The 111,626-nt window shown below is 71.8% G+C and carries 108 protein-coding genes and 4 tRNA genes (2 of these 112 only partly in view); 31 read left to right on the forward strand and 81 right to left on the reverse strand.

Going from position 1 to position 111,626, the window contains the following annotated elements; translation table 11 throughout:
* The 10 genes from AFL01nite_RS03550 to AFL01nite_RS03595 all read right to left on the reverse strand — a co-directional run.
* Positions 1-444 carry the start of a UDP-N-acetylmuramate dehydrogenase gene (locus AFL01nite_RS03550; RefSeq protein WP_146825800.1) on the reverse strand. 582 nt of this gene lie to the left of the window's left edge, so only the first 444 of its 1,026 coding nucleotides appear in the window; it begins with the start codon at positions 442-444; its stop codon lies off the left edge, out of view.
* A gap of 155 nt (positions 445-599) precedes the next feature.
* On the reverse strand, positions 600-770 hold the full coding sequence (gene rpmG / locus AFL01nite_RS03555) for a 50S ribosomal protein L33 (RefSeq protein WP_078699153.1): 171 nt from the start codon (positions 768-770) through the stop codon (positions 600-602).
* Positions 771-834: 64 nt separating this feature from the next.
* Positions 835-908 (reverse strand) — tRNA-Met (locus AFL01nite_RS03560).
* Between the two features lie 28 nt (positions 909-936).
* Positions 937-1,009 (reverse strand) — tRNA-Thr (locus AFL01nite_RS03565).
* Between the two features lie 87 nt (positions 1,010-1,096).
* A complete protein-coding gene (locus AFL01nite_RS03570) occupies positions 1,097-2,122 on the reverse strand; it encodes a quinone-dependent dihydroorotate dehydrogenase (RefSeq protein WP_146825801.1) in 1,026 nt (341 codons plus the stop codon).
* A gap of 34 nt (positions 2,123-2,156) precedes the next feature.
* On the reverse strand, positions 2,157-2,678 hold the full coding sequence (locus AFL01nite_RS03575; protein ID WP_246119571.1) for a class III extradiol ring-cleavage dioxygenase family protein: 522 nt from the start codon (positions 2,676-2,678) through the stop codon (positions 2,157-2,159).
* Entirely contained in the window at positions 2,675-3,538 is an 864-nt protein-coding gene (gene folP, locus AFL01nite_RS03580) for a dihydropteroate synthase (RefSeq protein WP_146825802.1), read from the reverse strand. Before folP ends, AFL01nite_RS03575 begins: the two co-directional genes overlap by 4 nt.
* Positions 3,535-4,461: a glucosyl-3-phosphoglycerate synthase gene (locus tag AFL01nite_RS03585; protein ID WP_146825803.1), complete on the reverse strand. Its 927-nt coding sequence runs from the start codon at positions 4,459-4,461 to the stop codon at positions 3,535-3,537. Before AFL01nite_RS03585 ends, folP begins: the two co-directional genes overlap by 4 nt.
* Positions 4,462-4,481: 20 nt before the next feature.
* Entirely contained in the window at positions 4,482-4,781 is a 300-nt protein-coding gene (locus AFL01nite_RS03590) for a hypothetical protein (protein ID WP_146825804.1), read from the reverse strand.
* 103 nt (positions 4,782-4,884) lie between these two features.
* Positions 4,885-4,966 (reverse strand) — tRNA-Tyr (locus AFL01nite_RS03595).
* Positions 4,967-5,032: 66 nt separating this feature from the next.
* Between AFL01nite_RS03595 and AFL01nite_RS03600 the strand changes: the two genes are divergently transcribed.
* On the forward strand, positions 5,033-5,524 hold the full coding sequence (locus tag AFL01nite_RS03600; protein ID WP_146825805.1) for a YajQ family cyclic di-GMP-binding protein: 492 nt from the start codon (positions 5,033-5,035) through the stop codon (positions 5,522-5,524).
* Here AFL01nite_RS03600 and AFL01nite_RS03605 read toward each other — a convergent pair.
* Complete coding sequence (locus AFL01nite_RS03605) at positions 5,515-6,720, reverse strand: MFS transporter (protein ID WP_146825806.1); 1,206 nt, start codon at positions 6,718-6,720, stop codon at positions 5,515-5,517. The two genes, AFL01nite_RS03600 and AFL01nite_RS03605, sit on opposite strands and share 10 nt — an antisense overlap.
* A 70-nt stretch (positions 6,721-6,790) precedes the next feature.
* On the opposite strand from AFL01nite_RS03605, the gene rarD reads away from it, so the two are divergent.
* Positions 6,791-7,714 carry an EamA family transporter RarD gene (gene rarD / locus AFL01nite_RS03610; protein ID WP_146825807.1) on the forward strand — a complete coding sequence of 308 codons (924 nt, stop codon included), beginning with the start codon at positions 6,791-6,793 and terminating at the stop codon, positions 7,712-7,714.
* Positions 7,715-7,789: 75 nt separating this feature from the next.
* On the opposite strand, the gene AFL01nite_RS03615 is transcribed toward rarD, so the two are convergent.
* The 16 genes from AFL01nite_RS03615 to AFL01nite_RS03690 all read right to left on the reverse strand — a co-directional run bounded on the left by AFL01nite_RS03615 (position 7,790) and on the right by AFL01nite_RS03690 (position 25,127).
* Positions 7,790-8,776, reverse strand: a complete 987-nt coding sequence (locus AFL01nite_RS03615; RefSeq protein ID WP_246119572.1) for a polyprenyl synthetase family protein — start codon at positions 8,774-8,776, stop codon at positions 7,790-7,792.
* A 38-nt stretch (positions 8,777-8,814) separates the two neighbouring features.
* Positions 8,815-10,458: an NADH-quinone oxidoreductase subunit NuoN gene (nuoN, locus tag AFL01nite_RS03620; protein WP_146825808.1), complete on the reverse strand. Its 1,644-nt coding sequence runs from the start codon at positions 10,456-10,458 to the stop codon at positions 8,815-8,817.
* Positions 10,455-11,993: an NADH-quinone oxidoreductase subunit M gene (locus AFL01nite_RS03625; protein WP_146825809.1), complete on the reverse strand. Its 1,539-nt coding sequence runs from the start codon at positions 11,991-11,993 to the stop codon at positions 10,455-10,457. Before AFL01nite_RS03625 ends, nuoN begins: the two co-directional genes overlap by 4 nt.
* Complete coding sequence (nuoL, locus tag AFL01nite_RS03630; protein ID WP_146825810.1) at positions 11,990-13,867, reverse strand: NADH-quinone oxidoreductase subunit L; 1,878 nt, start codon at positions 13,865-13,867, stop codon at positions 11,990-11,992. The genes AFL01nite_RS03625 and nuoL overlap by 4 nt, the downstream gene beginning before the upstream one ends.
* Positions 13,868-13,877: 10 nt before the next feature.
* A complete protein-coding gene (gene nuoK, locus AFL01nite_RS03635) occupies positions 13,878-14,171 on the reverse strand; it encodes an NADH-quinone oxidoreductase subunit NuoK (RefSeq protein ID WP_146825811.1) in 294 nt (97 codons plus the stop codon).
* Complete coding sequence (locus AFL01nite_RS03640; protein ID WP_146825812.1) at positions 14,168-14,998, reverse strand: NADH-quinone oxidoreductase subunit J; 831 nt, start codon at positions 14,996-14,998, stop codon at positions 14,168-14,170. Before AFL01nite_RS03640 ends, nuoK begins: the two co-directional genes overlap by 4 nt.
* Positions 14,995-15,549 carry an NADH-quinone oxidoreductase subunit NuoI gene (gene nuoI, locus AFL01nite_RS03645; protein WP_146825813.1) on the reverse strand — a complete coding sequence of 185 codons (555 nt, stop codon included), beginning with the start codon at positions 15,547-15,549 and terminating at the stop codon, positions 14,995-14,997. The genes AFL01nite_RS03640 and nuoI overlap by 4 nt, the downstream gene beginning before the upstream one ends.
* Complete coding sequence (gene nuoH, locus AFL01nite_RS03650) at positions 15,546-16,823, reverse strand: NADH-quinone oxidoreductase subunit NuoH (RefSeq protein ID WP_146825814.1); 1,278 nt, start codon at positions 16,821-16,823, stop codon at positions 15,546-15,548. The genes nuoI and nuoH overlap by 4 nt, the downstream gene beginning before the upstream one ends.
* Positions 16,820-19,225, reverse strand: a complete 2,406-nt coding sequence (locus tag AFL01nite_RS03655) for an NADH-quinone oxidoreductase subunit G (protein ID WP_146825815.1) — start codon at positions 19,223-19,225, stop codon at positions 16,820-16,822. Before AFL01nite_RS03655 ends, nuoH begins: the two co-directional genes overlap by 4 nt.
* Complete coding sequence (nuoF, locus tag AFL01nite_RS03660) at positions 19,222-20,532, reverse strand: NADH-quinone oxidoreductase subunit NuoF (protein ID WP_146825816.1); 1,311 nt, start codon at positions 20,530-20,532, stop codon at positions 19,222-19,224. The genes AFL01nite_RS03655 and nuoF overlap by 4 nt, the downstream gene beginning before the upstream one ends.
* Complete coding sequence (gene nuoE, locus AFL01nite_RS03665; RefSeq protein ID WP_146825817.1) at positions 20,525-21,337, reverse strand: NADH-quinone oxidoreductase subunit NuoE; 813 nt, start codon at positions 21,335-21,337, stop codon at positions 20,525-20,527. Before nuoE ends, nuoF begins: the two co-directional genes overlap by 8 nt.
* Complete coding sequence (locus AFL01nite_RS03670) at positions 21,337-22,665, reverse strand: NADH-quinone oxidoreductase subunit D (RefSeq protein WP_146825818.1); 1,329 nt, start codon at positions 22,663-22,665, stop codon at positions 21,337-21,339. Before AFL01nite_RS03670 ends, nuoE begins: the two co-directional genes overlap by 1 nt.
* Positions 22,662-23,405 carry an NADH-quinone oxidoreductase subunit C gene (locus AFL01nite_RS03675; protein ID WP_371862815.1) on the reverse strand — a complete coding sequence of 248 codons (744 nt, stop codon included), beginning with the start codon at positions 23,403-23,405 and terminating at the stop codon, positions 22,662-22,664. The genes AFL01nite_RS03670 and AFL01nite_RS03675 overlap by 4 nt, the downstream gene beginning before the upstream one ends.
* Entirely contained in the window at positions 23,402-23,956 is a 555-nt protein-coding gene (locus AFL01nite_RS03680; RefSeq protein ID WP_146825820.1) for a NuoB/complex I 20 kDa subunit family protein, read from the reverse strand. The genes AFL01nite_RS03675 and AFL01nite_RS03680 overlap by 4 nt, the downstream gene beginning before the upstream one ends.
* Positions 23,956-24,330 carry an NADH-quinone oxidoreductase subunit A gene (locus AFL01nite_RS03685; RefSeq protein WP_425546797.1) on the reverse strand — a complete coding sequence of 125 codons (375 nt, stop codon included), beginning with the start codon at positions 24,328-24,330 and terminating at the stop codon, positions 23,956-23,958. The genes AFL01nite_RS03680 and AFL01nite_RS03685 overlap by 1 nt, the downstream gene beginning before the upstream one ends.
* 104 nt (positions 24,331-24,434) lie before the next feature.
* The gene (locus tag AFL01nite_RS03690; protein ID WP_146825821.1) at positions 24,435-25,127 is read right to left on the reverse strand and encodes a demethylmenaquinone methyltransferase; all 693 of its coding nucleotides are present in this window, start codon (positions 25,125-25,127) and stop codon (positions 24,435-24,437) included.
* A 96-nt stretch (positions 25,128-25,223) separates the two neighbouring features.
* Between AFL01nite_RS03690 and AFL01nite_RS03695 the strand changes: the two genes are divergently transcribed.
* Together AFL01nite_RS03695 and AFL01nite_RS03700 are read left to right on the forward strand one after the other, a co-directional pair.
* Positions 25,224-26,471: an isochorismate synthase gene (locus AFL01nite_RS03695; RefSeq protein ID WP_146825822.1), complete on the forward strand. Its 1,248-nt coding sequence runs from the start codon at positions 25,224-25,226 to the stop codon at positions 26,469-26,471.
* A 34-nt stretch (positions 26,472-26,505) separates the two neighbouring features.
* On the forward strand, positions 26,506-27,678 hold the full coding sequence (locus AFL01nite_RS03700) for a winged helix DNA-binding domain-containing protein (protein ID WP_186813794.1): 1,173 nt from the start codon (positions 26,506-26,508) through the stop codon (positions 27,676-27,678).
* Here AFL01nite_RS03700 and AFL01nite_RS03705 read toward each other — a convergent pair.
* Positions 27,667-28,452, reverse strand: a complete 786-nt coding sequence (locus AFL01nite_RS03705; RefSeq protein WP_146825823.1) for an SGNH/GDSL hydrolase family protein — start codon at positions 28,450-28,452, stop codon at positions 27,667-27,669. The two genes, AFL01nite_RS03700 and AFL01nite_RS03705, sit on opposite strands and share 12 nt — an antisense overlap.
* An 88-nt stretch (positions 28,453-28,540) precedes the next feature.
* Between AFL01nite_RS03705 and AFL01nite_RS03710 the strand changes: the two genes are divergently transcribed.
* Positions 28,541-29,761 (forward strand): hypothetical protein, encoded by a 1,221-nt coding sequence (locus AFL01nite_RS03710; protein WP_146825824.1) that lies wholly within the window; start codon positions 28,541-28,543, stop codon positions 29,759-29,761.
* A 59-nt stretch (positions 29,762-29,820) separates the two neighbouring features.
* Here AFL01nite_RS03710 and AFL01nite_RS03715 read toward each other — a convergent pair whose 3' ends face one another.
* The 4 genes from AFL01nite_RS03715 to AFL01nite_RS03730 are packed head-to-tail and all read right to left on the reverse strand — an operon-like array spanning position 29,821 to position 35,464.
* Complete coding sequence (locus AFL01nite_RS03715; protein WP_146825825.1) at positions 29,821-31,350, reverse strand: aldehyde dehydrogenase family protein; 1,530 nt, start codon at positions 31,348-31,350, stop codon at positions 29,821-29,823.
* Position 31,351: 1 nt separating this feature from the next.
* Positions 31,352-32,938, reverse strand: a complete 1,587-nt coding sequence (locus AFL01nite_RS03720) for a GMC family oxidoreductase (RefSeq protein ID WP_146825826.1) — start codon at positions 32,936-32,938, stop codon at positions 31,352-31,354.
* Between the two features lie 46 nt (positions 32,939-32,984).
* Positions 32,985-34,526: a 2-succinyl-5-enolpyruvyl-6-hydroxy-3-cyclohexene-1-carboxylate synthase gene (menD, locus tag AFL01nite_RS03725; protein ID WP_186813795.1), complete on the reverse strand. Its 1,542-nt coding sequence runs from the start codon at positions 34,524-34,526 to the stop codon at positions 32,985-32,987.
* A complete protein-coding gene (locus tag AFL01nite_RS03730) occupies positions 34,523-35,464 on the reverse strand; it encodes an o-succinylbenzoate synthase (RefSeq protein WP_222593383.1) in 942 nt (313 codons plus the stop codon). Before AFL01nite_RS03730 ends, menD begins: the two co-directional genes overlap by 4 nt.
* 101 nt (positions 35,465-35,565) lie before the next feature.
* Between AFL01nite_RS03730 and AFL01nite_RS03735 the strand changes: the two genes are divergently transcribed.
* Positions 35,566-36,213 (forward strand): SDR family oxidoreductase, encoded by a 648-nt coding sequence (locus AFL01nite_RS03735; RefSeq protein WP_146825828.1) that lies wholly within the window; start codon positions 35,566-35,568, stop codon positions 36,211-36,213.
* Here the strand turns inward: AFL01nite_RS03735 and AFL01nite_RS03740 are convergent.
* Complete coding sequence (locus tag AFL01nite_RS03740; RefSeq protein ID WP_246119573.1) at positions 36,200-37,207, reverse strand: AMP-binding protein; 1,008 nt, start codon at positions 37,205-37,207, stop codon at positions 36,200-36,202. The two genes, AFL01nite_RS03735 and AFL01nite_RS03740, sit on opposite strands and share 14 nt — an antisense overlap.
* Before the next feature lie 47 nt (positions 37,208-37,254).
* Here AFL01nite_RS03740 and AFL01nite_RS03745 point away from each other — a divergent pair, with 47 nt between their 5' ends.
* Positions 37,255-38,145, forward strand: coding sequence for a 1,4-dihydroxy-2-naphthoate polyprenyltransferase (locus AFL01nite_RS03745; RefSeq protein ID WP_222593384.1), 891 nt, complete (start codon positions 37,255-37,257; stop codon positions 38,143-38,145).
* Here AFL01nite_RS03745 and cds1 read toward each other — a convergent pair.
* Both cds1 and AFL01nite_RS03755 read right to left on the reverse strand, forming a co-directional pair.
* A complete protein-coding gene (gene cds1, locus AFL01nite_RS03750; protein WP_146825829.1) occupies positions 38,126-39,214 on the reverse strand; it encodes an L-cysteine desulfhydrase Cds1 in 1,089 nt (362 codons plus the stop codon). The two genes, AFL01nite_RS03745 and cds1, sit on opposite strands and share 20 nt — an antisense overlap.
* Positions 39,195-39,461, reverse strand: coding sequence for a DUF4229 domain-containing protein (locus AFL01nite_RS03755; RefSeq protein ID WP_146825830.1), 267 nt, complete (start codon positions 39,459-39,461; stop codon positions 39,195-39,197). Before AFL01nite_RS03755 ends, cds1 begins: the two co-directional genes overlap by 20 nt.
* A 98-nt stretch (positions 39,462-39,559) precedes the next feature.
* Between AFL01nite_RS03755 and AFL01nite_RS03760 the strand changes: the two genes are divergently transcribed.
* Positions 39,560-39,823, forward strand: a complete 264-nt coding sequence (locus tag AFL01nite_RS03760; protein WP_146825831.1) for a PLD nuclease N-terminal domain-containing protein — start codon at positions 39,560-39,562, stop codon at positions 39,821-39,823.
* A 7-nt stretch (positions 39,824-39,830) separates the two neighbouring features.
* On the opposite strand, the gene AFL01nite_RS03765 is transcribed toward AFL01nite_RS03760, so the two are convergent.
* The 17 genes from AFL01nite_RS03765 to AFL01nite_RS03845 form a co-directional block, all read right to left on the reverse strand.
* Positions 39,831-40,889, reverse strand: a complete 1,059-nt coding sequence (locus AFL01nite_RS03765; RefSeq protein ID WP_222593385.1) for an ABC transporter permease — start codon at positions 40,887-40,889, stop codon at positions 39,831-39,833.
* Positions 40,886-41,788 (reverse strand): ABC transporter ATP-binding protein, encoded by a 903-nt coding sequence (locus AFL01nite_RS03770; protein ID WP_146825832.1) that lies wholly within the window; start codon positions 41,786-41,788, stop codon positions 40,886-40,888. The genes AFL01nite_RS03765 and AFL01nite_RS03770 overlap by 4 nt, the downstream gene beginning before the upstream one ends.
* A gap of 27 nt (positions 41,789-41,815) precedes the next feature.
* Complete coding sequence (gene ccsB, locus AFL01nite_RS03775) at positions 41,816-42,742, reverse strand: c-type cytochrome biogenesis protein CcsB (RefSeq protein ID WP_146825833.1); 927 nt, start codon at positions 42,740-42,742, stop codon at positions 41,816-41,818.
* Positions 42,739-44,313, reverse strand: a complete 1,575-nt coding sequence (resB, locus tag AFL01nite_RS03780; protein WP_146825834.1) for a cytochrome c biogenesis protein ResB — start codon at positions 44,311-44,313, stop codon at positions 42,739-42,741. Before resB ends, ccsB begins: the two co-directional genes overlap by 4 nt.
* Positions 44,310-45,071 carry a cytochrome c biogenesis CcdA family protein gene (locus AFL01nite_RS03785; RefSeq protein WP_146825835.1) on the reverse strand — a complete coding sequence of 254 codons (762 nt, stop codon included), beginning with the start codon at positions 45,069-45,071 and terminating at the stop codon, positions 44,310-44,312. The genes resB and AFL01nite_RS03785 overlap by 4 nt, the downstream gene beginning before the upstream one ends.
* On the reverse strand, positions 45,068-45,643 hold the full coding sequence (locus tag AFL01nite_RS03790; RefSeq protein ID WP_146825836.1) for a TlpA family protein disulfide reductase: 576 nt from the start codon (positions 45,641-45,643) through the stop codon (positions 45,068-45,070). Before AFL01nite_RS03790 ends, AFL01nite_RS03785 begins: the two co-directional genes overlap by 4 nt.
* Positions 45,640-46,290: a histidine phosphatase family protein gene (locus AFL01nite_RS03795; protein ID WP_146825837.1), complete on the reverse strand. Its 651-nt coding sequence runs from the start codon at positions 46,288-46,290 to the stop codon at positions 45,640-45,642. The genes AFL01nite_RS03790 and AFL01nite_RS03795 overlap by 4 nt, the downstream gene beginning before the upstream one ends.
* A 15-nt stretch (positions 46,291-46,305) precedes the next feature.
* Positions 46,306-47,625, reverse strand: coding sequence for a glutamate-1-semialdehyde 2,1-aminomutase (gene hemL / locus AFL01nite_RS03800; protein WP_146825838.1), 1,320 nt, complete (start codon positions 47,623-47,625; stop codon positions 46,306-46,308).
* 76 nt (positions 47,626-47,701) lie between these two features.
* Positions 47,702-48,670, reverse strand: coding sequence for a porphobilinogen synthase (hemB, locus tag AFL01nite_RS03805; RefSeq protein WP_146825839.1), 969 nt, complete (start codon positions 48,668-48,670; stop codon positions 47,702-47,704).
* A 68-nt stretch (positions 48,671-48,738) separates the two neighbouring features.
* Positions 48,739-50,346 carry a uroporphyrinogen-III C-methyltransferase gene (gene cobA / locus AFL01nite_RS03810; protein WP_146825978.1) on the reverse strand — a complete coding sequence of 536 codons (1,608 nt, stop codon included), beginning with the start codon at positions 50,344-50,346 and terminating at the stop codon, positions 48,739-48,741.
* 62 nt (positions 50,347-50,408) lie between these two features.
* Entirely contained in the window at positions 50,409-51,332 is a 924-nt protein-coding gene (gene hemC, locus AFL01nite_RS03815) for a hydroxymethylbilane synthase (RefSeq protein WP_146825840.1), read from the reverse strand.
* The gene (locus AFL01nite_RS03820; protein ID WP_146825841.1) at positions 51,329-52,627 is read right to left on the reverse strand and encodes a glutamyl-tRNA reductase; all 1,299 of its coding nucleotides are present in this window, start codon (positions 52,625-52,627) and stop codon (positions 51,329-51,331) included. The genes hemC and AFL01nite_RS03820 overlap by 4 nt, the downstream gene beginning before the upstream one ends.
* A complete protein-coding gene (locus AFL01nite_RS03825; RefSeq protein ID WP_146825842.1) occupies positions 52,624-53,295 on the reverse strand; it encodes a redox-sensing transcriptional repressor Rex in 672 nt (223 codons plus the stop codon). The genes AFL01nite_RS03820 and AFL01nite_RS03825 overlap by 4 nt, the downstream gene beginning before the upstream one ends.
* Positions 53,296-53,400: 105 nt before the next feature.
* The gene (locus AFL01nite_RS03830; RefSeq protein ID WP_146825843.1) at positions 53,401-55,449 is read right to left on the reverse strand and encodes an acyltransferase family protein; all 2,049 of its coding nucleotides are present in this window, start codon (positions 55,447-55,449) and stop codon (positions 53,401-53,403) included.
* A 2-nt stretch (positions 55,450-55,451) separates the two neighbouring features.
* Entirely contained in the window at positions 55,452-56,798 is a 1,347-nt protein-coding gene (locus tag AFL01nite_RS03835; protein WP_146825844.1) for a polysaccharide pyruvyl transferase family protein, read from the reverse strand.
* Positions 56,799-56,861: 63 nt separating this feature from the next.
* Positions 56,862-57,122, reverse strand: coding sequence for a glutaredoxin family protein (locus AFL01nite_RS03840; protein WP_146825845.1), 261 nt, complete (start codon positions 57,120-57,122; stop codon positions 56,862-56,864).
* The gene (locus tag AFL01nite_RS03845; protein WP_146825846.1) at positions 57,119-58,669 is read right to left on the reverse strand and encodes a class I adenylate-forming enzyme family protein; all 1,551 of its coding nucleotides are present in this window, start codon (positions 58,667-58,669) and stop codon (positions 57,119-57,121) included. Before AFL01nite_RS03845 ends, AFL01nite_RS03840 begins: the two co-directional genes overlap by 4 nt.
* Before the next feature lie 52 nt (positions 58,670-58,721).
* Here AFL01nite_RS03845 and AFL01nite_RS03850 point away from each other — a divergent pair, with 52 nt between their 5' ends.
* Positions 58,722-59,600 (forward strand): HAD family hydrolase, encoded by an 879-nt coding sequence (locus AFL01nite_RS03850; protein WP_146825847.1) that lies wholly within the window; start codon positions 58,722-58,724, stop codon positions 59,598-59,600.
* On the opposite strand, the gene AFL01nite_RS03855 is transcribed toward AFL01nite_RS03850, so the two are convergent.
* Complete coding sequence (locus tag AFL01nite_RS03855; RefSeq protein ID WP_186813796.1) at positions 59,597-60,205, reverse strand: TetR/AcrR family transcriptional regulator; 609 nt, start codon at positions 60,203-60,205, stop codon at positions 59,597-59,599. The genes AFL01nite_RS03850 and AFL01nite_RS03855 overlap by 4 nt on opposite strands.
* 81 nt (positions 60,206-60,286) lie before the next feature.
* Between AFL01nite_RS03855 and AFL01nite_RS03860 the strand changes: the two genes are divergently transcribed.
* Both AFL01nite_RS03860 and AFL01nite_RS03865 read left to right on the forward strand, forming a co-directional pair.
* Positions 60,287-62,605, forward strand: a complete 2,319-nt coding sequence (locus tag AFL01nite_RS03860; RefSeq protein WP_146825849.1) for an MMPL family transporter — start codon at positions 60,287-60,289, stop codon at positions 62,603-62,605.
* A 151-nt stretch (positions 62,606-62,756) separates the two neighbouring features.
* Complete coding sequence (locus AFL01nite_RS03865) at positions 62,757-63,128, forward strand: hypothetical protein (RefSeq protein ID WP_146825850.1); 372 nt, start codon at positions 62,757-62,759, stop codon at positions 63,126-63,128.
* A 144-nt stretch (positions 63,129-63,272) separates the two neighbouring features.
* Here AFL01nite_RS03865 and AFL01nite_RS03870 read toward each other — a convergent pair whose 3' ends face one another.
* The 9 genes from AFL01nite_RS03870 to AFL01nite_RS03910 form a co-directional block, all read right to left on the reverse strand.
* The gene (locus AFL01nite_RS03870; RefSeq protein WP_186813797.1) at positions 63,273-63,839 is read right to left on the reverse strand and encodes an RNA polymerase sigma factor; all 567 of its coding nucleotides are present in this window, start codon (positions 63,837-63,839) and stop codon (positions 63,273-63,275) included.
* Entirely contained in the window at positions 63,832-64,488 is a 657-nt protein-coding gene (locus AFL01nite_RS15255) for a hypothetical protein (protein WP_186813798.1), read from the reverse strand. Before AFL01nite_RS15255 ends, AFL01nite_RS03870 begins: the two co-directional genes overlap by 8 nt.
* A gap of 25 nt (positions 64,489-64,513) precedes the next feature.
* A complete protein-coding gene (locus tag AFL01nite_RS03880) occupies positions 64,514-65,866 on the reverse strand; it encodes a lysophospholipid acyltransferase family protein (protein WP_146825853.1) in 1,353 nt (450 codons plus the stop codon).
* The gene (locus tag AFL01nite_RS03885; protein WP_146825854.1) at positions 65,863-66,837 is read right to left on the reverse strand and encodes an NAD-dependent epimerase/dehydratase family protein; all 975 of its coding nucleotides are present in this window, start codon (positions 66,835-66,837) and stop codon (positions 65,863-65,865) included. The genes AFL01nite_RS03880 and AFL01nite_RS03885 overlap by 4 nt, the downstream gene beginning before the upstream one ends.
* A 3-nt stretch (positions 66,838-66,840) precedes the next feature.
* Entirely contained in the window at positions 66,841-66,942 is a 102-nt protein-coding gene (locus tag AFL01nite_RS03890) for a 30S ribosomal protein bS22 (protein WP_019143756.1), read from the reverse strand.
* A 133-nt stretch (positions 66,943-67,075) separates the two neighbouring features.
* Entirely contained in the window at positions 67,076-67,261 is a 186-nt protein-coding gene (locus AFL01nite_RS03895; RefSeq protein WP_146825855.1) for a helix-turn-helix domain-containing protein, read from the reverse strand.
* Positions 67,262-67,471: 210 nt separating this feature from the next.
* Positions 67,472-68,647 (reverse strand): acetoin utilization protein AcuC, encoded by a 1,176-nt coding sequence (locus tag AFL01nite_RS03900; protein WP_146825856.1) that lies wholly within the window; start codon positions 68,645-68,647, stop codon positions 67,472-67,474.
* 4 nt (positions 68,648-68,651) lie between these two features.
* Positions 68,652-69,434: a pyrroline-5-carboxylate reductase gene (proC, locus tag AFL01nite_RS03905; RefSeq protein ID WP_146825857.1), complete on the reverse strand. Its 783-nt coding sequence runs from the start codon at positions 69,432-69,434 to the stop codon at positions 68,652-68,654.
* 64 nt (positions 69,435-69,498) lie between these two features.
* Positions 69,499-70,056 carry an LOG family protein gene (locus AFL01nite_RS03910; RefSeq protein WP_146825858.1) on the reverse strand — a complete coding sequence of 186 codons (558 nt, stop codon included), beginning with the start codon at positions 70,054-70,056 and terminating at the stop codon, positions 69,499-69,501.
* A gap of 89 nt (positions 70,057-70,145) precedes the next feature.
* Here AFL01nite_RS03910 and AFL01nite_RS03915 point away from each other — a divergent pair, with 89 nt between their 5' ends.
* Both AFL01nite_RS03915 and AFL01nite_RS03920 read left to right on the forward strand, forming a co-directional pair.
* The gene (locus AFL01nite_RS03915) at positions 70,146-71,096 is read left to right on the forward strand and encodes a bile acid:sodium symporter family protein (RefSeq protein ID WP_246119574.1); all 951 of its coding nucleotides are present in this window, start codon (positions 70,146-70,148) and stop codon (positions 71,094-71,096) included.
* A complete protein-coding gene (locus AFL01nite_RS03920) occupies positions 71,093-71,440 on the forward strand; it encodes a VOC family protein (protein ID WP_146825859.1) in 348 nt (115 codons plus the stop codon). Before AFL01nite_RS03915 ends, AFL01nite_RS03920 begins: the two co-directional genes overlap by 4 nt.
* A gap of 14 nt (positions 71,441-71,454) precedes the next feature.
* Here AFL01nite_RS03920 and AFL01nite_RS03925 read toward each other — a convergent pair whose 3' ends face one another.
* Genes AFL01nite_RS03925 through AFL01nite_RS03935 form a run of 3 tightly spaced genes read right to left on the reverse strand, consistent with a single transcriptional unit; the run spans position 71,455 to position 75,168 of the window.
* Entirely contained in the window at positions 71,455-72,249 is a 795-nt protein-coding gene (locus AFL01nite_RS03925; protein WP_307724448.1) for a sugar phosphate isomerase/epimerase family protein, read from the reverse strand.
* A gap of 25 nt (positions 72,250-72,274) precedes the next feature.
* Positions 72,275-73,186, reverse strand: a complete 912-nt coding sequence (locus tag AFL01nite_RS03930; RefSeq protein WP_146825860.1) for a Ppx/GppA phosphatase family protein — start codon at positions 73,184-73,186, stop codon at positions 72,275-72,277.
* A gap of 5 nt (positions 73,187-73,191) precedes the next feature.
* On the reverse strand, positions 73,192-75,168 hold the full coding sequence (locus AFL01nite_RS03935) for an SGNH hydrolase domain-containing protein (RefSeq protein WP_146825861.1): 1,977 nt from the start codon (positions 75,166-75,168) through the stop codon (positions 73,192-73,194).
* 46 nt (positions 75,169-75,214) lie between these two features.
* Between AFL01nite_RS03935 and AFL01nite_RS03940 the strand changes: the two genes are divergently transcribed.
* From AFL01nite_RS03940 to disA, 4 genes are read left to right on the forward strand one after another with little or no spacing between them, the layout of a single operon-like run.
* Entirely contained in the window at positions 75,215-75,961 is a 747-nt protein-coding gene (locus AFL01nite_RS03940) for a DUF3109 family protein (RefSeq protein WP_146825862.1), read from the forward strand.
* A 36-nt stretch (positions 75,962-75,997) separates the two neighbouring features.
* Positions 75,998-76,636, forward strand: coding sequence for a VOC family protein (locus AFL01nite_RS03945; protein ID WP_146825863.1), 639 nt, complete (start codon positions 75,998-76,000; stop codon positions 76,634-76,636).
* Between the two features lie 39 nt (positions 76,637-76,675).
* Entirely contained in the window at positions 76,676-78,025 is a 1,350-nt protein-coding gene (radA, locus tag AFL01nite_RS03950; protein ID WP_146825864.1) for a DNA repair protein RadA, read from the forward strand.
* A 41-nt stretch (positions 78,026-78,066) separates the two neighbouring features.
* Positions 78,067-79,128: a DNA integrity scanning diadenylate cyclase DisA gene (disA, locus tag AFL01nite_RS03955; protein ID WP_146825865.1), complete on the forward strand. Its 1,062-nt coding sequence runs from the start codon at positions 78,067-78,069 to the stop codon at positions 79,126-79,128.
* Positions 79,129-79,136: 8 nt separating this feature from the next.
* Here disA and AFL01nite_RS03960 read toward each other — a convergent pair whose 3' ends face one another.
* Complete coding sequence (locus AFL01nite_RS03960; RefSeq protein WP_146825866.1) at positions 79,137-79,886, reverse strand: hypothetical protein; 750 nt, start codon at positions 79,884-79,886, stop codon at positions 79,137-79,139.
* 46 nt (positions 79,887-79,932) lie between these two features.
* Here AFL01nite_RS03960 and AFL01nite_RS03965 point away from each other — a divergent pair, with 46 nt between their 5' ends.
* The gene (locus AFL01nite_RS03965) at positions 79,933-80,820 is read left to right on the forward strand and encodes an iron-sulfur binding domain-containing protein (protein ID WP_146825867.1); all 888 of its coding nucleotides are present in this window, start codon (positions 79,933-79,935) and stop codon (positions 80,818-80,820) included.
* Here the strand turns inward: AFL01nite_RS03965 and AFL01nite_RS03970 are convergent.
* The 3 genes from AFL01nite_RS03970 to AFL01nite_RS03980 form a co-directional block, all read right to left on the reverse strand.
* A complete protein-coding gene (locus AFL01nite_RS03970) occupies positions 80,804-81,388 on the reverse strand; it encodes a GrpB family protein (RefSeq protein ID WP_222593386.1) in 585 nt (194 codons plus the stop codon). The two genes, AFL01nite_RS03965 and AFL01nite_RS03970, sit on opposite strands and share 17 nt — an antisense overlap.
* A gap of 75 nt (positions 81,389-81,463) precedes the next feature.
* Positions 81,464-83,968 carry an ATP-dependent Clp protease ATP-binding subunit gene (locus AFL01nite_RS03975; RefSeq protein WP_146825868.1) on the reverse strand — a complete coding sequence of 835 codons (2,505 nt, stop codon included), beginning with the start codon at positions 83,966-83,968 and terminating at the stop codon, positions 81,464-81,466.
* Positions 83,969-84,132: 164 nt separating this feature from the next.
* Positions 84,133-85,146 (reverse strand): heme-binding protein, encoded by a 1,014-nt coding sequence (locus AFL01nite_RS03980; RefSeq protein WP_146825869.1) that lies wholly within the window; start codon positions 85,144-85,146, stop codon positions 84,133-84,135.
* A gap of 144 nt (positions 85,147-85,290) precedes the next feature.
* Between AFL01nite_RS03980 and AFL01nite_RS03985 the strand changes: the two genes are divergently transcribed.
* Positions 85,291-86,637 (forward strand): dipeptidase, encoded by a 1,347-nt coding sequence (locus AFL01nite_RS03985; protein ID WP_146825870.1) that lies wholly within the window; start codon positions 85,291-85,293, stop codon positions 86,635-86,637.
* 6 nt (positions 86,638-86,643) lie between these two features.
* Here AFL01nite_RS03985 and lysS read toward each other — a convergent pair whose 3' ends face one another.
* Positions 86,644-88,101: a lysine--tRNA ligase gene (lysS, locus tag AFL01nite_RS03990; protein WP_146825982.1), complete on the reverse strand. Its 1,458-nt coding sequence runs from the start codon at positions 88,099-88,101 to the stop codon at positions 86,644-86,646.
* 70 nt (positions 88,102-88,171) lie between these two features.
* Entirely contained in the window at positions 88,172-88,753 is a 582-nt protein-coding gene (locus tag AFL01nite_RS03995; protein WP_186813799.1) for a 1-acyl-sn-glycerol-3-phosphate acyltransferase, read from the reverse strand.
* Positions 88,754-88,883: 130 nt separating this feature from the next.
* Between AFL01nite_RS03995 and AFL01nite_RS04000 the strand changes: the two genes are divergently transcribed.
* The 3 genes from AFL01nite_RS04000 to AFL01nite_RS04010 all read left to right on the forward strand — a co-directional run bounded on the left by AFL01nite_RS04000 (position 88,884) and on the right by AFL01nite_RS04010 (position 92,783).
* Positions 88,884-89,609, forward strand: coding sequence for a glycerophosphodiester phosphodiesterase (locus AFL01nite_RS04000; protein ID WP_146825871.1), 726 nt, complete (start codon positions 88,884-88,886; stop codon positions 89,607-89,609).
* 115 nt (positions 89,610-89,724) lie between these two features.
* Positions 89,725-91,587 carry a glycosyltransferase gene (locus AFL01nite_RS04005; RefSeq protein WP_186813800.1) on the forward strand — a complete coding sequence of 621 codons (1,863 nt, stop codon included), beginning with the start codon at positions 89,725-89,727 and terminating at the stop codon, positions 91,585-91,587.
* Positions 91,584-92,783 (forward strand): hypothetical protein, encoded by a 1,200-nt coding sequence (locus AFL01nite_RS04010; RefSeq protein ID WP_146825873.1) that lies wholly within the window; start codon positions 91,584-91,586, stop codon positions 92,781-92,783. Before AFL01nite_RS04005 ends, AFL01nite_RS04010 begins: the two co-directional genes overlap by 4 nt.
* On the opposite strand, the gene AFL01nite_RS04015 is transcribed toward AFL01nite_RS04010, so the two are convergent.
* The gene (locus AFL01nite_RS04015) at positions 92,749-93,693 is read right to left on the reverse strand and encodes a WcbI family polysaccharide biosynthesis putative acetyltransferase (RefSeq protein ID WP_146825874.1); all 945 of its coding nucleotides are present in this window, start codon (positions 93,691-93,693) and stop codon (positions 92,749-92,751) included. The two genes, AFL01nite_RS04010 and AFL01nite_RS04015, sit on opposite strands and share 35 nt — an antisense overlap.
* 134 nt (positions 93,694-93,827) lie before the next feature.
* Here AFL01nite_RS04015 and AFL01nite_RS04020 point away from each other — a divergent pair, with 134 nt between their 5' ends.
* Complete coding sequence (locus AFL01nite_RS04020; protein ID WP_146825875.1) at positions 93,828-94,349, forward strand: acyltransferase; 522 nt, start codon at positions 93,828-93,830, stop codon at positions 94,347-94,349.
* On the opposite strand, the gene AFL01nite_RS04025 is transcribed toward AFL01nite_RS04020, so the two are convergent.
* The 6 genes from AFL01nite_RS04025 to AFL01nite_RS04050 all read right to left on the reverse strand — a co-directional run bounded on the left by AFL01nite_RS04025 (position 94,330) and on the right by AFL01nite_RS04050 (position 100,003).
* On the reverse strand, positions 94,330-95,655 hold the full coding sequence (locus AFL01nite_RS04025; RefSeq protein ID WP_146825876.1) for a Wzz/FepE/Etk N-terminal domain-containing protein: 1,326 nt from the start codon (positions 95,653-95,655) through the stop codon (positions 94,330-94,332). The genes AFL01nite_RS04020 and AFL01nite_RS04025 overlap by 20 nt on opposite strands.
* Positions 95,649-97,025, reverse strand: a complete 1,377-nt coding sequence (locus tag AFL01nite_RS04030) for an O-antigen ligase family protein (protein WP_146825877.1) — start codon at positions 97,023-97,025, stop codon at positions 95,649-95,651. The genes AFL01nite_RS04025 and AFL01nite_RS04030 overlap by 7 nt, the downstream gene beginning before the upstream one ends.
* Before the next feature lie 78 nt (positions 97,026-97,103).
* Positions 97,104-97,880 (reverse strand): type III pantothenate kinase, encoded by a 777-nt coding sequence (locus tag AFL01nite_RS04035; protein ID WP_146825878.1) that lies wholly within the window; start codon positions 97,878-97,880, stop codon positions 97,104-97,106.
* A complete protein-coding gene (gene panD / locus AFL01nite_RS04040; RefSeq protein WP_146825879.1) occupies positions 97,877-98,293 on the reverse strand; it encodes an aspartate 1-decarboxylase in 417 nt (138 codons plus the stop codon). The genes AFL01nite_RS04035 and panD overlap by 4 nt, the downstream gene beginning before the upstream one ends.
* A 4-nt stretch (positions 98,294-98,297) precedes the next feature.
* Entirely contained in the window at positions 98,298-99,146 is an 849-nt protein-coding gene (panC, locus tag AFL01nite_RS04045; RefSeq protein ID WP_146825880.1) for a pantoate--beta-alanine ligase, read from the reverse strand.
* Positions 99,146-100,003 carry a Rossmann-like and DUF2520 domain-containing protein gene (locus AFL01nite_RS04050; RefSeq protein WP_146825881.1) on the reverse strand — a complete coding sequence of 286 codons (858 nt, stop codon included), beginning with the start codon at positions 100,001-100,003 and terminating at the stop codon, positions 99,146-99,148. Before AFL01nite_RS04050 ends, panC begins: the two co-directional genes overlap by 1 nt.
* 142 nt (positions 100,004-100,145) lie before the next feature.
* On the opposite strand from AFL01nite_RS04050, the gene AFL01nite_RS04055 reads away from it, so the two are divergent.
* Complete coding sequence (locus AFL01nite_RS04055) at positions 100,146-101,621, forward strand: polysaccharide pyruvyl transferase family protein (protein ID WP_146825882.1); 1,476 nt, start codon at positions 100,146-100,148, stop codon at positions 101,619-101,621.
* Positions 101,622-101,672: 51 nt separating this feature from the next.
* Here the strand turns inward: AFL01nite_RS04055 and AFL01nite_RS04060 are convergent, their stop codons facing one another.
* Both AFL01nite_RS04060 and AFL01nite_RS04065 read right to left on the reverse strand, forming a co-directional pair.
* Complete coding sequence (locus tag AFL01nite_RS04060) at positions 101,673-102,980, reverse strand: ammonium transporter (RefSeq protein WP_146825883.1); 1,308 nt, start codon at positions 102,978-102,980, stop codon at positions 101,673-101,675.
* A 120-nt stretch (positions 102,981-103,100) separates the two neighbouring features.
* Positions 103,101-103,808, reverse strand: coding sequence for a TetR/AcrR family transcriptional regulator (locus tag AFL01nite_RS04065; protein ID WP_146825884.1), 708 nt, complete (start codon positions 103,806-103,808; stop codon positions 103,101-103,103).
* A 120-nt stretch (positions 103,809-103,928) separates the two neighbouring features.
* Between AFL01nite_RS04065 and glnT the strand changes: the two genes are divergently transcribed.
* From glnT to AFL01nite_RS04080, 3 genes are all read left to right on the forward strand, one after another.
* Positions 103,929-105,308 (forward strand): type III glutamate--ammonia ligase, encoded by a 1,380-nt coding sequence (gene glnT, locus AFL01nite_RS04070; RefSeq protein WP_146825885.1) that lies wholly within the window; start codon positions 103,929-103,931, stop codon positions 105,306-105,308.
* 2 nt (positions 105,309-105,310) lie between these two features.
* On the forward strand, positions 105,311-106,312 hold the full coding sequence (locus tag AFL01nite_RS04075; protein WP_146825886.1) for an alpha/beta fold hydrolase: 1,002 nt from the start codon (positions 105,311-105,313) through the stop codon (positions 106,310-106,312).
* Positions 106,313-106,363: 51 nt separating this feature from the next.
* A tRNA-Lys gene (locus AFL01nite_RS04080) sits at positions 106,364-106,436 on the forward strand.
* Positions 106,437-106,481: 45 nt separating this feature from the next.
* On the opposite strand, the gene AFL01nite_RS04085 is transcribed toward AFL01nite_RS04080, so the two are convergent.
* Positions 106,482-107,513, reverse strand: coding sequence for an NADP-dependent oxidoreductase (locus AFL01nite_RS04085; RefSeq protein ID WP_371862816.1), 1,032 nt, complete (start codon positions 107,511-107,513; stop codon positions 106,482-106,484).
* Between the two features lie 149 nt (positions 107,514-107,662).
* Between AFL01nite_RS04085 and AFL01nite_RS04090 the strand changes: the two genes are divergently transcribed.
* From AFL01nite_RS04090 to AFL01nite_RS15260, 4 genes are all read left to right on the forward strand, one after another.
* A complete protein-coding gene (locus AFL01nite_RS04090) occupies positions 107,663-109,084 on the forward strand; it encodes a coiled-coil domain-containing protein (protein WP_146825888.1) in 1,422 nt (473 codons plus the stop codon).
* Complete coding sequence (locus tag AFL01nite_RS04095; RefSeq protein ID WP_146825889.1) at positions 109,081-109,971, forward strand: coiled-coil domain-containing protein; 891 nt, start codon at positions 109,081-109,083, stop codon at positions 109,969-109,971. The genes AFL01nite_RS04090 and AFL01nite_RS04095 overlap by 4 nt, the downstream gene beginning before the upstream one ends.
* Positions 109,972-110,040: 69 nt before the next feature.
* Positions 110,041-110,859 carry a DivIVA domain-containing protein gene (locus tag AFL01nite_RS04100; RefSeq protein WP_146825890.1) on the forward strand — a complete coding sequence of 273 codons (819 nt, stop codon included), beginning with the start codon at positions 110,041-110,043 and terminating at the stop codon, positions 110,857-110,859.
* 96 nt (positions 110,860-110,955) lie between these two features.
* Positions 110,956-111,626, forward strand: the 5' portion of a protein-coding gene (locus AFL01nite_RS15260; protein ID WP_186813801.1) for a spore germination YkwD domain-containing protein. The gene runs 280 nt beyond the window's last position; the window shows 671 of its 951 coding nt (coding positions 1-671); its start codon is at positions 110,956-110,958; its stop codon lies off the right edge, out of view.

A 111,626-nucleotide genomic window follows, 5' to 3' on the forward strand; every position in this document is an offset into this window, starting at 1 on the left:
GGTGCGGACGCGCTTCTCGTGGCGGTCCCAGGTGCGGACGCTGACGATCGTGTCGGCGACCTCCTGGCCGTACGCGCCGACGTTCTGGATCGGGGTGGCCCCGACCGAGCCGGGGATGCCCGAGAGCGCCTCGACGCCCTCCCAGTCGCGCTCGACGGCGTGGGCCACGAACGCGTCCCAGTCCTCGCCTGCCGCCACGGTGACCATCGCGCCGCTGCAGGCGTCGGCCGAGACGTCGATCCCGCGGGTGCGGACGAGCACCACGGTGCCGTCGAAGCCGGCGTCGGAGACCACGAGGTTGCTGCCGCCGCCCACCAGCAGGACGGGCTCGCCGGCCTCGTCGGCCGACCGGACGGCGTCGATCAGGTCGGCCTCGGTCGTCGCCTCGGCCACGGCGCGGGCCGGGCCGCCGACTCGCAGCGTCGTGACCTCGGACAAGTCCATGGCGGCGACGCTAGCAGGACGCCCGGGAAGCGCTGGCGGTGACGTTTCCGGGGTCGACACGCCGTCGGCGACCCCCGGAACGTCACTGCCAGCGGGTGCGGACGCAGACGACCCCCGCGCCGGGCGGGCGCGGGGGTCGTCTCGGGAAGTCTGGTTCAGCGCGTCTCGCGGTGCGCCTGGTGCGCGTTGCAACGCGCGCAGTACTTCTTGACCTCGAGGCGATCGGGGTCGTTGCGACGGTTCTTCTTCGTGATGTAGTTGCGTTCCTTGCACTCGGTGCAGGCCAAGGTGATCTTGGGACGAACGTCGGAGCTCTTGCTGGCCACAGTGTGCCTCTTCTGGTCGTGCCCATGAGTACTGGGCTTGTTGCTGGTCTTTCCGCCGATGCGGTAGCTGGGGCGGGACTCGAACCCGCGACACCACGATTATGAGTCGTGTGCTCTAACCACCTGAGCTACCCAGCCACGAGTCACGAGTCGCCTCGCTCCTCAGAGCCCCTTTACGGAATCGAACCGTAGACCTTTTCCTTACCATGGAAACGCTCTGCCGACTGAGCTAAAGGGGCATGCCGACAAGCAAAGATACCCAATGACCCCCCGGGATCCCAAATCGGGGTGGGGGTGGTCGTGATCGCGCCTGCAATCGCAGGGAGTCAGCGAGCCGCCCGGGCGAGTCGCGACGGCCACGACGGACCTTCGTAGATGAACCCGGTGTACCCCTGGACGAGGTCCGCGCCCGCCTCGATCCGGGCGCGCACATCGGCCTCGTCGGTCACTCCCCCGACCCCGATCAGGGTCAGCCCGTCGCCGGCGCGCGCGCGGATCCGGCGCAGCACCTCGAGCGCGCGGTCGGCGAGGACCGGACCCGACAGCCCACCCGCGCCGGCGGCCTCGACGACGTCGCGCGGCGTCCGGAGCTCGGCGGGGCGGGCGATGGTGGTGTTCGTGGCACTGATCCCGTCCAGGCCCAGCGCGAGCACCAGGTCGGTGACCTCGTCGACGTCCTCGTCGGCCAGGTCGGGGGCGATCTTCACGACGAGCGGCACCCTGCGGCCGTGGTTCGTGTCGGCGACGGCCTTGACCGCCGCGAGGATCGGCTCGAGCGACTCGACGGCCTGCAGGTCGCGCAGTCCGGGGGTGTTCGGGCTGGAGACGTTGACCACGAGGTAGTCCGCGAAGGGCGCGAGGAGCCGGGCGCTCTCGACGTAATCGCTCGCCGCGTGCTCGGCGGCGACGACCTTGGTCTTGCCGATGTTCACGCCGATGACGGCTCGACGGCCGGCGGACGTGCCCCGCAGCTTGTGCAGGCGCGACGCCACCGCGGCGGCACCGTCGTTGTTGAAGCCCATCCGGTTGACGATCGCGCGGTCCTCGACGAGACGGAACAGGCGTGGCCGCTCGTTGCCGGGCTGGGGCTTCGCCGTCACGGTGCCGATCTCGACGTGCCCGAAGCCCAGCGCGAGCAGGCCGAGGACGCCCTTCGCGTTCTTGTCGAACCCGGCGGCCAGGCCGAAGCGGTGCGGGAACTCGACGCCCATCACCGTGACCGGGCTGGGGTCGACCCGGAAGGCCAGGCGAGTGGCGGGGCGGCCGAGGCGGATCGCGGCGAACGCTCGCTCATGGATGCGCTCGGGATCCATCCGGGCGAAGACCGAGTCGAAGAGCGCGTCGTAGGCCACGGCGACCAGCGTAGGCCACCGCCTCGGTCACTCCTCAGGGTCGGAGCCACGCGGCGACCCACCACAGGACGCCGTACGGAGCGTCGGCGTAGGGCACCGAGACCTGCCACCCGGCGCCCAGCCGCTCGCCGAGGGCCCTCAGCGGCTCGAGGCCGGACGCCCACAGCTCGCGAGCCAGATCGGGGTCGAGCACCGCCAGCCGGGCGCCGGCGCCGGAGCGCAGCGCGAGGTCGAGCGCGTCGTCGAAGTCGGCGGCACGCGCGTCGAGGTGGCCGGGGGCCTTCTCGGTGCGCTTGGCCGTGCCGTTCGCCATCACGAGGACGACCTCGGCGTCCGGGTCGACGGAGCCGCCGAACCCCGCGGCGTCGAGCAGGGCCCGCGCCACCGGCTCGGCGAAGGGGTCGTCGCCCACGATCGCCACCGACGCGGCCCCGCGGGTGATCGCCTGCACGGCCGCCACGGCGGACATCCGCAGCTCGGCCACCGGGTCGTGCAGGCTGGCGTAGTGCGGCAGGAGCGCCGGGACGGGCGGCACGACGACGAATCGGCGGATCACGCGAGGCCCCGGATCGCCCGCGCCGGGGGCCGACGGCCCGCGATCGTCCAGGCCATGTCGACGACCTGGCGCGTCTCGGTGACCTGGTGCACGCGGTAGACGCGGGCGCCCGCCGTGGCGGCGACGGCCGTGGCGGCGAGGGTGCCCAGCAGCCGCTCCCCCACCGGCAGGTCGAGCGTCTCGCCGACGAAGTCCTTGTTCGACAGGGAGACGAGCACGGGCCAGCCGGTGGCCACCATCTCGCCGAGCCGCCGCGTGACCTCGAGCGAGTGGAACGTGTTCTTGCCGAAGTCGTGCGCCGGGTCGATCAGCAGGCTCTCCCGGGCCACGCCGAGCGACAGCGCGCGCTCGGCCTGGGCGACGGTGGACGTGATCGCGTCGGCCACGACGTCGTCGTACTCGATCCGGTGCGGTCGCGTGCGCGGCGCGACGCCGCCGGTGTGTGTGCACACCATCGCGACGTCGAACTCGGCCGCGACCTCGGCCAGGCGCGGGTCGGCGCCGCCCCACGCGTCGTTGAGCAGGTCGGCCCCGGCCTCGCACACCGCGCGCGCGACCTCGGAGCGCCACGTGTCGACGCTGATGACCACCTCGGGGAACGCCTCGCGGACACGCTCGACGAAGCCGACGACCCGGCGCTTCTCCTCGTCGGCGTCGATCTCCTCTCCCGGTGCGGCCTTGATGCCGCCGATGTCGACGATCTCGGCACCCTCACCGACGACCTGCGCCACCCGGTCGAACGCGGAGTCCTCCGCCCAGGTGGCACCACGGTCGAAGAACGAGTCGGGCGTGCGGTTGACGATCGCCATCATCAGGGTGCGGTCGTCGTCGAACGTGTGCCGGCCGAGTCGTAGCGTCATCGCGCCACCTCGACGGCCGGCGGACGCTCGGTGACGTCGACGTCGTGGACGACCGGCGCGTACCCGTCGCGCAGGGCGCGGAACTGGCGCAACGGCACGTGGTCGTCGAGTGTCTGCCGCGCGCGGTTGAGCACGGCCGCCATCAGCTGCACGGACATCGGGCCGAGATCGTGCAGCGACTGGTGCGAGTGGGCCCGCACGCCCAGGTCGACCTGGGCGATGGCGTCGATGCCCAGCCGGTCGGCCACGTCGATCAGCGCCGCGAGGTCGACCCCGTAGCCGATTGGGACGCGCAGGGTCTCGTACACCTCGCGGCGCACCGCCCACTCGCCCGCGAGCGGCTGGACGACCTGGGTCAGCTCGGGCCGGGCGATCGCCAGCATCGGCCGCGCGACCAGCTCGGTGACGCGACCGCCGCCCTGCGGCTCGTAGGTGGCGCCGGAGCGGTAGGGGCGCTCGTAGAAGCCCTTGACCAGGGCGACGGCAGGGTCGGTGAGCAGCGGCCCGACCAAGCCCGTGACGAAGTGCGTGTCCCACTGCGTGAGGTCGGCGTCGACGAACGCGACGATGTCGCCGGACGTGACGAACTGCGACTTCCACATGGCCTCGCCCTTGCCCACCCGCGTGCCGAGGTCGGGACGGATCTCGGTGAGCCGGTGGACCGTCGCGCCCGCCGCGGCGGCGATCGCCGCGGTGTCGTCGGTGGACTCCCCGTCGATCACGACGAGCTCGTCGACCAGGGCCGATCCCTCGACGAACGCCGCATGGATCCGGCCCACGACGTCGCCGACGGTCGCGGCCTCGTTGCGGGCCGGGATGACGACGGTGAGCCGCTGGGCGGCGCTGCGCTTGGCCTCGAGCAGCTGGTCGAGGGACCACTGACGGCCGTCGTGGGTCCGTCGGTCGAACCAGGTGCGCGCCACGCGTTCACCGTACCCGTGACTCAACGGGCCTCGTCGTCGACGACCTCGCCGCCGAGCACGCGCTCGACCAGGAAGCAGGCCTGCGAGGGGCTCGGCACCGGACCCTCGGGCGTGGGCTCGGGGTCGTCGTACCCCATCTCTCGGACGGCCTCGCGGTGCACGCGTGCGAACGAGGCGGCCCAGTCGATGTCCGTGGGCTCGACCGGCGGCCGTCGCGCCTCCTCCAGCAGGTCGAGCTCGTACGCGTCGGGCACGAGCTCGTAGAGGGAGACCAACGACCAGTCCTCGCCGGGCCGGCGATCGTCGTCCGCTGCGTCCATGCCTCGACGATAGGGGCTGACTCCGACACGGACCACGGCTGGAGCGGGGCGTCCCGCGGAACGAACGAGCCCCCGACCGGATCGGTCGGGGGCTCGCGTCACGTGGCAGGTAGAGGATTCGAACCTCTGTAGGCAATGCCGGCTGATTTACAGTCAGCTCCCTTTGGCCGCTCGGGCAACCTGCCGCGACAGTCCGAAAGATTACCCCAGCGCTCGGGCGGGCCCGAAATCAGGGCGGCTAAGGTGGGCTCATGGCCGATTCCTCGTTCGACATCGTCAGCAAGATCGACCGCCAGGAGGCGGACAACGCGCTCAACCAGGCGGTCAAGGAGATCTCGACCCGCTACGACTTCAAGAACACGAACGCCTCGATCGAGTGGAAGGGCGAGTGGGGCGTCGAGATCACCGCCAACGCCGAGGAGCGCGCCCTGGCCATCCTGGACGTCTTCCAGACCAAGCTGGTCAAGCGCGGCATCAGCCTCAAGACCTTCGAGGCCGACGACCCCCGCCAGTCCGGCAAGGACGTCAAGATCAACGGCACGTTCGGCGAGGGCATCAGCACCGAGCAGGCCAAGAAGGTCAGCAAGCTCATCCGCGACGAGGGCCCCAAGGGCGCCAAGGTGCAGATCCAGGGCGACGAGCTGCGCGTCACCAGCAAGTCGCGCGACGACCTGCAGGAGATCATCGCTCTGGTGAAGGCCGCCGACCTCGACTTCGCGGTGCAGTTCACCAACTACCGCTGAGCCGCCCGCGAGCCCGCGGGGCTCGCCACGAGTGCGCCCGCCACGAGCAGCGCCGCAGCCGCGAGCCAGAGCGCCGCGGAGGCGCTCGCCCGGTCCGCGACGACGCCGAGCGCCACTCCCCCGGCCGCCCCCGACCCCAGGAAGGCCATCGAGGTGACCGACAGCGCCGTCGCACGGTGGGCCTCGGTGACCCGGTCGTGCACGAGCGCGTTGTAGGCGGCGCCGAACGACATGTGCACGAGGTAGCAGAGCCAGAACCCGGCCACGAGCGCGACCGGGCCCCCGGCGATCGCCATGACCGCCAGGCCCAGCGCCTCGGTGGCAGCGAGGACCGGCGCGACCACGCCGGGGCTCACGTCACGCAGCACCCGTGACGCCACCGTCGCTCCGAGAGCAGCCAGGCCCCACGCGACCGAGGACACCACCCCGAGCACGCTGCCTGCGGCGGAGGCGTCCGCGGAGAACTCGGCCAGGCGGACCGGCATGAGCAGCTCGAGCCCGGCGACCGCCACCCCGCACAGGAGCATCGCTGCCGTGAGCAGCCGCAGGCGGCGACCGAACGCGACCCGGACGCCGGTCCCTAGCGCCCGACGCCAGGCCGAGGCCGTCGGGGGCTCCGTCCGGGGCACCTGCTCCATCAACAGACGGGCTGCCACCACCTGGACCACCACGACCCCGATGGCCAGGACGTAGGGCACCGCGAGCGAGACCCCGACCGACCACGGCGCGACGAACAGCAGCCCCGCCGAAGCCAGCGACCCGAGGGCGATGGCCGCGCTGATGACGCCGCCCGCCGCCGCGAGGGCGGACGGCACCTCGGTCGCGGCGCCTCGCGCGTGCTCAGCGTCGACGAACCACGACTCGAGCGCCCCGCTGTCGAGCGCTCGGAAGACCCCCATGACCGCCCAGGCCAGCGCGAAGGCGAGCACCGACTGCGCCCCCAGGGTCAGCGCGTAGGCCGCGATCGCGGCGACGGCCGACGTGATGAAGACCGGACGCCGGCCCCACGAGTCGGCCAGGGCGCCGCTCGGGACCTCGAGGACGATCACCACGATGCCCTGGGCGGCCATGGCGATGCCCACGTCGGCCACGGTCAGCCCGCGCTCGAGCGGCAGCAGCAGCGAGACCGGCATGAGCAGGCCAGTCGCGAACCAGCGCAACGCCAGCAGCACCAGGAATCGACGACGCACCCCCACGGGACGAGCGTAGGGCCGCCCCCGGGGAAGAACGAGGCCGTTGGGGGTGTTGAGTTAGCACGTGGCGAGCGTGAGCACCGATTCCAAGGCAGGACTCCTCTACGGCATCGGGGCGTACCTGTGCTGGGGATTCTTCCCCTTGTACTGGCCGCTGCTCGAGCCGGCGTCGGCGTACGAGGTGCTGGCGCACCGCATCGTGTGGACGCTCGTCTTCTGCGTCGGCCTGCTGACGATCACCCACAAGTGGAGCGCCTTCCGGTCGATCATCGGCCAGCGCAGGCTCATGGTGCCGTTGGCGCTCGCGTCGGTGGTGATCACCCTGAACTGGGGCGGGTTCATCTGGGGCGTCACCAACGGGCACGTCATCGAGACCAGCCTGGGCTACTTCATCAACCCGCTGATGACCGTCCTGCTGGGCGTGTTCCTGCTGGGCGAGAACCTGCGGCGGCTCCAGTGGCTCGCCGTGGCGCTGGGCACCCTCGCGGTGGTCGTGCTGACGGTCGACTACGGCCGGCCGCCGTGGATCGCACTGCTGCTGGCGACCAGCTTCGCGACCTACGGCTTCCTCAAGAAGCGCGCCAACCTCGGCACCGTCGAGGCGCTCTCGGTCGAGACGACGATCCTGACGCCGTTCGCGCTCGCGTACCTGGTGTTCCTGCAGGTCGGCGGCACGCTGACGTTCGGTCACGAGGGTGCGCTCAACACCACCCTGCTGATCTGCACCGGCGTCGTCACGGCGATCCCGCTGCTCATGTTCGGCGCCGCCGCGACCCGACTGTCGCTCACGACGATCGGGATCCTGCAGTACCTCGGCCCGATCCTGCAGTTCGTCTTCGGCCTGACGATCTTCGACGAGGAGATGGGCACGGCCCGCTGGATCGGCTTCGTCATGGTGTGGGCCGCGCTGGTGATCTTCACATCCGACGCCCTGCACACCCGGCGGCGGGCCAAGCGCACCGCGGACGCGTGCGCCGCGGAGTCCACCGCCATCTGACGCGCTGAGTTTCACGTTCGACCCGCAACACGCCGTGCGGACGGGGCCGAACGTGCAACTCAGCGGGTCAGTTGGTCAGCCGAGGCGGTCGGTGGCGCGGGTGCAGATGTCGTCGAGGGCGTCGCGGGCGGGGCCGGCGGGCAGCTTGTCGAGCAGGGCGCGGGCCGCGTCGGCCTCGGCCCGGACGTAGGCGCGGGCCTCGTCCATCGCGGGGTGCTTGCGCAACGCACGGATGACCCACTGCACGTCGTCCTCGTCGAGGATCGGGCCCGAGAGCAGCTCGCGCAGGCGCTCGTCGCCGTCGACCGGTGAGGCCTGGACCAACAGCGTCGGCAGGGTGGGCACGCCCTCACGCAGGTCGGTGCCGGGCACCTTGCCCGAGTCGTCGGCGTCGCTGGCGACGTCGATGATGTCGTCGGCCAGCTGGAACGCGACGCCGATGCGCTCGCCGAACTCGAGCAGCGTGGCCTCGATGTCGGCGCCGGCGCCCGACATCATCGCCCCGAAGCGAGCGGCGGTGGCGATCAGCGAGCCGGTCTTGTCGGCCACGACCGAGAGGTAGTGCTGGAGCCGGTCGTCGTCCGGGCCCGGGCCGAGCGTCTCGCGGAGCTGGCCGTGGACCAGGCGGGCGAAGGTCTCGGCCTGGATGCGCACGGCCTCCGGCCCGAGGTCGGCCACGAGCGACGAGGCGCGGGCGAACAGGAAGTCGCCCACGAGGATCGCGATCGAGTTGTCCCACCGCGCGTTCGCGCTCGGCGCACCGCGGCGCATGGACGCCTCGTCCATCACGTCGTCGTGGTAGAGCGTCGCCAAGTGGGTCAGCTCGACGACCACGGCGGCCGGCACGATGTCGGGCGCGGTCGGGTCGCCGAACTCGGCACACAGCACCGACAGCAGCGGACGGAAGCGCTTGCCGCCGGCCTGCAGCAGGTGCGAGGAGGCCTCGGCCACCAGCGGCTCGGGGCTGTGGACGGAGCGGGCCAGCAGGTCCTCGACCCGGGTGACCCCGTCCGACACCCGCTGATCCAACGCGGCATCCGCGAACGACCCGGCGCTGGCCACGATCCACATCCTTCCGACGACCATCGACGACATGCCCGCTAGCGCACGAAGGCGCCGGCGTTCTGGGCCAGATCCAGGATCGGGCCCGGCACGACGCCGAGCACGACCGTCGCGATCACGGCCAAGGCAATGACCACGGTAGTCGGCACGCCCGCGACAGCCACGGTCGGGCCGTCACCCACCGGCTCGGTGAAGAACATCAGCACGATGAACCGGACGTAGAAGTACGCGGCGATCGCGCTGCACAGCACGCCGAGCACGACGAGGACCCAGGCCCCGCCGCCCCAGGCGGCGCTGAAGACGGCCCACTTGCCGATGAACCCCGCGGTGAGCGGGATGCCGGCGAAGGACAGCATGAAGATCGCGAACGAACCCGCCAGGAACGGCGACTCCTTGCCGAGCCCGGCCCACTTCGACAGGTGCGTGGTCTCGCCCGCGGAGTCGCGGATGACCGTGACGATCGCGAAGGCGCCGATCGTGCTGATGCCGTAGACGAGCAGGTAGAACAGCACCGACGACACCGACGTGATGGCCAGGCCCTCCTGGTCGCCCAGGTACGCGCCCGACAGGCCGACGGTGATGAAGCCGGCGTGCGCGATGGACGAGTACGCCAGCATGCGCTTCACGTCGGTCTGGCTGACCGCCACGATCGAGCCGACCAGCATGGTGATCACGGCGACGACCCACAGCACCGGGCGCCAGTCCCAGGACGCGCCGCCGAACGCGACGAACAGCACGCGCATCATGGCGATGAACGCGGCCGCCTTGGTGGCGGCGGCCATGAAGGCGGTGACCGGCGTGGGAGCGCCCTGGTAGACGTCGGGGGTCCAGCTGTGGAACGGCACCGCGCCGACCTTGAACAGCAGGCCCACCAGCAGCAGGCCGATCGCCGCGAGCAGCATCGGCGTCTCGTCGCCGCGGGCCGACACGGCCGTGTCGATCTCGGTGAGGTTGAGGCTGCCCGAGTAGCCGTACGCGAGCGCCGCCCCGTAGAGGAAGAACGCCGACGAGAAGGCGCCGAGCAGGAAGTACTTCATCGCGGCCTCCTGGCTGAGCAGGCGCCGGCGGCGCGCCACCCCGCACAGGACGTACAGCGGCAGCGACAGGACCTCGAGGGCCACGAACATCGTGATGAGGTCGTTCGAGACCGCGAAGAGCATCATGCCCGCGAGGGCGAACGCGGCCAGCGGGAAGACCTCGGTGTGCTCGAGTCGCTCGCGGGTGGCCTCGGCCTCGCCCGGCGAGCCGGGGGCGTCGGCGGCACGACCGATGAAGTCGCTCAGCCCTCGCTCGTGGCTGCGCTCGGCGAACAGCAGGAACGACAGCGCGGCGAAGACGAGCAGCATGCCCCACGTGAGGACACCGGGTCCGTCGACCGAGACGGCACCCTCGGCGCCGGTGCCGCCGAGCGCCGGCCAGCGGCCCTCGGCGACCTCGTCGAGGCCCAGGTAGACCCAGACGGTGAGGCCGAGGGCGACCAGCGAGCCGGCGACGGCCACGACCGACTGGGTGAGGAAGCGGGCCCGGCGGGGCACCGCGATCTCGACGACGAGGCCGACCATCGCCACGGCGAACACCGCGATGAGCGGCGACAGCTGGCGGTAGTCCAGGTCGGCCGCCGCGATGTCGGGGCCGGCCGCGGCGAGGGCGCCGGGCAGGGCGGACGAGAGTGCGCCGATCATTCGTGGGCTCCTTCCGTCTGCTGGGTGAGGTCGAGGGGCGCCCGCGGCGGCGGGTCGCCGACCCCCACGGTGTTCACGACCGGCTCGACGGCCGGGTCGATGACCTCCAGCAGCGGCTGCGGGACGAAGCCCAGGCCGATGATGAGCACGAGGGCCGGGGCCATCGCCCCCACCTCGCGCCGCGACAGGTCGCGGAAGCCGGCGGTCGCCTCGTTCAGCGGGCCCGTCATGGTGCGCTGGTACATCAGCAGGATGTAGACCGCGGCCAGGACGATGCCCAGGGTGGCCACCGTGGCGATCGGGATCGACCGGGTGAACGTGCCGGCGAGCACGAGGAACTCCGAGACGAACGGCGCCAGGCCGGGCAGCGAGAGGCTCGACAGGCCGCCCACGAGCAGGACGCCCGACAGCACCGGCGCGACCTTCTGGACGCCACCGAAGTCACTGATCCGGGCCGAGCCGCGGCGCTGGATCATCATGCCCGCGACGAGGAACAGCACCGCCGTGGAGAGGCCGTGGTTGAACATGTAGAGCACCGAGCCGGTCATCGAGACCGAGGTGAAGGCGAAGATGCCCAGGATGATGAAGCCGAAGTGCGAGACCGAGGTCAGCGCGATGAGACGGCGCAGGTCGTCCTGGCCGATCGCGAGCAGCGCGCCGTAGAGGATGCTGATCGTCGCCAGCACGAGCACGACGGGGCTGGCCCATTCCGAGGCGCCTGGGAACAGCTCCAGGCACCAGCGGATCATGCCGAACGTGCCGATCTTGTCGACGACGCTGACCATGAGCACCGAAGTGCCGGGCGTCGCCGAGGCGGCCGCGTCGGGCAGCCACGTGTGCAGCGGCCACAGCGGCGCCTTGATCGCGAACGCGATGAAGAAGCCCAGGAACAGCAGCCGCTCCGTGGTCTGGGACATCTCCAGGTCCATCAGGTCGGCGTGCAGGAAGCTCGGGCCGCCCTGCTGCGTCGACAGCACGTACAGGCCCACCACGGAGGCGAGCATGATCAGGCCGCCGAGCAGGTTGTAGATGAGGAACTTGACCGCGGCGTAGCTGCGCTGCCCGGTGCCGTGGGCGCCGATCAGGAAGTACAGCGGGATCAGGGTGGCCTCGAACAGGACGTAGAACATGAAGACGTCGGTGGCGGCGAACACGCCGATCGCGAGCGCCTCCAGCACGAGCATCCAGGCGAAGTACGTGTTGGTGCGCGCGGGATCGGCCTCCTTGTCGCGCCAGGACGCGACCAGGACGATCGGCGTCAGCACCGTCGTCAGGAAGATCATCGTCAGGCCGATGCCGTTCACCCCGAGCGCCCAGTGCACGCCGAGCGCACCGATCCACTCGTGGTCCTCGGTCAGCTGGTAGCCGCCGCTCTCGATGTCGAACTCGCGCAGCAGCGCCAGCGACATCAGCAGCGTCAGGATGGAGACGCCGAAGGCGACGTGGCGCGCGGTGGCGCCGTCGGCCGTCCGGGGCAGCAGGGCGACCACGAGGGCGCCGAGCAGGGGGACGGCGATCAGCAGGGACAGCATCATGCGAGCGTCACCGCCAGCAGGCCCAACAGGACCACGAGAGCACCTCCGAGCACCATCAGTGCGTAGGAACGGACAAAGCCGGTCTGCGGCTTGCGCAGCTCACCGGAGATCTCACCGAGGCGGTCGGCGCCACCGGTGACGAAGCCGTCGATGACCTTGGCGTCGGCCCACACGAGCGCACGCGTCAGGTGGGTGGCGGGTCGCACGACGAGCGCGTCGTTGACGTGGTTGCCGTACAGCTCGGCGCGACCGGCGCGGGTGAACGCCGACACCTCGGAGTCGGCCGGCGTCTCGGCCGCGATCTGGCGGCGGCCGTAGGTGAGCCACGCGAGGGCGACGCCGGCGGCGACGACCACCAGCACGATGAGCGTGATCACGATGATCGGCAGCGGCAGGTCGTGGTGCTCGGCGTGGCCGGCGGCCGGCTCGAGCCACTCCTCGATCCAGCTGCCCAGCGCCATCAGGCCCGCCAGCAGCGAGAGGGCCGCGAGCACGATCAGGGGCACGGTCATGACCGAGGGCGACTCGTGCGGGTGCACGTCGTCGCGCCAGCGCTTCTCGCCGAAGAACGTCATCAGCATGAGGCGGGTCATGTAGAACGCGGTGACGCCGGCGCCCAGCAGCGCCGCCAGGCCCACCCAGACGCTGTGGCCGAGCGCGGCCTCGATGATCTTGTCCTTGGAGAAGAAGCCCGAGGTGCCTGGGAAGCCGATGATCGCCAGGTAGCCGATGCCGAACGTGTAGAACGTGACCGGCATGGCCTTGCGCAGGGCGCCGTAGTGGCGCATGTCGACGTCGTCGTTCATGCCGTGCATGACCGAGCCGGCGCCGAGGAACATGTTGGCCTTGAAGAAGCCGTGCGTCAGCAGGTGGAAGATCGCGAAGGCGTAGCCCGCCGGACCGAGGCCGGCGGCCAACATCATGTAGCCGATCTGGCTCATCGTGGAGCCGGCGAGCGCCTTCTTGATGTCATCCTTCGTGCAGCCGATCCAGGCGCCCATCAGCAGCGTGATGACGCCGACGGCGATGACGACATTGCGCGCGGTGGCGGAGGCGTCGAAGACGTCGTGCGAGCGCACCACGAGGTAGACGCCCGCCGTGACCATGGTCGCCGCGTGGATGAGGGCCGAGACCGGGGTCGGGCCCTCCATCGCGTCGAGCAGCCAGGCCTGCAACGGGAACTGGGCGGACTTGCCGCAGGCGCCGAGCAGCAGCAGCAGACCCAGCGCGGTGGCGACGTTGCCCGACACCGAGTGGACCTGGTCGTTGACCGCCGCGATCGAGGTCGTGCCGAACCAGGCGAACATCGTCATGATGGCCAGTGCCAGGCCGAGGTCGCCCACGCGGTTCATCACGAAGGCCTTCTTGGCCGCCGCGGCGGCGGACGGCTTGTGCTGCCAGAACCCGATCAGCAGGTAGGACGCCAGGCCGACGCCCTCCCAGCCGAGGAAGAGCACCAGGTAGTCGGCGGCCAGCACGAGTGTCAGCATCGCCGCGATGAACAGGTTCAGGTAGGCGAAAAAGCGGCGGCGGCGCTCGTCGTGGGCCATGTACCCGATCGAGTACACGTGGATGAGCGTGCCGACGCCCGTGATCAGCAGGACGAACAGGCTCGAGAGCGTGTCGAACGTGAACGAGAAGTCGGCCCGGAACGGACCGGCGTCGATCCAGGTGCCGAGGTCGGTCGTGACCGAGCGGTCCTCGGCGTCACGACCGGCGAGCTCGACGAACAGGACCACGCCCAGCACGAACGACGCGGCCGAGCAGGCGGTCGCGATGAGGTGGCCGAAGCGATCGGACTCCTTGCCCCAGGTCAACAGGAGCGCGGCGCCCGCCAACGGGATGGCGATGAGCAGCCAGGACAGGTCCAGCAACGCGAACTCCTTAGGCCTTCAGCAGGTTCGCGTCGTCGACCGAGGTCGTCCGTCGCGTGCGGTAGATGGACACGATGATGGCCAGGCCGATGGTGACCTCGGCGGCGGCGACGACCATGACGAAGAACGCCGCCACCTGACCGTCGAGGTTGCCGTGCTGGCGGGCGAACGCGACGAAGGCGAGGTTCGTGGCGTTGAGCATCAGCTCGACGCACATGAACACGATGATCGCGTTGCGGCGCACGAGCACGCCGATCGCGCCGATCGAGAACAACAGCATCGACAAGGTGAGGTACTCGGTCACTTCGACTCCCCCTCGTCGGTGTCGGACGCCGGCCGGACGTCGGGCTTCTCGGTGGTGACGGGACGCTCGTCGGGGTCGACGTCGGCAGCCTCGATCTCGCCGACCACGCGGTTGACGTCGTCGGCGTCGTGCAGCTCGAACTGGTGCCGCGAGACGAGCGTGCCGGGGATCGACTCGGGCAGCGGGGTGCCGTCGGGCAGCAGCGCCGGGGTGTCGACCGCGTTGTGGCGGGCGAAGACGCCCGGCGTCGGCGCGTTGCCGGGGTGCTTGCCCGACTCGGCGAAGTCGCGCATGCGACGGGCCTGCAGATCAGCCTGGGTCGGCGGGGCGACGAGGCGCTCGCGGTGGGCGAGCACCATCGCGCCGAGGACCGCGACGATCATCAGGGCCGCGGTGAACTCAAACGCCAGCACGTAGTCGGTGAAGAGCAGCGAGGCGAGTCCGTGCAGGTTGCCGTTCGCGTTCGCCTCGCCCAGGCCGACGATCGCCGACGAGACCGACTGGGCCACGCCCAGCGACAGCAGCAGCGCGAAGAGCACGCCGACGACCGCCGCCATGACGCGCTGGCCCTTGATCGTCTCGACGATCGAGTCGGACGTCTCGACGCCGACCAGCATGAGCACGAACAGGAACAGCATCATGATCGCGCCGGTGTAGACGATGATCTGCACCGCGAACAGGAACGGGGCGCCCTGCGCCGCGTAGAGCATCGCCAGGCAGATCATGACGACCGCCAGGCACAGCGCGGCGTGCACGGCCTTGCGGGCGAAGATGAGTCCCATCGCCGCCAGCACCATGACCGGGGCGAGGATCCAGAACGCCGTCACGAGGCCGTCTCCGGGCCGCTGGTGGTCTCGACGATCGGCAGCGACTTGCCCCGGTAGTAGTCGTGGTGGTCGTCGCTGATGAGCATCTCGTGCGGGGGCTCGAGCATGCCCGGCAGCAACGGCGCCAGCAGGTCGTCCTTCTCGTAGATCAGGGCGGCGCGGTTGTCGTCGGCCAGCTCGTACTCGTTGGTCATCGTGAGCGCCCGGGTGGGGCACGCCTCGATGCACAGACCGCACAGGATGCAGCGCAGGTAGTTGATCTGGTAGACGCGTCCGTAGCGCTCACCGGGGCTGAACCGCTCGTCCTCGGTGTTGCTCGCGCCCTCGACGTAGATCGCGTCGGCCGGGCAGGCCCACGCGCACAGCTCGCAGCCGACGCACTTCTCGAGGCCGTCGGGCCAGCGGTTGAGCTGGTGGCGGCCGTGGAAGCGCGGCGCCGTGGGCACCTTCTCGAACGGATACTTCTCCGTGACGGGCTTCTTGAACATCGTCCGGAACGTGACGCCGAAGCCGGCGACCGGGTCCCAGAGCGTTTCCTTCAACGTGCTCATGGCTGCTCTCCCCCATCCGTGGGTTGCGAGGTGGTGGTCGGTGCGGTGGCCATGGCCTCGCGCTGCGCGGGCAGCGGCGGCACGGGGAACCCACCGGCGAAGGCGTCGAACTCCTGCGGCTCGACCACCTCGGGCTCGTCGTCCTCGTCCCGCGTGGGCAGGAAGAAGGTGACGATCAGCAACGCGCCGGCGACACCCGCGGCGATGAGCATGGCCTGCTGGTCGAGCATGTCCTCGACCTGGAGCTTGCGGATGAACGCCAGGGCGACGATCCAGCCCAGGGCGATCGGGATGAGCCACTTCCAGCCGAACTGCATGAACTGGTCGTAGCGCATGCGCGGCAGCGTGCCGCGCAGCCAGACGAACATGAAGATGAAGCCCAGCGTCTTGAGGAAGAACCACAGGACGGGCCAGTAGCCCTCGTTGGCGCCCTCCCAGACCTGGGCGATGCCGAACGGGGCGCGCCAGCCGCCGAGGAACATCGTCGTGGCCAGCGCCGAGACGGTGACCATGTTGATGTACTCGGCCAGGAAGAACATCGCGAACTTGAACGACGAGTACTCGGTGTGGAAGCCGCCGACCAGCTCGCCCTCGGCCTCGGGGAGGTCGAAGGGGGCACGGTTGGTCTCGCCGACCATCGCGATGACGTAGATGATGAACGACGGCAGCAACGGGATGAAGAACCAGATGTCCTCCTGCGCCGCGACGATCTCGGACGTGGACATCGAGCCCGCGTAGATGAAGACCGCGACGAGCGACAGGCCCATCGCCACCTCGTAGCTGATGACCTGGGCACTGGAGCGCAGGCCGCCGAGCAGGGCGTAGATCGAGCCGGACGACCAGCCGGCCAGGACGATGCCGTACACGCCGATCGAGGTGACGGCCAGGATGTACAGCACCGCGACGGGCAGGTCGGTCAGCTGCAGCGGGGTCTCGTGGCCGAAGAAGTTGACGACCGGACCGAACGGGATGACGGCCCAGGCCAGGAACGACGGCACGACCGCGATGATCGGCGCCACGTAGTAGACGATCTTGTCCGCGGCCTTGGGGAAGATCTCCTCCTTGAGGCCCAGCTTCACGCCGTCGGCGAGGCTCTGCAGCAGGCCGAACGGGCCGTTGACGTTGGGCCCGATGCGGTGCTGCATGCGGGCCACGACGCGGCGCTCGAACCAGATGTTGAACAGCGTGTAGAGCACCAGGAACACGAAGATCAGCAGCGCCTTGACGGCGACGACCCATCCCGGGTCGTTGCCGAAGAGATCGTCCAGACTCATCGTTCGCCTCCCGTCAGGCTGACGCGGCCGCCGTGGGCGACGCCGAGCGCGGCACCCAGGTGGACGCCGGAGTTCGTGGGCGCCCACACGACACCCTCGGGCATGAAGGCGGCCTCGGCGATGAAGCTCGCCGAACCGGACGGCCCCGTCAGCGTGGCTCGCTGGCCGGGCTGGACGCCGCAGGCGGTCAAGGTGGCCTCGCTGGCGCGCAGGACGGGCTCGCGCGCGGTCTGGCGCAGGAAGTCGGCGCCGTCCTGCAGGCGGCCCCCGTCGATCAGCTGCTTCCAGGTGTCGAGGACGACCCTGCCGGCGACGACCTTCCCGGCGGCGGTCTTCGCCGCAGCCGGCTTGCGGCCACGGAAGACGATTCGCTTGCCGTCCCAGGGGCCGAGCTCGCGCCACTCGGCGGCAGCCTCGGCGGTGGTGCGGATGCCGATCGGGCGACCCAGCTCCTCGGCGATGCCCGCCAGCACGCGCACGTCGGTGAGCGCGGGCGCGTCGATCAGGACCTGGTGGAAGGGACGCTGGCGACCCTCCCAGTTGATGAACGTGCCGGCCTTCTCGACCGGGGGCGCGACGGGCAGCACGACGTCGGCCAGCGCGGTGACCGCGGACGCGCGGACCTCGAGGCTGACCAGGAAGTCGACCGAGCGCAGCGCGTCGCGGGCGAGCGCGGGGTCGGCGAGGTCGTCGACGTCGACGCCGGCCACCACGAGGGCACCCAGCTCGCCGCTGGCGGCGGCGGCGATGATCGCGTCGGTGTCGAGGCCGACCTCGTCGGGCAGGCTCGGGACGCCCCAGTCGGCGGCGGCGTCGGCCCGCGCCTCGGCCGACGCCACGGGGCGCGCGCCGGGGAGCAGGTTCGGCAGGCAGCCCGCGTCGAGCGCGCTGCGGTCGCCGGCCCGGCGCGGGACCCAGGCCCAGCGAGCCCCGGACTCGGTGGCCTTGGTGGCGACGGCGGACAGCGCGCCGGGGATCGTGGCGAGTCGCTCGCCGGCCAGGATGATCGTGCCCGGCGAGACGGCCAGCTCGGCCAGCGCCGCGGCCTCCTGACCCGGCACGGTGGGCACGAGGGTGCCGTTCATCTTGGTCAGGCCGCGCGTCGTGTGCGTGCCCAGCGCGAAGACCTGCACGCCCTGGCGGCTGGCCTTGCGCAGGCGCAGGAAGAGCGTGCCGGCCTCGTCCTCGGGCTCGAGCCCGACCAGGACGACGGCCGTGGCTCGCTCGAGGTCGGCGAAGGTGACGTCGACCGGCGTGCCGGCGACCTTGGCCGCGAGGAACTCGGTCTCCTCCTTCGAGGTGGGCCGGGCGCGGAAGTCGATGTTGTTGGTGCCGAGGGCGACGCGGGCGAACTTGGCGTAGGCGTACGCGTCCTCCACGGTGAGGCGGCCGCCCGTGAGGACGGCCTTGCCGGCTGCGGCGGCCAAGCCACGGGCCGCCACGGCCAGGGCGCCGGGCCACGACGTGGGCTCGAGCTCGCCCGTGGCGGGGTTGCGCACGAGCGGGGTGGTGAGCCGGTCGGCCTGGCGCGACCACGTGAACGCGAAGCGGTCCTTGTCGGTGATCCACTCCTCGTTGACCTCGGGGTCGTCGCCGGCGAGGCGGCGCATGACCTTGCCGCGCCGGTGGTCGACACGGATCGCCGAGCCGCAGGCGTCGTGCTCGGACACCGACGGGACGCTGATCAGGTCGAACGGGCGGGAGCGGAACCGGTAGTCGGCGCTGGTGAGCGCGCCGACCGGGCAGATCTGGATCGTGTTGCCGCTGAAGTACGAGCCGAACGGCACGTCCGGCGCGATACCGATCTGCTGCTGGGCGCCGCGCTCGAGCAGCGCGATGAACGGGTCGCCCGCGATCTCGGACTGGAAGCGCGTGCAGCGCTGGCACAGGACGCAGCGCTCACGATCGAGCAGCACGTTGCTCGACAGCGGCAGCGGCTTGGGGAAGAGGCGCTTGGTCTCGATGAAGCGCGACTCCGAGGCGCCGTGCGAGAGCGACTGGTTCTGCAGCGGGCACTCGCCGCCCTTGTCGCACACGGGGCAGTCGAGCGGGTGGTTGGCCAGCAGGAACTCGAGCATCCCCTCCTGCGCCTTCTCGGCGACCGGCGAGGTGACCTGCGTGCGCACGACCATGCCGGGAGCGACCTCGATGGTGCAGGACGCCTGCGGCTTGGGCATCCCCCGGCCGTTGCCGGCGTCGGGGATCTCGACCAGGCACTGGCGGCACGCGCCGACGGGCGCGAGCAGCGGGTGGTCGCAGAAGCGCGGGATCTCGGTGCCGATGAGCTCGGCGGCGCGGATGACCAGCGTGCCCTTCGGGACGCTGACCTCGACGTCGTCGATCGTGAGCGTGACGAGCTCGACCGGCGTCGTGTCGGTGGGGTTCGGCTCGGTGACGGTCATCGCGCGCCCTCCTTCGCGAACAGGGTGGAGGCCGCGGGCGGGAACAGGTCGCGGCTGGGCGTGGTCATGCCGGCCTCGAACTCCTCGCGGAAGTACTGGATGGCCGAGGTGATCGGGCTGGTGGCACCGTCACCCAGGGCGCAGAACGAGCGCCCGAGGATGTTGTCGCACAGGTCGAGCAGCAGCTCGATGTCGCCGGGCCTGCCCTGACCCTCGTCGATGCGGCGCAGCGTCTGGACGAGCCACCACGTGCCCTCGCGACACGGGGTGCACTTGCCGCAGGACTCGTGCTTGTAGAACTCGGTCCAGCGCAGCACGCACCGCACCACGGAGGTGGTCTGGTCGAAGATCTGCAGGGCCCGGGTGCCGAGCATCGAGCCCGCGGCGCCGACGCCCTCGAAGTCCAGCGGGACGTCGAGGTGCTCGGCGGTGAGCAGCGGGGTGGAGGAGCCTCCGGGGGTCCAGAACTTCAGCTCCGAGCCCGGGCGCATGCCGCCGCCCAGCTCGATCAGCTGGCGCAGCGTGATGCCCAGCGGCGCCTCGTACTGGCCCGGCTTCGCGACGTGGCCCGAGAGGCTGAAGATGCCGTGGCCCTTCGACTTCTCGGTGCCCATCGAGGCGAACCAGTCGGCGCCGCCGGCGATGATGCCGGGCACCGAGGCGACCGACTCGACGTTGTTGACGACCGTCGGCGAGGCGTACAGGCCCGCGACGGCCGGGAACGGCGGGCGCAGCCGCGGCTGGCCGCGACGCCCCTCGAGCGAGTCGAGCAGCGCCGTCTCCTCGCCGCAGATGTAGGCGCCGGCGCCGGCGTGCACGATCAGGTCGAGGTCGTAGCCGGTGCCGTGGATGTCGCGACCCAGGTGACCGGCCGCGTAGGCCTCGCGCACGGCGGCGCGCAGGCGGCGGATCACGTGCAGCACCTCGCCGCGCACGTAGATGAACGCGGTGTGCGCCCGGATCGCGCGCGACGCGATGATGACGCCCTCCACGAGCACGTGCGGGTTGGCCATCATGAGCGGGATGTCCTTGCAGGTGCCCGGCTCGGACTCGTCGGCGTTGACCACGAGGTACTTCGGGTTGGGGTTGTCCTGCGGGATGAAGCCCCACTTCATGCCGGTCGGGAAGCCAGCGCCGCCGCGACCGCGCAGGCCGGCGTCCTTGACCTCCTCGATGATGGCGTCGGGGTCCATCGTGAGCGCCTTCTCGAGGCCGCGGTAGCCGCCGCGCGCCGTGTAGGCGTCGAGCGTCCAGGCGCGGTCGTCGGCCCAGTTCGCGGTCAGGACCGGCGTCAACAGGTCAGTCATGGGTGCCCTCGCTCTCGTCCGGGTCCTTGCCGCCCTCGACGTCGGCCGGGGACTGGTCGGCCACGGTCTCGCTGCCGGCGCGGCTGGTGTCGGCCTCGGCCACCGCCTCGGTGGTGGACTCCGGTGCGGCCTCGGTGCCGGAGGCCTCGAGCGGCGGCGCCGCCCAGCCCCGCTCGTCGGCGATCTCGAGCCCGACCAGCGACGCCGGACCGGCGGCCGGACCCTCGTCGACCAGGCCGTCCTCGAACCCGGCGATGACGCGCTCGGCCTCGCGCCACGACGTGATCGTGGCGCCGCGGGTGGACTGGACCGCCTCACCGGCACGGAGCCGGTCGACGACCTCGACGGCCGACTCGGGCGTCTGGTTGTCGAAGAACTCCCAGTTGACCATCATCACCGGGGCGAAGTCGCAGGCCGCGTTGCACTCGACCTTCTCGAGCGTGATCCGGCCGTCCTCGCTGGTCTCGTCGTTGCCGACGTCGAGGTGGCCGCAGAGGCGCTCGAAGATCTCGTCGCCGCCCATGACGGCGCACAGCGTGTTGGTGCAGACGCCGACGTGGTGCGTGCCCATCGGGCGGCGCTTGTACATCGTGTAGAAGGTGGCGACGGCGCTGACCTCGGCCTCGGTGAGGCCCAGGATCTGTCCGCACACGCCGATGCCCTCGGCCGTGACGCGACCCTGGTCGGCCTGGACGAGGTGCAGCATCGGCAGCAGGGCGCTGCGCGCCTGCGGGTAGCGGCCGGCGAGCTCGTGCAGCTCGGCGATCGTCGTCTGGCTCAGTCCCTCGGAGATCTGCTCGGTCATCAGCGATCAACGCCCCCCATCACGGGATCGATGGACGCGACCGCGACGATGACGTCCGAGAGCATGCCGCCCTCGCTCATCGCGGACACGCCCTGCAGGTTCACGAACGAGGGATCGCGGAAGTGCGCCCGGAAGGGGCGGGTGCCGCCGTCGGACACCGCGTGGCACGCGATCTCGCCCTTGGGTGACTCGATCGCGAAGTACGCCTGCCCGGCCGGGACCCGGAAGCCCTCGGTGACGAGCTTGAAGTGGTGGATCAGCGCCTCCATCGACTCGCCCATGATGTGCGCGATGTGCTCGGGCGAGTTGCCCTGCCCGTCGCTGCCGACGGACAGCTGGGCCGGCCACGCGATCTTGCGGTCGGCGATCATGACGGGCTGGCCCTGCGTGGACTCGAGCCGGTCGATGCACTGCTCGACGATCCGCAGCGACTCCCACATCTCGAGCTGGCGGATCATGAACCGGCCGTAGGCGTCGGGCTCGTCGCGGGTGATCACGTCGAAGTCGTAGGTGTCGTAGCCCCAGTAGGGCTGCTTGACGCGCAGGTCCCAGTCGAGGCCGGTCGAGCGCAGGATCGGCCCGGTGATGCCCAGGGCCAGCACGCCCGCCAGGTCGAGGCGGCCGACCTGCTTGAGGCGGCCCTTGAAGATCGGGTTGGCGTTGCACAGCGCCGCGTACTCCGGCAGGCGCTTCTTCAGCAGGGCCACGAGGTCGCGCAGGTGGCCGACGGTGCCGTCGGGCAGGTCCTGGGAGACGCCGCCGGGCCGGAAGTACGCGTGGTTCATGCGCAGGCCGGTGATCAGCTCGAACGCCTTGAGGATCTCCTCGCGGTCGCGGAAGCCGCACGTCATGACCGTCAGCGCGCCGATCTCCATGCCGCCGGTGGCGATGGCGACGAGGTGGCTGGAGATGCGGTTGAGCTCGAGCATCAGCACGCGGATGACCTGCGCACGCTCGGTGATCTGGTCCTCGATGCCGAGCAGTCGCTCGACCGCGCCGACGTAGGCCGCCTCGTTGGAGAACGGGGCGACGTAGTCCATGCGGGTGCAGAAGGTCACGCCCTGGGTCCAGGTGCGGAACTCCATGTTCTTCTCGATGCCGGTGTGCAGGTAGCCGATCCCCGCGCGGGCATCGTGCACCGTCTCGCCGTCGATCTCGAGGATGAGGCGCAGCACGCCGTGCGTGGACGGGTGCTGCGGGCCCATGTTGATGACCAGCCGGTCGCCCTCGAGGCTGTCGGTCGAGATCGTGTCCCAGTCGCCGCCGGTGACGTTGAAGACCTGGCCGGAGGTCGACTCGGAGGTGTCCGCGTACGGATCGGCGCTCATGAGTAGCTCCTCCGGTTGTCGGGGGCGGGGATGAAGCCGCCCTTGAACTCGACGTCGATGCCGCCCAGGGGGTAGTCCTTGCGCTGGGGGTGGCCGGGCCAGTCGTCGGGCATGAGGATCCGGGTGAGGTGCGTGTGCCCCTCGAAACGGATGCCGAACATGTCCCACGTCTCGCGCTCGTGCCAGTCGGCGGTGGGGTAGACGCCCATGACGCTGGGCACCTGCGGGTCCTCCTCGGGGCACGTCACCTCGAGCCGGATCCGGCGGTTGTGGGTCATCGAGAGCAGGTGGTAGACGGCGTGCAGCTCGCGGCCGGTGTCGCCCGGGTAGTGCACGCCGCTCACGCCGCTGAGCAGCTCGAACCGCAGCCCCGCGTCGTCGCGCAGGTGCTGCGCGGCCTGCCGCAGCACCTCGCGGCGGATGAAGAACGTGATCTCACCACGGTGGACGACGACCTTCTCGATGGCGTCGGCCAGGCCCTCGCCGGCGGTGAGGCGCTCGGCGACCTCGTCGAACCAGCCGCCGTAGGGCGGGGTGGCCGCCCCCGGCATGACGACCGGGCGGCGCAGCCCGCCGAAACCGGACGTGTCGCCGGTGCCGTGCACGCCGAACGCGCCCTCGCGGACCTCGACGACCTCGAGCTCGACGGCGTCGCTCTTCTTCAGCTCGGCCCGCGTCTCGTGCGAGCCGTCCTGCGTCTCATCACTCATCGCAGGCCCGTCCTGCGTCTCATCACTCATCGCATGAGTCCCGCCTGCGCGGAGGTGGGCAGGGCCGCCAGGACGGCCTGCTCCTCCTCGCGGATCTCGGCGAGGCGGTCGGCGCCCAGCTGCGTGTTCTGGATCGACTCGCGCAGCTTGAAGATCGCGTCGATCAGCATCTCGGGGCGCGGCGGGCAGCCCGGCAGGTACATGTCGACGGGCACGACGTGGTCGACGCCCTGGACGATCGCGTAGTTGTTGAACATGCCGCCCGAGCTGGCGCAGACGCCCATCGCGAGCACCCACTTGGGGCCGGGCATCTGGTCGTAGATCTGGCGCAGGACGGGAGCCATCTTCTGGCTGACGCGACCGGCGACGATCATCAGGTCGGCCTGGCGCGGCGACGGCCGGAAGACCTCCATGCCGAAGCGGCCCGAGTCGTAGCGCGGGGCGCCGAACGTCATCATCTCGATGGCGCAGCAGGCCAGGCCGAACGTGGCCGGCCAGAACGACGCCTTGCGGAAGTAGCCGGCCAGGCCCTCGACGGTCGAGAGCAGGACGCCACTGGGGAGTTTTTCCTCGAGGCCCATCAGGTCCAGTCCATTCCCCCGCGCCGCCACTCATAGACGTACGCGATCGTGATGTTGAGCAGGAAGAGCATGACGGCGAAGAACGCGAACCAGCTCAGCTCGTCGAACGCGACGGCGAAGGGGAGCAGGAACACGACCTCGATGTCGAAGACGATGAACATCATCGCCGTGAAGAAGTACTTGATCGAGACCTTGCCGCCACCGTCGGGCAGGGGGCTGGGCTCGATGCCCGACTCGTAGCGGTCGAGCTTGGCGCGGTTGTAGCGCGAGGGTCCGGTGAACGGGGCGATGCCGACGCTGAACACGGCGAACGCCAGGGCGATGCCGCCCAGCACCAAGATCGGGATGTACGCGTTCACGGCACCTCCAGTCACCCGCGGACGAACCTTGTGAAGATCTTCACAGGCTCACGTGGATCACTCTAGTGAGCGCCGGGACCGTCAGTGTGAGTTAGGTAACACTAAGCGTGTCGCCGGTCTCACTGCGGGCGTTCGGCGCGGTGCACGGCGACGATCCCGCCGGTCAGATTCTGCCACGTCACCGGTCCCCAGCCCGCCTCGGTCATGCGGATCGCGAGGCCACGCTGGTCGGGCCAGGAGCGGATCGACTCGGCCAGGTACACGTACGACTCGGGGTTCGACGAGACCGCGCGCGCGATCGGCGGCAGCGCCCGCATGAGGTAGTTGGAGTACACCGTCTCGAACGGCTTCCACGTCGGCGTCGAGAACTCGCACACGACGACGCGACCGCCGGGGCGGGTGACGCGCAGCAGCTCGCGCAGGCCCTGGAGCGGGTCGTGGATGTTGCGCAGTCCGAACGAGATCGTCACGGCGTCGAAGACCCCATCGGCGAAGGGCAGGCGCATGCCGTCGCCGGCGGTGAAGTCCAGGCCGGGGTACTGCTGCTTGCCGACCTCGAGCATGCCGATGGAGAAGTCGCACGGCACGACGTGGGCGCCGGCCTCGGCGAAGGGGGCGCTGGACGTGCCGGTGCCGGCTGCGAGATCGAGGATCCGCTCGCCACGCTGGGGAGCGACCGTCTCGACGACGCGCTTGCGCCACTGCCGGTCGCGCCCGAGCGAGAGCACGTCGTTCGTCAGGTCGTACCTCGCCGCCACCGTGTCGAACATGCGCGCGACGTCACGGGGGTCCTTGTCCAGCCCTGCTCTCATCTGGCCACCTTCTCACGCGGGGCCGACCCCGGCGCAGATCGGGACGCTTCCGGCGTCCGGGACCGCCCTCACCGTCGCCCGAGTAGGCTCGTGCGGGTGAGCACGCTGGCGACCGACGGACGGCCTGAACCGCTCGTGGCCCGGTCCCGCGAGATCGCCGACCCCGGTGAGTTGCTCACCCTGCTGCCCCCCTCCCCCGATGCCCTGGCGTGGGTGCACGGTGGCGACGGCGTGATCGGCTGGGGCCGCGCGGCGAGCTTCAACCCCGAGGGCGGCGGCCGGTTCGACGCCGCCGACGCCTGGTGGGCCGACGTCGTCGAGTCCTCCGTGGTGCGCGACGAGGTGGAGCTGCCCGGCAGCGGCCTGATCTCCTTCGGCAGCTTCACGTTCGCCGACCGGCCCGGCTCGGCGCTCACCGTCCCCGAGGTCGTCGTGGGTCGCCGCGACGGCCGCAGCTGGGTGACCACGATCGGCCGGTCGCTGGCTCCGGCGCCCGAGCTCGCCGGCTCGCGCCCGGCCGCTCCCCTCGGCACCCGGTTCGCGGACGACCCCGACCGGCGCGAGGCGTGGTCGGCCACCGTCGAGCGCGCGGTGCGGCGCATCCAGGCCGGCGACCTCGACAAGGTCGTCCTGGCCCGCTCGGTGGAGGCCGCGTTCGACGAGCCGCTCGACGTGCGCTCGCCGCTGGCCCGCCTGGCCGACGCCTACCCCAGCTGCTGGACCTTCCACGTCGACGGCTTCTTCGGGTCGACCCCCGAGATGCTGGTGCGCCTGCAGGGCGGCCTGGTCACGTCGCGCGTGCTGGCCGGCACGATCCGCCGCACCGGCGACGACGCCCGCGACCTGAGCCTCGCCGCCTCCCTGGCCCGTTCGAGCAAGGACCTCGAGGAGCACGAGTACGCCGTGCGCTCCGTGGCCGACGCGCTCGCGCCGCACTGCACCGGCATGAACGTGCCCGAGTCGCCGTTCGTCCTGCACCTGCCCAACGTGATGCACCTGGCCACCGACGTCACCGGCGTGCTGCGGGACGACGCCGGCGTCCTGGCGCTCGTCGCCTCCCTGCACCCGTCGGCCGCCGTGGGCGGCACCCCCACCGCCGAGGCGGTGCGCCTGATCGCCGAGATCGAGGGCCTCGACCGCGGTCGCTACGCCGGGCCCGTCGGCTGGATCGGCGCGTCCGGCGACGGCGAGTGGGGCATCGGCCTGCGCTCGGCCCAGGTCGCGCCCGACGGCCGCAGCGCCCGCCTGTTCGCCGGCTGCGGCATCGTCGCCGACTCCTCCCCCGCCGACGAGCTCGCCGAGGCCGACGCCAAGCTCATCCCCGTCCGCGACGCCCTGGTCTAGGCATCACGTCGGTCCCGGCCGCTAGCGTGCCCGCATGGTCTCGATCGACACGGCGGAGCGACGGCGGCGCCTGGGGGTGCGGCACGCGCTCGCCGCGCCGGTGGCCACACCGGAGGACGTGACGCGGGCGGTCACGGTGCTGCACAGCACCGACCCGGCGTCGATGGTGCTGTCGGTCCTGGCCCGCATGGCCGAGCCCTCGATCGCCGAGGTCGAGCGGGCGCTGTACGACGACCGCTCGCTGGTGCGCATCCTCGCGATGCGCCGCACCGTGTTCGCCGTGCCCGCGGCCGACCGGGGCGCCTACCTGGCCTCCACCCGACAGTCCGTGGCCGAGTCCGAGTACCGCAAGCTGCGCGCGATGGTCGCCGCGACCGAGGTCGAGGACCCCGACGCGTGGCTGGCGCAGGCGCACGCGGCCGCGCTCGCCGCGTTCGAGCGACTCGACGTCTTCCGCAGCGCCGACCTGGCGGCCGCCGATCCCCTGCTGGCCACCCGGATCGAGATCGGCGCCGGCAAGAAGTACGCCACGCACCAGTCGATCGCCAGCCGGCTGCTCACCGTGATGTCGGCCGAGGGCCACGTCGTGCGGGCTCGCCCCGCCGGGACCTGGGCCTCCACCCAGTTCCGGTGGACGTCGATGCGGAAGTGGCTGCCCGAGCCCGCCGATGTACCCGACCCCGCGACGGCGCGCGCCATCGTCGCGAGCCGCTGGCTCGCCCGCTTCGGACCGGCCCGCCCCGAGGACCTGCAGTGGTGGACGGGCTGGACCAAGGGCCACACGACCGCCGCGCTCGCCTCGATCGACACGACGGAGGTCGCGGTCGACGACGGCGTGGGCGTCGTGCTGGCCGACGACACCGAGCCGACCGCCGATCCGGGCCCGTGGGTGGCGCTGCTGCCGGCGCTCGACCCCACGACGATGGGGTGGAAGCACCGGTCCTGGTACCTCGGCCCGCACGCGGAGCAGCTCTTCGACGTCAACGGCAACGCCGGCCCCACGGTGTGGAAGGACGGCGAGATCGTCGGCGGCTGGGCGATCCGCGACGACGGCACCGTCGCGGTGCGGCTGCTCACCGACGTGGGCGCCGAGGCGAGGGTGGCGATCGACGCGCGTGCCGCGGCGCTGCACGAGACGCTCGCCGGCACCGTGGTGAAGGCGCGGGCCCGGGGCTGGACCCCGGTCGAGCGCGACCTACGCGGCTGAGCCGCGCACCTGCGCCACGGGCGTCAGCTCGGCGAAGCGGGGCGACATCCCGTCGCCGCTCGACCGGCCCGTGACGCGTCGCTTGATCCACGGACCGAGGTACTGGATCGCCCACTGCACGTTGGCCCTGACCCGGTCCAGCAGGGTGAGCGGAGCCGGGTCGGCCAGCACGAGCGGCGCGAGGTCGTGCTGCACGCCGAGCGCGTCGAGGACGGCGATCGCCATCCGCTGATGGCCCGCGGCCGACATGTGCATCCGGTCGGTGTCCCACAGCCGCTCGTCGCGGTAGTCGGTGAGGTGCCAGTAGTCGACCACGGTGGCGCCGTGGCGCTCGGCGATCTCGCGCACGGCGGCGCAGTAGCGCTCGAACCGGTGCCGCACGGGGGCGTAGATGCGGGTGTCGCCGGGGTCGGCCGAGGTGAAGACCACGACGTGGGCACCCGACGCCGCGAGTCGCCCGACGGCGCGGTCGTACGTGGCCAGCAGCGCCTCGAGGTCGACCTTTGGTCGCATGATGTCGTTGGCGCCGGCGTAGATCGTCACGAGGTCGGGCGCGAGCGCGAGCGCCGGCTCGATCTGCTCGGCCACGATCGGCTCGAGCTTGCGGCCGCGGATCGCGAGGTTCGCGTAGAGCAGCCCGCCGCCCTGGGCCCGGTCGAGCGCCGCGGCGAACCGGTCGGCCCAGCCGCGCACTCCGTTCGGCAGGGCGGGATCGGGGTCACCGACGCCCTCGGTGAACGAGTCGCCGAGGGCCACGTAGCGCGAAAAAGTCACCACCTGAGATTACGCGCCGTCTCAAGTCCGTCAGGTCCCGCTCTCCACCGTCATGGGAGCGACGCTCCCTCCGAGATTGGAGAACGACATGACCCCCCTCGCACGTACCTCCTCCCGAACGCTCGCGCTCGGGACCACCGGCGCCCTGGTCGCCGGCCTGATCGCCGCGGCGGCGCCGGCTCACGCCGCGGTCAACGTCGACGTACCGCCCACCAAGACCATCAGCGGCGAGCTGAGCGGCCCCATCGGCATCGAGGACGACGCGGCAGGGAACATCTACCTGGCCTCGCAGCTCAACAACGCGATCGTCGTCCACCGCAAGAACGCCTCGGGCGCCTCGGCGCCCCTGCGTCGCATCAGCGGCCCCGCGACCCAGCTCAGCTTCCCGCGCGACGTGGCGTTCGACACGAACCGCTTTCTCTACGTCGCGAACGGCAACGGGCTCGTCCTGGTGTTCCCCCCGAACGCCAACGGCAACGTCGCCCCGATCAGGACCTTCGGGACGGGAGCGGGCACGTCCTACGCGATCGACATCGCCGGCGGTGAGATCTACGTCCGCAAGGCCACCAGCTACCACGTCTACTCGCCCGCGGCCGCCGGCAGTCCGGCGCCGACCGAGCGCACGGTCAGCGGCCTGGGGTTCGGGCAGGCCCTCAAGGTGTTCGGCACCAAGGTGTGGGTGCCCAGCGGCACGCAGCTGCGGGCGTACTCGCGTTCGGCGGACGGCGCCGCGACCCCGATCCAGGCGGTCAACAACGCCCTGCCGGCCGCGGAGATCAACGGCGTCGACGCGGACCCGTCCGGCCGCGTCTTCGTGTCCGCGTTCAACGGCACCGTGCGCGTCTTCTCGCCGAGCGCCGACGGCAACGACGGTCCGCTGAAGGTGCTCGGTGGTCCTGCGAGCGGGCTGAACTCCTCGACCGGCATCGAGGTGCTCAGTGGTGGGGCGATCGCCGTCGCGAACTACTTCGACAGCCGGTACTCGGTGTTCCCGGACCTGTTCAAGAAGCCGGCCACCAAGCCCGGGAAGGTGCGGGCCCTGAAGGTCGGCGGCAAGCAGAAGTCCAAGGTCCGCAAGGTCAGCTGGAAGGCGCCGGCGTCGAACGGCGGGGCGAAGATCACCTCGTACCGGATCGTCGTGAAGAAGGGCAGCAAGGTGCTCGTCAAGCGCACCGTGAGCGGCTCCAAGCGCGCGCTGGTCGTCAAGCGGTCGAAGCTGCGCAACGGCGTCAACACCGTCTACGTCCACGCGAAGAACAGCAAGGGCTACGGCAAGGTGGCGAAGAAGAGCTTCCGCGTCCGGAAGTGAGCCTCGCCCCATGACGAGGCGCCCCGGGTCCGCAGGGACCCGGGGCGCCTCGTCGTCGCTCAGGGCTTCTTGGGCAGCGTGCTGGCACCGCCGTGGAGCACCGTGAGCAGCTGGGCGAAGCGGTTGGTGGTCTTCTCGTCCCGGGCCAGCGACTGCAGCATCATGATCGGCTTCATCTTCTGCCGCGTGATGGCCTTGGGGTACGTGAACTCGCGCAGTCCGTCGGGGCCGTGGATGCGGCCGAAGCCCGAGTCGCCGACCCCGCCGAACGGCAGCCCCGGCACGGCGGCGAACGCGATCACCGAGTTGACCGAGGTCATGCCCGAGCGGATCCGCGACGCGACGTCCATCGCGCGCTTCTTGCCGAACACCGCACCGGCCAGGCCGTACTTCGTGGCGTTGGTCAGCTCGACGGCCTCGTCCATGTCCTTGACCGGGTTGACCACCAGGGTCGGCCCGAAGGTCTCCTCCGTGACGGCCAGCGAGTCCTCGGGGACGTGGGTGAGGATCGTCGGCTGGACGTAGCGGTCGCCGACGGCGTCCGCGCCGCCGAGCACGGCCGTGCCGCCCTTCGCGATCGCGTCCTCGATGTGGCTGCGGATCACGTCGAGCTGCTTGGGCATCGTGGCGGGCCCGTAGACGCCGCCGTCGTCGTAGCCCGGGCGCAGCCCCTCGGCCTGCTTCAGCAGCTCGGACATGAACGGGTCGAAGACGCGCTCGTGCACGTACACGCGCTCGGTGCCGATGCAGGTCTGGCCCGCGTTGGACATGCCGCACCACAGGGCGGCCTCGGCGGCGGCCCGCAGGTCGGCATCCTCGTCGACGATCAGCGAGTCCTTGCCGCCGGCCTCGATGACCACCGGGGTGAGGTTCTCGGCGCAGGCGGCCATGACCTTCTTGCCGGTGGCCGAGGAGCCGGTGAACGCGATCTTGTCGACGTCCGCGGTGCACAGGTGGTTGCCGGTCTCGCCCAGGCCCGTGACGAGGTTCAGGACGGGACGGCCGTGCACGACCTCGGTGAACGTGTCGACGAGGAAGCGGCCGACGCCGGGGGTGTACTCGCTGGGCTTGAAGACCACCGTGTTGCCGGCGGCGAGCGCGTAGGCCAGCGAGCCCATGGGTGTGAAGACCGGGTAGTTCCACGGTCCGATGACGCCGACGACGCCGAGCGGGTGGTACTCGACCGACGCCGCCTGGTTGGACATCAGCAGGCCCGAGCTCACCTTCTGGCGGCCCAGGACCTTCGGCGCGTGCTTGGCGGCCCAGGCGATGTGATCGATCGCCAGGCCGGCCTCGAGGACCGCGTCGCCGTGCGGCTTGCCGCCCTCGCGGTGGACCTGGTCGGCCAGCTGGTTCAGCCGACGGGTCAGGACGCTGCGCCACTGCAGGAGGTACTCCTTGCGACCGTCGAAGCCGAGCTCCTGCCACCAGGCCGAGGCCTCGCGGGCAGCGGCGACGGCGGCGTCGACCTCGGCGCGACCGTCGATCGGGTGGGTGCCGACGACATCGCCGGTGGCGGGGTTGAACGAGTCGAACGTGGGCTGAGGGGCGCCGGACGCGGCGACGTCGGGCTCGATGGTGGCGGTCATGTCAGGCTCCTCGGATGAGATCGGCGACCTTCTCGGCGATCATGATGGTGGGCGCGTTGGTGTTGCCCCGCGGGACCCGCGGCATCACGGACGCGTCGACGACGCGCAGTCCCTCGACGCCGTGGACCCGACACTGCGGATCGACGACGCTTCCCTCGACCGTACCCATCGCACACGTGGACGTCGGGTGGTAGAGCGTCTGGCCGAGGCGGCCGACGACGTCGATGATCTGGTCGTCGGTGGGGTTGCGGACGCTCGGCTCCCACGGCTCGTCGAGGAACCGCGCCATCGGCCCCTGCCAGACGATCTCGAGCATCCGCCGGTAGCCGGCGAGCATGGCGTCGAGGTCGGCCCGGTCGTCGAAGTAGGCCGGGTCGATCTCCGGGTGCCAGCGCGGGTCGGCCGAGCGCAGGCGGATCGCCCCGCGGCTCTGCACGTTGACGAGGGTGGGGGCCACGGTGACCGCGTGGCGCACGGGCTCGTGCATGCCGTTGTCGTAGAAGCCGGTCGGCACCACATGGATCTGGATGTCGGGCAGGGCCAGGCCGTCACGCGAGGTGTAGAACGCGCCGCCCTCGCCGATGTTCGAGACCAGCGGACCGGTGCGGGTGGCCTTCCAGCGCAGCAGGTTGCCGACGGTGATCGCCTCGGCGAGGTCGGTGGTGTCGCGCGTGTAGATCAAGGTGCCGGCGACGGGATGGTCCTGCAGGTTCTGGCCGACGCCGGGCGAGTCGACGACCACCTCGATGCCGTGCTCGCGCAGGTGCGCGCCCGGCCCGATGCCCGAGAGCATGAGCAGCTGCGGGCTGTTGATCGCGCCCGCGGACACGATGACCTCGGCGTTCGCCCGGACGACGTGCTCGAGCCCGTCCTCGGTGCTGCGGTAGGCCACGCCGGTGGCGCGCGTGCCCTCGAGCACGATGCGCGAGGCTAGCGCGCCGGTGCGCACCGTGAGGTTGGGTCGCTGCATCGCCGGGCGGATGTAGGCGTCGGCGACTGACCAGCGCGCACCGCGGCGGTTGGTGACCTGGTAGACGCCGGCGCCCTCCTGCTCGGCGCCGTTGAAGTCGTCGTTGCGCTTGACCCCGCTCGCCACGGCGGACTCGACGAACGCCTCGGTCAGCTCGTGCGTGAAGCGGCGGTCCTCGACCACGAGGGGGCCGTCGGTGCCGTGGTACGGGCCGGAGTGGCGCTGGTTGGCCTCGGACTTCACGAAGTACGGCAGGACGTCGTCGTAGCCCCAGCCCTGCGCCCCGTACGCGTCGCGCCACTCGTCGTAGTCGGCGGCGTTGCCGCGGATGTAGATCATCGCGTTCATCGACGAGCAGCCGCCGAGGGCCTTCATCCGCGGCCAGTGCGCGCGGCGGCCGGCGAGGTGCTTCTGCGGGCTGGTCTCGTAGTTCCAGTCCCAGCGGGTCTTGAACAGGGTGCTGAACCCGGCGGGGACCTTGATCATGTCGTCGTCGTCCGACGGGCCCGCCTCCAGCAGCAGGACGCTGCGGTCGCGGTCCTCGGTCAGGCGGGCGGCGAGCACGCCGCCGGCACTGCCTGAGCCGATGATGATGTAGTCGAACGCCTCGTGGGCCATGTCCACTCCTGCCTCAGCGCAACCCGGTGTGACGCTGGCCACAAACCTAGACGGCGGCGAGACCCGAGACAACCGATTGCAGCGCGCGACGCCCGGCGCGCGTGACCCGCACCTCGAGCACCTCGATGCCGACGGGCGACCGCGACAGGTAGCCGGCCAGCTGGCCCACCTCGACGAGGCGGTGCTTGACGCCGTGCGCCTCGCACAGCGAGTCGATCCGGGTGCGCGTCGGCGTGCCGAAGACGCGCTCGAACGCCGCGGAGTACTCCGGCGCACCCTGCTCCAGGGTGTGGAAGATGCCGCCGCCGTCGTCGTTGAGGACGACGATCGTCAGGTTGGGCCGCGGCTCGAGCGGACCCATCAGCAGGCCGTTGGCGCCGTGCAGGAACGTGAGGTCGCCCATCAGCGCGATCGCGCGGCCGTAGCTGGCCAGCGCAGCGCCGAGGGCCGTCGAGACGGTGCCGTCGATGCCGGCGAGTCCGCGGTTGGCCAGCACCCGCGGGCCGGGGACGCGCACCGGAGCCACGAGGTCGACGTCGCGGATGGTGTTGGACGAGCCCAGCACCAGCAGCCCACGACCGGCCGCGGCCCAGACCTCCTTGGCCACGGTGAACTGCTCGGCCTGCAGCAGCGCGTTGTCGATCCGGTCGCCGGCCTGGATCCAGCTCTTCACCCAGTCGTCGTCGGCGCGGCTGCCGTGCACGGCGATCCGGTCGGCGAACGTGACGTTGCTGCCGGGCACGCCCGGGAACGTCGAGGGGTCGCCCACGTGGACGGTGGGCAGGTGGGTGCGGGTCAGCAGGTTGGTGACGGGCCGCGAGAGCGTGGGGTGGCCGGCGCTGACGATGCGCTCGATGCGCTCGATCAGCCGCCCGCCGAGCACCACGCGACCGCACGCGACCGCGGTGGGCGCGCTGCGCAGCCCCGACGACGGCTCGGCCAGGATCGGCCAGCCGGCCTGCTGGGCCACCGCGGCCAGGGCCGGATCGGCGCCGTCGCCGGCGACGAGGACCGTGCGCGGGGAGCCGTCGAGGGTCTGGGTGCGGCCCGACGCGGGCGTGTTCATCGACCACGAGTTCTGCGAGAACTGCCAGTCGACCGACTCGACGAGGGGCTCGTCGAGCTCGACGTTGAGATGCACCGGGCCGCCTTCGCGCACCGCGCCGGCCAGGCCGGTGATGCGGTCGGTGAACGTGACGCCGGGGAACATGCCGGGCTGGACCGTCGTCTGGTTGGCGCCGGTGCCGCGCAGCCGGGCCGGGCGGTCGGCCGTGACCGCCAGCAGGGGCAGCCGCGTGTGCAGCGCCTCGAGGAGGGCGGGGTGCAGGTTCGCCACGGCGGTGCCCGAGGTGGTGATGACCGGGGTGAGCCGTCCGGAGGCCTTGGCCAGGCCGAGCGCGAGGTAGCCGGCCTCCCGCTCGTCGACCCGCACGTGCAGGCGGATCAGGCCCTGCTCGTCGGCGGCGTGGAGGGCGAGCGCGATCGGCCCGGAGCGCGAGCCCGGCGACAGCACCGCGTCGGTGACCTGCTGCGCGAGCAGGGCGGTGATGAGCCGCCGCGCGATCTCGACGGCCCGCTCGTCGCTCACAGCGTCTCCCGGACGTGGGCGAGGCGGGCCTGCCAGCGCTCGTCGACCTCGGCGGGCGCCGCGACCTTGGCGTACGCCTCCTCGTCGAGCACCGGGCGCGTGGGGAACAGGCTGCCGTTCACGGGCTTGAGCGGCTCGGCGACGACGTCACTGGTGAGCAGGTGCGCCGTGCCGATGCCGCATGCGTACGGCAGGTCGGGCAGGGCCGCGGCCAGCGCGACGCTGGCGGCCAGCCCGATGGACGTCTCGACCGCGCTGGAGACCGACACGGGCATCCCGATCTGCTCGGCGATGCGCAGGCAGGCCCGGACCCCGCCGAGCGGCTGGACCTTGAGGACCGCGATGTCGGCGGCGTCGAGGTCGCGCACGCGGAAGGGGTCGGCGGCCCGGCGGATCGACTCGTCGGCCGCGATCGGCACGTCGACCTTGCAGCGCACCTTCGCGAGCTCCTCCACGGTGGCGCACGGCTGCTCGACGTACTCGAGCCCGCCCGCGACGTGGTCGAGCTTCTTGATCGCCTTGACGGCGTCCTTGACGTTCCAGGCGCCGTTGGCGTCGATGCGGATGAGCGCGCCGGGCAGCGCGTCGCGGATGGCCGCGACCCGCTCGATGTCGTGCTCGAGGGTCTCGCCGGCCTCGGCGACCTTGAGCTTGATGGTGGCGCAGCCGCTCTCGATGGCGATGCGCGCCGCGTTGGCACCGTCGCCGACCGCCGGGACGATGCCGTTGACCGGCACGCAGTCGCGGACGGGCTCCGGCCACGGCTTCATGGCCGCCTCCATGGCGGCCTGCAACCACGGCAGCGACGCGACGTGGTCGTACTCGGGGAAGGGGCTGAACTCGGCCCAGCCGGCCGGGCCCTCAGCCAGCATCCCCTGGCGGTTTTCGAGTCCACGAAAGCGCGTGCGCATCGGGATCGAGTAGGTGCGGAACTCCACCCACGAGAGTATCCACGGTGCGGGCCCCACGTTCCACTGTGACTGCGCAATTGCCCCGGCCGTCGCCTGCGAACCTTCGCTCCCGTGCCTACGGTGGAGGCATGTCCGACATCGCGATCGTGGGTGGTCATGGCCAGGTGGCCCGGCTGCTCGTCCCCTTGCTCACCGAACGGGGCGACCTCCCGGTCGCCCTGGTCCGCAACCCCGACCACGCCGCCGACCTGCCCGGGGCGGCCATCCGGCTGCTCGACATCGAGGCCTCGACGGTCGACGACTTCGCCACCGCGCTGACCGACTGCGACGCCGTGGTCTTCGCCGCGGGCGGCGGCCCGGACGGCAACATCGAGCGCAAGCGCACCGTCGACCTCGAGGGCTCGCTGAAGTCCATCGAGGCCGCCGAGCGGCTCGGGATCCGCCGGTTCGTGCAGATCTCGGCCATGGGAGTCGACACCGACCCGGGCGAGGACGCCGGGGAGGGCTGGGAGGCCTACGTCAAGGCCAAGCGCGACGCCGACGAGGCCCTGCGCGCGAGCTCGCTGGACTGGACGATCATCCGGCCCGGCGGACTCACCGACGACGACGCCACGGGCCGGGTCACGGTCGGCGAGACGACCGACCGTGCGCAGATCCCGCGCGCCGACGTCGCCGCCGTCATCGCGGCCGTCCTGGCCGACGACAGCACCATCGGCAAGCAGTTCGAGGTCATCAGCGGCGACACCGCGATCCCCGAGGCCCTCAGCGGGCTCTGATCGGGCCGTCGGACTCGCCCGCCAGCGCCCGCCGGTCGGGCTTGCCGTTCGGCAGCAGCGGGAGGGCGTCGAGGCGGTGCACGGCGCGGGGGGTCCAGGTGCGGGGGTGGCCGGCGCACTCGAGGGCGGCGCCCGCGCGGTCGCGGTCGAAGTCACCGACGACGAACGCCACGACCCGCTGGCCCCACTCGGCGTCCGGCTGCGCGACCACCACGACGTCGAGGACGCCCGGCTCGTCCCGCAGGACCGTCTCCACGGTCGCCAACGGCACGTTCACGCCGCCGCTGACCGCCACCTGGTCGGCGCGCCCCAGGACGCTCAGGCGTCCGTCGGCGTCGAGGCGTCCGAGGTCGTTCGTGACGAGCCACTCCCCCATCCCCTCGGCCAGGACCGGTCCGGAGATGGCGACGCGGCCGTCGTCCTCGATCCGCAGGCGCACCCCGTCGAGCGGCACCCCGTCGTAGACGCAGCCGCCGCAGGTCTCGGTCATCCCGTACGTCCGCACGATCCGCACGCCGGCCGCGGCCGCGCGCTCCAGCACGGCACGCGGCGCGGCGGCTCCTCCGAGCAGCACGGCGTCGAGCCCCGCGAGCACGTCGGCGCGCCCCGCCTCGACCAGGCGGAAGAGCTGCGTGGGCACCAGCGAGGCGTAGCGCCGCGCGCCGGTCATGGCGGCCACCGCCGACTCGAGGTCGGGGTGCTCGGCCAGGACGACGGGCTCGGTGCCGGCGACGATCGACCGCACCAGGACCTGCAGCCCGCCCACCCCGGTCGGCGGGAGCGCGGACAGCCACTGGGCCGGACCGCCGAGCCGCTCGAGCGCCGCGTGCGCCGACGCCAGCACCGCGGCGTGCGACAGCCGGATCGGCTTCGGCTCGCCCGTGCTGCCCGACGTGGTCATGACCAGCGGCTCGCCGCCGTGCTCGACCCACGGCCGCAGCAGCTCGGCGACCTCACGCACGGAACCGGCGACGGGAGTCAGGGAGGCGGCCACCCGACCACTGTAGATCCGGGTCCGCCGGGCCCTCCTAGACTCTCGGGGTGACCACCCCGACCGGCCTGAACCTGTGGATCGAGGGTGCCCGGCTGCGCACCCTGCCCGCCGCCATCGCTCCCGTCGCCGTCGGCACGGGTGCCGCCGCCTTCGACGACGGCGCCGTCTGGTGGAAGGCGCTGCTGGCGCTGGGGGTCTCGCTGGCCCTGCAGATCGGCGTGAACTACGCCAACGACTACTCCGACGGCGTCAAGGGCACCGACGCCAACCGGGTCGGCCCGCTGCGCCTGGTCGGCTCCGGCCTCGTCGCCCCGAAGAAGGTCAAGGCGGCCGCGTTCGCGTTCCTGGGCCTCGGCGGCCTGCTCGGCCTCGTGCTGGCGGCGACGTCCGGCTGGTGGCTCATCGCCGTCGGCGTGCTGGCGATCCTCGCCGCGTGGGGCTACACCGGCGGCTCGAACCCCTACGGCTACCGCGCCCTGGGCGAGGTCAGCGTCTTCCTGTTCTTCGGGATCGTCGCGGTGCTCGGCACGACGTACGTCCAGCTCGGCTCGGTCAACGGCGTCAGCGTGGCCGGCGCGATCGGCGTGGGCGCCCTGGCCTGCGCGATCCTCGTGGCGAACAACCTGCGCGACATCCCCACCGACACCGAGACCGGCAAGCGCACGCTGGCCGTGGTCCTGGGCGACGCCCGCACCCGGTGGCTCTACGTGCTGCTGCTGGTGCTGGCGTTCGTGCTGGTCGTGGCGTGGTGCGTGACGCAGACCCCGTGGGCGCTGCTGGCGCTCATCGGCCTCCCGCCGGCGCTGCGGGCGGCGAAGGTCGTGCGCTCCGAGGGTGCGGGCCCGGCCCTGATCCCGGTCCTCAAGGACACCGGCATCGCCGAGCTGCTCTACGCGATCGGCCTGTCCGTCGCGCTGGTCATCGGTCCGTGGTGGTGAACGTCCCGGTCCGGGTCAGGTCGGCCAGCCGCCGCAGGTAAGGCGTCGGGTCGAGGCCGTGCTCGGCGACCCAGCGGTCGTCGAAGTACGTGTGCGTGTACCGGTCGCCGCCGTCGCACAGCAGCGTGACGATCGAGCCCTCGCGACCCTCCTCGACCATCTGCGCGGCCAGGCCGAGGGCCGCCCACATGTTGGTGCCGGTGGAGCCGCCCACGGGCCGGCCGATGAGGTCGGAGGTCCAGCGCATCGCCGCGATCGAGGCGGCGTCGGGCACCCGCACCATGTCGTCGACGACGCCGCCGACGAACGACGGCTCGACCCGCGGCCGACCGATGCCCTCGATCCGCGGGGCGACGTCGGTGGTGACGTCGGAGCGGTCCTGGTCCCAGCCGTCGTAGAAGGCCGAGCCCTCGGGGTCGGCGACGAGCACCCGGGTCGGGAAGCGGCGGTAGCGCACGTAGCGCCCGATCGTGGCCGACGTGCCGCCGGTGCCCGCGCTCACGACCACCCACGCGGGGATCGGGTGCGTCTCGGCCGACAGCTGGGCGAAGATCGACTCGGCGATGTTGTTGTTGCCGCGCCAGTCCGTGGCGCGCTCGGCGTAGGTGAACTGATCCATGTAGTGGCCGTCGCACTCGTCGGCCAGCCGCTGCGCCTCGGCGTACACCTGCTGGGCGTGGTCGACGAAGTGACACCGCCCGCCGTACCACTCGATCAGCGCGATCTTCTCGGCGCTCGTGCCCCGCGGCATGACCGCCACGAACGGCAGCCCCAGCAGCCGGGCGAAGTACGCCTCCGACACCGCGGTCGATCCGCTGGACGCCTCGACGACGGTGGAGCCGCGGTGGATCCAGCCGTTGCAGAGCGCGTAGAGGAACAGCGACCGGGCGAGCCGGTGCTTCAGGCTGCCGGTCGGGTGGACCGACTCGTCCTTGAGGTAGATCTGCACTCCCGGGAACGGCAGGTCCAGGGCGTGCAGGTGGGTGTCGGCACTGCGGTTGGCATCGGCCTCGACCCGGCGGACCGCGTCGTCGAGCCAGGCCCGTTCGTCAGTCGACGTCTTCGGCACGACGGGACTCCTCGATCCGGTCGTTCAACGACTGGGCGCGCTCCTGCAGCTTGACCGCCACCCGGTCGCGCAGGGTGCGCAGCGTGAGGATCGAGATGATCGACGAGACGATCAGCGCCACGAGCAGCACCCACAGGTCGAGCACCGTGCTGTCCTCGAACACCAGGCGGGAGATCCCCCACAGCACCGCCCAGGTCACGAGGAAGACCCCGAGTCGAGCCAGCGTGTACGTCCAGAAGGCCTTCATGCCTCGAACTCTAGTTCCTCGGCCGGCACGCCCCCGGGGCCGGTGGAGGCCTGCGCGACCGGGCCGCGCCACTGGAACCGGGTCGGTACGCTCGCCCCATGGGCAAGGTCTTCCTGGTACTCGTCGCCGTGGTCCTGACCGTCTATTGCTTGTACGACCTGGTGGCCACGCCGCGCGACAAGGTCCAGCACCTGCCCAAGTGGGGATGGGCCCTGCTCATCGCCCTGGCGCCCTACGCCGGCGCCCTGCTGTGGATCGTGTTCGGTGTCACCAAGGGACGCTCGACCGGTGGACCCCAGCGCCCCGGCCCGCCGCGGCCGCTCGGCCCCGACGACGACCCCGACTTCCTGCGCGGCCTCTGAGCCCGGCTCAGGTCTCCCAGCGGAAGAGCCGCCCGGCGACCAGCGCGCACACGGCGGCGAAGGCCACCAGGATCAGCATCGGCTGCCAGATCGCCGCCACCCCCTGACCGCGCACCATCACGTCGAGCATCGCGTCGTTGAGGTGCCGCAGCGGCAGCAGCCGGCTGACGGCCTGCAACCAGCCCGGCGCCCCCTCGAGGGAGAAGAACGAGCCGGACAGGAACGCCATCGGCAGGACGACGAAGTTGGCCAGGCCGACCGCGCCCTCCTCGGTCTTGCTCACCGCGCCGGCCAGCAGTCCGATCGACAGGAACGCCAGGGTCCCGGCCAGCACGAGCGGCACCACGAGCGGCCACCAGCCGGTCAGCTGCAGCCCGAACGCGAAGACGGCGAGCGCCACGAAGATCACGGCCTGCCCCAGGGCCACGAGCAGGCTGACGCCGACGCGCGCCAGCACGACCGACGACGTCGGGATCGGGGTCAGCCGCAGCCGGCGCAGCAGGCCCGACTTGCGCCAGTTGACCAGGTTCGTGGCGGCCCCGAACGTGGCGCTCATCGCGATCGCCCAGCCCAGCAGGCCCGGCGTGACGTACTGGATCGTCTCCAGCGACTCGTCCTCCACCTGGCGCGGATCGAGCGCGTAGGCCGGCTCGACGCCGGTCCGGGCGAGGTTCGCCGCATCGACGATCCCCTGGAAGGTGGCGCGCACGCGCGCGGCCGCGACCTGGTCCGCCTGCGAGAAGTGCACGACGAGGCGGTCGCCGTCCTCGGTGACGACGGCGGCGAGGTCGCCGTCGCGCACGTCGCGCAGGGCCTGCGCCTCGTCGTCCGACCGGGTGATCTCGACGCTCTGCTCCAGCGCCTCGCGCGTCTCGGCGGGCATGCGGTCGAGCGCCGCCACGTCGCCGATCTGGGCGACCTCCAGCTTGGGCGCGCCGCGGTCGGTGAGGATGCCGCCGAACAGGACGAGGAACATCAGCGGGAACAGCACGGCCCAGAACAGGGTCATGCGGTCGCGGAAGAACCCCTTGAACATCGCCCGCGACAGCGACAGCAGGGCCGTCACGAGCGGTACTCCCGTCCGGTCAGCTCGAGGAAGACGTCCTCGAGCGTCGCCCCCGAGGCGGTCAGCCCGTGCAGGGCGTCGTGCCGGGCCAGCTCGGCGAGCACCTCGGCCGGGCGCCGGGTCGTCAGCACGGTCCGGTCGGGGTGCACCGTGACCTCCTCGACACCGTCGATCCCCCGGGCCCCGGCCTCGTCGATGGCCTCGGGGGCCAGGCTGATCCGGGTCGGCGCGTCCAGGCCGCGCACGAGTGCGGCCGGCGAGTCGAGCTTGAGCAGTCGCCCGCGGTCGATGATGGCGACACGGTCGCAGAGGAACTCGGCCTCCTCCATGTAGTGCGTCGTCAGCACGACCGTGCGCCCCGACTCGTTGAGTCCCTCGAGGAAGTCCCAGAGCTTGCGTCGCGCCTGCGGGTCGAGCGCCGCGCTGGGCTCGTCGAGGAAGACGACCTCGGGGTCGTGCACGAGGGCGCACGCGATCGACAGTCGCTGGGCCTGCCCGCCGGAGAGCTTCTCGACGCGCGCGTCGGCCTTGTCCTCCAGGCCCACCTGGGCGAGGAGCTGGTCGACCCGGGCGGGCGGCGCCCCGTAGAGCGCGGCGAAGGTCGCCAGCTGCTCGCGGGCCGTCAGCCGCTCGAAGAACGCCGACGACTGCAGCTGGACGCCGAGGCGGCGCTGGAGCTCCGGATCGCGCTTCCACGGGTCGTGCCCGTCGATCGAGACGGTGCCCGCGTCGGGCCGGCGCAGCCCTTCGATCATCTCCAGCGCGGTCGTCTTGCCGGCTCCGTTGGGTCCGAGCAGGCCGAAGAACTCCCCCGGCTCGACGGTGAGGCTCAGGTCGTCGACGGCGGTCAGGTCGCCGTAGGTCTTGGTGAGACCGGCGACCTCGATGCGTGCACCCATGGCGAGGACGCTAGACCACGGGTGGGCTCAGGCGTAGCTGTGCTGACCGGAGATGAACAGGTTGACGATGTAGTAGCTCACGATGAACGTGGCGAAGCCGACCAGCGCCAGGTAGGCCGCGCGCCTGCCCTTCCACCCGGCCGTGACGCGGGCGTGCAGGTAGCCCGCGTAGACGATCCAGGTGATGAGCGCCCAGACCTCCTTCGGGTCCCAGCCCCAGTAGCGGCCCCACGCGAGGTGCGCCCAGATCGGGCCCGAGATCAGCGCGCCGAACGTCCACATCGGGAAGCCGATCGCGTTGACCCGGAAGGCGACCTGGTCGATCCGCGCGGCCGCGGGGAACCGGGCCAGCACGGGGCCGACGGCGCCGCGGTCCTCGGCACGCTGCTTGACCAGGTAGAGCACGCTCGCCGCGGCACCGACCATGAACATCGCCGCCGCGACCATGATCGAGGTGACGTGGATGTACTTCCAGAACGTGTTCAGCGCGGGCACCAGGGGGCCGGCCGGCGTGTAGCTGGAGACCGACATCGTCAGGATGCCGAGGCAGACGGCCAGCACGACGCCGCCCATCCACTGGATGCGCGAGCGCCACACCATGAACAGGTAGACCGTGAGGGCGATGGCCGTGCCGGTCACGCCGAACTCGTACATGTTGCCGTACGGCGCGCGCTGCGTCGCCAGGCCGCGGGTGACCGACCCGCCGATGAGCAGCAGGGTGCCCAGCACCGTGAGGGAGACCGCGATGCCGACGAGGCGGTCGGGCGTCTCGGGCCGGTCATCGGCGTCGTGGTCGGCGGTGACGACGGGGCCCTGCCCCGCGGCCACCGCGACGGGCGCCTCACGACGTGCTGAGATCCACTCCGCCACGTGGCAGAAGAACGCGATCCACAGCACGGCGAAGGCCGACCCCGTGAGGTAGTTCGAGAGCTGGGCCATCTGGTCGGTGGTCATGACAGTTCCTTCTCGGGTGCGTCGCCCAGGTCGGCACGGAGCCGGGACAACAGGTCATCGATGTCGGCAGGCAGGTCGTCGCGCGGGACGCGGTCGAGTGCGGCGACCTCCACCACGGTACGTGATCCGTCCCGGCGGGCCCGGATCCAGGTGCGGCGGGGGCGGACCAGCAGGGAGAGGGTCAGGCCGAGGATGCCCAGGCCCACGCCGGACAGCGGCACCCACGGCACGGGCGTGTGCCCGATCTGGAACCGCGCGAACTGCTTGAGCTCGACGAACTCGATCTTCCCGCCGCCGGGGAGGGCCTGGCTCTCGCCGGGCCCGATGTCGATGCGGAAGTTCCCGTCGCCGTCCTTGACCTGGGTCATCTTGGTCGTGTCGAGGGAGTAGACCGACTTGGAGATGCCCTCGTCGAGACCCAGGTCTCCGGTCCAGAGGTTCATGCCGATGCGCGGGTTGAGCGCGCCGGGGAACACCGAGACCGAGGGCTTCGACGGGTCGGGCGAGTACGCGGTGGGCAGGAAGAAGCCCTGGAAGCCCAGCTGCGTCCCGTCGGAGTCGGGCACCTGCACCACACCGGTGGACGTGTAGGTCGAGTCGGTCGGCAGGAACGGCACGGCTCCGTCGAACACGACGTCGCCGGCGGAGTCGGTGACGCGCAGCACCGGCGCGTACCCCTGGCCGACGAGGAAGACGTCCTCGCTCCCGACCGACAGCGGGTGGTTGACCTCGATCGAGAAGTCGCCCCGGTCCCGGCCGCCCTCGGTGTATCCGCCGGTGGCGCGGAACAGCTTCGGCGCGCCGCGGTTGGTGCCCTCGACGTAGAACCGGGTGAGGACGTCGCCGAGGTCGAGCGACCACGGCTCGAGGTCGGTCTCGGGGTCGAACATGGCGCCGGCCGAGAACTCGTCGTACTGCGACAGGGTGTTGCTGAAGCCGTCGCCCTCGACCACGATCACGTTGCCGCGGTAGCCCAGCAGGGCTCCCAGGGCCACGCCCACGAGCGCCACGACGATGCAGATGTGGAAGACCAGGTTGCCGAACTCGCGCAGGTAGCCCTTCTCGGCGCGCAGCTCGCCGCCGTCGGCGTCCTCGACCACGTCGACGCGGGCCCGGCCGAGGACCCGGCGGCCGGCGGCGAGCACCTCGGCGACGCTGGCGTCCGTCTCGAACCGGTCGGAGGCGGGCAGGCGGCCGAAGTTGCGCGGCGCCTTCGGCGGGCGGGCCCGCAGCGCCTGGGCGTAGACCTTCGTGCGCGGCAGGATGCAGCCCACCAGCGAGATCATCAGCAGCAGGTAGATCGCGCTGAACCACACCGAGGAGAACACGCTGAAGGCGCCGAGGTCCTCCAGGATCGGGGCGAGCTTCGGATGGTCGAGGTAGTACGCCTGCACCGCGCGGGCGTCGACACCGCGCTGCGGGATGAACGACCCGGGCACGGCGGCCACGGCCAGCAGCAGGAGCAGCAGCAGGGCGGTGCGCATCGACGTCAGCTGGCGCCACGCCCAGCGGCCGAACTCCAGGGGGCGCAGCTCGGAGGCGGGCTGGTCGCGCCGGTTGCGGGGGCTCACAGGGCGACCTCGAATCCGGTGACCCAGTGCTGCAGCTCGATGACGAGGTCCTGCCACCAGCCGGTGACCAGCAGGACGCCCGTGAGGATCAGCAGGGCTCCCCCCGCCGCGGACACGATCCGCTGATGCCGGCGGACCCAGCCGGTGACGCGCAGGAAGCGGCTGAGGAACAGCGCGGCGAGGATGAACGGCAGGCCGAGCCCCACGCAGTAGACGAGCGTGAGGAACGCGCCACGGCCGGCCGTGGCCTCGTTCGCCGACAGCGCCAGCACGGCCGTCAGCGTCGGGCCGATGCAGGGCGTCCAGCCGACGCCGAACACCACGCCCAACAGCGGCGCCGCGAGCAGGCCGACGCTGCGGACGCCGTGGGCGCGCACGTCGCGCTGCAGCATCGGCACCCAGCCGATGAAGGCGATGCCCATGACCACGAGCAAGGCGCCCGCGCCGATCGAGATCTCGCGCTGGTACGGCAGCAGCTCCTGGCCGACCGCTCCGAACAGGGCTCCGCCGGCGACGAACACCGCGCTGAAGCCCAGCACGAACAGGATCGCGCCGAGCACGATCCGGCGGCGGCGGGCGGACTCGAGCTCGGTGACCGCGACGCCCGACACGTACGAGAGGTAGCCCGGCAGCAGCGGGACCACGCAGGGGCTGAAGAACGACACGAGTCCGGCGAGCAGCGCGACGGGCACCGTGAGGACGAGGTTGCCCGAGGCCGCGGTGTCCAGGAACCAGTCGCCGACGTCGCCGCCGATCACTGCGTGCTCTTCTTGGTCTGCTCGACCAGCCCCCGCAGGGTCGCCTCCGTCAGCTCGCCCATGACGCGCGCGGCGACCTTGCCGTTGCGGTCGATGACCCACGTCGTGGGGATCGCCATCGACGGCAGCGAACCGGAGAACGCCGCCTGGTTGCGGCCCGCGGAGTCGTCGATGCTCGGGTAGGTGATGCCGACCTTGGCGTTGAAGGCCTTCGCGCGGGCGGGGTCGTCCTTCGTCAGCAAGCCGAGGAACTGCACGTTCTGGTCGGCCAGCTCCTCCGACGCCTTCTGCAGCGCGGGCGCCTCCTTGCGGCACGGCGGGCACCAGGAGCCCCAGACGTTCACCACGAGGACCGTGCCCTCGTAGTCCTCGGTGCTGAGCTCCTGGCCGTCGAGGTCGGTGCCGGACAGGACGGGAGCCGCCTCGCGCTTGCCCGGATCGACGAAGGTGATCTCGCCGCTGCCGCTGATGAAGCCGTCGTCACCGTTGTCCTCGATCCCACTGACACAGGCCGACAGCACGAACGCCAGGAGCGCGACCATGACGAGTCGCGCGGACCGCCTGGGAGTCATGCCCCGCCGACGAACTTGCCGCGCAGCGCGTCGGGGATGAGGTGACCCGCCGGCTCGCTGTAGACCAGGCCGACGAACTTGTCGTCCTCGAACGTCAGCGTGGTGAGGCTGGCGAGGTTGCACTGGCGGTTGCGCGGGTCGTGGGCGAAGCGCCCCTTCTCGTAGGACTTGCGGGCGATCCACACGGGCAGTTGGTGCGACACGATGAGCGCCTCGTGGCCGCGGGCGGCCTCGCGGGCGTCGTCGATCGCCAGCAGCATGCGACCGGCGATGTGCGCGTACGCCTCACCCCAGGAGGGGCGGAAGGGGTTCCACAGCCACGGCCAGAAGCGCGGGTTCAGGAAGGCCTTGGGGCCGACGCCGACGGTGCGACCCTCGAACTTGTTGCCCGCCTCGATGACGCGGTCGTCGGTCTGGATGTCGAGCTTGAGGATGTCGGCGACCGGGCGCGCGGTCTGCTGCGCGCGCTCGAGCGGCGAGGCGACCAGGTGCGTGATGTCGTTCTGCTTCAACGACTCCGCGACCGTGGCGGCCATCTGGTTGCCGAGGTCGGAGAGGTTGTAGCCGGCCAGCCGTCCGTACAGGACCCCCGAGGGGTTGTGGACCTCGCCGTGACGCATCAGGTGGACGATCGTGCGGGTGCTCATCTGGTTCCTTCGGTGTCAGCGGGCCGCTGCTGCGGCGGCGCGTGCGGCGACGGGCAGGGCCTCGGCCAGTCTAGACAGGGGGGCGGAGTCGACCTCGGGGTCGTGGGCCGCCGAGACGAACCACGACTCGTACGCGCTCGGGGGCAGGTAGACCCCCGCGTCGAGCATGGCGTGGAAGAAGGCGGTGTAGGCGCCGGTGTCCTGGGCCTGGGCGCCCGCGAAGTCGGTGACGGGCTCGGTGACCCCCCAGAAGACGCTGAACATGGTGCCGGCCGTCTGGACGACGTGCTGCACGCCGGCCTCGGTGAGGGCACCGGTGACGAGCGCCTGCACCTGCGTCGACGTCGCGGCGAGGCGCTCGTAGACCTCGGGCGTGGCCAGGCGCAGCGTCGTCAGACCGGCGGTGGTGGCGACGGGGTTCCCCGAGAGCGTGCCGGCCTGGTAGACGGGACCGATCGGCGCGAGCAGGTCCATGACGTCGGCGCGACCGCCGAACGCGGCGGCCGGGAAGCCGCCGCCCATGACCTTGCCGAAGGTCATGAGGTCGGGCTGCCAGCCCTCGACGGCGCCGTCGAGGTCCCAGTGGCCCCGGCGTGCGGCCCGGAAGCCGGTCATGACCTCGTCGCTGATGAACAGGGCGCCGTGTGCGGCGCAGGTGCGCGCGAGGTGCGCGTTGAAGCCCGGCGCCGGCGGGACGACGCCCATGTTGCCGGCGGCGGCCTCGGTGATGACGCACGCGATCTGGTCGCCGTACTCGGCGAACGCGACGTCGACGGCGGCCGGGTCGTTGAAGGGCAGGACGATCGTGTCGGCCGTGACGTGCGCGGGCACGCCGGGCGTGCCGGGGATGCCCAGCGTGACGACGCCGGAGCCGGCCTCGGCCAGCAGCGCGTCGACGTGGCCGTGGTAGCAGCCGCTGAACTTCACGATCTTGTCGCGACCGGTGAACCCGCGGGCCAGCCGGATGGCCGACATGGTGGCCTCGGTGCCGGACGAGACCATCCGGACCCGCTCGACGGGCGTGCGGTCGACGATCTCCTCGGCCAGCAGGACCTCGGGCTCGGCGGGCGTGCCGAAGCTCGTGCCGCGCGCCGCGGCCGCGGTGACGGCCTCGATGACCTCGGGGTGCGCGTGACCCAGCAGCATCGGGCCCCAGGAGCCGACGAGGTCGACGAACCGGTTGCCGTCGGCGTCGGTCAGCCAGGCTCCGGCGCCGGACGCCATGAAGCGCGGGGTGCCGCCCACGGCGCGGAACGCGCGCACCGGCGAGTTCACCCCGCCCGGCGAGACCTGCTTGGCCCGGGCGAACAGCGCCTCGGATGCGGTCGTGCTCATGTGAACTCCTTTCGGCAGCGCTGGCAGTGACGTTTGCGGGGGCGACACGCCGTGTCCGACCCCGGAAACGTCACGCTCAGCGCTTCAGGCGGGCGGCGACCTCGGCCGCCCAGTAGGTCAGGACGATGTCGGCGCCGGCGCGGCGGATCGACAGCAGGGACTCGTCGATCGCGCGGTCGCGGTCGATCCAGCCGTTCGCGGCGGCGGCCTCGATCATCGCGTACTCGCCCGACACCTGGTACGCCGCGACCGGGAGGTCGACCGCGAGCCGCACGTCGGCGAGGACGTCGAGGTAGGACATGGCCGGCTTGACCATGACGATGTCGGCACCCTGCTCGACGTCGAGGAGGGTCTCGCGCAGCGCCTCGCGACGGTTGGCCGGATCCTGCTGGTAGGTGCGGCGGTCGCCCTGGAGCGACGAGTCGACGGCCTCGCGGAACGGTCCGTAGAAGGCCGAGGCGTACTTGGCGGCGTAGGCCAGCACGATCGTGTCGAGGTGCCTGGCCTCGTCCAGCGCGTCGCGGATCACGCCGACCTGGCCGTCCATCATCCCGCTCGGCGCGACGACGTGGGCGCCGGCGGCGGCCTGCGCCACCGCCATCTGCGCGTAGACCTCAAGGGTGGCGTCGTTGTCGACCTGCCCTTCGGCGTCGAGCACACCGCAGTGGCCGTGGTCGGTGAACTCGTCCAGGCACAGGTCGCTCATCACCAGCAGGCCGTCGCCGACCTCGGCGCGGGCGTCGGCGATCGCGACGTTGAGGATGCCGTCGGGGTCGCAGGCGCCGGAGCCCACGGCGTCCTTGCGCTCGGGCACGCCGAACAGCATGACGCCGCCCAGGCCCAGCGCGGCCGCCTCCGAGTACGCCCGGCGCGCGGTGTCGCGGGAGTGCTGGACGACGCCCGGCATGCTCGCGATCGGCCGGGGCTCGGACGCCCCCTCGGCCACGAACATCGGCAGCACCAGCTGCGACGGGACCAGGTGCGTCTCGCGGACGAGCCGGCGGACGGCCGCGGACGACCGCAGCCGGCGGGGACGCTCGATCATGCTGCCTCCTTCAGGACGTGATCCCGGTGCGCCGCTCGCTCGAGCGACGCGCCGGGTTCACACGTGGATCAGGCCTTGCGGCGCGAGGACGGCTTCTTCTGCGACGGGCGCAGCACGGGCTCGCCTGCCTCCAGGAACTGCACGCGACGCTGCTCGCCGAACTGCGCGAGCGCGTCGGCCAGCTCCTCGGCGGACGGCTTCTCGGCCATCACGTCGACGCGCAGGCCGTGCTCCTCGGCCGTCTTGGCCGTGGCCGGGCCGATGCAGGCGATGATCGTCGTCGCGTGCGGCTTGCCGGCGATGCCGACGAGGTTGCGCACGGTCGAGCTCGACGTGAACAGCACGGCGTCGAACTTGCCCGACTTGATCGCCTCACGGGTCGGCGCCGGCGGCGGCGAGGCCCGGACGGTGCGGTACGCGGTGACGTCGTCGACCTCCCAGCCCAGCTCGACCAGGCCGGCGGCCAACGTCTCGGTGGCGATGTCGGCGCGCGGCAGGAACACCCGGTTGATGGGGTCGAGCAGCTCGTCGAACGGCGGCCAGTCCTCGAGCAGGCCGCGACCGGACTGCTCGCCCGACGGCACGAGGTCGGGACGGATGCCCCACGTCTCGATCGCCTGGGCGGTCTTCTCGCCGACGGCGGCGATCTTCAGGCCGCTGAAGGCACGGGCATCGAGGCCGTACTCCTCGAACTTCTCGCGGACGGCCTTGACGGCGTTGACGCTGGTGAAGGCGACCCACTCGTAGCGGCCCTCGACGAGGCCGCGGACGGCCTTGTCCATCTGCTGCGGGTTGCGGGGCGGCTCGACCGAGATGGTCGGGACCTCCTCGGAGACCGCGCCGTACATGCGCAGGCGCGCGGCGAGGGTCTGCGACTGCTCCTTGGTGCGGGGCACCAGGACGCGCCAGCCGTACAGCGGCTTGGTCTCGAACCACGACAGCGCGTCGCGCATCGCGACGACCTCGCCGACGACGATGATCGCCGGCGGAGCCATCTGCGACGCGGCGGCGTCGGCGGCGATGTTCTCCAGGGTCGAGACGACCGTCTCCTGGCGGGTGGTGGTGCCGAGGCGGGTCATGGCGACCGGCGTCTCGGGCGAGCGACCGGCCGCGACGAGGCCGGTGGCGACCTCGGCGATGCGGCCGACGGCCGAGAGCAGCACGAGCGTCTCGTGACGCGCGGCCTCGCTCCAGTCGACGGTCGAGTCGCCGACGCTGACGACCTTGAACTCACGGTGCTGCTTGTCGGTCAGCGGCACGCCGGCGTAGGCCGGGACGGCCGAGACCGACGAGATGCCGGGCACGACCTCGAAGGAGATGCCGGCCTTGGCGCAGGCCATGGCCTCCTCGGGGCCGGTGGCGTACGTGAACGGGTCGCCGACCATGAGGCGCACGACGTGCGCGCCGGTCTTGGCGTGCTTGACGACGAGCTTGCCGCGGGCGGCGTGGGTGAGGATCTCGCCGGAGGCGTTGGTGCCGCCGTCGACGACCTCGGCTCCGTTCGTGACGAGAGCCTCCTGCTCGGGGGCTTCGACGATCACGACGTCGGCCTGGGCGAGCAGTTCAGCGGCTCGTACGGTCAACAGGCTGGCGTCGCCGGGACCGGCACCGACGAAGCTGACCCGCCCGGCCGAGGGCCGGGTGGTCGTCGCGGTGGTGGAGGGGGACGTGGGCATCGCGGAGGTGGTGGACACGCTCTTCCTTGCTTTCATCAGTGGCGGAGTGTCGTGCGGGGAGGTCATGCGGGGGTGGCCGATCCCATGAGCTGATCGGCGCCGTCGGCCAACATCTCCTGGGCCAGGCGGCGCCCGAGGGCGGCCGCCTCTGCAGGAGCACCCACGGCCGAACGGCGGATGACAGGTGCGCCGGAGAGGTCTCCGACGACGGCGCGCAGCCAGAGCTCGTCTCCGTCGTCCCCCCAGACGACGTCGGCGAGGGCTCCGACGGGCGCGGAGCACCCGGCCTCAAGGGTGTTGAGGAGGGCGCGCTCGGCCGTGACGGCGGCCCGGGTGTCCGGGTCGTCGAGCACGGCGAGCAGTGCAGTGGTCGCGGCATCATCGGCGCGGCACTCACAGGCGAGGGCTCCCTGGCCGGGAGCGGGCAGCATCTGGATCGGGTCGAGGATCTCGGTGGCCTCGTCGGCGCGGCCGAGCCGCAGCAGGCCGGCGCGCGCCAGGACGATGCCGTCGAGGTCGCCGCTCGTGACCTTGCGGATCCGGGTGTCGACGTTGCCGCGCAGCCCGGTGATCTCGATGCCGAGGCCCAGGGCGTTCAGCTGGCTGATGCGCCGCGGGCTGCCGGTGCCGACGCGGGCGCCGCGGGGCAGCTCGCCGAGGGTGAGGCCGTCGCGGGCGATCAGGACGTCGCGCGGGTCCTCGCGCTGCGGCACGGCGGCCAGCGTCAGGCCGTCGGCCGGCGTCGTGGGCAGGTCCTTGAGCGAGTGGACCGCGAGGTCGACCGTGCCGTCGAGCAGCGCCTCGCGGACGGCGGCGACGAAGACGCCGGTGCCGCCGATCTGCGCGAGCGGCGCGCTGGAGCGGTCGCCCTCGGTCGAGATCTCGACGAGCTCGACCTCGACGCCGTGCGCCTCACGCAGGCGGTCGGCGACCCAGCCGGACTGGGTGGTGGCCAGCGCGCTGGCCCGGGTTCCGAGGCGGATCATGCGGGATCACCTCCGGGGTCGGTGACGGCGCTGACGGCCGCCGGGTCGAGCTGGAACAGGTGCGCCAGGGCATCGGCGTAGGTGAGGTTCTCGGGGCCCTCGACGAGCTCCTTCACGCGCACGGTGGGCTGGTGGATGAGCTTCTCGGCGACCCGCCGCAGCGCGCGACGGACCTCGTCGAGCTGGGCCTCGTCCAGGCCGTGCAGGCGCGACTCGAGGCGGGCCGACTCGGAGCTGACGACCTCGGTGGCCATGCTGCGCAGCGCCACGACGGTGGGCGTGACCTTGGCCTGCTGGCGACCGGCCAGGAAGGCGTCGACCTCGGACTGGACGATCTCGCGGACCTGCTCGACGTCCTCGGCGACGGAGTCGGCCGAGGCACGCTCGGCGAGCACCTCGATGTCGACGATCGTGACGTGGTCCAACTCGCGGACGTCGGGCGCGACGTCGCGGGGCAGGGCCAGGTCGATCACGGTCAGGGCGCGGCCGTCGCCGGTGGCGCGGGCGACCCGCTCGCGGTCGAAGACGAAGCCGGTGGCGCCGGTGCACGTGACGAGCACGTCGGCGGCCGACAGCTCGACGTCGAGCGACTCCCAGCGCACGGCGCTGACGCCGTGGCTGGCGACGAGCTCGAACGCGCGCTGGAACGTGCGGTTGGCCACCCAGATGCGCGACGGCGCGACGCCTCGCTCGATCAGGGTGCGGACCGCGAGCCGGCTCATGGTGCCCGCACCCGCGACGAGGAAGCGCGTGTCGGGCGCCGAGACGACGTCGCCGGCCGTGTCGAGCGCGGCGGTGACGATCGACGGCGCGAGGCGGTCGATGCCGGTCTCGGCGTGGCCGCGCTTGCCGATCCGCAGCGCCTGCTGGAACAGCGCGTTGAGGCTGGCGCCCATCGTGGACTCGGCCTGCGCCCGGTGCAGGGCCTCGCGGACCTGCCCGAGGATCTGGCTCTCGCCCAGGATCATCGAGTCCAGGCCCGCGGCCACCCGGAACAGGTGCGCGACGGCGGCCTGGTCGTAGTGGACGTACACGTGCGGCAGCAGCGCGTCGCGGTGCAGCCCGGACTGGTCGGCCAGCAGCTGGGCCAGGTCCTCGACCGAGCCGTGGAAGCGCTCGGCCTCGACGTAGACCTCGACGCGGTTGCAGGTGGAGATGACCGCGGCCTCGCTGATGGCCGGGACCTCGAGCGCCTGGTGCGACAGCTTGACCGTCGCATCGGTGTCGAGCGAGACCTGCTCCAGCAGGTCCACCGGCGCGGACCTGTGCGACAGGCCGACGACCAGAACGCTCATGAGAGAACCGCCTCCTCGGCAGGTTCCGCCTGGCGGCGGTGTGCGTGGTAGCCCAGGATCTGCAGCTCGGCGGCCACGTCGACCTGGCGCAGGTCGACCGCGTCGGGCACCTGCAGAGCGGTGGGCGCGAAGTTCAGGATGCTGGTGATGCCGGCGGCGACGAGGGCGTCGGCGACGCTCTGGGCGGCGGCCGGCGGCGTCGCGATGATCGCGAGGGACACCTCGCCGTGCTCGATGACGTCGGAGAGGGTGTCGATCGACCGCACCTCGTGACCGCCGACGACGGTGCCGACGAGATCGGGGTCGGCGTCGACGACCGCAGCGACCTTGACCCCCCGGGCGCCGAAGCCCTGGTACGCGGCCAGCGCCGAGCCCAGGTGGCCGGCACCGACGATGACGACCGGCCACGGCTGGGTCTGGCCGACGACGGTGGCGATGTGCCCGGCCAGGAAGCGCACGTCGTAACCGACGCCGCGCGTGCCGTAGGAGCCCAGGTGCGACAGGTCCTTGCGGACGATCGCGGAGTTGACGCCGGCCGCGGTGGCGAGGTGCTCGGACGAGCACACGTCCGTCCCTCGCTCGGCCAGCTCGTCCAGCGCACGCAGGTAGAGCGGGAGCCGGGCCACGGTGGCGTCGGGGATCCCAGCTGGGCTGCGAAGAATGGTCACGGTGCTCCTGCGCCGCGGAATGACGGGAATTTTTAGCCGTAGCGCCCGGTCAGTCTAAGAGTTTGGGAACCCTTTCACAAAATCGAGAGCGCTCGTGCATCCGGTTCAGCGGTCATCCGTGGTGAGTCCGTCGACGGTCCCGGTGATGCGGTTCCACAGGAATGGCGCCAACGTCCGGGTGAACGTCGCGGTCAGATGGTGGCTGTCGCGGTAGACGTTCACGCCGCCGATCATCGCGGGGCACACGTCCTCGAGGCAGTAGAAGTCGGTCATGTCGATCCGGTACGCACCGTCGGTCATCCGGGCGGCCTCGCCGAAGGGATCGCCGTACGGGAACGCGTCCTCGCGCTTCACCGAGCACGTGCTCTCGTCCCAGGAGTCCACCCGGTCCAGGCACTTCGCCGGGGGCTGGCCGTTGTCCGGGTTGTCGACGAGGGCGGCCACCGGGACGCCCAGCCTCGTGGCCCGGGTCCAGGCCGCCGAGAGCGCCTTCGCCTGCTCCGTGCGCGACCCCGCGAGGTTGCGGGCCAGGCCGGTCGTGACGATCAGGTCGATGTCGCTGCTGTTCTGCTCGATCCATTCCTCGACGTTGGCCCGCCACGCCGGACACGTGTCGAGGACCTCGGCAGCCGCGACGCGGCCCGGCGGGTCGGTCGACCAGGCGCAACCACCCTTGAGGTGGGTCGTCAGCGAGAGCTCGCCGATCTCGGCCAGCCGCACGAAGGCCGGGAGCATGGCGCGGGCGTGGGAGTCACCCACGAGCACGACGCGCGGCCGGTCGCCCGCCCGCTCGCCGAAGTCGCACGACTTGAGCTCGACCTGGTCGTTCTTGCCCCAGCACTGGCTGCGGCCGCCCCAGTCGCGTGAGACGTCGGGACCGGCCGGGACCCTCATCGTGGCGAGGTCGGGGTTCTCGCACTCCCCCGCCGGCGGCATCGAGGCCGCGCCGAAGCACTCGGGCATGTCGGCGTTGACGCGCGCAGTCAGCTCCTGGGCGCGCTGCTCCTCGGCGTCGCCGGCCTGCCAGCCGTACGCCGCGACCGAGACCACGACCGCCGCCGCGGCCACGGAGGCCAGACCGGTCACGACGGGGCGGCGCATGCCGCCGCGCGTGCCGAAGCGGATCGGGTTCTCGACGAGGTGCATCGTCAGCCAGGCCGCGACGAACGTGCCGACGAGGATGCCCACCCGCGGGGCGAAGCCGAGCTCCTCGCCGAGGATCTCGGGCAGCAGGATGATCGGGGGCCAGTGCCACAGGTACATCGAGTACGACAGGTCGCCCGTCGCCTGCACGGGTCGCCACGCCATCAGCGGGGTCGGCGACAGGGGGCCGGCCGGCGATCCGGCGGCGATGACGAGCAGCGTCGCCAGCACCGGGGCGATGGCCGCGGTGCCGGGGAACGGGGTCAGCTCGTCGTACAGGAACGAGCACGCGGCGATCACGCCGAAGCCCAGCCACGAGGCGGGGATCGCGACCCGCGCCGGCAGGCGCACCCGGCCGGCCGCCACCACGAGAGCGAACACCGCTCCGGCGCCGAACTGCCAGGCCCGGGCCGGCGTGGCGAAGTACGCCAGCTGGGGGTGCTCGGCCGTCAGCCACAGCGAGTACAGGAAGCTCACCAGCGTCACGGTCGCCAGGACGGCGAGCACCACGACGCGGCGCGACCGGCCAGTGCGGCGTGCGATGACGAGGCCGGCGATCACCAGCAGCGGCCAGACGAGGTAGAACTGCTCCTCCACCGAGAGCGTCCAGTAGTGCTGCACGCTCGAGGGGATGCCGTCCGCGGCGAGGTAGTCCACCGCGTCCGCCGCCAGCACCCAGTTCTCGACATAGAGCGTCGAGCCGATGATCTCGCGGAAGTTCTGGGTCCACTGCGCCGACGGCAGCCACACGAGCACACCGATGGCCGAGACCAGCAGCACCAGGTAGGCGGCCGGGAGCAGGCGCCGCGCGCGGCGCGCCCAGAACCGCGCCAGGTCGACCCGGTCGTCCCGGTCGACCTCGCGCATGAGGTGACCCGTGATCAGGAAGCCCGAGATGACGAAGAAGACGTCGACGCCGATGTAGCCGCCGCTGAGGCGCCCCGGCCACAGGTGGAAGCCGACGACCGCCAGGACGGCGACCGCCCGGAGGGCCTGGATCTCGAGGCGCATCGTCAGCGGCCGCGGCGGAGCACGCTCAGCAGGCCGCCACCGGTGCTCTTCGTCTGGGCGAGGCGCGCCTCGAGCTCGGCGATCCGCTTCTCGGCGCGGGCGACGCGCCCCTCGGCGCGGGCGATGCCCTCGTGGGCGGCGCGCGCCGTGTTCCACGCCCGCAGGTCGAGGATCTCGGGCGCGCTGGACCGTGGCCGGACCACGAGGCTCGGACGGATCTGCGCCTCGGCGACCGCCCGGTCGAAGGGGGCCCCGCCCGCGGGCAGGTCGAGCACGTGCCGCAGGCCGTGCTTCTCGAGGAACCCGGCGAAGCGCGCCACGCGCTCGGGGTGGTTGGCGACGAGCGGACCGTAGTCGGACGCCTCGAAGAGCCGCTGGGGCGTGAGCTCGCGCGTGTGCGCGGTGACGGCGGTGTGCGGGATCTCGAAGTACTCGCACAGCTCCTGCGTGCGGCTGTCGTGCACGATCACGTGGGCGGGCGTCCCGGCCAGCAGCGACGCGATGTTGCCGTGGATGCGGTGCCCGACCGTGAAGTCGCGGGCGGCCATCGCGTCGATCCACGTCGGCGCGTGGCAGTACAGGACCGCCCGGTCGTCGCGGATGGCCCGGTGGCGGATGGACGCGGGGTACTCGGGCGAGGCCGCCTTGACCGCCGGGCCGCCGAGCATCGCGTCGAGGTCCTTGAGGTCCTGGGCGACGTACTCCGTGCGGGGATGGCGGGTGAAGACGTCGTCGACCCAGCCCTTCGGGATGGGGACGTGGGGCGTCAGGTTGATGCTGACCTTCGTCGCGGCGTCGAACGCCGGCGCCGTGTCGCGGATCGACAGGTCGGCCCCGCGCAGGAACATCGACGGGCAGCCGATGACGTCGATCTCGGCGAACCCGAGCCCGTTCAGGTACCCGGCGGTGCGCTCGCCCCGCACGCCCAGGGACGGACCGCGGGACAGGACCGCGCGCATGAAGCGGCGGGCGGCCGCGTCGACCTCGTCCGTCGTCTCGACCGTGCCGTCGAGCTTGAACTGGCCGCCGACGCCGAGGATCGTCACCGGCACGGTCAGGCGCTCGATCGCCTCGGTCAGCGCCGTCAGGTTGGGCAGGAAGTCGGGCCGGAACGCGTTCGCCAACGGGATGACCACGTGGCGACCTTCGTCGTTGAGCCGGTCGACACTGCGCAGGAGGGTGCGCAGGTTGTTGGCCTCGACGTCGACGCCGTCGACCGTGAGCGACCGCTGCGCGGACGCCGCGAAGACCAGGTTGCCCGAGTTCTTGCCGCAACCGACCCGGAACCTCGCCATGGAGGGCGGGTTCAGCGGATCGACGTACCGGCGGACGTAGATGCGATCTGACACGCTATGCAGTCTCCCCGACGCGGCCACGGAAGGCCACGCCACCCCCGCGGGACGACCGGCCGATCACCGTCGCGCGAGCGCCGCCCGGAGGCGGTCGGGGTCGACCCGCCAGAAGTCGTGCTGGCGGCCGTCGACGAACGTGACGGGCACCTGGTCGGTGAAGCGCTGCTGCAGGTCGGGGTCGGTGTCGATGTCGACGCGGGCCCACCCGTCGCCGGTGTCCGCGACGACCTGGGCGACCAGCTGCTCGGCGGCCTCGCAGAGGTGGCAGCCGGCGCGCGAGTAGACGACGACGCGAGCGTCGTCGGCGTGGGCGACGGTCATGCCGGATCCGACTTCACGAGGGCACGCAGGCGACCCTTGGCGACCTTGCCCGTGGGCGAGTGCGGCAGGGCGGCCACGACGATCACCCGTGACGGCACCTTGAAGCGGGCGAGGCGCTCGGCGGCGATCGCGCGCACGGCCTCCTCCACCGGGGCGGCGTCGCCCTCCAGGTCCTCGGGCACCACGAACGCCACGACGGCCTCGCCGGTGCGCTCGTCCTCGACCCCGATCACGGCGACCGACTCGACACCGGGCGCGTCGACGATCGCCTCCTCGATCTCGGAGGGGTACACGTTGAAGCCCGAGACGTTGATCGTCTCCTTGAGCCGGTCGACCAGGACGAGGTTGTCGGCGTCGTCGAGCAGGCCGATGTCGCCGGTGGCCCACCAGCCCTCGGCGTCGGGCCCGTCGGAGCCGTCCGGCCAGTAGCCCGAGAAGAGATTGGCGCCGCGCACCCAGATCTGGGCGGGGTCGCCGGGGGCGGCCACCTGCCCGAGGAAGTCGCGCAGCGCGATCTCGACGCCCGGCAGCGGGCGGCCCACGGAGCCTCCGGGCGGCAGCTCGCCGGGCGCGCGGCCGTCGCCGATCGTCATCGTGAGGACGGGGGCCGTCTCGGTCAGTCCGTAGCCCTGCTCGACCGGCTGGCCCGAGAGGGCGTGGAACGCCTCGGCGAGCTCGGGGTCGAGGGCGGAGGCGCCCGAGACGATGAGGCGCACCCCGGCGAGCGCCTCGCGCAGACCGGACAGGCCGACACACGCCGAGATGACCGGCGGCGCGACCGGCAGGTTCGTGATGTGCCGCTCGGCGATCTCCGCCAGCAGGCTCCCGGGATCGAACTCCTCGACGAGCACGACCGCCGCACCCACCCGGACCGACAGCGACAGCACGCAGTTGAGCCCGTAGATGTGGAACATCGGCAGCAGCCCGAGGACGACGTCGTCGGGCCGGATGACCGGCGGCGAGTCGACCTCCAGGAGCTGGTCGAGGTCGGCGACCAGCGCCCGGTGGGTCAGCATCACCCCCCGCGGCAGGCCGGTGGCACCGGACGTGAACAGCACGACGGCCAGCGACTCGGGATCGGGCGGCGCGACGGGCGTGGCGTCGACCGCGTGCTCGAGCAGCGCGCCGAAGCGCAGCTCACCCTCCTGGGGCGCGGCCCGGTGGACGACGATGACCGAGTCGCCGGTGTCGGCCTGGCGGACCTGCGTGATCGACTGCGCGTCGCCGACGACGATCTTCGGCGCGCACGCCGCGACCATCCGCGAGATCTCGCGCGGGGTGGCCCGGGGGTTGATCGGCACGGCGACCATGCCGCCGCGAAGCACCCCGTAGTAGGCCACGGCGAGGTCGATGCCGTTGCTCATCACGAGGGCGACCCGCTGACCGGCGAGCACGCCGCGGCCGAGCAGGGTCTGGGCGACGCGATCGGCCCACTGGTCGAACTCCGCCCAGGTCACCCGGCGCTCCGTGCGCGGCTCGATCAGGGCGATGCCCTCGGGATCTCGACGCGCGGTCTCGCGCAGATCGTCACTGACGTTGACGGCCATGGCGACGAGTCAACCACACCTCGTCACTCCCGTTCGTGGATACAGTGGCGCCATGTCTCCGCGCCATGGAACGGGCCCGCCCCGGAACCTGCAGGCGCGATCGATCCTGGCCGGTCAGGCCGCGGCGGCCGCCGCCGAGGTCGAGCAGGCGCTGGCCCAGCCGGCCGACCCGACCGCCGCCGCGTTCTTCGACGTCGACAACACGATCATGCAGGGCGCGTCGATCTTCCTGCTCGCCCGCGGCCTCCACGAGCGCGAGTTCTTCTCGACCCGCGACATCGCCCGGGCGGCCTGGCAGCAGGCCTACTTCAAGTACGTGGGCGTCGAGGACGCCGAGCACATCTCGCAGGCGCGCAACGCGGCCCTGCAGTTCATCGCCGGGCACGAGGTGCGCGAGCTCGAGGAGATCGGCGAGGAGGTCTTCGACGAGTACATGGCGGCGAAGATCTGGCCCGGCACCCGCGCGATGGCGCAGTGGCACCTCGACCGCGGGCAGCGGGTGTGGCTGCTGACCGCCGCGCCGGTCGAGATCGCCCAGGTGATCGCCCGCCGCCTCGGACTGACCGGCGCGCTGGGCACGGTGGCCGAGCACGTCGACGGCGTCTACACGGGCCGCCTCGTCGGCGAGATGCTGCACGGCGAGAGCAAGGCCGTCGCCGTGCGGGCGCTGGCCGAGTCCGAGGGCCTCGACCTCGACCGCTGCTACGCCTACTCCGACTCGTCCAACGACATCCCGATGCTCTCGCTCGTCGGCCACCCGTGCGCGGTCAACCCCGACGGCGCGCTGCGCGCCCACGCCAAGGAGAACGGCTGGCTGGTGCGCGACTACCGCACGGGGCGCAAGGTGGCCTCGGTCGGCGCCAAGGCCGCCGCGGCGGGAGCGGTCAGCTCCGTCGCCTGGCTGATCGCCCGGCGACTGCGACGCTCCTAGTCCTCGACCGGCGGCCGACGGCGCTCCGGCGGGGCGCCGAGCCGGTCGTAGTCCTCGTCCGCGAGCGGCGGCAGCTCGCTCTGGGCCTCGGGAGCGAGGGCGGGCAGCAGCATCGCGACGTAGCGGCGCCGGACCGTGCTCGAGGCGACCGGCGAGTTGAGTCCCAGCACGATCATGCGCAGCAGCCAGTAGAGGTCGACCGGCTCGAGATCGCGGCGCAGGACGCCCCGGACCTGCCCCCGTCGCAGCAGCTCGACGAACGGCTCCGCCAGCTCGTCGAGGGCCTCGTCGGTGACGTGACTGATCCCGACCTCGCTCAGCACCGGGGCGTACCGGCCGACGACCTCGACAAACCGCTCGGCGACCTCCAGCAGGTCGGCGTCCTCGGCACCCTCGACGAGCGGCATGAGCTCCTCGGCGAAGATCCGCCGGAACGCCGCGCTCTCGAGCGCCGTCCGGTTCGGGAAGTGCCGGTAGACGGTGGCGACGCCCACCCCCGCCTCGGCCGCGATGCGTTCCATCGAGGGGGTGCCCTCCTCGGCCCAGAGGCGCTGGACGGCGACGAGGATGCGCTCGGCGTTCGCCCGCGAGTCGCGCCGTGACATACGTCTCCCCTGCCCTGCTGGTCCCGTTCCACCCCCCATCCTAGGATATGAGAGTCACCTATCACTTCGTGAGGAAGACCTGTGTCCACTCTCCTGTACCGCTGGGGCAAGACCGCCTTCGCGCACCCCGCCCGCTTCCTGGGCGCCTGGCTCGTCCTGCTGGCCGTCATCATCGGCTCCATCGCGCTGAACGCCCCCAAGCTCAGCAGTGAGGTGACGATCAACGGCGTGCCCGCGCAGCGGGTACTGGAGCAGCTCGAGGACGAGTTGCCCGCCGCGGCCGGTGGTGCGGGACAGATCGTCTACCGGGCACCGCAGGGCGGCACGTTCTTCGACGAGCAGCTCGTCGCGCCGCTGGCCGCCTCGATGGACGCCATCTACGGCAACGACGAGGTCGTCAACCCCGCCGAGCTGGCCGGGTCGGCGAAGGACCAGGCCGCCGCCCAGCAGCAGGCCGCCGCCCAGGTGGAGGCCGCGGAGCAGGCGATGGCCGCGGTCCGCGCGGGCCAGGAGCTGGAGCAGCCGGTCCCGCTCGTCGTCGAGGGGCAGCTGGTCCCGGGCGTCACGATCTCGCCCGACGGCACCGTCGCGATGGCCCAGTTCCAGTTCAAGAAGCAGATCATCGACCTGCCCGCCGGCGCGATCGAGGACATCCTCGACGCCGCCGAGGAGCCCCTGGCCGGCACCGACATCGAGGTGCTGCCGGGCTCGTCCCTGCAGGAGCTGCCCGAGGTCGCCGGTGCGGGCGAGGCGGTCGGCCTCGTCGTCGCCGCCGTCGTGCTCTTCCTCGTCCTCGGCTCCGTGGTGGCCGCCGGGCTCCCGCTGCTGACCGCCCTGCTCGGTGTCGGGGTGGGCGTCGGTGGCGCCTACGCCCTGGGCCACTTCTACGAGCTGGGCTCGATGAGCGTCGTCCTGGGCCTGATGCTGGGCCTCGCGGTCGGCATCGACTACGCCCTGTTCATCGTCAACCGCCAGCGGCGGCTCATCATGCGCGAGCGGCTCAGCGCCCACGAGGCGACCGGCCGCGCGGTGGGTACCGCGGGCAGCGCCGTGTTCTTCGCCGGCACCACCGTCGTCATCGCGCTGGCCGCGCTGACGATCATCGGCATCAGCCTGCTCGCCACGATGGCGATCATCGCCGCGGCCACCGTCGCGGTGTCCGTCGCCGTCGCCCTCACCGCCCTGCCGGCCCTGCTCGGCCTGGTCGGCGAGCGCATCGTCTCGCAGAAGGCCCGCACCCGCTTCGAGGGCCGGGAGGCTCAGGGCACCGACCACGGCACGGCCAGGCGCTGGGCGACCTTCCTGTCCCAGCACCGCTTCATCGCGGCCGCCTCGGTCGTGGTCGTCACGCTGGTCCTGGCCATCCCCGCCCTGGACATGCGCCTGGGCCTGCCCTCCAGCGAGAACTACAACTCCGGCACCGACCAGCGCGAGAGCTACGAGACCGTCAGCAACGCCTTCGGCGAGGGCCTCAACGGTCCGCTCCTGGTCGTCCTGTCCTCCACGTCCGATCAGCCGGTCGACCCGAAGGCCGCCGGCGCCGTCGTCGCCGAGCTGGGCGAGGTGAAGGACGTCGCCTCCGCCACCGCGTCGGGCATGAGCGAGGACGGCCGCACCGTGCTCGTCTCGCTGATCCCCGAGGCCGGCCCGACCGATCCGTCGACCGAGACCCTCGTGCACACCCTGCGCGACCGGTCGGCCGACTTCGGCGACCGGTACGACGTCGAGCTGGGCGTCACCGGCCAGACCGCCATGGGCATCGACATCGCCGAGAAGATGAGCGACGTCATGCCGATCTACTTGGGCATCGTCGTGCTGCTGTCGCTGGTCGTGCTGACCATCGTGTTCCGCTCGATCGTCGTGCCGCTCAAGGCGACGGCCGGCTTCCTCCTGACCATCCTGGCCACCCTGGGCGCCACCACCGCCGTGTTCCAGTGGGGCTGGCTCAACGGCCTGTTCGGGCTCGACTCGACCGGTCCGGTGATGGCGCTGCTGCCGATCCTCGTCACGGGCATCGCGTACGGGCTCGCGATGGACTACCAGGTCTTCCTGGTTTCCTCGATGCGCGAGTCGTGGGTCCACGGACACAGTGGGCGCGAGTCGGTGATCGACGGCTTCAGCCACTCCAGCCGGGTCGTCGTCGCCGCCGCGGTGATCATGACCGCGGTGTTCGCCGGCTTCATCTTCAACGGCGACCCGATGATCAAGCAGATCGGCTTCGCCCTGGCGATCGCCATCGCGATCGACGCCTTCCTCGTGCGGATGACGCTCGTGCCGGCGCTGATGGCCATGTTCGGCGACCGCGCCTGGCGCCTGCCGGCCTGGCTCGACCGCCTGCTGCCCGACCTCGACATCGAGGGCGACCAGCTGCTCAAGCGCCTCGGCGAGAAGCAGTCCTGAAGCGCTGGGCGTGACGTTTGCGGGGTCGAACACGGCGTGTCGACCCCGCGAACGTCACTGCCAGCGCGTCCGTGTAACACCTACGGCTCCTCGTGACAGGTACCCAGTGTCAGCAGTCCTGCGGGACTGCCCACTGAACGAGGAGAACCGCATGTTGAAGACCGCCCGCATCGGCACCGTCGCCGCCGGACTCGCCCTGTCGCTCGGCACCCTGACGGCCCCGGCCTTCGGGGACCGCCCGGACACCGCGCCCTGCGCCACCGAGACCACGCAGGTCACCCGCGCCGAGGCCCAGCTCGCCAAGGTCAACGCCGTGTTCGCAAAGCAGCAGGCGAAGGTCAAGAAGGCCAAGAAGCAGGTCCAGCAGGCCGACACGCGCGCCGAGAAGCGCAAGGCCGTCAAGAAGCTGAAGACCGCCAAGCAGGCTCGCACGAAGGTCGCCAAGACCAAGAAGGCCCAGGTCCAGCGTCTCGCCAAGGCGCAGGCGCGCCTCGCGAAGTGCCTGGCCAACCAGCCCAGCTGACCTTCACGAAACCTCCTCCGCACCGGTCGTGCTGTCGCGACCGGTGCGGAGGTTCGCCTCACTGGAGTGCTGAGGCAATGGGGCCGGTCCGCCCAACACCCCCTCCCGGGTGGGCCGGCCCCTCCTCATGTCCGCCCGAGGGACTCAGCGTCCCGGCGCCGCCCCCGGGAGCGTCCGCAGGTCCTCCCGGGTCACCGCGTGACCCAGCCGGCGCAGCCCGCGGTGGCGCGCCACCCGCAGCGCCACGGCGCTGACGCCCAGCACCTCGGCCGCGACCTTGGGCTCCATCCCGAGCCCGTCGACGAGGCCGACCGCCGCTCGCTCGCGCGGGGGCAGCTGGGCCAGCAGCGCGCGCACCCCGTCCCGGTGCGCGATCTCCACTCCGTGGTCGGGCTCCGGCTCGAGCAGCTCGCCGACCTCTCCGGGGTGCGTGTTCCGTCGCTGCCACGTGCGCCGCGACGTGGCGCTGATCCGGCGGGCGATGCCGAAGAGCCATCCCCCGAAGTCGTCGGACGAGCCCTCGAACTGGGCGATCTTCGCCGCCGCCACGGACCAGGCCTCGCTCGCCACGTCCTCGGCGGCCGCCGCCGCGTCGCCGGTGGGACGGGTCTGGAGCCAGACGACCAGTCGACCGGCGTGGGCCCGGTAGAGCTGGCGCCACGCCTCGGGCTCGCCGCCCTTGGCGCCGGCCACGACCGCGTCGTCAGCCACCCTGGTCGCCCCGCTCGCGCTCCTGTCGGGCCTCGGCGCTTCGGCCGGCGTCGCCCGCCTCCCGGTCCGGCTTCTCCTGGGCCCGGCCGTTGCCGTCCTGGTTGCCGCGACCCTGGCCCTGACCGGGCGGGTCGTCCCGGTCCTGGCCCTTGCGCTTGCCGTTGTCGCCCTTGTCCTCACGGCGGGTCTCCCCCTGGCCCGGGTTCGACTCCTTCGGGGCGGCGTCGCGCGATCCGCGGCCCGGCGCGTCCTGCTCGCGCGGCTCGGCCGGGGACTCGTCCACCGGATCGTCCGGCGGGGCGGGCGACGGGTCGTTCCATCGCGGCGGCAGCTGGGCGGCCGGACCGGTGCCGGAGTCGGCGCCCGAGTCGCCCCCGGAGCGGTCGGGCGCGGGAGGCGGGAGCGTGGCCTCCTGCTTCAGGGGCGAGGACGGGACGCCCGGCACGTCGATCGCGCCGACCGCCCAGGCGCCGCCCACGGAGATCGCGCTGACCCCCAGGAAGGATGCGGCCACGACCGCGAGGCGGTGCCGGTGGGCCAGGTGCGGGACACGACTGGACCGCGCGGTCGCGGCCAGCCGCTGGACGAGGTCCTCGGACGGTTCGAGGACCGGGGCGTCCAGGCGCAGGTCGGGGCGTCCGTGGGACATCTCGCGCCTCCTTGCGTGGCTCGGGTCAGATGAAGGGGTTGCCGCGCTCGACGAGCAGGTTGTAGAGCGTCTGCTGGATCGTCTCGCGGACCTGGTCGGTGACGTTGAACAGCAGCATCGGGTCGTCGGCGGCCTCGGGCGGGTACGCGTCGGTGCGCACCGGCTCGCCGAACTCGATGATCCACTTGCTCGGCAGCGGGACCAGGCCCAGCGGGCCGAGGAGCGGGAAGAACGGGGTGATCGGGATGTATGGCAGGCCCAGCAGCCGCGCGAGCGAGGGGATGTTGCCGATCAACGGGTAGATCTCCTCGGCGCCCACGATCGACACCGGGATGATCGGCACCTGCGCCCGCATCGCCGAGGAGACGAACCCGCCCCGGCCGAAGCGCTGCAGCTTGTACCGCTCGCTGAACGGCTTGCCGACGCCCTTGAAGCCCTCGGGCCACACGGCCGCGAGCTCGCCGGACGTGAGCAGTCGCTCGGCGTCCTCGGCGCAGGCCAGGGTGGCGCCCATCTTGCGCGCGATCTGCCCCACGTACGGGAGGCGGAACACCAGGTCGGCCCCGAGGGGGCGGATCGGCCGGCCGGCGTACTTGCGCACCGCATAGCCGGTGATGAGTCCGTCGACGGGCACCGTGCCGGAGTGGTTGGCCACCAGCAGCGCACCGCCGTCGGCGGGGATGTTCTCGACGCCGCGCACCTGGAGGCGGAACCAGCTCTCGGCCAGCGGCTCGACGACGTGCGAGAGCAGGTCGAGCACCTCCGGGTCGAGCCCGAACTCGTCGACCGCGTAGTCGCCCGAGAGGCGGCGGCGCAGGCTGCCGACGATCTCGGTCATCGTGGTCTGCCAGTCGGCGCCGAGCAGGCGCCGGGCTCCCTCGGCGAACGCGGCCGCGACGTCCTCGGGGTCGATGTCGGCCGTGGCCTCCTGCGGGGGCTCCTGGCGCGGCGCCTCGTCCTCGGTGACGGCGTGCAGGTGACGCTGGCGCCCCGTGCCGATCGGCTGCTCGGCCGCCGCCGGGCCGCTGGGGTCCTGCGCGCTGGGCGCGACCTTCGGCGTCGGCTCCTCGACCGGGGCGGCCTTCTTCGGGGCGGCCTTCTTCGCGGCGGCCTTCTGCGGGGACGCCTTCGCGGCGGCGGGCTTCTTCTTCGCCGCCGTGCGCGCCGGCGCGGAGGTGGCCGCCTCGGCCCGGGCCTCCGACGTGGGCTTCGCGCCGGTTGCCTTCCGGGCCGCGGCCTTCGTGGCCGGCGGCTTCTTCGCAGCGGGCTTCTTCGCCGCAGGGCCGGCGAGCGACCGGGCGGCGCGCGAAGGCGACGTCGACCCGTTGCCCCGTCCGGCGCGGCCGGACGTGCCGATGCCCTTCAGGTCGTCCTTCATCGCGTGATCCCCCAAGCGTGCAGCAGACCCGGGCGCGCCGTCTCGGCGTACCACTCGAAGGTCTCGCGCGTCGTGTGACGGGGACTGTAGCCGAAGATCTCGCGCAGGGCCGTGGTGTCCAGCACCCGGCCGTAGGTCAGCAGCCGGTGCAGGCCCGGCGACACGTCCGACCCCATGAAGTGCACCATCCGGCCGAGCACCGCACCGAACCCCACGGGCGGCAGGGGCACGGTGGGCTTGCCGAGCATGCGGGCGGCCTGGGTGAGCATCACGATGCCGTCGCCGGCCACGTTGAACGTGCCGGGATGGTCCTCGAGCGCGGCCGCGCTGATGACCTCGAGGGCGTCCTGCGGGTGCAGCAGCTGCAGCCGGGCATCGAACCCCATCGGCACGGGCAGCACCGGATTGGAGAGGTAGGTGCTCAGGACCGTCGGGAAGTGCGGCGACAGCCACTGCGCCATGCGCAAGGTGGTGACGCACACGTCGGGACGGCGCCGCGCGAAGCCGCGCGTGTACCCCTCGACCTCGACGATGTCCTTGGAGAACCCTGACTTCGTCCCGCCGCGCGCCGTCGCCGACTCGGTGAAGACGGCGGGGTCGCGCGGCGAGGCGCCGTACACGGCGGCACTGCTGGCCAGCACGACGCGCTTGACCGTGTCGGAGCGCTGGCAGGCCGCGAGGACCTGCATCGTGCCGATGACGTTGATCTCCTTGGTGGCACTGCCAGAACCCCGCGGACGGATCGGCGCCAGGTCCATGTGGACCACGGTGTCGACGTCCTCGACGGCGAGAACCTTGGAGATGACCGGCGTGCGGATGTCCGCACGCACGAACTTGACTGACCCGAGATCGTCGGTGGGCAGGGTCGTGTCGACTGCGACGACCCTGACATCCCCCGCTTCAGCGATGCGCCGCGCGGCAAGAGCCACGCCGGGCGTGGCCGCGCCCGTGACGAGGACGACCCCGGACATCGGTCACTTGCCCAGACGGCGACGCTGCACGCGAGTGCGCTTCAGCATCTTGCGGTGCTTCTTCTTCGACATCCGCTTACGGCGCTTCTTGATGACAGAACCCACGACTCACCTCGATCTGATCTTTCACTCACAGGACAGACCAAACACTAGGCGATCGCACCTGCCCCGCGCACACGCGGTCGTGCAGGCCACGACGGCAGCCCACGGTCCGCCCCCGGGCGGACCGTGGGGTGCGTCAGCCTGCTTGGTAGAACGACTTGCTCAGCAGTTCTTCGACCGCGTGCTCAGGCACACGGAAGGAACGGCCCACACGCACGGCCTCGAGCTCGCCCGAGTGGACGAGCCGGTACACCGTCATCTTCGAGACACGGATCTGGTCCGCGACCTCGGCAACGGTCATGAAGCGGGTTCCCTCAGTCATCTCCACACCATCCTCCCAGGGCACGCGCGCTCTCCGGCTTCCCCACCGGAGAGTGAGCGCGCGTGCTTGATGTGAAGACTAGTGGCACATGGGTCGCCTGTGAACACAAAGTTTGAAAGTCTCCGCGCCGCCGCGTACCTTACGCGCTTCCCGGCCTGCATCTGTACCGTCCGCGTACAGTGAAACACCCAGTTACAGCGGGAAATTACCTCAATACGAGGGATCGAGGCCGTTCAGCGGAAAAGTTTCAGTCCGCGTGGCCTGGATCGACCGATCCAGCCACGATGCGGGATCGTAGCCCTCTTCCCAGCGTCGGTAGAGGGCGCGGCGACCGTCGGTCATGCGGGTCGGCGCGGGCTGTCCGCGAAGCTGCTCGACCGCCCGCCGCCACCCCTCGGGGGTCTCGGTCTCGGGCGGGAGCGGGTTGCCGCTGACGATCGCCAGCAGGTGCCCCCAGGCCCGCGGCACGACGTCGACGACCGCGTAGCCGCCGCCCCCCGTGGCGAGCCAGCGACCGCCGGTGATCTCCTCGGCGAGGTCGCGCACGGCGAGGTACGACGCGCGCTGGCCGTCGACGCTGAGCATCAGGTTGGTCAGCGGGTCGTCCATGTGGGAGTCGCAGCCGTGCTGGCTGACGATGACCTCCGGGGCGAACTCCCGCACGATCGCCGGCACGATCGCGTGGAAGGCGCGCAGCCAGCCCGCGTCGGACGTGCCGGGCGGCAGCGGCACGTTGACCGCCGACCCCTCGGCGCCCTCCGCCCCGACCTCGGTGGAGTAGCCCGTGCCCGGGAACAGGGTCTGCGGCGACTCGTGCAACGAGATCGTCAGCACCCGGGGGTCGTGGTAGAAGATCGCCTGCACGCCGTCGCCGTGGTGGGCGTCGACGTCGATGTAGACGATCTTCTTCGCCCCGTGGTCGAGCATCCACTGGATGCCCATCGCCACGTCGTTGTAGACGCAGAAGCCGCTGGCCCGACCGGGCATCGCGTGGTGCAGGCCGCCGCTGACGTTGATCGCGCGCTTGCGCTCGCCCGTCCAGACCAGCCGTGCCGCCTCGAGGCTGGCACCCGCGATCAAGGCGCTCGCGTCGTGCATGCCGCGGAACACGGGGTTGTCCTCGGTGCCGAGCCCGTGCGCGGCGTCGGTGTGGGTGGGGTGCTTGCTCAGGTTGACGACGCGCTCGACGTAGTCGGGCGTGTGGACGCTGAGCAGCTCGTGCTCGGTGGCGGGCCGCGCACCGACCACGTCGAGCCCCTCCAGGACGCCGAGCTCCTCGGCGAGCGCCATCGTCAGCTTGACCCGCACGGGCGCCATCGGGTGCGACGGCCCGAAGTCGTAGTCGGTGAGGCGTTCGTCGAACACCACCGCGGCGCGATCGTCCATGCCGTCAGCCTAGTTCCGCGGAGCGGGCGATCGCGGCGCGAACGCCGGCGCGGATCCCCTCGCCGACACCGTGCTCGTCGAACGCGGTGATCGCGGCGTGGGTGGTGCCGTTCGGCGAGGTCACGCGCCGGCGCAGCTCCTCCGGCGCGTCGTCGGACCCGGCCAGCAGCTCGGCGGAGCCGACCAGCGTCTGCACGGTGAGGGTGCGGGCGGCCTCGGGGTCGAGCCCGGCCTCGACGCCGGCGGCGATCATGTGCTCGGCGAGGTGGAACAGATAGGCGGGCCCGGAGCCCGACACGGCGGTGACCGCGTCCTGATGCGACTCGTCGACGACCACGACCTCGCCACCGGCCGCGAGCAGCGCGACCACGGCGTCGAGCCGGTCGGCGGGCACGCGGCTGCCGGCCGAGACCCCGAACATCCCGCGGCCGATGACGGCGGGAGTGTTCGGCATGGCGCGCACGACCGCCACGGTCCCGGGCAGCGCCGCCTCGATGGTGGCCGTCCGCACGCCGGCGGCGAGCGAGACCACGGTGGCGTCGGGCTCGACCACGGCGGCGAGGGCCGGCAGCACCGTCGCCACGTCCTGCGGCTTCACGACCAGCAGCACCGTGTCGGCACCGGCGACCGCGTCGATCTCGGCGGCCGTGGCATGGCCGGACTGCTCGAGCTCGGCGCGCCGCTCGGGGCTGCGCTCGATCACGACGACGTCGTCGTGACCGGCTCGCGCCATCGCCTCGACCAACGTGCCACCCATGACGCCGCCACCGACGACCGCGATCCTCATGGGGTCGAGCGTAGTTGCCGCCGGCGGCACGGGGGCCCCGACCCGAGAATGCGGGCGAGAACGCTCAGGCCGTGACGCCCAGGGACGCCAGCGCCTCCTCGACGGACTCGACGATCGTGAACAGCTCCTCGTCGCGGTGGCCGACGAATCCCTCGGCGGCGCCGTGGGCGACGAGTGCGCGCAGCGGAGCGAAGTACCCGGCCACGTCGACGACGACGATCGGCTTGTCGTGGAAGCCCAGCTGGCGCCACGTGAGGATCTCGAAGAACTCCTCGTACGTGCCGAGGCCGCCGGGCAGGACGACGAAGGCGTCGGAGAGCTCGTGCATGAGGGCCTTGCGCTCGTGCATGGTGTCGACGACGTGCGTGTCCGGCTCGTCGCTGCGGCCGCCCTCGCGCTGCAGCAGCAGCTGCGGGATGACGCCCACCACGCGTCCGCCCCCGGCGCGGGCGGCCTCGGAGGCCGCGCCCATGATGCCGATGCCGCCACCGCCGAAGACCAGGTCGACCCCGGCCCGCGCGAGGCCGGCGCCGAGCTCCCGGGCGGCCTGGACGTACTCGGGCTGCGCCCCGTCACGAGCGCCGCAGAACAGGCACACGGCGCGGATCGCTGTCTCGCTCATGGGTCCACCGTGCCAGCGTGGGGAGACGAACGCGCGACAGGGGGGTGACCGTCACGTGACGGGGCGTCGAAGCGGCCTATCGTGGCCCGGTGCGCATCGACCCGTTCGTCGTCATGATCCTGGCCCTCGCCGGGCTGGGCATCGTGCTGCCGGCCCAGGGCACCGTCCTGGAGGTCGTCTCGGTCCTGGTGCAGGTCGGCATCGTCGCCCTCTTCTTCCTCTACGGCGCGCGCCTGTCGACCGCCGAGGTCGTGCACGGGCTGAAGGTCTGGCGGGTCCACCTGGTGATCGTGGGGGCCACGTTCGTCCTCTTCCCCCTCATGGGCCTGGCGCTGTCCCCGCTGGCGCCGTCGATCGTCTCGGAGCAGCTGCTGGCCGCGCTCGTGTTCGTGTGCCTGGTGCCGTCGACCGTGCAGTCCTCCGTGGCGTTCACGTCGATCGCCGGCGGCGACCGCGCGATCGCGGTCGTGGCCGCCTCGATCTCGAGCCTGCTGGGCGTGTTCCTCACTCCCCTGCTGGTGGCCCTCGTCCTCGGCGGCGACGTCCGGGTCGACGCCGAGTCGGTCCTGCGCATCGTCGGCCTGCTGCTCGTGCCGTTCGTCGTCGGGCAGCTGGCCCGGCGCTGGCTGCGACCGTGGCTGGTGCGCCACGACGTGGGCCTGCGCCGCTTCGACCGGACGACGGTGCTGTTCGTGGTCTACGCCGGCTTCAGCCGCGGGACGAACGCCGACGTGTGGGACGTGCTCGACTGGGGCGACGGAGCGGTCGTCGCCGGCGTGTGCGTCGGACTGCTCGCGGCGTCGTCGCTGCTGTGCTGGCTGGCGGGACGGCGATTCGACCGCGGCGCCGCGGTGGCGATCTACTTCTGCGGCACGAACAAGTCGCTCGCCGCGGGCCTGCCGATGGCCAGCGTGCTGTTCTCGGCCACCACGTTCCCGCTGATGATCCTGCCGCTCATGGTCTACCACCAGCTCCAGCTGGTGATCGGCTCGCTCATCGCCACCAGACTGTCGGGGCACGGCCCTAGCGTGACCTCATGACTGTCACTCCCGCGATGATCACGTGCGACACGACCGACGCCACGGCGTTGGCCACCTGGTGGGCCGAGCAGACCGGCGGCACCATCACCGAGGAGAACGAGGGCTGGTACGTCATCGTCTCCGTCCCCGGCGGGCCCCTGCTGGCCTTCCAGAAGGTGGACGAGCCCACGCCGGGCAAGAACCGGCTCCACCTCGACGTGGTCGCCGACGACCTGGACGCCGAGGTCGAGCGCCTGCGCGGTGCGGGTGCCGGCCTCGTGGCCGAGCGCGGCGACGAGAGCTTCCGGTGGGTCACGCTGACCGACCCGGCCGGCAACGAGTTCTGCGTCGCCCCGCGTTCCTGAGTCCCGCTGCCGCGTCAGACGGGCGTGGGTGCCAGGTGCAGCCGCGCGTAGGCCAGCGCCTCGAGCAGGTCCGCGTCGCGGTCGGCCGCCTTGCGCGTGTTGACCTCTACGACGACGTGCCCGGTGAAGCCCAGGTCGGCCAGCCGGCCGAGGATGCGGTCGCACTGCTGCGCACCGCGACCCGGGATCAGGTGCTCGTCCTTCATCGACCCCGACCCGTCGGTCAGGTGGATGTGCGCCAGCCGGTCGCCGAGGTCCTCGATGAGCTGGAGCGAGTCGATGCGCGCGGTGGCGGCGTGCGAGAAGTCGACGGTGACGTTCTCGTAGTCGTACGGCAGCGGGTCCCACCCGGGCGCGTAGGCCTGGAACTCGCGCTTGCCCGAGCGCCAGGGGTACATGTTCTCCACCGCGAACGCCACGTCGTACTCGTCCTCGAGCCGGGCGATGCCCTCGACGAACTCGCGGGCGTACTCGCGCTGCCAGCGGAACGGCGGGTGCACCACGACGGTGTCGGCACCCACGTCGAGCGCCATCTCGGCGCTGCGGTGCAGCTTGCCCCACGAATCGGTGCCCCACACGCGCTGCGTCACGAGCAGGCAGGGGGCGTGGATCGAGACGACGGGGATGTCGTGCGCCTTCGCCAGGGCCTTCACGGCCGTGGTGTCGGCGCTGACGTCGTCGAGGCCGACCATGACCTCGACCCCGTCGTAGCCGAGGCGAGCCGCCGTCGCGAAGCCCGCCGCCGTGCCATCGGGATAGACCGACGACGTCGACAGCGAGACCATCGGTTGACTCGAGCGCACGCTCACGCCTCCCAGCCTAGGACGTGACCGGTCACAGGTGGTCCAGGTACTCGATCAGGACGCCCTCGCGCAGCGCCCACGGGCAGATCTCCAGCTCCTCGATCCCGAAGAGGTCCATCGTGGCCTCGGCCACCATCGCGCCGGCCCGCATCTGGTGCGCGCGCAGGACCGAGACGCCCGGCATCGCCGCGATCTGCTCGTCGGTCGCCCCGCGCAACTGCTGCCCGAGGGCGACCAGGTCGCGGTGGGCGAGCCGGCGCCGCACGTACGGTCCCTCGCCCGACGGGGCGGACCCGCACATGCGCGCCAACGACCGGAAGGTCTTGCTGGTGGCCACGGCGCGGTCGAAGCCGCCGCCGCGGAGCAGTGGGCCCGCGACCGCGCCGATTTCGCGCCGCACCTCGCGGCGCACCTCGTCGTGGCTCATCCCCTGGTCGAGCCACTCGCGGGTGAGCCGTCCGGCGCCCAGCGGCAGCGAGACGGCCGTCTCGGGCGTCTCGTCCGAGCCCACGCCCAGCTCGAGCGACCCGCCGCCGATGTCGAAGACGCCGAGGCGGCCGGAGGACCAGCCGAACCAGCGACGCACCGCGAGGAACGTCAGCCGGGCCTCGTCCTCGCCCGGGAGGATCTGCAGGCGGGTGCCGCTGGCCTCCGCGACCCGCGCGATCACCTGCTCGGCGTTGCCCGCCTCGCGGACGGCCGAGGTGGCGAAGGCGAGCACGCGCTCGGCGCCCTTGTCCTCGGCCTGCGACCCCGCCTCCACGACGTACTTCACCAGGCGGTCGATGCCCTCGTCGGTCAGGTGGCCGTCCCCGTCGAGGTTCTCCGCCAGTCGCAGCGGCTCGCTGAACGAGTGGGCCGGAACCGGCGGTCCGCCACGGAACGCGTCGACGATGAGCAGGTGGCCCGTGTTGGAACCGATGTCGAGGACGCCGATGCGCATGGGAGTCAGTGTGACATCGGGGAGGCCGCCCGCGCAGCGGAGCGCGGCGGCTCGAACACGCCCGTCCGGGCGATCGCGCGGTAGAGCACCGGCGCGAGGGTGCCGGCGTACGTGGCCGAGACGTGGTTGTAGTCGCGGTAGACGTTCACCCCGCCGATGACCGCCGGGCAGGTGCCGGCGACGCAGAAGAACCCGGTGGTGTCGACGAAGTGCGCGCCGCCGGCTCGCTCGGCGGCCGGCTCGAACGGGTCGAACTCGCGGACCACCTCGTCCTGCGGCACGTCGCACTCCGCCCACCGCCCGGGCTCGACGTCCCTCAGGCAGTCCAGCGTGTCCCCCGCGAGCCGTGGGTTGTCCCGCAGCGCCACGACCGGGACGCCGGCCCGGCGCGCGGGCTCCCACGCCTCGACGAGTCCGCTCACCTGTGCGTCCTTCGGTCCCTTCATCCGGCCGTTGTACGCCGTGGTGACGATGACGTCGTAGTCCGTCGCGTGGCGCTCGAGCCACGTGGTCAGCTCCGCGCGCCACCGGTCGCAGTACGGGCCGCGGAGCGGGTCCTTGCTGTCCCGCAGCGGCAGCGTGCTCCACCCGCAGCTGGCCTTGGCGGCGGCCGACACCGACGCGACGCCCGCCTCCGCGAGGCGCCGGAACGCGCCGAGCAGCACCCGCGCGTGCGAGTCGCCCAGCACCAGGACCTTCGGGCCCGTGCCCGGCCCGCCGAGGTCGCAGACCTTGAGCTCGTACTGGCGCGGGTCGGACCAGCAGTCCGGGTAGGGCTCGAAGTCCGCGCCGGCCCGATCGAGCCCGGGACGGATCACCCCGTCGAGCTCGGGATTGCGGCAGGCGCGTCCTTCGGCGCGCGACGCGATCGCCACGGCACCGAAGCACGCGGGCAGGTCGCGGGTGACCGCGGCCTCGGCCCGGGCGACGTCGGCCTCGATCGCCTCGAGCCGGTCCAGCCCGGGCGAGGTCACCAGCACGGCGGCCGCCACGGACGCCGCTGCCAGGACCGCCCACGCGGCGACGTGGTCGACGACGGCCCGGACCGCGGCGAGGGCGCCCACGAGCACCACGGCGACCGCGCCCACCAGGAGCAGCAGGACCGCCCGGTCGCGCAGGCCGAGCTCGCGTCCGATCACCTCGGGCGCCAGTCGCAGGGCGGGTCCCGCCCAGAACAGGCTCGCCCACGCGACGACCGCGAACCACCCCGCGAGGCGCGGACCCGGCAGCGTGGCGGGCGAGCCCGGCGCGGGTCCGCTCAGGACCAGGACGAGGCCCACCACAGCACCCACCACGGTGGCCAGCACCCCGCCGGAGCCGAGCACCGCGAAGCCGGCCACGGCGGCGGCCGCGCACCAGGCGATGAGCGCGGAGCCACGCCCTGCCCTCGCCTCGGGTCGGGCCGCCAACGCCAGCGCGACCAGGACACCGAGGCCGACCGGCCAGAACCGCGCCCCGAGGTGGCTCGCCGGGTCGAGCGCCCACCAGCAGAACGAGGCGATCGACAGCGCCAGCACGACGAGGCCGAGCCCGCTCGCCAGCCGGCCCGCGACCCAGCGCAGCAGCAGGACGAGCGCAGCCGACTGCACCAGCAGCGCGACGACCCAGAACACGGCGACCGGCGAGTCGGCAGCGACCTCTCGGACGGTGGTCGCCGCGACGGCGGCCTCGCGGACGTCGCGGAGCTGCCGCTCCCACGCGCGGACGTCGATCCATCGCTGAACGACCAGCGCCGTGGCGACGAGCGCCAGGGCGGGTGGGACGAGGAGGCGCAGGCCCGCACCCACGATCGGCCCGATCGGGCGATCTCGCTCCACGAGCAGCGCGTGCCCCAGCAGTGCACCGGCGGCGACCAGGAGGATCTCGGTGGCCACGTCCGCGCCGGGCAGGCGTCCGGGCCAGGACAGTCCGAGGACGCTCAGCGCGAGGGCGGCGCCTGGGATCGTGCGCCACCCGGTCGCGACCCGCCCCCCGTCCACCACGGTCGACCACCCTACGTGGGGGCGCGGCGTGACCTACCCTGTGTCCGTGGCTGAGGTCGACCTGGGATTCCCGCGCTCCTTCGTGGAGTTCGCGAACCCCGACGACGCCACCGAGGTCTTCCGGTGCGACCTGACCTGGCTCACCTCGCGCTGGACCTGCATCTTCGGTGCCGGCTGCCCGGGCATCTACGCGACCGCGCCCGACTCCGGGTGCTGCACGCTCGGTGCCCACTTCAGCGACGCCGACGACCACGCCCGCGTCGCCGCGTTCGTGGAGCGACTCGACCCGACCGAGTGGGAGCTGCACGACCTCGGGCACCGCGACGGATGGACCGAGCGGGACGCCGACGGCGAGCTGAAGACCCGCGTGGCCGACGGTGCCTGCATCTTCCACAACTCGCGCGACTTCCCCGGTGGCTACGGCTGCGCCCTGCACGCCCACGCGCTGGCCACCGGCATCGAGCCGCACACGACGAAGCCCGACGTCTGCTGGCAGCTGCCGCTGCGCCGGTCGTTCCGCGAGGTCGACCCCGGGGACGGCTCGACGTACACCGAGGTCAGCATCGGCGAGTACACGCGCGCCGGCTGGGGGCCCGGCGGCGCCGACCTCGACTGGTACTGCTCGTCCAACACGGACGCGCACGTGGCCGCCGATCCCGTGTACATCGGGAACCGCGCCGAACTGACCGAGCTCATGGGCGCGGCCGGGTACCTCGAGCTCGTCGACCACTGCGAGCGGTTCGTGAGCGCGGGGCGGCCCGTGCCGCACCCCGCCGACGGTAGGCGACCCTGAGGTTCGGCCCGATCGCGCGACGGGCAACAATGCCGTATGCACCTCGACCACCTGTCGTTCGCCGTCGGACCGGCCGGCCTCATGGCGACCACGAGCGAGCTGAGTGAGAAGTTCGGCGCAGTGTTCCTCGCCGGCGGCGTCCACCCGCGCTTCGGCACGAACAACATGATCCTGCCGTTGAAGAACCGCCAGTACCTGGAGGTCGTCGAGGCGCTGGAGCACCCCGCCTCCGACAAGGCCCCCTTCGGCCAGGCCGTCAAGGCCCGCTCCGAGCTCGGCGGCGGCTGGCTGGGCTGGTGCGTCTCCGTCGACGACATCGACCCCGTCGAGAAGCGCCTCGGCCGGCACGCGGTGCCCGGCAACCGGCACCGCCCGGACGGGTACAACCTGACCTGGCAGCAGATCGGCATCCACGGCATGAAGGCCGATCCGCAGCTGCCGTTCGTCATGACGTGGGACGTCCCGCCGGAGGAGCACCCGTCCCAGATGGCCGAGGCCGAGGTCTCCCTCGTGGGCCTGGAGATCGCCGGCAGCCCCGAGCGGCTCGCCGACTGGCTGGGCGAGCCCGCCGTCGGTGCGCTGGAGGACATCGAGGTCCGCTGGGTCGCCCCGAACGGCGCTCCCGGCATCCTCGCCGCCGAGTTCGAGACCCCGAGCGGCACCGTCCGCATCTGACGACGCGTCCTGTCGGACCCGCCACCTAGGCTGGCCCCCATGCCGCCCAAGACCGCGTCCGCCTTCGCCTGCACCGAGTGCGGATGGACCACGGGCAAGTGGGTCGGTCGGTGTGGTGAGTGCCAGGCGTGGGGCACCGTCGACGCGGTCGGCACCGGTGCCCGCAGCGGCCGCACCTCCCCCGCCCCCGTCTCCAGCCCCGCCGTCCCGATCGGGCAGGTCACGGCCACCGAGGCCGCCGCCGTCGGCTCGGGCATCCCCGAGCTCGACCGTGTCCTCGGCGGGGGCGTCGTCGCCGGCGCCGTGATGCTGATGGCGGGCGAGCCGGGCGTCGGCAAGTCCACCCTGCTGCTCGAGGTCGCGGCGCGGTGGGCGCGGGCCGGCCGCCGCACCCTCTACGTCTCTGGCGAGGAGTCGGCCGCGCAGGTGCGCCTGCGCGCCGAGCGCACCGGAGCCCTCGCCGACGAGCTGTACCTCGCGGCCGAGACCGACCTCGGCGGCCTGCTCACCCACATCGACGCCGTGAAGCCCAGCCTGCTGATCGTCGACTCCGTCCAGACGATCGGCTCGTCGTCGGTCGACGGCGTGCCCGGCGGCGTCACCCAGGTGCGTGAGGTCGCGGCCACGGTGATCGGCCGCGCCAAGGCCGAGGGCATTGCCACCCTGCTCGTCGGTCACGTCACGAAGGACGGGTCGGTCGCGGGCCCGCGCGTGCTCGAGCACCTGGTCGACGTCGTCCTGCAGTTCGAGGGCGACCGCACCAGCCGGCTGCGCCTGCTGCGCGCCACCAAGAACCGGTTCGGGCCCGTCGACGAGATCGGCTGCTTCGACCTCGTCGACGCCGGCATCGTCGAGGTGCCCGACCCCACGGGACTGTTCGTCTCCCGGCACGAGTCCCCCGTCCCCGGCACGTGCGTCACCGTCACGATGGAGGGCCGGCGCCCCCTGCTGGCCGAGGTGCAGGCGCTCACGGTCGCGGCCACCACGCCGTCGCCGCGCCGCTCCTCCAGCGGTCTCGACTCCTCGCGCGTGGCCATGCTGCTCGCGGTGCTCAGCAAGACGGGCGTCGCGCTGGGCAACCAGGACGTCTACACGGCCTCGGTCGGCGGTGCCCGGCTGCACGAGCCGGCCGTCGACCTGGCCGTGGCGCTGGCGGTCATCTCGGCCGCCGGTGGCTCCCCGCTGCCCGGCGGCCTCGTCGCCCTCGGCGAGGTCGGCCTGGCCGGAGAGGTGCGCCCGGTGCGCGGGCTCGAGGCGCGCCTGCGCGAGGCCGCCCGCATCGGCTTCACCCACGCCATCGTTCCGGGCGGCAGCGAGAACCTGTCCCGTGTCGGACTCCACGTGCTCCGAACAGGAGATCTGACCGCTGCGTTGCGGGCGCTGCCCTAGGATGAGGCCGACCACGTCCATGGCCGAGAACGGGGGATGTCGTGGCGGTTCCGGACCTGCGGGCGACGTTGACTTCCGTCGCGCCCGGAACTGCGCTGCGTGAGGGCCTGGAGCGGATCATGCGTGGGCGCACCGGCGCCCTGATCGTCATCGGCCACGACCGCGTCATCGACTCGATCTCCACCGGCGGCTTCGCCCTCGACGTGCCCTTCACCGCCACCGGACTGCGCGAGCTGGCCAAGATGGACGGCGCCATCATCCTCGACTCCTCAGCCTCCCGGATCGTGCGCGCCGCCGTGCACCTCATGCCCGACCCGTCGATCCCCACGACCGAGTCCGGCACCCGCCACCGCACCGCCGAGCGCGTCGCCCGCCAGAGCGGCATCCCGGTCATCTCCGTGTCGGCCTCGATGCACATGATCGCCCTGTACCTGGGCGAGCAGCGCTACGTGCTGGAGGAGCCCACCACCGTCGTCAGCCGCGCCAACCAGGCCCTGCAGACCCTCGAGCGGTACCGCACGCGCCTCGACGAGGTGTCCGACGCGCTGTCGGCGCTCGAGGTCGAGGACCTCGTCACCGTCCGCGACGTCACCGCCGTCGCCCAGCGGCTCGAGATGGTGCGCCGGATCTCCGACGAGATCGAAACCTACGTGCTCGAGCTCGGGTCCGACGGCCGCCTGCTCTCGCTGCAGCTCAACGAGCTCGTCGGCGGTGTCGACGCCGAGCGCAGCCTCGTCGTGCGCGACTACCTTCCCGCGGGCGCCGACGGCCAGGTCGACAAGGTGCTCGACGCGCTGGCCGAGCTGGAGTCGCCCGAGGTGCTCGACCTCGGCACCGTCGCGTCGGCGCTGCAGATCGGCGACAGCAACTCCCTCGATGCCTCGGTGTCGCCGCACGGCTACCGCCTGCTGGCGCGCATCCCGCGCCTTCCCCCGTCCGTGGTCGAGCGCCTGATCACGCACTTCGGCACGTTGCAGCGCCTGCTCGGTGCGACGCTCGACGACCTGCAGGCCGTCGAGGGCGTGGGCGACCTGCGCGCTCGCGGCGTGCGCGACGGACTGTCACGGCTGGCCGAGTCCAGCATCCTCGAGCGCTACGTCTGACGGCAGCGTCAGCGCGGCGTGGCGCTCGCGCTCGGCTTCGGCTTCGTCGGCTTCGCCGACGGCTTCTTGCTCGGGGCGGAGGTCGGCGTCGACTTCGACCTCGGAGCCGCCGTGGCGGTCGTCTCGGGCGTCTCGGGGGCCCGCCGCGCGAGCTTGAACGTGGTCTCGCCCGGCTCGCCCCCGTACGTGCCGATCTTCAGGTCGTAGGTGCCCGGGGGCGCGAAGCCCTCGCTGCTGCTGCAGCCGGCGCCCGATCCGCGGCCCGTCCACTCGACGCTCGCGACGGTGCTCCAGCCGGCCGGGATCGCGACCGCCTGGTCGAAGAACGCCGCGCGGCAGACCGAGGAGTCGTAGATCGGGGCACGCTGGGTGTCGACGACGACGAGCAGCTCCGTGGCGCTGGGCCGGAACGTGCACGCCGTGCCGTCGAGGGAGGTCAGCATGAGGTCGATGTCCACGGGCCCACCGGCGAGCTGGCCTCCGGGGACCGAGGGGACGATACGCACGTTCTCGGGCTTGCAGACGGCCGCGTCGGTCTCGATCGCGACCGCGACCTGGTCGGCCGGTGGCGTCGTGGGCGGCGCGGTGGTGGCCGCCGAGGGCGTCGGCGTCGGACCGTCGGGGCCGGCCTCGCTCGTGTCGTCGCCGCGGACCACGCCGACCAGCTGCATGACGCCCCACACGAGAGCGATCACCACGGCGAGGAGCATCAGGCGTCGACGCCAGTACACGTCCCGTCCGACCTGCCGGTTGCTCACCGGTCCACGTTATCCGGCCGTCACGGCGTGAAAGGATCGACGCGCCATGCCTGCGCCCACTCCCCCGCCCGCCGAGCTGCACGGACGCATCCTCGACTGGTTCGACGCCCACCGCCGGGTGCTGCCGTGGCGTGAGGAGCCGTCCCCGTGGCGCGTCATGGTCTCGGAATTCATGCTGCAGCAGACACCCGTCGCGCGGGTCCTGCCGGTGTTCGACGCCTGGTTGGAGCGATGGCCGGCCCCGGCCGACCTGGCGGCCTCGCCGTCGGGCGAGGCGGTGCGCGCGTGGGGCCGGCTCGGCTACCCCCGGCGCGCCTTGCGACTGCACGCGGCCGCCGTCGCGATCGTCGAGCGGCACGAGGGTCGCGTGCCCGCCACGTACGACGAGCTGCTCGAGCTGCCGGGCGTCGGCGACTACACGGCCGCCGCGATCGCGTCGTTCGCCCACGGGCGCCGGGCGGTCGTGCTCGACACGAACGTGCGCCGTGTCTTCGCCCGGGTCGTCGAGGGCGTGCAGTTCCCGGCGCCGGGCGTGGTGCGGGCCGAGCGCGACGTCGCGGCGTCGCTGCTGCCCGACGACGACCCGACCGCCGCCCGGTGGGCGGCCGCCACGATGGAGCTCGGCGCGCTCGTCTGCACCGCGCGATCACCGCGCTGCGAGGCCTGCCCGGTGGCCGGCCTGTGCCGCTGGCGGGCCCTGGGCTACCCCGAGCACGACGGCCCGCCCCGGCGCGGCCAGGCCTGGCACGGCACCGACCGGCAGTGCCGGGGGCGCCTGCTGGCGGTGGTGCGCGACGCCCACGAGCCCGTGGCGCCCGAGCTCATGGCCGCGGCCTGGACGGACGCACCCCAGCGCGAGCGGTGCCTCGACTCCCTGCTCGACGACGGCCTCCTCGACGTCACCCCCGACGGCCGGTTCAGCCTGCCTGCGTGATCGCTCGCACGAGGATCTCGCGCAGCACCTGCTGCTTGCGGGCGTTGTACTCCAGCATGTGCCCGCCTCCGGCCGCGGCCGCACGCTTCGCCACGGCGTACCGCTCGCGGTCGTCGGGATGCGTCCGCAGCCAGTCGCGGAAGATGCGCATCCGCTCCGGCTCGGCGGCATCGGGTCCGAAGACGTGCACGTTGGCGCGGGGGCCCGCGTGGCGGAACATCCGGTGTCCCTGCCACCACGGCTCGCGCACCGCCAGGACGAGACCCTCGCCCTCGAGCGCGGGCACGTAGCTGGACTCGGCGTCGGCGTCCGGCACGACCACGGACACGTCGATGATCGGCTTGGCCGGCAGACCCGGCACGGACGTGGATCCGACGTGTTCGACACTCACCGCCACGCCCGCCAGGGCGTCACCGATGCGCCGACAGAGCCGTACCGCGGCCGCCGCCCAGCGCGGATCGTGTTCGGCGATCGTCAGGTCGGTGCCGGGGCCGAACCCCTCCACCCACGGACTCGCGCCCGACGGCACCGGCGCGTCCTCGAAGTCGAGCAGTCGATCGCGGTCCACCGTCCGACCGTAGCCATCGCGCCCGGGACGCACGAAGGCCCGGGTCGGATGACCCGGGCCTCGCGTGGTGATGCGTCAGTCGTCGCTGCTGGCGCCAGCCTCGACGGCGGGCGGCACCTCGGGCAGTTCGAGGTCGGCCTTCGACGTGCCGGTGAACGTGAACTCACCGTCGACCACGTCGACCAGGATGATCTGGCCCGGTCGCACCTCGCCGTAGAGGAGCTTCTCGGCCAGGACGTCCTCGACCTCGCGCTGCACCGTGCGCCGCAGGGGACGCGCGCCGAGCACCGGGTCGAACCCGTCCGCGGACAGCTTGATCTTCGCCGCCGTGGTCAGCTCGATGTCGATGTCCTTCTCGGCCAGGCGGGCCTCGAGGGAGCCGACCATCATGTCGACCATCTGCAGGATCTCGTCCTGCGTCAGCGGCGGGAACACGATGACCTCGTCGACACGGTTCAGGAACTCCGGACGGAAGTGCTGCTTGAGCTCCGTCCCGACGCGCTCCTTCATCTTCTCGTACGTCCCGGCGACGTCGCCCGCCTGGGAGAAGCCCAGGTTGACGCCCTTGGAGATCTCACGCGCACCGAGGTTGGTGGTCATGATGATCACGGCGTTCTTGAAGTTGACGACGCGACCCTGACCGTCGGTGAGGTGACCCTCCTCGAGGATCTGCAGGAGCGAGTTGAAGATGTCCGGGTGAGCCTTCTCGATCTCGTCGAACAGGACCACGCTGAAGGGCTTGCGGCGCACCTTCTCGGTGAGCTGGCCACCCTCTTCGTAGCCGACGTAGCCAGGAGGCGAGCCGAACAGTCGCGAGACCGTGTGCTTCTCGCTGTACTCGCTCATGTCGAGCTGGATGAGCGCCTCGTCGTCACCGAACAGGAAGTTCGCCAACGCCTTCGACAGCCACGTCTTGCCCACGCCCGACGGCCCGGCGAAGATGAACGACCCACCGGGACGGCGGGGGTCCTTCAGGCCGGCACGGCCGCGGCGGATCGCGCGGGACAGGGCCTTGATGGCCTGGTCCTGACCGATGACGCGCTTGTGCAGCTCGTCCTCCATGTGCAGGAGCCGGCTCGACTCCTCCTCGCTGAGCTGGCCGACCGGGATGCCGGTCGCCTTGGCCAGGACCTCGGCGATGAGGTGCTCGTCGACGACCGCGACCTGGTCGAGGTCGCCGGACTTCCAGGCGCGCTCACGCTCGTGCTTGGCGGCGATGAGCTTCTTCTCCTCGTCGCGCAGGCTGGCGGCGAGCTCGAAGTCCTGGGCGTCGATCGCGCCCTCCTTGCGGCGGCGGACGTCGGCGATCTGCTCGTCGAACTCCTTGAACTCCGGCGGAGCCGCGGCGCGACGGATGCGCAGTCGCGCGCCCGCCTCGTCGATCAGGTCGATCGCCTTGTCCGGCAGGAACCGGTCGCTGACGTACCGGTCGGCCATGGTGGCGGCCGCGACCAGCGCGTCGTCGGTGATCGAGACGCGGTGGTGCGCCTCGTAGCGATCGCGCAGGCCCTTGAGGATCTCGACCGAGTCGGCCACGGAGGGCTCGTTGACCAGGACGGGCTGGAAGCGGCGGTTGAGGGCCGCATCCTTCTCGAAGTGCTTGCGGTACTCGTCGAGCGTCGTCGCGCCGATGGTCTGCAGCTCGCCGCGCGCCAGCATCGGCTTGAGGATGCTGGCCGCGTCGATCGCGCCCTCGGCGGCACCCGCACCGACGAGGGTGTGGATCTCGTCGATGAACAAGATGATGTCGCCGCGCGTGCGGATCTCCTTGAGGACCTTCTTCAGGCGCTCCTCGAAGTCGCCGCGGTAGCGCGAGCCGGCCACGAGGGCACCGAGGTCAAGCGTGTAGATCTGCTTGTCCTTGAGCGTCTCGGGCACGTCGCCACGGACGATGTCCTGCGCCAGCGACTCGACGACGGCGGTCTTGCCGACGCCGGGCTCGCCCACGAGGACCGGGTTGTTCTTGGTGCGGCGGCTGAGCGTCTGCATGACGCGCTCGGCCTCGTCGTCGCGACCGATGACCGGGTCGAGCTTGCCCTCGCGGGCGGCCTGGGTCAGGTTGCGGCCGAACTGGTCGAGCACGGCGCTGGACGCGGCGGCGGGAGCCTCGGAGGACGCCCCGGAGGTCTCGGCCTCCTTGCCCTGGAAGCCGCTGACCAGCTGGATGACCTGCTGGCGGACGCGGTTGAGGTCGGCGCCCAGCTTCACGAGGACCTGGGCGGCGACGCCCTCGCCCTCGCGGATCAGGCCGAGCAGGATGTGCTCGGTGCCGATGTACGTGTGGCCCAGCTGCAGCGCCTCGCGCAGGCTCAGCTCGAGCACCTTCTTGGCGCGCGGCGTGAACGGGATGTGCCCGCTGGGAGCCTGCTGGCCCTGGCCGATGATGTCCTCGACCTGGCCGCGGACGGCCTCGAGCGAGATGTCGAGGCTCTCCAGAGCCTTCGCGGCAACGCCTTCACCCTCGTGGATGAGGCCCAGCAGGATGTGCTCGGTGCCGATGTAGTTGTGGCTGAGCATGCGCGCTTCCTCCTGCGCAAGCACCACAACCCGTCGGGCCCGGTCAGTGAATCTCTCGAACATGTCGTCCCCTCTGCTGGACTGGTCTTTTCAGCATAGACGGCTCCACGTGACCCGCCTCGCCATGTCCAGATGCTTAACTCAACCGTCACAGCCCGCGGGGCCTTCCGCTGTTCGCTGTCGGCGGAATGCCGGCGGTCGCGGCGCGACCGCCGGCACCTCTGCCGTCAGCTCGGCATCACGACGTAGGCCCGGTCGGGAGTCTCCGCGGGCGGCAGCTTGACCATCGTGTTGATGCTGACGTGGGGCCACTTGATCTTGCCCGGCCCGCCGTCGAAGCGGTCGAAGAAGTCCAGCTGCACGATCTGCAGGTACTGCAGGCGCAGGCCGATCGTGCCGTCCTCCTGACGGACCTCCTGGATCCAGAACGTCGACTTCATCTCCGAGGCGTTCGCCTGGCGGACCACGAACGGGATGTTCGAGATCCCGCCGGTGGGCAGGGTGCTGTCGAACGTCAGCTCCGTGGTGCGGACGATGTCGACCCCCTGGTTGGCCGCGGTGAGCAGGGCCGTCGGCTCCATGGGGTTGAACAGCCCTTGGAAGGGGTTGTCGCGGAAGTGCTTGTACGGCTGCAGGTACCGGTTCGCGTCGACGTCGTGCTCGACGCCGAGCGGCAGCGCGTTCAGCGCGGGGATCTGCGGCGGGCCGTCGATGACCTTCACGGTGCCCATGGCCAGCACCGAGTCGCCGTGCGGGATCGTGGCGAGGCGCGCGATGTCGGTGGCGTCCTCGTTCAGCGGATCGGTCATGTGCAGGAACAGGCCGGGCTCGTGGTGGATCGCGGCCTTCGGCGGGCCACCCAGGCCCGTCGACGGGAAGTCCTCGGCGATCAGCTGCTTGACGCCCTGCTCGTAGTCGAGGGTCACGAGGAACTGGTCCGCCGTGGCCGCGCCGGCACCGATGCCCCGGTTCGGGACGGCCTTGTCGACGAGGTCGAAGACCAGGTTCTCGTTGAACTGGTTCATCAGCAGCCGGTAGGGCGGGCGGAACGCGGCACCTTGGGGAGGGCTGAACGGCAGCGCGATCATGTTCCAGCCGCGGCCGACCAGCCCCGGCTCGTTGGACCACGTGCCCGGCAGCAGTTTGAACGGACCGAGGTCCTCGTCGCCGGGGACGGCGTCGGTGACGTGGCGGACCTGAGGCTCGAGTCGTTGGTGGAGTGCATCGGACTTCGTGATCATGGGGAGACACCTCTGCGGGTTCCGAAGGGATCCGCCTCCGGCGCCCCGAGCGCGCCCTGCGGACTGTCACCGGTCACGAGGGCGGCCGGGAAGGGCTGATACCTCGCGTCCGGCGGCGTCGGCCCGTCGTCCTAGGTTGGATCCATGAGTCTCGACATCCGCGCCAGGGTCCAGCACCTCCTCCCCGGGATCCGCCGGGACCTCGAGGACCTGGTCCGCATCGAGTCCGTCAGCGCCGATCCCACGCGTGCCGGCGAGGTGCGGCGCAGCGCCGAGGCCGTGGCCGCGCTGCTGCGTGCCGAGGGCTTCGACACGGTCGACGTCGTCAGCGCCCGAGACGACGGCCGCGCCCCGGCCGTCATCGCCCACAAGGCCGGTCCGGCGGGCGCTCCGACCGTGCTGCTGTACGCGCACCACGACGTCCAGCCCGAGAACGACCGCGCCGAGTGGGACTCCCCTCCGTTCGAGCCGACCGAGCGCGACGGGCGGCTCTACGCGCGCGGCGCGGCCGACGACAAGGCCGGCATCGCCGCCCACCTCGGTGCCGTGCGCGTCTTCGGCGACGACCTCCCGGTCAGCGTCATCCTGTTCGTCGAGGGCGAGGAGGAGGTCGGCTCCGACACCCTCCCCGAGCTGCTGCGCGTCCACCGCGACCGGCTGCAGGCCGACGTGATCGTGATCGCCGACTCGGCCAACTGGGACATCGGCGTCCCCGCCCTCACCACGAGCCTGCGCGGCCTGGTGCGGGCCGACGTCGAGGTCCGCACCCTCACCCACGCCGTCCACTCGGGCATGTGGGGCGGCCTCGTGCCCGACGCGCTGATCGCGTTGAGCCGCCTCATCGCCTCGTTCCACGACGACGCCGGCGACGTGGCCGTCGAAGGACTGCACCGCGGGCCGGCCGCCGACGTCGAGTACCCCGAGGAGCGCCTGCGCGCCGAGTCCGGCGCCAACCCGGGCGTGGAGTGGATCGGCACCGGCTCGGCGGTCGAGCGGCTGTGGACCAAGCCCTCGCTGTCGGTCACTGGCCTCGACGCGCCCGCGGTCGACGGCGCCAGCAACACGCTCGTCCCCTCCGCGCGGGCCAAGGTGTCGCTGCGCATCGCGCCGGGCGACACCGCGGCCAACGCCGTCGCGTGCCTGCGGCGGCACTGCGAGCAGCACGTCCCGTGGGGCGCCGAGCTCGGCTTCACCGTCGTCGACACCGGCGAGGCGACGGCGATCGAGGCGACCGGCCCCGCCTACGACGCGGCCCGCGCCGCCTTCACCGATGCCTGGGACGGCACCGCGCCGGTCGACATGGGCGTCGGCGGCTCGATCCCGTTCATCGCCGAGTTCCTCGAGACGTTCCCCGACGCCAGCGTGCTGGTGACGGGCGTCGAGGACCCCGACACGCGGGCCCACGGGGCCAACGAGGGCCTGCACCTGGCCGAGTTCGAGCGCGTCGTCCTCGCCGAGGCGCTCCTGCTGCGCAACCTCGCCCAGCGCTGAGCGGGCCTACTCGCGCCGCTGCACGGGGAAGAGGATCGCCTCGCGGATGCCGATGCCCTGCAGCAGCATCACGAGCCGGTCGACGCCCAGGCCGATGCCGCCGGCGGGCGGCATGCCGAACTCGAGGGCGCGCAGGAAGTCCTCGTCGACGTCCATGGCCTCGGGGTCGCCGGCGGCCGCGAGCCGCGCCTGCTCCTCGAGCCGCTCGCGCTGGATGACCGGGTCGTTGAGCTCGGAGTACGCCGGCGCCAGCTCGACGCCGTTGATGATCAGGTCCCACGCCTCGACCAGGCCGGGCGTGGTGCGGTGCTTCTTCGCCAGCGGGCGGACCGCCTCGGGGTAGTCGCACACGAACGTGGGCTGGATCAGGGTGTGCTCGACGAGCTTCTCGAAGAGCTCCAGCACGACCTCGCCGGCGCCCCAGCCGTCCTGCAGGGCGACGCCGTGGTCGCGGGCGACCTCGCGCACCTGCTCCTCGGGGGTGTGCACGTCGATCGCGGCACCGGTGGCCTCGGTCACGAGCTCGTGGATCGTCGCGCGACGCCACGGCGCCTCGAGGTCGATCGACGAGCCGTCACGTCCGGTGACGACCGTCTTGCCGACGGAGCGGGCCGCGTCGACGACGAGGTCCTGCACCAGCGTGGCCATCGTGTCGTAGGAGCCGTACGCCTCGTACGCCTCGAGCATCATGAACTCGGGGTTGTGCGTGTTGTCGACGCCCTCGTTGCGGAAGGTCTTGCCGATCTCGTAGACCTTGTCGATGCCGCCGACCAGCGAGCGCTTGAGGTGCAGCTCGAGGGCGATGCGCAGCAGCTGCGGCTCGTCGAAGGCGTTGAGGTGCGTGTGGAACGGGCGCGCCGCGGCGCCGCCGTTGGTGTGTTGCAGGACGGGCGTCTCGACCTCGATGTAGCCGTGGCGGTCGAGCGTGGCGCGCAGCGACTTCAGCACCGCGGCCTTCACCCGCACGTTCTGGCGCGCGTCCTCGCGGACGATGAGGTCGAGGTAGCGCATCCGGGTGCGGGCCTCGTCGGAGAGCGGCTTGTGCTCGACCGGCAGGGGCCGCAGCGTCTTCGCGGCGATGCTCCAGCCGGTGGCCATGACCGACAGCTCGCCGCGGCGGCTCGTGATGACCTCGCCGGCGACGGCCAGGTGGTCGCCCAGGTCGACGAGGGCCTTGAAGTCGACCAGCGACTCCTCGCCCACCTCGGCCAGCGACAGCATGGCCTGGACCTCGGAGCCGTCGCCCTCGCGCAGCCGCACGAAGCAGAGCTTGCCGGTGTTGCGCAGGAAGATGACGCGCCCGGCGATCGAGACGACCTGGCCTGTGTGCGCGTCGGGGCCGAGCTGCTCGGGATCGTTGGCCGCGACGATCTCGGCGATCGTGTGCGTCCGCTCGACCAGCAGCGGGTAGGGATCGACGCCGGCGTCCAGCATCCGCTGGCGCTTCTCGCGCCGCACCCGCATCTGCTCGGGCAGGTCGTCCTCGGGGAGCTCAGGCGTCTGGGTCACGAGGCACGAGTCTAGTCGCGCCGCCTCACCCGGCCGCTCGGTCCTCCTCGGCGAGGCGGGGCGTGACGCGGCGCTCGGGGCGGACGCCCCACTTGTCGGCGTAGAAGGCGCGGATGACGTCCATGTCCGCCTTCACGTCTCCGGTGAGGTGGATCGTGGGGCCGAGGCCGGCGGTCATGGTCTTGCTGTCGCAGTACCCGAGCGTGACCGGCAGGTCTCCCTCGCGGGCGATCCGGTAGAAGCCCGACTTCCAGCGCTCGACGCTGCCACGGGTGCCCTCGGGCGTGATGACGACCTGAAAGTCGTCGTCGGCCCTCGCCCGCTCGATGAGGTCCTCCGCGACGCCGATGGGGTTCTTGCGGTCGACCTCGATGCCGCCCAGGGCGCGCATGATCGGCCCCGCCGGACCGCGGAACAGCTCCTTCTTGCCCATGAAGTACGGGCGGAAGCCGCTCTTCCACGCGATGGCCAGCATCAGCACGAAGTCCCAGTTCGAGGTGTGCGGGCCGGCGACCAGGATGCCCGAGCCCTTCGGGGGCGGCTCCGAGACGAAGCTCCACCGGCTGATGGACCAGTACGCGTCGGCGATCAGGCGCAGAATCCTCATCCCCGGAGATTAGCGCGCCGAGGCCGGTCCGGCCGGGCCGGTCCGCGGGCCCAGGGACGCCGCGAGGTGTTGTGCAGAAGCACAGCCTGCGTTCATCTCCCGGTCAGGTCGGCGGGACATCGTGGGAGCCATGAGCGGAGAACTGCGGATCCACGGCCACCGAGGCCAGAGCGCGACGCACCCCGAGAACACCATCCCGGCACTGCGCGAAGCGGTGCGCCTGGGAGCCGACGGCGTCGAGTTCGACGTCCAGCCCACCGCCGACGGGTCGATCGTGCTCATGCACGACCGGTCCCCGATGCGCACCACGAACCTGCGCGAGGTCCAGCTGTCCAAGGTGGGCGTGTCCGTGCAGCGGTTCACGCTCGCCGAGCTGGCCCGGCTGGACGCCGGCAGCTGGAAGGGCCCTCAGTTCGCGGGCACCCCGGTGCCGACCCTGCGCGACGTCGTGCACGCCCTGAAGGGCACCGACGTGCGGCTCTCGGTCGAGCTGAAGCCCGCCCCGGTCGAGCCGCGGGCGTACGTGCGCGCCGTGCTCGACGAGCTGGGCGGACGCAGCCGCGTCACGCTGATGAGCTTCGATCGCACCCTCGCCGAGGCGGCCCTCCCCGTGCACCACGCGGTCGGCCTGGTCTCGCGCCGCCAGCCCACCGCGAACGACCTGAGCCTGTTCGACGAGTTCCACGTCAACGCCCGCCGGGTGGACGCGCGGCTGGTCGAGCGGGTGCACGAGGCCGGCGGCACGATCACGGCCTGGACCGTGGACGACGCCCGTCAGATCGAGCGCCTGCGCGCCCTCGGCGTCGACGCGATCACCACCAACGACGTCGCGGCCGCTCGCCCCGCCCTGGTCTGACTCGCGAGGCAGTAGCGAACCTCACACCACGACAATTCGGCCCTTCTCCCGCGCTGCCGTCGAAAAGCCCTCAGACTCTCATTCGTTCGGGGACGAAGGGATGACGAGGGAATCGATGGAGCCTGCGACGCCCACCGGGTCGATCGACCTGTCCGAACCGAGCACGTACGCGGCCATCGTCCTGTACTACCGGTTGGGCGAACAGCTCGAGAAGACGGTCGCTTCTCTCCTGGCGCAGACAGTCCCACCCCAGCGCGTCGTGATCGTGGACAACGACTCCCGCGACGGAGTGGTCGAGAAGGTCGCGGAACGGTGGGGCGTCGACGCTCTCATCCTCCCCACGAATGGTGGATATGGGGCCGGGATGAACGCCGGTGCCGACGCCATCGGCCGACGGGACCTGCCGCTGCTGTTCCTCACGCACGAGGTGGTGCTGGCGAAGGACTGCGTCGAGGAGATGCTCGCCGTGCGGCGCCGCAGCGCCGCGGCGCAGGTGGGGCCCGTGCTGACCCGCGCGTCCAGCGGCGGCGTGTGGTCCGCGGGAGGCAGCCTCACCCGGTCAGGACGTCCCGGGCACCGCCCATCCCCCGGCGTGGAGGACCACAGCACCGCCGCCTGGCTCGACGGCGCATGCGTCCTGGCCGATCCGACCGCATTCCACCGCACGGGCGGCTTCGACGAGTCCTACTTCCTCTATTGGGAGGACGTCGACATGTCGCTCCGTCTGGCCGAGCATGGTCCGGTCGTCGTCGCCAACCGCGCACGGGCCGCGCAGGAGACCGGCACCGCTCCTCCGTACTATGCCGCCCGGAACGCCTTGTTGCTCTGGCGACGACGAGGTCGGCGAGCACGGTCCGTGGCGTTCAGTGGCCGTCAGGTCGCTGCCGCGCTCCGCGAGTCGGCCACCGGCCGACCCGAGCGAGCCCACGCACGACTGGCGGGGCTCCGGGACGGGTGGCGCGGCGTGACCGGGCCTCGGCCGTCCGTGTCTCCGTCGACCCTCGTCACGTTGGCCAACCCACTGCCCGAGGCCCTGAGCCACTTCGAGCGCGAGCTGCGATACGTGCTGAGTCACGCCGTCGGCATGACGCTGGTCGTCGATCCCAGGCTCGGGCGCTCCGTCGAGGGGCAGGGGGCGACCGCTCGGCTTCTCGTGACCACCGTCAGGTTGCTCGTCGACCGGATCTGGGCCGCCGCCCGCCTCCAGGGCCGCACGATCGTCGTCCTGTGGCCCGCCTTCGGCTACTACGACATCCTCACCCTGCTGCCACTGGCCGTGCGAAACCGCGTGATCCTGATCAACCACGACCCCAAGCCCCTGCGCCGACAGCTGGGACACGGATTGCGTCCTCGGCGCATGTTCCGCGCACTCTCCGAGAAGGGACGGATCGATATCGTCTGCCTCGGTCAGCCCGCGGCCCGCGACCTGCTGGAGATGACAGGTGTCCACCCCGTCGTGGTGCCCCATCCGATCCGTCCTGAGTCCATCGCCGAGCCCTCGGGTGGTCCCATCCGCGTTCTCGGGCAGTTCAAGGACAGCCGGAACTCAGAGGCCGTCGTCGCGATCGGGGCGGACGACTTCGGCGGCCGCGCCAAGGAGGTCGTGGGTCGCGGCTGGCCCTCGTTCGCCGGGTGGACCGTCCGTGATGCCTTCGTGCCCGAGGACGAGTTCGAGCACCTGATCCGCACCGCCGCGTGCGTCGTGATCCCCTACGACCACTTCTACCAGAGCGGAGTCGCCACGCGGTGCCTGGAGTTGGGAGTGCCGATCGTCGGGCCGCGCCACGAGAATCTCGAGGAGCTGTTCGGCAAGCACTGGCCAGGGCTGGTGGACGACCAGACGTCCTGGGCCGCCGCTGTCACCCGTGTCCTGTCGCAGTCCTCACTCGACGAGTTGCTGGATCGGCGCGCGGCCTACACCGAGGTGACGATCGAGGCGTGGCGTCGTGTCGTCTCGGGTCCGACCGGGCGCTCATGATGCCCTGGCGGCGGGTCCTGTCGTTCGGAGCACTTCCCATCCTTTCCGCGCTCGCCCCCCTCTTGGCAGTCCCGAGCATCACCAGTCACCTCGGGGCCGACGGATGGTCAGCCATCGCCATCGGACAGAGCCTCGGGTTCGTCGTCCTCGCGATCACGACAGGAGGCTGGGGCACGTTGGGACCTTCGCTGCTCGCGGCCGAAGAGGACCGCCCCACGCTCTACCGCGCCTCCCTGACGGCGCGAACCCTCATCGGTCTTCCACTGACCGCCCTGTTCGCCGGTGTCGCGGCGACGCTCGCCCCCGAGGATCACCGCCGTACCGCGGCCGTCATGGTCGTCGGCGTGGCCGCGTGGTCGTTCGGACCGCTGTGGTACTTCATCTCGATCGGTTCGGCTCGTTGGGTCGCCCTCCTCGACGCTGGGCCGAAGGTGCTCGCCGCCCTGGTCGCCAGCGTGCTGATTCGCGACACATCGGACGAGCTGGTCTATCCGGTGGCCATGATCACGGTGGCTACCGTCAGCGCGGCGGCAGGAGCAGTCATGCTGGCTCGTGGCGGGCAGGGCATCGCGTGGTCCCGGGCGAAGAGATTCATCGCCCAGGACGCTCACCTCTCGTTGGCACGGGTCTCGACCGCCGCGTATGTGGGCTTGTCCGTGCCCCTGGTCGCGTTGCTGGCGCCGTCCGCCGTCCCGGCTTTCGCTGCTGCGGACCGCCTGCGCCTGCTGGCCTCGAACGCTCTGGTCTCAGTGGCTGCGGGTCTGCAGAGCTGGGTCTTCGTCGACGGCGTCCCCTCGCTGCGCCGTCAGCGGCAAGGCGTGGCGGTCATGTCCGCACTCGGCGTGATCGCCGCAGTCGTTCTCGTGGCGGGCCGGCCCGCCTTAGAGCGCCATCTCTTCAGTGGCGTCACGGGGCTGACCACGGGACTCGTGGCCGCGCACGCCGTCGCACTCGTGGCGATCGGTGCTGCAGCGGGGCTGGTGCTCCAGGTGCTCGCGCCTCTGGGCCGGACCAAGGCCATGGCGATGAGTTCGCACCTCGGTGCTGCCGTCGGACTGCCGACGGTGGTCGCGCTGAGCGTTGCTCACCAGAGCCTCGGAGCGTCGGTCGCCATCGCGCTGACTGAGTGGATCGTCCTCCTGGCGCTGGTGCTCGCCGCTCTCAGGCGGCGACCATCCCCCACCGTTCCAGCTTGACCCCGTGCTCACGGACCGCTGCCGCGAGCAGATCCGGCTGTGCAGCGTAGAAGTCCAGGTGCGCCGCGAGAAGCTCGGCGTCGCGGATCTCGCGGCCCATGACCCGCCAGCCGGTGCGGACGACGGGGAGTCCCAGCGCCGCGCTGACGTCAGCCCGCAGGGGTGCCACGACGAACTGAAGCTGCTCGACGATGGACGGAACGGGGACGGGCCCGATCCCGGCAGCCAGGAGGACCGCGTCGACCACGGGCATCAGGAGCCGATTGCTGGGGTGGTTGTTCGTCCACATGAGGTCCCAGGTCATGGGTTCCAGCAGCGAGGCGACCTGGACGTCGACCTCGGATTCCTGCGCGGCCAACCGCTCGGCGGACGCCTCGGCGTTGGCGCGCAGTTCGTCCGGATCGCTCTCGAACCGCGCCACGAACTGCTCCGCCTCCCTCCCCCGCAACCCCCGCGCGGCAGCAGCCACGAAGCGAAGGTCGTGGTAGTGCACGACGGGGGCAGGAACCGCCACTCGGTCAGCTCCGTGGTGAACTGCGGCGAGGTACGGGTGCAGGCCCGAGAACTGGATCGACGGAAACGTCACCACACGGGCGCTCGACGGGGCGATGTCCAGCATCTCGCGGGTACCGAGGGGCAGTCCTCGATAGCCGTCGGAGACAGGTTGCGTCACGATGAGTCCCGCCTGGGCCACGTGGCGCTGCACGGCGGGGATGTCGCGGGGGCGCATCTCGTGCACGGCAGGGATCCGGACGACCCGGAACCGATCGTTGACATCGGGGTACCTCGCGAGGATCTTCGCGACGGCCTCCGCCTGACAGTTGCCGTAGGCGACCAACGTGGGCCGCGCGGAGGACATCCGCGAACCGACCTGCAACTCCGCCGATTTCACCCATGTGCGCACGCCCATGAAAGTTCCTCTCACTTACGCACGATTGTGTCGGCGGGGCGGGATCGCAGCGGCGAAAGCGACCGATCCGACTTATGAGGTCGATCACAACGAGAGCCGCCACGGGCACCGGCCCCTCCACCTAGACTCGCGCCATGTCGCTCGTCCGCCGTGTGCTGCGTCAATTCCGCGAGCCGCTGCGGGACGGCATCCTCAACGTGTTCATCGGGAGCTCGTTCATCCCGCGCGCCCTTCGGCCGCGGCTGCTGCGCCTGGCGGGCCACGACGTCCATCCGAAGGCGATCGTCTTTGCGGGTGTCTTCATCGGAGGCTGGCGCGGACTGACGCTCGGGGAGGGAGCCGGGGTCAGCTACCGCACGTTCCTCGACCTGACGGCCCCCATCACGATCGAGCCGGGCGCCGGTGTCTCCTTCAATTGCACCTTGATCACCTCGAGCCATGCCATCAGCGACAGCACCCGCCGATGGGGCGATCTCCAGGGGTCGCCGATCGTCATCGGCGCCGGGGCGTGGATCGGCGCGAACTGCACCGTCATGCCGGGGGTGACCATCGCACCCGGCACGGTGGTCGGGGCGGGATCGCTGGTGACCAAATCGCTCGAGACACCCGGCGTCTACGCGGGCGTGCCCGCCCGCTTCATCCGGCCGTTGGACTGAACTCGTAGTCGTCGAGGGACGACGGCGGGACCGCGACCACCCCGAGGGCGACGCGCTCCACACCCAGCCGCCCGAGCGCGCCCACCGCACGGTGGACCTCCTCGGCCCGGGTGGACCCGTGACGCGCCAGCACGACGGTGAGATCGGCGACGAGCGCCACCTCCGCCACCTCCGCCGAACCCGTCACCGCGGGGGCGCACACCAGCACGATGTCGTGGCTCTGACGCGCATCGGCGATGAACCGCTCGAGCGCCGCGCCGTCTGCGAGGCCGGCCGTCGCCTCGTTCGTCGCGAAGCGCACGTCGATGCGCTCAGCGACGGAGACGACCCCGTCCGACCACGGCCTCCCCTCGGACCCTGACGGCTGGTCCGGCACCGTTTCGACGCCCAAGGCGCGGGCCAGGGCCCCCGACTGCCGAGGCCCCACGAGGAGAAGAACTCGATGCCCCCGTGAAGCCAACGCCTGGGCGACGTCCGTGACCGTGGGGGCCATCGACACGTCGACCCCAGCAGGAGTCAGTACGACGACGGGCGACGAGGACCGCGAGAGGTGCTCGAGCGCCGACCCCATGAACAGCACCGCCTCGCGGCGCGAATCGCCCGGGGGCAGGGAGTCCCACGGCATACGCGGACCCCGCGAATGACGCTCCTTCGGGAGCACTCCGACGAGCGGCATGGGCAGCGCGGCCCGGGCGAGGCGAGACGGCGTCACTCGGGTGTCGCGCCGGTCCCGCAGCAGGGCCCCGGCCACCCCCGCTGCCGCGCCCAGCACGAGGCCCACGCCCACCAACGTCGCCAGCGACAGGGAGGACGGGGATGACGGGACGACGGCGGGCGCGCCGACACGGACGTCAAGCGTGCCCGGACCGTCGCCACGAGCCGTCTCGAGATCGGCTTGGTAGTCGATGAACCGTGCCGCCACCCCCGCGGCCAGCTCCTTCGCTCCCTGAGCCGTCGCCTCCGTCGCCGCGATGGTCAGCAGGACGGATTCCAGCTCAGCCGTGGCCGTGATGCGCTCCGCGAGCATCTCGACCGATTCACCCCGCTCCTTCGCCAGCTCATCGAGGACGGGCGCACTCGTCACGAGAAGCGCGTAGGACTTGACACGCTGCTGAGCCAGCAACCCGCCCTGGTAGTCCTGCATCGGGTCCGCGCCGCTCGAAGACACGAACAGCGAGGTGCTGGCGGTGTACTCCGTCGGGATCGCGACTGCCGCGCCCCAGCCCAACGAGCCGCCGAGCAGCAACCACACCAAGAACGTCTTCCACCGACGGAGCAGCACTGCGACGTATTCGTGCATCAACATGGCACCGGCTCTTTCTTCGACTGCGCTGGAAGGATCGTGTTCGTGCTCGCGGGCCGCCGGGACTGCACCATGCCCAGGATTCCGACGAGGGCGCCGGCCACCAGGCCCACCAGCGTCGAGGTCGGAATGTTGTTCGGCATCGGCCCCACGACGGAGATCGCCAGCAGGCCGGCGAGCGCGGCAGCGGGACCGAGGGCGTCTCGGTTCGACGTCTGGATCGCAGCGGCGATGGGGGCGACCAGCGCGAAGATGAAGAGCAGCAATCCGACGATGCCGGTCTTCACCGCCAACCACAGGTAGTAGTTGTGGGCGTAGTACCTCGCTGCGTCCTGGAAGAAGACGTTCTGCGAGCTCATCGGCGCCTTGTAGGCGTGACCGAAGCCGTGACCCGCGATCGGACTGTCACCGAAGGCACGCATCAGGTGGGGGTTCTCGATGTCGGTCCGGTACAGGACGGAGGGATCCGAGGAGAACGACTTCTCCCCCAACCCCTCGATGACCCGTCCGACGTAGCCGTCGACCTGCCGATTCACATAGGCGCCACCCGGCACCTCGCCGATGACCGGCGACCCGACGTGAAGGGTGACGGCGATGGTCGCGACGAGGATCGCCGCACCGCACGTGTACACCAGCGCACGTGCGCTGCGCGCCCACAGAATCGCCACGACGACGGCTGCCAGGAGGGCCAGAAGGTTGTTCCGCGAGAAGCTCAACACCATGATCGCGCTGGCAGGGACGACGACATACCAGCGCGAGAGGAGCGGGTGGAGCCCGGCGACCGCCTCCGCGATGACTCCGCACAGGGCCGCGACGGCCAGGTACGTGGCGGACGTGACGAGCCGGGTTGCTCCTGCGGCGGCCAGAGGGTCGGAGAGACTGGCACTCTCGATCTGGCCCGCGACCGTCAGACCGGCGACGCTACCCGCCGCGGTGACCGTCGCCGAGACCCACAGCACGAGGACGACCGTCCGCAGGACCGTCGGCCACACCGGGGTGCCGACCAGGCGTGACGCCACCACCATGGCGCCGATGAGGTACATCAGGGGCCGTAGGTCGCCGATGAGGGGTACGAGCCCATTGCCGTGGAGCACCCCGGAGATCGCCCCCAAGAGGAGCAGGACGAGGAGCGCCCCGATCCGGATCCCCGCATAGGACGACCCTCGGTGCGTCGCCACGGCCCACACGACGGCGACCGCGAGTACCGGTTCATGCAGCTGGGCGCTGAACGGGCCGAGCGTGACGGCCGAGGGCAGACTCGCGGGCACGGCGAGGAACGCCAGCACGACAACCGCGGGCACGAGGAGCACTGACCGCTGCACGATGAACCATCCGACAAGGACGACTCCCGTCAGGATCAGGGCGATCTGCACCGTGCCAGAGTAGATCCGCGGGTCCTGGCGTAGACCCCGAACGACGGAACGTCCGCGTGACCTGGGTCGCAGCAGCAGCTAGCGGTTGCGGGCCGCCACGAGGGCGAGGCCGAGCAGGGTGAGCTCGGGGTTGCGGGCGGTGATGGTCTCGCACTCGCTGAGGACGACGGCGGCGTGACTGCCGGTGGCGACGACCGAGACGTGCTCGGGGTCCTCGCCCAGCGACTCGATCATCCGCTCGACGATCGCGTCGATGAGGCCGGCGAAGCCGAAGACGATCCCCGACTGCAGCGCCTCGACGGTGTTCTTGCCGATGACGTCGCGCGGCGCGGAGATCTCGACGCTGCGCAGCTGGGCGCTGCGCCGGACGATCGCGTCCAGCGAGACCTCGACGCCCGGGGCGATCGCGCCGCCGAGGTAGCGGCCCTCGGCGTCGATCGCGTCGATGACCGTGGCCGTGCCCGTCAGGTCGACGACGATTGCGGGCCCGCCGTAGAGCTCCTGGGCGGCCAGCGCGTTGACGACCCGGTCGGTGCCCACCTCGCGCGGGTTGTCGGTGTGGATCGGCACGCCGGTCTTGACCCCGGGGCCGACGACCCACACGGGCACGTCGGCGTAGTACCGCCGGTACGCCTTGCGCAGCGCCACCAGCAGCGCCGGCACGGTGCAGCACATCGCGATCTCGTCGATCGGCGGCAGCCCGGCCCGACGGACGAATCCGTCGACGACCAGGAACCACTCGTCGGAGGTGCGCCGCTCGTCGGACGCCACGACGAAGTCGGCGACCAGCTCGTCACCGTCGAACAGCCCGATGCTGGTCTCCGCGTTGCCGGCGTCGATCGCCAGCAGGGTCATACGGTCACCAGGTCGCCTCGCATGAGACCGGAGTCGGCCGGCACGTCGGCGGCGTCGTGGCCGAGCGTGACGATCGTGTTGTCGGCGTCGACGAACACGACGCTGGGCTGCAGCTCGCGGGCCTCGGCGTCGTCGACCTGCGCGTAGGCGATCAGGATGACGATGTCGCCCGGGTGCACGAGGTGCGCCGCGGCGCCGTTGATGCCGATGACGCCCGACCCGCGGGGGCCGGCGATCGTGTAGGTCTCCAGGCGGGCGCCGTTCGTGACGTCGACGATGTGCACGAGCTCACCGGGCAGGATGTCGGACGCGTCGAGCAGGTCCTCGTCGACGGTGACGGAGCCGACGTAGTGCAGGTCGGCCTGCGTCACGGTGGCGCGGTGGATCTTGGACTTCATCATGGTGCGCAGCATCGCGTCACTTCCCTCCGTCGGCGGGGTTCCCGAGGGACACCGCGCAGTTGTCGAGCAGGCGCGGCTGGCCCACCCGGGCGGCCACCAGCAACCGCGCCTCCCGGCCGGGCTGGGCCGGTCCGAGGTCGGGGCTGGTGAGCACGAGATAGTCCGGGTCGATGCCGGCGTCGGCCAGCACCTTCTCGGCAGCATGGAGGACGGCCTCGGGGCCGTCGGGACCGGCGTCGACGCCGGCGCGCAGCGCGGCCGAGATCGCGGCGGCACGCTCGCGGTCGGACCCGCTCAGGTAGCGGTTGCGCGAGCTCATGGCCAGGCCGTCGGCCTCGCGGACCGTCGGGCAGCCCACGACCTCGACGCCCAGGCACAGCTCGCGCGCCATCAGGCGGACCAGGCTCAGCTGCTGGTAGTCCTTCTCGCCGAAGACGGCGACGTCGGGCCGGACCAGGCTGAAGAGCTTGGCCACGACCGTGAGCACCCCGCGGAAGTGCGTGGGGCGCTGGGCACCCTCGAGGAGGGTCGCGCGCGGACCGGGGTCGACCGTGATCTGGTCCTCGAGCCCGTGGGGGTACATCTGCTCGACCGTGGGCGCGAAGACCACGTCGACGCCCTCGGCCGCGCAGCGCTCGAGGTCGGCCTCGAAGGTGCGGGGGTAGGCGTCGAGGTCCTCCCCCGGCGCGAACTGCGTCGGGTTGACGAAGATCGACACGACGAGGGTGTCGGCGAGCGGACGCGCGTGGCGCATCAGGCTCGCGTGGCCGTCGTGCAGGGCGCCCATCGTGGGGACGAGCGCGACGGTGCCGGCGGCGGCCGTGGCGGCGCGCAGCTCGGCCACGGTGCGGACGACGGCGGGCATCAGCGGACCTTCTCGCGGATGACGGCCGTGCGGACGGCGTCGGCCGTGTCGGTGTCGATCCGGCCGGTGGACTCGGCGCGGTCGGCGGTGGCGGTGGCGAGGGCGGCGTACGTGCGGCGCACCGAGGGATCGGCCAGGTGGGCCACGTGCGCGCGGACGGTGTCGACGTCGCCGCGGGCGACCGGGCCCGTGAGGGCGGCGTCGCCGTAGGCCAGCGTGTTGTCGAGCGCGGCCGTGAGCAGCGGTCGCAGCACGGCGGCCGGGTCGTCGGCGCCGATCTGGCGCAGCAGGTCCATCGCCTGCGTGACGATCGTGGTCAGGTGGTTGGCGCCGTGCGCGAGCGAGGCGTGATAGGTCGCGCGGTCGGCCTCGTCGACCCACATCACCGAGCCGTCGAGGGCGGCCACGAGGGTCTCGGCGACGTCACGGTCGGCCGCGTCGGCGGTGACGCCGAAGACGCAGGCCCGGTCGAGATCGACCTCGGTGCCCGTGAAGGTCATCGCGGGGTGCATCGCGATGGTGCGGGCGCCGGTCCGGGCGAAGGGCGCCAGGACGGCGAGGCCGTGGCGACCGCTGGTGTGGGCGATGAGCCGGCCCGGACCGGCGTGCGGAGCCAGCTCGGCCACGACGCCGGCGAGCGCGTCGTCGGGCACCGCCACGATGACGATCTCGGCACGCGCCACGACCTCGGCGGGCTCGAGCACGGGGACGTCGGAGAGCAGCGTCTGGACGCGCAGCTGCGAGGCGGCCGAACGACCGCTGACGCCGACGAGATGGTGACCGGCTCGCTGGAGCCGGGCGGCGAGGACAGCACCGACACGGCCGGCGCCGACCACACCCACGCTGGGGTGCGACATGTGTGTTGCCTTTCGTTCCAGTCCCGGAGCGGGTACCAGACAAAGTGACGTCGTCACTGTACTCCCGCGCTCCGGCCGACACCATGCGGTGTGACCACCGACACAGACGCGCCCTGCTCCGGCCCTCTGCCACACTGACGCCATGGCTCGGCTCCTGATCCGTGCGGGCAAGGACCCGTTCACCGCGGTCGCTCCCGAGACGACGCTGACGCAGGACGTCTTCAACTCCAACAGCGGGAACTTCCTGTTCCAGCACTCGGTGTGGAAGGCGCTCGACGTCGCACCTCACGAGCTCGTCGCCAACTCGACGCTGAGCGAGCGCCGTGCGGCCTCGGCCGACGACGCGGCGCGCATCGACGAGGAGTTCGACCACTTCGTCATCCCGATGGCGAACTCGTTCCGCGCCGACTTCGCCGACAAGCTCGAGAACCTCACCCGGCTGATCGAGCAGCTGACGATCCCGACGACGGTCATCGGCATCGGCGCCCAGGCCCCCGCCGACCGCTCGTTCGATGCGCTCGACGGCGTGCGCGACGTGACGCAGCGCTTCGTGGCGGCCGTGCTCGAGCGCTCGGCCTCGATCGGCGTGCGCGGCGAGTTCACCCGCGACTTCCTCGTCCACCTCGGGTTCCCGGGCGACGCCGTCGACGTCATCGGCTGCCCGTCGCTGTTCCTGCACGGACCCGACCACGAGGTGCACCGGAAGGTCGAGGCCCTCGGCCGCGAATCGGCGCTCGGCCTGAACCTCACGCCCGAGGTGCCGGGCATCGGCGCCTTCGCCACCGAGCAGGCCGAGCGGCACCCGCACCTGACCTACGTCGGGCAGGACCAGCACGACCTGCGCCTGCTGCTGTGGGGCGTGTCCCACCCCCACGTCGCCGACCCGCTCGCGCCCACACACCTGCGGCACCCGCTCTACCAGCAGGACCGGATGCGGCTCTTCGTGGACACCTGGTCCTGGTACGACTTCCTCGCCCAGCAGGACTTCGTCTACGGCACCCGGTTCCACGGCAACGTCGCGGCCCTGCTCGCCGGCACCCCCGCGCTGATGCTGGCCCACGACTCGCGCACCCTCGAGCTGGCCGAGTACCACCGGATGCCGCACCGCCTGCAGCCGCACTTCGACGAGCCGGTGAGCGTCGACGAGCTGTACGAGGCCACCGACCTGACCGCCTTCAACGAGGCCATGCCCGAGCGGTTCGAGCGCTACGCGGCGTTCCTCGAGCGCAACGGCCTGGAGCACCGCTGGCAGCCCGGGCGAGACGCGTCGCGGTTCGACACCCGGCTGGCCGAGGCCATGTTCCCGCCCGCCGTGCACACGCTCGCTGCGCCCGACCTGTCCGAGGTGGCGTCGCGCCTGGAGTGGCTGCGGCACGCCTCGGTGATCGACCTGACCCGCCACCCACAGCGCTACGAGTACCCCTTCAACACCCCCACCTACCAGGGCGCGGGGTCCCGCACCGCACGTCTGGCTCAGCAGCGCGATGCCAAGATCCAGCGCCAGCAGGAGCGGATCGACGACCTCACTGCGCGCCTCGTCCGACTGGAGACGATGACGTTCCGCGGCTTCCTCGTCCGCGTCGCTCGCAAGACGCTCTCGCTCGTCCGCCGCGGCTGAGCACGAGCGCCCCGGACGGCTTTCGTCCGGGACGCTCGTGCACCTGGCGGGTCAGACCTCGAGGTAGTGCTGACGCTCGGCGTGACCGCGCGGCTGGTGCGCCATCTCACCGAAGTCCTCGTAGGCGTTCTCGGCGTGCAGGGCCCGGTCGAGACCCTCGCGCTCCTGGTCCTCGGTGACCCGGATGCCGATCGTGCGCTGCAGGGCGGTGGCGATCGCGAGCGTCAGGACGAACGTCCAGGCGCACGTCGCCAGGAGCGCCACGGCCTGCTTGCCCAGCAGGTCGATGCCGCCGCCGTAGAGGAGGCCGGCCTCCCCGATCGGCGAGTCGGGGTGTCCGATGAAGCCGATCAGCAGGGCTCCGACGATGCCGCCCACCAGGTGGAGAGCGACGACGTCCAGCGCGTCGTCGTAGCCGAAGCGCTGCTTGAGACTGACCGCGAAGTAGCAGACGACGCCGGCCACGACGCCCACGGCGAGCGCACCCAGCGGCGACACGGTGCCGCACGACGGCGTGATGGCCACCAGGGCCGCGATCGCGCCCGAGCACGCGCCGAGCGTCGTGGCGTGTCCGTCGCGCAGCTTCTCCACCACGAGCCAGGCACAGGTGCCGGCACAGGCGGCGACGAGCGTGTTGAAGATCGCGACGGCGGCGTCGTTGTCCGCGGCCCCCAGGGCCGAGCCGTCGAAGCCCAGCCAGCCGGTCAGCAGCAGGCCGACGCCGGCCAGCACGAGCGGCAGGTTGTGCGCCTTGGGCTGGACTGGCCACGTGCGCCGCCGGCCCAGCACGATCGCCAGCGCGAGGGCCGCGATGCCGGAGTTGACGTGAATCGGCGTCGAGCCGGCGTAGTCGACCGCGCCCAGCACGTTGGCCAGCCAGCCGCCGGTCGTGCCGTCACCGTCGAACGCGAACGTCCAGTGCGCGACCGGCAGGTAGCAGAGCACGATCCACACCCCGGCAAAGATCATCCAGGCGCCGAACCTCATCCGGTCGGCCGCCGCGCCGGCGACGATGCCGATCGTCAGGCCGGCGAAGCCCAGGTGGATCGTGGCGAGCGCCAGCGGCGGGAGCGCCTCGCCGTCCTCCGCCACCATCAGCGAGCCGAGCCCGGCATTCTCGAAGGGGTTGCCGATGAGGCCCAGGCCGCCCACCGAGTCGCCGAAGACGGCGGAGTAGCCGAAGGCCACCCAGATGAAGGCGGTCAGGGCGAAGGCGCCGAAGACCATCATCATCATGTTGGTCGTGGTGCGCCGCGAGACCATGCCGCCGTAGAAGAGGACGAGTCCGGGAAGCATCAGGATGACCGCGATGATCGCGGTGAGGAGCCAAGCGGTGTTGGCGGCGTTGGTCGGGTCCATGGGCGTGCGCCTCCGGTGGGGTCAGGACGATGGGCTGACGCACCGATCAGGAATTCGATGCGCCATTGAAAGAGTGCGAGCCGCACTTTTCAATGACGCATCGAATCTGTTTCCGTCCCGTTAATCCTTCGCGAGCTCCGCCAGGGCCCGGCGCTCCACGTCGGCCACTTGCGCCGGGTCGGTCAGCAGGGACCGCACGGCGGTCGTCGCCGCGAGTCGCGCGGCCGACGACGGGTCCTCCAGCGCCGCGGGCCGCTCGGCCGCATCGGGCGTGGGCACGCGGAAGCGGTGCTGCACTCCCTCGGTCTGCGCAAGGCAGGCCACGGCCGCCAGCCTCGCGTCCGCAAGGGCGAACTCCCCCGAGTCCACGCCCGCCCGGACGATGCGCTCGATCGCCGCTCGCAGCCGGCCGTAGTCGTCGAGGATCTCGGCGAAGGTCTCGGGTTGCGCACGAGCGACGCGCTCGAGGTCGTAGAAGTCCAGCGTGCCGCCGCACATCTGGCGGACGTCCGCGTGCAGCACGGCGTAGAGCTGCACCGCCGCAGGGACGTCGGTGCCGGCCAGTCGCTCGGCCACCTCGAGCGATTCGCGGTTGGCACTGGCGAGTGCCTTCAGCAGGTCCTCCTTCGAGCGGAACCAGTAGTACATCGACGACTGGCCCAGGCCGACGGCGCGCGCGACCTCCGTCATCGTGGTGGCGGCGTAGCCGCGCTCGACGAACAGTCGCGAGGCCGCGTCGAGGATCTCCTGTCGCGGATCCTGCCCCGCCGTGCCCGTGCGGCGCGGGCGGCCGACCGATCGCGTCGGGACTGCGGGGCTCTCGGTCATGACGCCTCCTGGCTCGGCCGCGGAGTTAACCTCCCGGCAACAGTTTCAATGCCCTATCGAAATATCCCGCGGGCACTCTTTCGATAAGTCATTGAAACCGTATCGCAGGAGGACACCCCCATGAGCGCCACCGACACGACTCCCTCGACCGCCCCGGTCGTCGACGCCACCGCCCTCCAGGCCGAGCTGGCCGCCTCCGGCGTCCGCTACGCGATGGCCGGCTTCACCGACGTCCACGGCCGCCTCAAGGGCAAGGTCGTCCCGATCGGGCACCTGCCCCAGATGGCGGGCGGCTCCGAGCTCTTCACCGGCGCGGCACTCGACGGCGTCCCCCAGGAGATCAGCGACGAGGAGGTCTCGGCCCACCCCGACCTCGCTCGCGGGTTCCGCCTGCCGTGGAAGCCGGAGGTCGTCCTCTTCCCCTCGACGCTGTACACCGAGGGCGCGCCCTACGAGGCGGGCTCCCGGCACGTGCTGCAGCGCCAGCTCGACGCCGCCGCCGAGCTGGGGCTGGGCTTCAACCTCGGCATCGAGACCGAGTTCTTCATCCTCAAGGAGGGCCAGAACGGTGTCGAGGAGGTCTCGGACCGCGACACCGCCGAGAAGCCCTGCTACGACCTCAGCACGACGCTCGACAACTTCGCGTGGCTCACCGAGCTGGTCGAGGCGATGGACGAGCTGGGCTGGGACGTCTACTCGTTCGACCACGAGGACGCGCGCGGCCAGTTCGAGATCGACTTCACCTACTCCGACGCCCTGACGATGGCCGACCGGGTGACCTTCTTCCGGCTCATGGCCGGCGAGATCGCCCGCAAGCACGGCCACTTCGCCTCGTTCATGGCCAAGCCCTTCGCCGACCGCACGGGCTCGGGGGCGCACTTCAACATGTCGCTCAAGGACCTCGCGACCGGCGCCAACCTCTTCGAGGAGGGCGACGACACCAAGGGCGTCGGCGTCTCGGAGATCGCGTACCACTTCATCGGCGGCATCCTGCGTCACGCCAAGGCGATCAGCGCGGTCATCGCGCCGACCGTCAACAGCTACAAGCGCCTCGTCCGCAAGGGCTCGACGTCCGGCTCGACGTGGGCCCCGGTCTTCGTCAGCTACGGCGACAACAACCGCACCAACATGCTGCGCGTCCCGCTCGCCGGCGGCCGCGTCGAGTGCCGGGCCGCGGACATCAGCTGCAACCCGCACCTGGGCGCCGCGATGATCCTGGCCGCGGGGCTCGAGGGCGTGCGCGAGCGGATCGACCCGGGCGCGCCGCACCGCGAGAACATGTACGAGTACTCCGACGCGCAGATCGCCGAGCTCGGCATCGACATGCTGCCGCGCAACCTCTCGGAGGCGATCGACGAGTTCCAGGCCGACTCGCTGTCGCGCGAGGTCTTCGGCGAGGCCCTCTACAACTCCTTCATCGACCTCAAGCGGGCCGAGTGGGAGTCCTACCAGTCGCACGTCTCCTCCTGGGAGACCGAGCGCTACCTGCGGTTCTTCTGAGGATGACCGTCTCCACGCCGCGACGGCTCGCGCTGGACTCCCTTGCCCTGGAGTCCGGCGCGAGCCTGCGGGCCGAGCTCGCGTACGTCACGCACGGGACGCTCGCGCCCGACCGGGACAACGTCGTCCTCGTGCCGAGCTACTACACGGGCACGCACGACAGCTACCAGCCGTGGATCGGTCCGGGCCGCGTGCTCGACACCGACCGCTGGTTCGTCGTGGTCGTGAACATGCTGGGCAACGGAGTGTCGACCTCGCCGTCGAACGCGCCCGAGCCATGGGCCGGTCCACGGTTCCCGACCGTCACGGTCGCCGACCAGGTCTCCGCCCAGGCGCTGCTGCTCGACCACCTCGGCATCGGCCGGGTGCGACTCGTCATGGGCTGGTCGATGGGCGCGATGCAGGCGTACGAGTGGGCCGCGAGCCGTCCGGACCGCGTCGATGCCCTGCTGGCCGTCTGCGGGGCGGCGCGGTGCTCGCCCCACAACCACGTCTTCCTCGAGGGGGCTCGTGCCGCGCTGCAGGCCGACCCCACGTTCGCGGGCGGCGCCTACGCCGCACCGCCGGTCGCCGGGCTCCGCGCGTTCGGACGGGTCTACGCCGGCTGGGCCTACTCGCGGGACTTCTTCCACGACGGCGCACACCGCGCCCTGGGCTACCGGGACCTCGACGCGGTCCTGCAGGACTGGGCGGACGACCACGCCGCCCGGGACGCGAACGACCTGCTCGCGATGATGGACACGTGGCAGACCGGCGACGTCGGCCGGGGCCGCGGCGGGTACGAGAGCGCGCTGTCCGGCGTCTCGGCGCGCACGATCGTCATGCCCTCGACGACCGACCTGTACTTCACCGTGGCCGACGCCACCGTCGAGGCGAGCCTGGTGCCGAACGCCGAGCTGCGCCCCTTGGACTCGAACCTCGGCCACGTCGCCGGACGGCCCGGGGTGCGCGAGGCCGAGACGACTGCGATCGCCCGCGCCGTGCGCGACCTGCTCGGCGACTGAACGTGGCGATCGCTCCGTCGACTGGCAGACTGGTCCCCGCGCCGGCGGCGCGGGCCTCTAGCTCAATTGGCAGAGCAGCGGACTTTTAATCCGCGGGTTGTGGGTTCGAGTCCCACGGGGCCCACCGCCGTCGAGTGGCGCATTCCGGGGCCGGCAAGTGCTCAGCCGGTCAGGACGTCGGATCCTCGCGCAGGCGCACGATCGCCTTGCCCGTGTTCTTGCCGGTGAGCAGGCCGACGAACGCGTCGGGCATGGCGTCGAGGCCCTCCCACGCGGTCTCGCGGTAGGTGAGCTCGCCACTGCGGAGCCACTGGCCGACCTTCCGCTCGAACTCGGGCCGCACGTGCTCGTGGTCACCGACGATGAACCCCCGCATCGTCAAGCGCTTGCCGACCGCCTTGAACATGTTGCGCGGGCCGGTCGGGTTCGGGTCGTTGTACCCGGAGATCGAGCCGCACAGTGCCATCCGCCCGCGCTCGTTGATGTGCTCGAGCGCAGCCTCGAGGTGGTCACCGCCCACGTTGTCGAAGTACACGTCGAAGCCGTCGGGGAACGCGGCGCCGACCTGGCCCATGACGTCGCCGTCGCGGTAGTTGATCGCGGCATCGAAGCCCAGCTCGTCGACCAGCAGCGCGACCTTCCCGGCCGAGCCGGCGCTGCCGACCACGCGCTCGGCGCCGCCGAGGCGTGCGAACTGGCCCACGAGGCTGCCCACCGCGCCGGCGGCCGCGGAGACGAACACCGACTCGCCAGGCTGGAAGCCCGCCACGTCGAACAGCCCGGCCCACGCCGTCATGCCCGGCATGCCCAGCACGCCGAGGAAGTACGAGGACGGCAGGCCGTTCAGCTCGATCCTCTTCGCGTACTGGCCCGCCAGCACGGCGTGCTCGCGCCAGCCGAGGCCGTGGCTCACGATGCTGCCGACCGGCAGCGCCTCCGAGCGCGACTCGACCACGACCCCGACGGCGCCGCCGTCGAGGGCGTGGTCGAGCTTGAACGGCGGAACGTACGACTTCACGTCGTTCATCCGCGGGCGCATGTACGGGTCGACCGTGAGGACGATGTTCTCGACCAGCACGTCGCCGTCGCGCAGCTCCCGCAACTCGCGCTCGACGAACCGGTACGTTTCCGGACCGGGCAAGGCGGTGGGTCGCTGGGCGAGGTGGATCTCGCGGGTCGTGATGGTCATGCTCGTCCTCACGGTCGGTGGCAGGTCACTTCCCCCACATCGTAGGTCGAGCCACCAGCACGCGCCCTGCCTCCACGCGCGGGCGAACGACGTCTCACGCGCCGAAAAGGCCCGTCTCGCCCTTCAATACAGGGGTCTCCGCGTGGGAGACTGAGCAGACCATGTCGGCAGAAAACTCCACCGGTTCCGGACCCGCCACCGCGCAGGCGCGCGGCGTCGCCGACCTGCTGCGGCACGCGCAGGAAGTGGCGTCCGAGCTGGAGTCCTCGGCCGCCGCCGAGGCCGAGCAGATGATCACCGAGGCGCGCCGGCTGCAGGCCGAGGCCCGCCTGCTCTACGACGACGCCCGCCAGGTGCGCGACGTGGCGCAGGCCCAGCTGGCCACCGTCGCCGAGCAGCTCGACCGTGCGTCGGAGGATGCCGCCACGATCGTCGCCGACGCCGGCGAGCAGGCCACGTACCTGGTCCGCGACGCCGAGCACCGCCGCGAGAGCGCCGAGCAGGACGCCCGGGCCACGGTCTCCGGTGCGCGCGAGCGTGCCGACGCCCTGCTCACCGAGGCGGCCGTCGAGGCGGGGCGGCTGCTGGCGGAGGCGCGCGAGAAGGCCGACGACGTCACCCACGAGGCCCGACGCCGCGCCACCGAGCTCGTCGCCACCGCCGAGGCTGACGCCCAGCGCCGCACCGCCGAGGCCGAGGAGTACGTCGAGCGCATCGTGCTGGAGGCCGAGCAGCACACGCTCGAGATCTCGCAGGCCGCGGGCCGCAACGCCGAGATGGTCGTCGAGGCCGCGATCGACGAGGCCGACCGCTCCCGTGCGGAGGCCGACCGCCTGCTGGCCGACGCCCGTGCCGAGGCCGCCTCCCGCACCGACGACGCGAAGGCCGAGTCCGGGCGCACGATCGCCGCCGCCCGCGCCGAGCTCGACGAGACCCGCGCCACGATCGACCTGCTGCTGGGCAACGGCCGCCTGGAGGCGGAGCGGATGCGCCAGCAGGGCCACCGCGACGCCGCCGCCCTGCTGCGTCGCACCCGCCGGACCGTCGGCACGCTCGCCGGTCAGGTACGCGCCCGCCTGCAGGCCGACCTCGCCGCCGCCGAGTCCGCCGCGGCCGACCTGGCCGGCGCCGCCGACGACGTGCTGTCCGACGCGCAGGAGCGCGCCGAGCGCATCCTCGTCGAGGCCGGGCGGGAGGCCACCCGGGTGCGCACCCGGGCCGACTCCCTCGCCGAGGCCACCCACGAGCGCGCCGCACGGCGCCTGGCCGAGGCCGAGGCCGGCGCCCGGATGCTGCGCGAGAAGGTCAGCGACGAGGTCCTGACCGCCCAGCGCGACGCCCTGCGCGAGAGCAGGTCCCGCCGTGACGAGGCCGCCCGCGTGCTCGCCGAGGCCCGCGAGCAGGCGGCCGAGCTGAAGGAGCAGGCGCGCCACCTGCTGGAGCGGGCCCGGGCCGAGGCCGACGACGTCCTCACCGCCCGCGACCGTGCCGCCGACGAGCTGACCCGGCTGTCCGACGTGATCACCGTGCTGTCCGCCGGCGACACCGACCGCCACCCCACCGAGGAGAACCCATCCGCATGACCGAGTCCACCGCCGACTTCCGCATCGTGCTGCGCGGCTTCGACCCCGCGCAGGTCCAGGCCCGCCTGACCCACCTCGAGGACGAGATCGAGCGCCTGCGCGCCGAGAACGCCGAGACCGCCCGGAACGCCGAGGCATCCGCACTCGAGTCACCCGAGCCCGTCCCCGAGGCTCCGCAGGAGCCGGCGTCCTACGAGCACCTCGGCGAGCGCATGGTGCAGGTCCTGACGCTGGCGCGCGAGGAGGCCGCCGAGCTGCGCGCCTCCGCCGAGGCCGAGCTCGAGGCGCAGCGCACCTCGGCCGAGGACGAGCTCCGCCGGCTGCGCGAGCAGGCCCAGCTCCACGCCGACACGACGCGCGCCGACGCCGAGGCCGAGGCCAGCCGCACCGTCGAGGAGGCCCGGGCCACGGCCGCCGACCTGCTCGACACGACCGAGCGCGAGGCCGCCACGAAGCGCCAGCAGGCCGAGGTCCTCGTCGAGCAGCAGCGCGCCAGGGCCGCCGCCGCCAACGCGGAGTTCGAGATCGCCATGGCCGAGCGTCGCGAGGCGGCCGAGGAGTCCTTCCGCGAGGCCGAGATCGAGCACCGGGCACGGCTCGACGAGCTCGAGCGGCGCGTCACCGAGCAGCAGGCGGCCGCCGCGGCCGAGCGCGCCGACGCCGAGCGCGAGGCCCGCCGGGTGCTCGAGGACGCCCAGGCGCGCGCCACGACCCTCGTGAACGACGCCAAGTCCACGGCCGACCGCATCCGCGCCGAGTCCGAGCGCGAGGTCGCCGCGGCGATGCAGCGCCGCGACAGCATCAACGACCAGCTGGCGAACCTGCGCCAGATGCTCAGCAGCCTCACGGGTGCTCCGACGAGCTCGAAGGACACCTCGGCCGTGTGACGCAACCGACCGAACGGTGGGCCCCGAGCCCTGCACAGGACTTGTCCACTCTGAAACAATGGTCACACCATGAGCTCCTCCACTTCGTCCTTCAAGACCGTTCTCCGTGGCTACGACCCCGCCGAGGTCGACGCCCACATCGCCACCCTGAAGGAGCACCAGAAGGGGCTGCGCGAGCAGATCGCGGCGGTCGAGGAGAGGCTCGCGGCCGTCACCGAGCCGAACTTCTCCCACCTGGGTGAGCGGGTCGGCCAGATCCTGAGCCTCGCGGAGCAGGAGGCCGCCGACCTGCGCAAGAAGACCTCCAAGGAGGTCGACCGGCAGCGCACCGATGCCGCCGACGCCGTCCGCAAGCTCCGCAAGGAGGCCGACGAGTACGCGGTCACCACCCGCACCGAGGCCGACGAGTACGCCGCCACGACCCGCGCCGAGGCCGAGGCCCACGCCCAGGCCACCCGCGAGGCCGCCGACCAGGAGGCCGCCCGCATCCTGCAGACCGCCACGGACCGGGCCGCGGGCGTCACCGACGCCGCCCAGGCCGAGCTCGACCGGATCAACGCCGAGCACGAGCGCACCGTCGCCGAGCACGAGCAGGACATCGCCGCGCGCCGCGCGAAGGCCGAGGCCGAGCGCGTGGAGGCCGAGCGCCTCGACCGCGAGCGTGCCGACGCCGCTCACCGTGAGGCCACGGCGATCGTCACCGAGGCCCAGGAGAAGGCCGAGCGCATCCGCCTCGACGCCGAGCGCGAGGTCGCCGAGATCGAGCGCCGCCACGAGAGCATCAACGCCCAACTCGCGAACGTCCGCCGCGCGCTGGCGAACCTGACCGGCGAGGACGCCGAGCAGCCGCAGGCGGCCCTGTTCGAGGTCCCCGCCAAGCGCGCCTGACCCCTGCGCCCCGTCTCGTCCCACATGCTGGGAGGATCGGGCCGTCCCACCGGTTCTCGTTGTGTTTTCGCGGCGCCCTGAGTCACCATGGTGAGCATGCGTCTCACCCGTCACACCGTTCCGACGTTGGCCGTGGGCCTCGTCGTGGCGGTGCTCGTCGGTGGGACCGCGGTCGTGGCGCAGGAGCGCGCCAGCGCCGAACGGTCCGCGCGCCAGACGACCCTCGCGCAGCCCGCTGCTGCCCAGCGTGCCGTCAAGCTCACCGTCTCGCCACGATCGGCGACCCGCGGTGACACGGTGTCGTTCCGCATCACCACCTCCACCCGGCACCCCCGCCCGGTCCGCCTCCAGCGCTGGGACGCGAAGCGCAAGAAGTGGCGCACGATGGCCACCCGCACCGTCAAGGCGCGCGCGACCATCACGGCGAAGCCGGCTGCCGGCACGTTCCGCTACCGCGCGCACGCGTCGAAGACCCGGCACCGGACCGGCGGGCGGGTGCACGTCCACACCGCCGCGAAGTCCACGACCTCGCGCCTCACCGTCCGGCCCGCTCCCCCCACGGCTCCGAAGCCCGGCACGCTCACCACCGACGAGAAGGCGCTGCTCGCGGACGTCCGCACGGCGCGCCAGACCTACGGCCGTGCCGACGTGAAGTCCGCGCGCGACCTCGGGGCCGGGACCTGCCTCACCGCCTACGCCCGTGAGCACGCCCGATGGATGGCCGCGACGGGCCGCGCCGTCGACCCGGGCGCGGGTCCCCACCGCGC

Source organism: Aeromicrobium flavum (genome assembly GCF_007992115.1).
Lineage (GTDB): Bacteria > Actinomycetota > Actinomycetes > Propionibacteriales > Nocardioidaceae > Aeromicrobium > Aeromicrobium flavum.

Excerpts from the sequence above, each read along its gene's own strand:
- folP (WP_146825802.1), bottom strand. The coding sequence starts at position 3,538 with ATGACGCTACGACTCGGCCGGCACACGTTCGACGACGACCGCACCCTG.
- AFL01nite_RS03590 (WP_146825804.1), bottom strand. The coding sequence starts at position 4,781 with ATGGACGCAGCGGACGACGATCGCCGGCCCGGCGAGGACTGGTCGTTG.
- AFL01nite_RS03600 (WP_146825805.1), top strand. The coding sequence starts at position 5,033 with ATGGCCGATTCCTCGTTCGACATCGTCAGCAAGATCGACCGCCAGGAG.
- nuoN (WP_146825808.1), bottom strand. The coding sequence starts at position 10,458 with ATGATCGGCGCACTCTCGTCCGCCCTGCCCGGCGCCCTCGCCGCGGCC.
- AFL01nite_RS03625 (WP_146825809.1), bottom strand. The coding sequence starts at position 11,993 with ATGATGCTGTCCCTGCTGATCGCCGTCCCCCTGCTCGGCGCCCTCGTG.
- nuoI (WP_146825813.1), bottom strand. The coding sequence starts at position 15,549 with ATGAGCACGTTGAAGGAAACGCTCTGGGACCCGGTCGCCGGCTTCGGC.
- nuoH (WP_146825814.1), bottom strand. The coding sequence starts at position 16,823 with ATGAGTCTGGACGATCTCTTCGGCAACGACCCGGGATGGGTCGTCGCC.
- AFL01nite_RS03655 (WP_146825815.1), bottom strand. The coding sequence starts at position 19,225 with ATGACCGTCACCGAGCCGAACCCCACCGACACGACGCCGGTCGAGCTC.
- nuoF (WP_146825816.1), bottom strand. The coding sequence starts at position 20,532 with ATGACTGACCTGTTGACGCCGGTCCTGACCGCGAACTGGGCCGACGAC.
- nuoE (WP_146825817.1), bottom strand. The coding sequence starts at position 21,337 with ATGACCGAGCAGATCTCCGAGGGACTGAGCCAGACGACGATCGCCGAG.
- AFL01nite_RS03670 (WP_146825818.1), bottom strand. The coding sequence starts at position 22,665 with ATGAGCGCCGATCCGTACGCGGACACCTCCGAGTCGACCTCCGGCCAG.
- AFL01nite_RS03675 (WP_371862815.1), bottom strand. The coding sequence starts at position 23,405 with ATGAGTGATGAGACGCAGGACGGGCCTGCGATGAGTGATGAGACGCAG.
- AFL01nite_RS03680 (WP_146825820.1), bottom strand. The coding sequence starts at position 23,956 with ATGGGCCTCGAGGAAAAACTCCCCAGTGGCGTCCTGCTCTCGACCGTC.
- AFL01nite_RS03690 (WP_146825821.1), bottom strand. The coding sequence starts at position 25,127 with ATGAGAGCAGGGCTGGACAAGGACCCCCGTGACGTCGCGCGCATGTTC.
- AFL01nite_RS03700 (WP_186813794.1), top strand. The coding sequence starts at position 26,506 with ATGGTCTCGATCGACACGGCGGAGCGACGGCGGCGCCTGGGGGTGCGG.
- AFL01nite_RS03710 (WP_146825824.1), top strand. The coding sequence starts at position 28,541 with ATGACCCCCCTCGCACGTACCTCCTCCCGAACGCTCGCGCTCGGGACC.
- AFL01nite_RS03715 (WP_146825825.1), bottom strand. The coding sequence starts at position 31,350 with ATGACCGCCACCATCGAGCCCGACGTCGCCGCGTCCGGCGCCCCTCAG.
- AFL01nite_RS03720 (WP_146825826.1), bottom strand. The coding sequence starts at position 32,938 with ATGGCCCACGAGGCGTTCGACTACATCATCATCGGCTCAGGCAGTGCC.
- AFL01nite_RS03735 (WP_146825828.1), top strand. The coding sequence starts at position 35,566 with ATGTCCGACATCGCGATCGTGGGTGGTCATGGCCAGGTGGCCCGGCTG.
- AFL01nite_RS03755 (WP_146825830.1), bottom strand. The coding sequence starts at position 39,461 with ATGAAGGCCTTCTGGACGTACACGCTGGCTCGACTCGGGGTCTTCCTC.
- AFL01nite_RS03760 (WP_146825831.1), top strand. The coding sequence starts at position 39,560 with ATGGGCAAGGTCTTCCTGGTACTCGTCGCCGTGGTCCTGACCGTCTAT.
- AFL01nite_RS03770 (WP_146825832.1), bottom strand. The coding sequence starts at position 41,788 with ATGGGTGCACGCATCGAGGTCGCCGGTCTCACCAAGACCTACGGCGAC.
- ccsB (WP_146825833.1), bottom strand. The coding sequence starts at position 42,742 with ATGACCACCGACCAGATGGCCCAGCTCTCGAACTACCTCACGGGGTCG.
- AFL01nite_RS03790 (WP_146825836.1), bottom strand. The coding sequence starts at position 45,643 with ATGACTCCCAGGCGGTCCGCGCGACTCGTCATGGTCGCGCTCCTGGCG.
- AFL01nite_RS03795 (WP_146825837.1), bottom strand. The coding sequence starts at position 46,290 with ATGAGCACCCGCACGATCGTCCACCTGATGCGTCACGGCGAGGTCCAC.
- hemL (WP_146825838.1), bottom strand. The coding sequence starts at position 47,625 with ATGAGCACGACCGCATCCGAGGCGCTGTTCGCCCGGGCCAAGCAGGTC.
- hemB (WP_146825839.1), bottom strand. The coding sequence starts at position 48,670 with ATGATCGAGCGTCCCCGCCGGCTGCGGTCGTCCGCGGCCGTCCGCCGG.
- cobA (WP_146825978.1), bottom strand. The coding sequence starts at position 50,346 with ATGCCCACGTCCCCCTCCACCACCGCGACGACCACCCGGCCCTCGGCC.
- hemC (WP_146825840.1), bottom strand. The coding sequence starts at position 51,332 with ATGATCCGCCTCGGAACCCGGGCCAGCGCGCTGGCCACCACCCAGTCC.
- AFL01nite_RS03820 (WP_146825841.1), bottom strand. The coding sequence starts at position 52,627 with ATGAGCGTTCTGGTCGTCGGCCTGTCGCACAGGTCCGCGCCGGTGGAC.
- AFL01nite_RS03830 (WP_146825843.1), bottom strand. The coding sequence starts at position 55,449 with ATGCGCCTCGAGATCCAGGCCCTCCGGGCGGTCGCCGTCCTGGCGGTC.
- AFL01nite_RS03840 (WP_146825845.1), bottom strand. The coding sequence starts at position 57,122 with ATGACCGTCGCCCACGCCGACGACGCTCGCGTCGTCGTCTACTCGCGC.
- AFL01nite_RS03845 (WP_146825846.1), bottom strand. The coding sequence starts at position 58,669 with ATGGCCGTCAACGTCAGTGACGATCTGCGCGAGACCGCGCGTCGAGAT.
- AFL01nite_RS03850 (WP_146825847.1), top strand. The coding sequence starts at position 58,722 with ATGTCTCCGCGCCATGGAACGGGCCCGCCCCGGAACCTGCAGGCGCGA.
- AFL01nite_RS03855 (WP_186813796.1), bottom strand. The coding sequence starts at position 60,205 with ATGTCACGGCGCGACTCGCGGGCGAACGCCGAGCGCATCCTCGTCGCC.
- AFL01nite_RS03865 (WP_146825850.1), top strand. The coding sequence starts at position 62,757 with ATGTTGAAGACCGCCCGCATCGGCACCGTCGCCGCCGGACTCGCCCTG.
- AFL01nite_RS15255 (WP_186813798.1), bottom strand. The coding sequence starts at position 64,488 with ATGTCCCACGGACGCCCCGACCTGCGCCTGGACGCCCCGGTCCTCGAA.
- AFL01nite_RS03880 (WP_146825853.1), bottom strand. The coding sequence starts at position 65,866 with ATGAAGGACGACCTGAAGGGCATCGGCACGTCCGGCCGCGCCGGACGG.
- AFL01nite_RS03885 (WP_146825854.1), bottom strand. The coding sequence starts at position 66,837 with ATGTCCGGGGTCGTCCTCGTCACGGGCGCGGCCACGCCCGGCGTGGCT.
- AFL01nite_RS03895 (WP_146825855.1), bottom strand. The coding sequence starts at position 67,261 with ATGACTGAGGGAACCCGCTTCATGACCGTTGCCGAGGTCGCGGACCAG.
- AFL01nite_RS03900 (WP_146825856.1), bottom strand. The coding sequence starts at position 68,647 with ATGGACGATCGCGCCGCGGTGGTGTTCGACGAACGCCTCACCGACTAC.
- proC (WP_146825857.1), bottom strand. The coding sequence starts at position 69,434 with ATGAGGATCGCGGTCGTCGGTGGCGGCGTCATGGGTGGCACGTTGGTC.
- AFL01nite_RS03910 (WP_146825858.1), bottom strand. The coding sequence starts at position 70,056 with ATGAGCGAGACAGCGATCCGCGCCGTGTGCCTGTTCTGCGGCGCTCGT.
- AFL01nite_RS03920 (WP_146825859.1), top strand. The coding sequence starts at position 71,093 with ATGACTGTCACTCCCGCGATGATCACGTGCGACACGACCGACGCCACG.
- AFL01nite_RS03930 (WP_146825860.1), bottom strand. The coding sequence starts at position 73,186 with ATGCGCATCGGCGTCCTCGACATCGGTTCCAACACGGGCCACCTGCTC.
- AFL01nite_RS03945 (WP_146825863.1), top strand. The coding sequence starts at position 75,998 with ATGCACCTCGACCACCTGTCGTTCGCCGTCGGACCGGCCGGCCTCATG.
- radA (WP_146825864.1), top strand. The coding sequence starts at position 76,676 with ATGCCGCCCAAGACCGCGTCCGCCTTCGCCTGCACCGAGTGCGGATGG.
- AFL01nite_RS03965 (WP_146825867.1), top strand. The coding sequence starts at position 79,933 with ATGCCTGCGCCCACTCCCCCGCCCGCCGAGCTGCACGGACGCATCCTC.
- AFL01nite_RS03975 (WP_146825868.1), bottom strand. The coding sequence starts at position 83,968 with ATGTTCGAGAGATTCACTGACCGGGCCCGACGGGTTGTGGTGCTTGCG.
- AFL01nite_RS03980 (WP_146825869.1), bottom strand. The coding sequence starts at position 85,146 with ATGATCACGAAGTCCGATGCACTCCACCAACGACTCGAGCCTCAGGTC.
- AFL01nite_RS03985 (WP_146825870.1), top strand. The coding sequence starts at position 85,291 with ATGAGTCTCGACATCCGCGCCAGGGTCCAGCACCTCCTCCCCGGGATC.
- lysS (WP_146825982.1), bottom strand. The coding sequence starts at position 88,101 with ATGCGGGTGCGGCGCGAGAAGCGCCAGCGGATGCTGGACGCCGGCGTC.
- AFL01nite_RS03995 (WP_186813799.1), bottom strand. The coding sequence starts at position 88,753 with ATGAGGATTCTGCGCCTGATCGCCGACGCGTACTGGTCCATCAGCCGG.
- AFL01nite_RS04000 (WP_146825871.1), top strand. The coding sequence starts at position 88,884 with ATGAGCGGAGAACTGCGGATCCACGGCCACCGAGGCCAGAGCGCGACG.
- AFL01nite_RS04005 (WP_186813800.1), top strand. The coding sequence starts at position 89,725 with ATGGAGCCTGCGACGCCCACCGGGTCGATCGACCTGTCCGAACCGAGC.
- AFL01nite_RS04010 (WP_146825873.1), top strand. The coding sequence starts at position 91,584 with ATGATGCCCTGGCGGCGGGTCCTGTCGTTCGGAGCACTTCCCATCCTT.
- AFL01nite_RS04015 (WP_146825874.1), bottom strand. The coding sequence starts at position 93,693 with ATGGGCGTGCGCACATGGGTGAAATCGGCGGAGTTGCAGGTCGGTTCG.
- AFL01nite_RS04020 (WP_146825875.1), top strand. The coding sequence starts at position 93,828 with ATGTCGCTCGTCCGCCGTGTGCTGCGTCAATTCCGCGAGCCGCTGCGG.
- AFL01nite_RS04025 (WP_146825876.1), bottom strand. The coding sequence starts at position 95,655 with ATGTTGATGCACGAATACGTCGCAGTGCTGCTCCGTCGGTGGAAGACG.
- AFL01nite_RS04035 (WP_146825878.1), bottom strand. The coding sequence starts at position 97,880 with ATGACCCTGCTGGCGATCGACGCCGGCAACGCGGAGACCAGCATCGGG.
- panD (WP_146825879.1), bottom strand. The coding sequence starts at position 98,293 with ATGCTGCGCACCATGATGAAGTCCAAGATCCACCGCGCCACCGTGACG.
- panC (WP_146825880.1), bottom strand. The coding sequence starts at position 99,146 with ATGCCCGCCGTCGTCCGCACCGTGGCCGAGCTGCGCGCCGCCACGGCC.
- AFL01nite_RS04050 (WP_146825881.1), bottom strand. The coding sequence starts at position 100,003 with ATGTCGCACCCCAGCGTGGGTGTGGTCGGCGCCGGCCGTGTCGGTGCT.
- AFL01nite_RS04055 (WP_146825882.1), top strand. The coding sequence starts at position 100,146 with ATGGCTCGGCTCCTGATCCGTGCGGGCAAGGACCCGTTCACCGCGGTC.
- AFL01nite_RS04060 (WP_146825883.1), bottom strand. The coding sequence starts at position 102,980 with ATGGACCCGACCAACGCCGCCAACACCGCTTGGCTCCTCACCGCGATC.
- AFL01nite_RS04065 (WP_146825884.1), bottom strand. The coding sequence starts at position 103,808 with ATGACCGAGAGCCCCGCAGTCCCGACGCGATCGGTCGGCCGCCCGCGC.
- glnT (WP_146825885.1), top strand. The coding sequence starts at position 103,929 with ATGAGCGCCACCGACACGACTCCCTCGACCGCCCCGGTCGTCGACGCC.
- AFL01nite_RS04075 (WP_146825886.1), top strand. The coding sequence starts at position 105,311 with ATGACCGTCTCCACGCCGCGACGGCTCGCGCTGGACTCCCTTGCCCTG.
- AFL01nite_RS04090 (WP_146825888.1), top strand. The coding sequence starts at position 107,663 with ATGTCGGCAGAAAACTCCACCGGTTCCGGACCCGCCACCGCGCAGGCG.
- AFL01nite_RS04095 (WP_146825889.1), top strand. The coding sequence starts at position 109,081 with ATGACCGAGTCCACCGCCGACTTCCGCATCGTGCTGCGCGGCTTCGAC.
- AFL01nite_RS04100 (WP_146825890.1), top strand. The coding sequence starts at position 110,041 with ATGAGCTCCTCCACTTCGTCCTTCAAGACCGTTCTCCGTGGCTACGAC.